Origin of the sequence: Bacillus testis (genome assembly GCF_001243895.1) — a bacterium.
GTDB classification, from domain to species: domain Bacteria; phylum Bacillota; class Bacilli; order Bacillales; family DSM-1321; genus Bacillus_AD; species Bacillus_AD testis.
In genome coordinates this window covers 1506927-1622269 of record NZ_LN851186.1, presented here as the reverse complement: position 1 = coordinate 1622269, position 115343 = coordinate 1506927, and the positions used below count along the sequence as shown (strand labels likewise).

General features: G+C 42.5%; 111 protein-coding genes and 2 pseudogenes (1 of these 113 only partly in view). 23 read left to right on the top strand and 90 right to left on the bottom strand.

The annotated features are described in order from the left end of the window. The 32 genes from BN1765_RS08470 to BN1765_RS08315 form a co-directional block, all read right to left on the bottom strand. A protein-coding gene (locus BN1765_RS08470; protein WP_050614708.1) for a solute carrier family 23 protein crosses the window boundary here: on the bottom strand, nt 1–930 show its 5' portion. The gene continues 387 nt to the left of window position 1, outside the view; 930 of the gene's 1317 nt are visible here — the first part of the coding sequence; it begins with the start codon at nt 928–930; its stop codon lies off the left edge, out of view. A 154-nt stretch (nt 931–1084) separates the two neighbouring features. Continuing rightward, the gene (pyrR, locus tag BN1765_RS08465) at nt 1085–1636 is read right to left on the bottom strand and encodes a bifunctional pyr operon transcriptional regulator/uracil phosphoribosyltransferase PyrR (RefSeq protein WP_261797569.1); all 552 of its coding nucleotides are present in this window, start codon (nt 1634–1636) and stop codon (nt 1085–1087) included. Nucleotides 1637–1835: 199 nt separating this feature from the next. Continuing rightward, nucleotides 1836–2747 (bottom strand): RluA family pseudouridine synthase, encoded by a 912-nt coding sequence (locus tag BN1765_RS08460; RefSeq protein ID WP_050614707.1) that lies wholly within the window; start codon nt 2745–2747, stop codon nt 1836–1838. Then, on the bottom strand, nt 2740–3210 hold the full coding sequence (lspA, locus tag BN1765_RS08455) for a signal peptidase II (RefSeq protein WP_050614706.1): 471 nt from the start codon (nt 3208–3210) through the stop codon (nt 2740–2742). The genes BN1765_RS08460 and lspA overlap by 8 nt, the downstream gene beginning before the upstream one ends. A gap of 202 nt (nt 3211–3412) precedes the next feature. Next, nucleotides 3413–6181: an isoleucine--tRNA ligase gene (gene ileS, locus BN1765_RS08450; protein WP_050614705.1), complete on the bottom strand. Its 2769-nt coding sequence runs from the start codon at nt 6179–6181 to the stop codon at nt 3413–3415. Between the two features lie 416 nt (nt 6182–6597). Then, the gene (locus tag BN1765_RS08445; protein ID WP_050614704.1) at nt 6598–7110 is read right to left on the bottom strand and encodes a DivIVA domain-containing protein; all 513 of its coding nucleotides are present in this window, start codon (nt 7108–7110) and stop codon (nt 6598–6600) included. 82 nt (nt 7111–7192) lie between these two features. Continuing rightward, entirely contained in the window at nt 7193–7966 is a 774-nt protein-coding gene (locus BN1765_RS08440; RefSeq protein ID WP_050614703.1) for a YlmH family RNA-binding protein, read from the bottom strand. Between the two features lie 97 nt (nt 7967–8063). Then, on the bottom strand, nt 8064–8333 hold the full coding sequence (locus BN1765_RS08435; protein WP_050614702.1) for a YggT family protein: 270 nt from the start codon (nt 8331–8333) through the stop codon (nt 8064–8066). 4 nt (nt 8334–8337) lie between these two features. Continuing rightward, entirely contained in the window at nt 8338–8811 is a 474-nt protein-coding gene (locus BN1765_RS08430; RefSeq protein ID WP_050614701.1) for a cell division protein SepF, read from the bottom strand. A 15-nt stretch (nt 8812–8826) separates the two neighbouring features. After that, entirely contained in the window at nt 8827–9507 is a 681-nt protein-coding gene (locus tag BN1765_RS08425) for a YggS family pyridoxal phosphate-dependent enzyme (RefSeq protein WP_050614700.1), read from the bottom strand. Further along, nucleotides 9504–10328, bottom strand: a complete 825-nt coding sequence (gene pgeF / locus BN1765_RS08420) for a peptidoglycan editing factor PgeF (RefSeq protein ID WP_050616715.1) — start codon at nt 10326–10328, stop codon at nt 9504–9506. Before pgeF ends, BN1765_RS08425 begins: the two co-directional genes overlap by 4 nt. Nucleotides 10329–10389: 61 nt before the next feature. Next, nucleotides 10390–10665, bottom strand: coding sequence for a PRC-barrel domain-containing protein (locus BN1765_RS08415; RefSeq protein ID WP_050614699.1), 276 nt, complete (start codon nt 10663–10665; stop codon nt 10390–10392). 142 nt (nt 10666–10807) lie between these two features. Beyond that, a complete protein-coding gene (gene sigG, locus BN1765_RS08410) occupies nt 10808–11587 on the bottom strand; it encodes an RNA polymerase sporulation sigma factor SigG (protein WP_050614698.1) in 780 nt (259 codons plus the stop codon). 279 nt (nt 11588–11866) lie between these two features. Further along, on the bottom strand, nt 11867–12586 hold the full coding sequence (gene sigE / locus BN1765_RS08405) for an RNA polymerase sporulation sigma factor SigE (protein ID WP_050614697.1): 720 nt from the start codon (nt 12584–12586) through the stop codon (nt 11867–11869). A gap of 58 nt (nt 12587–12644) precedes the next feature. Then, complete coding sequence (gene spoIIGA / locus BN1765_RS08400; RefSeq protein ID WP_050614696.1) at nt 12645–13565, bottom strand: sigma-E processing peptidase SpoIIGA; 921 nt, start codon at nt 13563–13565, stop codon at nt 12645–12647. A 221-nt stretch (nt 13566–13786) separates the two neighbouring features. Then, on the bottom strand, nt 13787–14947 hold the full coding sequence (ftsZ, locus tag BN1765_RS08395; RefSeq protein WP_050614695.1) for a cell division protein FtsZ: 1161 nt from the start codon (nt 14945–14947) through the stop codon (nt 13787–13789). Nucleotides 14948–14985: 38 nt separating this feature from the next. Next, nucleotides 14986–16281 (bottom strand): cell division protein FtsA, encoded by a 1296-nt coding sequence (gene ftsA, locus BN1765_RS08390; RefSeq protein ID WP_050614694.1) that lies wholly within the window; start codon nt 16279–16281, stop codon nt 14986–14988. Nucleotides 16282–16813: 532 nt separating this feature from the next. Continuing rightward, nucleotides 16814–17641 (bottom strand): cell division protein FtsQ/DivIB, encoded by an 828-nt coding sequence (locus BN1765_RS08385; RefSeq protein ID WP_050614693.1) that lies wholly within the window; start codon nt 17639–17641, stop codon nt 16814–16816. Nucleotides 17642–17855: 214 nt separating this feature from the next. Further along, nucleotides 17856–18953 carry an undecaprenyldiphospho-muramoylpentapeptide beta-N-acetylglucosaminyltransferase gene (gene murG, locus BN1765_RS08380; RefSeq protein ID WP_050614692.1) on the bottom strand — a complete coding sequence of 366 codons (1098 nt, stop codon included), beginning with the start codon at nt 18951–18953 and terminating at the stop codon, nt 17856–17858. A gap of 256 nt (nt 18954–19209) precedes the next feature. Beyond that, nucleotides 19210–20310: a stage V sporulation protein E gene (gene spoVE, locus BN1765_RS08375; RefSeq protein ID WP_050614691.1), complete on the bottom strand. Its 1101-nt coding sequence runs from the start codon at nt 20308–20310 to the stop codon at nt 19210–19212. Nucleotides 20311–20542: 232 nt separating this feature from the next. Next, nucleotides 20543–21895: a UDP-N-acetylmuramoyl-L-alanine--D-glutamate ligase gene (gene murD, locus BN1765_RS08370; RefSeq protein ID WP_050614690.1), complete on the bottom strand. Its 1353-nt coding sequence runs from the start codon at nt 21893–21895 to the stop codon at nt 20543–20545. Further along, nucleotides 21895–22872, bottom strand: coding sequence for a phospho-N-acetylmuramoyl-pentapeptide-transferase (gene mraY / locus BN1765_RS08365; protein ID WP_050614689.1), 978 nt, complete (start codon nt 22870–22872; stop codon nt 21895–21897). The genes murD and mraY overlap by 1 nt, the downstream gene beginning before the upstream one ends. Before the next feature lie 166 nt (nt 22873–23038). Beyond that, on the bottom strand, nt 23039–24508 hold the full coding sequence (locus BN1765_RS08360; RefSeq protein WP_050614688.1) for a UDP-N-acetylmuramoyl-L-alanyl-D-glutamate--2,6-diaminopimelate ligase: 1470 nt from the start codon (nt 24506–24508) through the stop codon (nt 23039–23041). Between the two features lie 220 nt (nt 24509–24728). Next, complete coding sequence (locus tag BN1765_RS08355) at nt 24729–26642, bottom strand: stage V sporulation protein D (protein WP_050614687.1); 1914 nt, start codon at nt 26640–26642, stop codon at nt 24729–24731. A 149-nt stretch (nt 26643–26791) separates the two neighbouring features. Then, nucleotides 26792–28984: a penicillin-binding protein gene (locus tag BN1765_RS08350; protein WP_050614686.1), complete on the bottom strand. Its 2193-nt coding sequence runs from the start codon at nt 28982–28984 to the stop codon at nt 26792–26794. Then, nucleotides 28984–29334 (bottom strand): cell division protein FtsL, encoded by a 351-nt coding sequence (gene ftsL, locus BN1765_RS08345; protein WP_230199575.1) that lies wholly within the window; start codon nt 29332–29334, stop codon nt 28984–28986. Before ftsL ends, BN1765_RS08350 begins: the two co-directional genes overlap by 1 nt. Nucleotides 29335–29392: 58 nt before the next feature. Further along, nucleotides 29393–30325 (bottom strand): 16S rRNA (cytosine(1402)-N(4))-methyltransferase RsmH, encoded by a 933-nt coding sequence (gene rsmH / locus BN1765_RS08340; RefSeq protein WP_050614684.1) that lies wholly within the window; start codon nt 30323–30325, stop codon nt 29393–29395. Nucleotides 30326–30383: 58 nt separating this feature from the next. Beyond that, nucleotides 30384–30815 (bottom strand): division/cell wall cluster transcriptional repressor MraZ, encoded by a 432-nt coding sequence (gene mraZ / locus BN1765_RS08335; protein ID WP_050614683.1) that lies wholly within the window; start codon nt 30813–30815, stop codon nt 30384–30386. Between the two features lie 484 nt (nt 30816–31299). Next, the gene (gene murB, locus BN1765_RS08330; RefSeq protein ID WP_050614682.1) at nt 31300–32211 is read right to left on the bottom strand and encodes a UDP-N-acetylmuramate dehydrogenase; all 912 of its coding nucleotides are present in this window, start codon (nt 32209–32211) and stop codon (nt 31300–31302) included. A 214-nt stretch (nt 32212–32425) separates the two neighbouring features. Then, the gene (bshC, locus tag BN1765_RS08325) at nt 32426–34054 is read right to left on the bottom strand and encodes a bacillithiol biosynthesis cysteine-adding enzyme BshC (protein WP_050614681.1); all 1629 of its coding nucleotides are present in this window, start codon (nt 34052–34054) and stop codon (nt 32426–32428) included. A gap of 116 nt (nt 34055–34170) precedes the next feature. Further along, a complete protein-coding gene (locus tag BN1765_RS08320) occupies nt 34171–34557 on the bottom strand; it encodes a DUF3397 domain-containing protein (RefSeq protein WP_050614680.1) in 387 nt (128 codons plus the stop codon). After that, nucleotides 34558–35448, bottom strand: a complete 891-nt coding sequence (locus BN1765_RS08315) for a 2-dehydropantoate 2-reductase (protein ID WP_050614679.1) — start codon at nt 35446–35448, stop codon at nt 34558–34560. Between the two features lie 375 nt (nt 35449–35823). Between BN1765_RS08315 and BN1765_RS08310 the strand changes: the two genes are divergently transcribed. Next, the gene (locus BN1765_RS08310) at nt 35824–36282 is read left to right on the top strand and encodes an N-acetyltransferase (RefSeq protein WP_050614678.1); all 459 of its coding nucleotides are present in this window, start codon (nt 35824–35826) and stop codon (nt 36280–36282) included. A gap of 35 nt (nt 36283–36317) precedes the next feature. On the opposite strand, the gene BN1765_RS08305 is transcribed toward BN1765_RS08310, so the two are convergent. The 4 genes from BN1765_RS08305 to BN1765_RS08290 all read right to left on the bottom strand — a co-directional run bounded on the left by BN1765_RS08305 (nt 36318) and on the right by BN1765_RS08290 (nt 38609). Beyond that, nucleotides 36318–36929: an RsfA family transcriptional regulator gene (locus tag BN1765_RS08305; RefSeq protein WP_050614677.1), complete on the bottom strand. Its 612-nt coding sequence runs from the start codon at nt 36927–36929 to the stop codon at nt 36318–36320. A gap of 73 nt (nt 36930–37002) precedes the next feature. Further along, entirely contained in the window at nt 37003–37764 is a 762-nt protein-coding gene (locus BN1765_RS08300) for an enoyl-CoA hydratase/isomerase family protein (protein WP_050614676.1), read from the bottom strand. An 81-nt stretch (nt 37765–37845) separates the two neighbouring features. After that, complete coding sequence (gene rpmF / locus BN1765_RS08295) at nt 37846–38019, bottom strand: 50S ribosomal protein L32 (RefSeq protein ID WP_050614675.1); 174 nt, start codon at nt 38017–38019, stop codon at nt 37846–37848. A 71-nt stretch (nt 38020–38090) separates the two neighbouring features. Further along, complete coding sequence (locus BN1765_RS08290) at nt 38091–38609, bottom strand: YceD family protein (protein ID WP_050614674.1); 519 nt, start codon at nt 38607–38609, stop codon at nt 38091–38093. Nucleotides 38610–38872: 263 nt separating this feature from the next. On the opposite strand from BN1765_RS08290, the gene BN1765_RS08285 reads away from it, so the two are divergent. Continuing rightward, entirely contained in the window at nt 38873–40084 is a 1212-nt protein-coding gene (locus BN1765_RS08285; protein WP_050614673.1) for a nucleotidyltransferase, read from the top strand. 87 nt (nt 40085–40171) lie between these two features. On the opposite strand, the gene BN1765_RS08280 is transcribed toward BN1765_RS08285, so the two are convergent. Both BN1765_RS08280 and BN1765_RS08275 read right to left on the bottom strand, forming a co-directional pair. After that, complete coding sequence (locus BN1765_RS08280) at nt 40172–41188, bottom strand: SepM family pheromone-processing serine protease (protein ID WP_050614672.1); 1017 nt, start codon at nt 41186–41188, stop codon at nt 40172–40174. After that, complete coding sequence (locus BN1765_RS08275) at nt 41178–41978, bottom strand: patatin-like phospholipase family protein (protein WP_050614671.1); 801 nt, start codon at nt 41976–41978, stop codon at nt 41178–41180. The genes BN1765_RS08280 and BN1765_RS08275 overlap by 11 nt, the downstream gene beginning before the upstream one ends. Nucleotides 41979–42159: 181 nt before the next feature. Between BN1765_RS08275 and ylbJ the strand changes: the two genes are divergently transcribed. Beyond that, a complete protein-coding gene (ylbJ, locus tag BN1765_RS08270; RefSeq protein ID WP_050614670.1) occupies nt 42160–43356 on the top strand; it encodes a sporulation integral membrane protein YlbJ in 1197 nt (398 codons plus the stop codon). Between the two features lie 55 nt (nt 43357–43411). On the opposite strand, the gene coaD is transcribed toward ylbJ, so the two are convergent. The 3 genes from coaD to BN1765_RS08255 all read right to left on the bottom strand — a co-directional run bounded on the left by coaD (nt 43412) and on the right by BN1765_RS08255 (nt 46171). Beyond that, nucleotides 43412–43903, bottom strand: a complete 492-nt coding sequence (gene coaD / locus BN1765_RS08265; RefSeq protein WP_050614669.1) for a pantetheine-phosphate adenylyltransferase — start codon at nt 43901–43903, stop codon at nt 43412–43414. Nucleotides 43904–43921: 18 nt separating this feature from the next. Next, nucleotides 43922–44479: a 16S rRNA (guanine(966)-N(2))-methyltransferase RsmD gene (gene rsmD / locus BN1765_RS08260; RefSeq protein ID WP_050614668.1), complete on the bottom strand. Its 558-nt coding sequence runs from the start codon at nt 44477–44479 to the stop codon at nt 43922–43924. A 291-nt stretch (nt 44480–44770) separates the two neighbouring features. Next, nucleotides 44771–46171: a stalk domain-containing protein gene (locus tag BN1765_RS08255; RefSeq protein ID WP_050614667.1), complete on the bottom strand. Its 1401-nt coding sequence runs from the start codon at nt 46169–46171 to the stop codon at nt 44771–44773. Between the two features lie 159 nt (nt 46172–46330). On the opposite strand from BN1765_RS08255, the gene BN1765_RS08250 reads away from it, so the two are divergent. Continuing rightward, the gene (locus BN1765_RS08250) at nt 46331–46720 is read left to right on the top strand and encodes a DUF7147 family protein (protein ID WP_050614666.1); all 390 of its coding nucleotides are present in this window, start codon (nt 46331–46333) and stop codon (nt 46718–46720) included. A gap of 225 nt (nt 46721–46945) precedes the next feature. Here the strand turns inward: BN1765_RS08250 and BN1765_RS08245 are convergent, their stop codons facing one another. The 5 genes from BN1765_RS08245 to BN1765_RS08225 all read right to left on the bottom strand — a co-directional run bounded on the left by BN1765_RS08245 (nt 46946) and on the right by BN1765_RS08225 (nt 49874). Then, a complete protein-coding gene (locus BN1765_RS08245; RefSeq protein WP_050614665.1) occupies nt 46946–47221 on the bottom strand; it encodes a YlbG family protein in 276 nt (91 codons plus the stop codon). Nucleotides 47222–47373: 152 nt separating this feature from the next. Beyond that, entirely contained in the window at nt 47374–47814 is a 441-nt protein-coding gene (locus BN1765_RS08240) for a YlbF/YmcA family competence regulator (RefSeq protein WP_050614664.1), read from the bottom strand. An 84-nt stretch (nt 47815–47898) separates the two neighbouring features. Continuing rightward, nucleotides 47899–48135: a YlbE-like family protein gene (locus tag BN1765_RS08235; RefSeq protein ID WP_050614663.1), complete on the bottom strand. Its 237-nt coding sequence runs from the start codon at nt 48133–48135 to the stop codon at nt 47899–47901. 16 nt (nt 48136–48151) lie between these two features. Continuing rightward, entirely contained in the window at nt 48152–48571 is a 420-nt protein-coding gene (gene ylbD / locus BN1765_RS08230; RefSeq protein WP_050614662.1) for a spore coat protein YlbD, read from the bottom strand. 295 nt (nt 48572–48866) lie between these two features. Next, nucleotides 48867–49874 (bottom strand): CAP domain-containing protein, encoded by a 1008-nt coding sequence (locus BN1765_RS08225; RefSeq protein ID WP_230199509.1) that lies wholly within the window; start codon nt 49872–49874, stop codon nt 48867–48869. Nucleotides 49875–50251: 377 nt separating this feature from the next. Here BN1765_RS08225 and BN1765_RS08220 point away from each other — a divergent pair, with 377 nt between their 5' ends. Both BN1765_RS08220 and ytvI read left to right on the top strand, forming a co-directional pair. Continuing rightward, nucleotides 50252–50617: a YugN family protein gene (locus BN1765_RS08220; RefSeq protein ID WP_050614661.1), complete on the top strand. Its 366-nt coding sequence runs from the start codon at nt 50252–50254 to the stop codon at nt 50615–50617. 288 nt (nt 50618–50905) lie between these two features. Beyond that, nucleotides 50906–51964, top strand: a complete 1059-nt coding sequence (gene ytvI, locus BN1765_RS08215) for a sporulation integral membrane protein YtvI (protein ID WP_050614660.1) — start codon at nt 50906–50908, stop codon at nt 51962–51964. Between the two features lie 119 nt (nt 51965–52083). On the opposite strand, the gene BN1765_RS08210 is transcribed toward ytvI, so the two are convergent. The 8 genes from BN1765_RS08210 to cyoE all read right to left on the bottom strand — a co-directional run bounded on the left by BN1765_RS08210 (nt 52084) and on the right by cyoE (nt 59638). After that, entirely contained in the window at nt 52084–52608 is a 525-nt protein-coding gene (locus BN1765_RS08210) for a hypothetical protein (RefSeq protein ID WP_050614659.1), read from the bottom strand. 232 nt (nt 52609–52840) lie between these two features. Then, on the bottom strand, nt 52841–53299 hold the full coding sequence (locus BN1765_RS08205; protein WP_050614658.1) for a DUF420 domain-containing protein: 459 nt from the start codon (nt 53297–53299) through the stop codon (nt 52841–52843). 114 nt (nt 53300–53413) lie between these two features. Then, complete coding sequence (gene ctaG, locus BN1765_RS08200) at nt 53414–54331, bottom strand: cytochrome c oxidase assembly factor CtaG (protein ID WP_187119432.1); 918 nt, start codon at nt 54329–54331, stop codon at nt 53414–53416. A gap of 158 nt (nt 54332–54489) precedes the next feature. After that, complete coding sequence (gene ctaF / locus BN1765_RS08195) at nt 54490–54825, bottom strand: cytochrome c oxidase subunit IVB (RefSeq protein WP_050614657.1); 336 nt, start codon at nt 54823–54825, stop codon at nt 54490–54492. 3 nt (nt 54826–54828) lie between these two features. Beyond that, complete coding sequence (locus BN1765_RS08190; protein ID WP_050614656.1) at nt 54829–55458, bottom strand: cytochrome c oxidase subunit 3; 630 nt, start codon at nt 55456–55458, stop codon at nt 54829–54831. Beyond that, complete coding sequence (gene ctaD / locus BN1765_RS08185) at nt 55458–57329, bottom strand: cytochrome c oxidase subunit I (RefSeq protein WP_050614655.1); 1872 nt, start codon at nt 57327–57329, stop codon at nt 55458–55460. The genes BN1765_RS08190 and ctaD overlap by 1 nt, the downstream gene beginning before the upstream one ends. 34 nt (nt 57330–57363) lie before the next feature. Then, nucleotides 57364–58446, bottom strand: coding sequence for a cytochrome c oxidase subunit II (coxB, locus tag BN1765_RS08180; protein WP_050614654.1), 1083 nt, complete (start codon nt 58444–58446; stop codon nt 57364–57366). Nucleotides 58447–58720: 274 nt separating this feature from the next. Beyond that, the gene (gene cyoE, locus BN1765_RS08175; protein ID WP_050614653.1) at nt 58721–59638 is read right to left on the bottom strand and encodes a heme o synthase; all 918 of its coding nucleotides are present in this window, start codon (nt 59636–59638) and stop codon (nt 58721–58723) included. Between the two features lie 785 nt (nt 59639–60423). On the opposite strand from cyoE, the gene BN1765_RS08170 reads away from it, so the two are divergent. Beyond that, nucleotides 60424–61389 carry a COX15/CtaA family protein gene (locus BN1765_RS08170; RefSeq protein WP_050614652.1) on the top strand — a complete coding sequence of 322 codons (966 nt, stop codon included), beginning with the start codon at nt 60424–60426 and terminating at the stop codon, nt 61387–61389. A gap of 134 nt (nt 61390–61523) precedes the next feature. Here the strand turns inward: BN1765_RS08170 and pyc are convergent, their stop codons facing one another. From pyc to BN1765_RS08155, 3 genes are all read right to left on the bottom strand, one after another. After that, nucleotides 61524–64967 carry a pyruvate carboxylase gene (pyc, locus tag BN1765_RS08165; protein WP_050614651.1) on the bottom strand — a complete coding sequence of 1148 codons (3444 nt, stop codon included), beginning with the start codon at nt 64965–64967 and terminating at the stop codon, nt 61524–61526. A 71-nt stretch (nt 64968–65038) separates the two neighbouring features. Further along, nucleotides 65039–66256 carry an FtsW/RodA/SpoVE family cell cycle protein gene (locus tag BN1765_RS08160; RefSeq protein ID WP_050616712.1) on the bottom strand — a complete coding sequence of 406 codons (1218 nt, stop codon included), beginning with the start codon at nt 66254–66256 and terminating at the stop codon, nt 65039–65041. Nucleotides 66257–66583: 327 nt separating this feature from the next. After that, the gene (locus BN1765_RS08155; RefSeq protein ID WP_050614650.1) at nt 66584–66865 is read right to left on the bottom strand and encodes an Fpa/YlaN family protein; all 282 of its coding nucleotides are present in this window, start codon (nt 66863–66865) and stop codon (nt 66584–66586) included. Nucleotides 66866–67227: 362 nt separating this feature from the next. Between BN1765_RS08155 and BN1765_RS08150 the strand changes: the two genes are divergently transcribed. Then, complete coding sequence (locus tag BN1765_RS08150) at nt 67228–67722, top strand: hypothetical protein (RefSeq protein ID WP_050614649.1); 495 nt, start codon at nt 67228–67230, stop codon at nt 67720–67722. Between the two features lie 55 nt (nt 67723–67777). Here the strand turns inward: BN1765_RS08150 and BN1765_RS08145 are convergent, their stop codons facing one another. Continuing rightward, nucleotides 67778–69106: a PhoH family protein gene (locus tag BN1765_RS08145; protein ID WP_050614648.1), complete on the bottom strand. Its 1329-nt coding sequence runs from the start codon at nt 69104–69106 to the stop codon at nt 67778–67780. Nucleotides 69107–69288: 182 nt separating this feature from the next. Here BN1765_RS08145 and BN1765_RS08140 point away from each other — a divergent pair, with 182 nt between their 5' ends. Then, entirely contained in the window at nt 69289–69813 is a 525-nt protein-coding gene (locus tag BN1765_RS08140) for a YhcN/YlaJ family sporulation lipoprotein (RefSeq protein WP_050614647.1), read from the top strand. A gap of 97 nt (nt 69814–69910) precedes the next feature. Then, the gene (locus BN1765_RS08135; protein ID WP_050614646.1) at nt 69911–70111 is read left to right on the top strand and encodes a YlaI family protein; all 201 of its coding nucleotides are present in this window, start codon (nt 69911–69913) and stop codon (nt 70109–70111) included. 42 nt (nt 70112–70153) lie between these two features. On the opposite strand, the gene BN1765_RS08130 is transcribed toward BN1765_RS08135, so the two are convergent. The 3 genes from BN1765_RS08130 to typA form a co-directional block, all read right to left on the bottom strand. Then, nucleotides 70154–70435, bottom strand: coding sequence for a hypothetical protein (locus BN1765_RS08130; RefSeq protein ID WP_315969828.1), 282 nt, complete (start codon nt 70433–70435; stop codon nt 70154–70156). Nucleotides 70436–70503: 68 nt separating this feature from the next. Further along, the gene (locus BN1765_RS08125) at nt 70504–70821 is read right to left on the bottom strand and encodes a YlaH-like family protein (RefSeq protein ID WP_050614645.1); all 318 of its coding nucleotides are present in this window, start codon (nt 70819–70821) and stop codon (nt 70504–70506) included. A 26-nt stretch (nt 70822–70847) separates the two neighbouring features. After that, nucleotides 70848–72692, bottom strand: coding sequence for a translational GTPase TypA (typA, locus tag BN1765_RS08120; RefSeq protein WP_050614644.1), 1845 nt, complete (start codon nt 72690–72692; stop codon nt 70848–70850). Nucleotides 72693–72800: 108 nt separating this feature from the next. Between typA and BN1765_RS08115 the strand changes: the two genes are divergently transcribed. Then, the gene (locus tag BN1765_RS08115) at nt 72801–72983 is read left to right on the top strand and encodes a YlaF family protein (RefSeq protein ID WP_050614643.1); all 183 of its coding nucleotides are present in this window, start codon (nt 72801–72803) and stop codon (nt 72981–72983) included. A 181-nt stretch (nt 72984–73164) separates the two neighbouring features. Here the strand turns inward: BN1765_RS08115 and BN1765_RS08110 are convergent, their stop codons facing one another. Further along, complete coding sequence (locus tag BN1765_RS08110) at nt 73165–73962, bottom strand: inositol monophosphatase family protein (RefSeq protein WP_050614642.1); 798 nt, start codon at nt 73960–73962, stop codon at nt 73165–73167. Between the two features lie 337 nt (nt 73963–74299). Next, entirely contained in the window at nt 74300–74497 is a 198-nt protein-coding gene (locus BN1765_RS08105; RefSeq protein ID WP_050614641.1) for a hypothetical protein, read from the bottom strand. 290 nt (nt 74498–74787) lie between these two features. On the opposite strand from BN1765_RS08105, the gene BN1765_RS08100 reads away from it, so the two are divergent. After that, nucleotides 74788–75408 (top strand): YktB family protein, encoded by a 621-nt coding sequence (locus BN1765_RS08100; protein WP_050614640.1) that lies wholly within the window; start codon nt 74788–74790, stop codon nt 75406–75408. Between the two features lie 79 nt (nt 75409–75487). Here BN1765_RS08100 and BN1765_RS08095 read toward each other — a convergent pair whose 3' ends face one another. The 3 genes from BN1765_RS08095 to BN1765_RS19505 all read right to left on the bottom strand — a co-directional run bounded on the left by BN1765_RS08095 (nt 75488) and on the right by BN1765_RS19505 (nt 77227). Further along, a complete protein-coding gene (locus BN1765_RS08095) occupies nt 75488–75757 on the bottom strand; it encodes a UPF0223 family protein (protein WP_050614639.1) in 270 nt (89 codons plus the stop codon). Nucleotides 75758–75781: 24 nt separating this feature from the next. Beyond that, a complete protein-coding gene (locus BN1765_RS08090) occupies nt 75782–76741 on the bottom strand; it encodes an NAD(P)H-dependent flavin oxidoreductase (RefSeq protein ID WP_050614638.1) in 960 nt (319 codons plus the stop codon). A gap of 369 nt (nt 76742–77110) precedes the next feature. Further along, entirely contained in the window at nt 77111–77227 is a 117-nt protein-coding gene (locus BN1765_RS19505; RefSeq protein ID WP_075050790.1) for a GapA-binding peptide SR1P, read from the bottom strand. A 211-nt stretch (nt 77228–77438) separates the two neighbouring features. Here BN1765_RS19505 and BN1765_RS08085 point away from each other — a divergent pair, with 211 nt between their 5' ends. Then, complete coding sequence (locus BN1765_RS08085; protein WP_069203002.1) at nt 77439–77876, top strand: DUF1885 family protein; 438 nt, start codon at nt 77439–77441, stop codon at nt 77874–77876. Nucleotides 77877–77899: 23 nt separating this feature from the next. Here BN1765_RS08085 and BN1765_RS08080 read toward each other — a convergent pair whose 3' ends face one another. The 6 genes from BN1765_RS08080 to BN1765_RS08055 form a co-directional block, all read right to left on the bottom strand. Continuing rightward, nucleotides 77900–78151: a hypothetical protein gene (locus tag BN1765_RS08080; RefSeq protein WP_050614637.1), complete on the bottom strand. Its 252-nt coding sequence runs from the start codon at nt 78149–78151 to the stop codon at nt 77900–77902. A gap of 202 nt (nt 78152–78353) precedes the next feature. After that, the gene (lpdA, locus tag BN1765_RS08075; protein ID WP_050614636.1) at nt 78354–79763 is read right to left on the bottom strand and encodes a dihydrolipoyl dehydrogenase; all 1410 of its coding nucleotides are present in this window, start codon (nt 79761–79763) and stop codon (nt 78354–78356) included. A 4-nt stretch (nt 79764–79767) separates the two neighbouring features. Then, nucleotides 79768–81102, bottom strand: a complete 1335-nt coding sequence (locus BN1765_RS08070; protein WP_050614635.1) for a dihydrolipoamide acetyltransferase family protein — start codon at nt 81100–81102, stop codon at nt 79768–79770. 112 nt (nt 81103–81214) lie between these two features. Continuing rightward, nucleotides 81215–82192, bottom strand: a complete 978-nt coding sequence (locus BN1765_RS08065; protein ID WP_050614634.1) for an alpha-ketoacid dehydrogenase subunit beta — start codon at nt 82190–82192, stop codon at nt 81215–81217. A gap of 3 nt (nt 82193–82195) precedes the next feature. Beyond that, a complete protein-coding gene (pdhA, locus tag BN1765_RS08060; RefSeq protein ID WP_050614633.1) occupies nt 82196–83311 on the bottom strand; it encodes a pyruvate dehydrogenase (acetyl-transferring) E1 component subunit alpha in 1116 nt (371 codons plus the stop codon). A gap of 617 nt (nt 83312–83928) precedes the next feature. Continuing rightward, nucleotides 83929–84564 (bottom strand): YkyA family protein, encoded by a 636-nt coding sequence (locus BN1765_RS08055; RefSeq protein WP_050614632.1) that lies wholly within the window; start codon nt 84562–84564, stop codon nt 83929–83931. A 317-nt stretch (nt 84565–84881) separates the two neighbouring features. On the opposite strand from BN1765_RS08055, the gene def reads away from it, so the two are divergent. Further along, nucleotides 84882–85433, top strand: coding sequence for a peptide deformylase (gene def / locus BN1765_RS08050; protein ID WP_050614631.1), 552 nt, complete (start codon nt 84882–84884; stop codon nt 85431–85433). A gap of 43 nt (nt 85434–85476) precedes the next feature. Here the strand turns inward: def and BN1765_RS08045 are convergent, their stop codons facing one another. Beyond that, complete coding sequence (locus tag BN1765_RS08045) at nt 85477–86247, bottom strand: Cof-type HAD-IIB family hydrolase (protein WP_050614630.1); 771 nt, start codon at nt 86245–86247, stop codon at nt 85477–85479. A 542-nt stretch (nt 86248–86789) separates the two neighbouring features. On the opposite strand from BN1765_RS08045, the gene BN1765_RS08040 reads away from it, so the two are divergent. After that, nucleotides 86790–86999 carry a DNA-dependent RNA polymerase subunit epsilon gene (locus BN1765_RS08040; RefSeq protein ID WP_050614629.1) on the top strand — a complete coding sequence of 70 codons (210 nt, stop codon included), beginning with the start codon at nt 86790–86792 and terminating at the stop codon, nt 86997–86999. A 3-nt stretch (nt 87000–87002) separates the two neighbouring features. Continuing rightward, nucleotides 87003–88676 (top strand): ribonuclease J1, encoded by a 1674-nt coding sequence (gene rnjA, locus BN1765_RS08035; RefSeq protein ID WP_050614628.1) that lies wholly within the window; start codon nt 87003–87005, stop codon nt 88674–88676. A 45-nt stretch (nt 88677–88721) separates the two neighbouring features. On the opposite strand, the gene BN1765_RS08030 is transcribed toward rnjA, so the two are convergent. The 13 genes from BN1765_RS08030 to BN1765_RS07975 form a co-directional block, all read right to left on the bottom strand. After that, the gene (locus BN1765_RS08030) at nt 88722–89381 is read right to left on the bottom strand and encodes a potassium channel family protein (protein WP_050614627.1); all 660 of its coding nucleotides are present in this window, start codon (nt 89379–89381) and stop codon (nt 88722–88724) included. Nucleotides 89382–89519: 138 nt separating this feature from the next. Then, nucleotides 89520–91214 carry a M3 family oligoendopeptidase gene (locus tag BN1765_RS08025; RefSeq protein ID WP_050614626.1) on the bottom strand — a complete coding sequence of 565 codons (1695 nt, stop codon included), beginning with the start codon at nt 91212–91214 and terminating at the stop codon, nt 89520–89522. Nucleotides 91215–91247: 33 nt separating this feature from the next. Next, nucleotides 91248–93065 carry an ABC transporter ATP-binding protein gene (locus BN1765_RS08020; protein ID WP_050614625.1) on the bottom strand — a complete coding sequence of 606 codons (1818 nt, stop codon included), beginning with the start codon at nt 93063–93065 and terminating at the stop codon, nt 91248–91250. 18 nt (nt 93066–93083) lie between these two features. Then, nucleotides 93084–94829 (bottom strand): ABC transporter ATP-binding protein, encoded by a 1746-nt coding sequence (locus BN1765_RS08015; protein ID WP_050614624.1) that lies wholly within the window; start codon nt 94827–94829, stop codon nt 93084–93086. A gap of 239 nt (nt 94830–95068) precedes the next feature. Next, nucleotides 95069–95524: a redoxin domain-containing protein gene (locus BN1765_RS08010; RefSeq protein ID WP_050614623.1), complete on the bottom strand. Its 456-nt coding sequence runs from the start codon at nt 95522–95524 to the stop codon at nt 95069–95071. Between the two features lie 128 nt (nt 95525–95652). Next, complete coding sequence (locus tag BN1765_RS08005; protein WP_050614622.1) at nt 95653–96195, bottom strand: peroxiredoxin; 543 nt, start codon at nt 96193–96195, stop codon at nt 95653–95655. 333 nt (nt 96196–96528) lie between these two features. Next, nucleotides 96529–97662, bottom strand: a complete 1134-nt coding sequence (locus tag BN1765_RS08000; RefSeq protein ID WP_147554168.1) for an N-acetyldiaminopimelate deacetylase — start codon at nt 97660–97662, stop codon at nt 96529–96531. Between the two features lie 135 nt (nt 97663–97797). Continuing rightward, on the bottom strand, nt 97798–98508 hold the full coding sequence (gene dapD, locus BN1765_RS07995) for a 2,3,4,5-tetrahydropyridine-2,6-dicarboxylate N-acetyltransferase (RefSeq protein ID WP_050614620.1): 711 nt from the start codon (nt 98506–98508) through the stop codon (nt 97798–97800). A gap of 146 nt (nt 98509–98654) precedes the next feature. Continuing rightward, nucleotides 98655–99539, bottom strand: a complete 885-nt coding sequence (locus tag BN1765_RS07990; RefSeq protein WP_050614619.1) for a LysR family transcriptional regulator — start codon at nt 99537–99539, stop codon at nt 98655–98657. A 113-nt stretch (nt 99540–99652) separates the two neighbouring features. Beyond that, nucleotides 99653–100873 (bottom strand): ISL3 family transposase, encoded by a 1221-nt coding sequence (locus tag BN1765_RS07985; RefSeq protein WP_082195441.1) that lies wholly within the window; start codon nt 100871–100873, stop codon nt 99653–99655. Nucleotides 100874–101046: 173 nt separating this feature from the next. Next, nucleotides 101047–101484, bottom strand: coding sequence for a cyclic-di-AMP-binding protein CbpB (gene cbpB, locus BN1765_RS07980; RefSeq protein WP_050614618.1), 438 nt, complete (start codon nt 101482–101484; stop codon nt 101047–101049). An 82-nt stretch (nt 101485–101566) separates the two neighbouring features. After that, the gene (locus BN1765_RS20575; protein ID WP_261797557.1) at nt 101567–101692 is read right to left on the bottom strand and encodes a hypothetical protein; all 126 of its coding nucleotides are present in this window, start codon (nt 101690–101692) and stop codon (nt 101567–101569) included. Nucleotides 101693–102077: 385 nt separating this feature from the next. Then, on the bottom strand, nt 102078–102317 hold the full coding sequence (locus BN1765_RS07975) for a YkuJ family protein (RefSeq protein ID WP_050614617.1): 240 nt from the start codon (nt 102315–102317) through the stop codon (nt 102078–102080). Nucleotides 102318–102490: 173 nt separating this feature from the next. Between BN1765_RS07975 and BN1765_RS07970 the strand changes: the two genes are divergently transcribed. Then, nucleotides 102491–103447: an MBL fold metallo-hydrolase gene (locus tag BN1765_RS07970; RefSeq protein WP_050614616.1), complete on the top strand. Its 957-nt coding sequence runs from the start codon at nt 102491–102493 to the stop codon at nt 103445–103447. A gap of 73 nt (nt 103448–103520) precedes the next feature. Further along, nucleotides 103521–103754, top strand: a complete 234-nt coding sequence (locus BN1765_RS07965) for a glutaredoxin family protein (protein ID WP_050614615.1) — start codon at nt 103521–103523, stop codon at nt 103752–103754. A 56-nt stretch (nt 103755–103810) separates the two neighbouring features. Here the strand turns inward: BN1765_RS07965 and BN1765_RS07960 are convergent, their stop codons facing one another. From BN1765_RS07960 to BN1765_RS07950, 3 genes are all read right to left on the bottom strand, one after another. Then, entirely contained in the window at nt 103811–105013 is a 1203-nt protein-coding gene (locus BN1765_RS07960) for an EAL domain-containing protein (RefSeq protein WP_050614614.1), read from the bottom strand. A gap of 99 nt (nt 105014–105112) precedes the next feature. Further along, nucleotides 105113–105877 carry a 2,4-dienoyl-CoA reductase gene (gene fadH / locus BN1765_RS07955; RefSeq protein WP_050614613.1) on the bottom strand — a complete coding sequence of 255 codons (765 nt, stop codon included), beginning with the start codon at nt 105875–105877 and terminating at the stop codon, nt 105113–105115. 306 nt (nt 105878–106183) lie between these two features. Beyond that, nucleotides 106184–108040, bottom strand: coding sequence for an SLC13 family permease (locus tag BN1765_RS07950; protein ID WP_050614612.1), 1857 nt, complete (start codon nt 108038–108040; stop codon nt 106184–106186). Between the two features lie 292 nt (nt 108041–108332). Between BN1765_RS07950 and BN1765_RS07945 the strand changes: the two genes are divergently transcribed. The 5 genes and pseudogenes from BN1765_RS07945 to BN1765_RS07925 all read left to right on the top strand — a co-directional run bounded on the left by BN1765_RS07945 (nt 108333) and on the right by BN1765_RS07925 (nt 113823). Next, on the top strand, nt 108333–109232 hold the full coding sequence (locus BN1765_RS07945) for a metallophosphoesterase (protein ID WP_050614611.1): 900 nt from the start codon (nt 108333–108335) through the stop codon (nt 109230–109232). A gap of 333 nt (nt 109233–109565) precedes the next feature. Next, nucleotides 109566–109757 (top strand): annotated as a pseudogene (locus tag BN1765_RS20005) (hypothetical protein); the annotation flags it as partial. A gap of 496 nt (nt 109758–110253) precedes the next feature. Further along, complete coding sequence (locus BN1765_RS07935) at nt 110254–110751, top strand: YkyB family protein (RefSeq protein ID WP_050614609.1); 498 nt, start codon at nt 110254–110256, stop codon at nt 110749–110751. A gap of 738 nt (nt 110752–111489) precedes the next feature. Next, nucleotides 111490–112335 (top strand): annotated as a pseudogene (locus tag BN1765_RS07930) (IS110 family transposase); the annotation flags it as partial. Nucleotides 112336–112587: 252 nt separating this feature from the next. Continuing rightward, nucleotides 112588–113823, top strand: a complete 1236-nt coding sequence (locus tag BN1765_RS07925) for an IS110 family RNA-guided transposase (RefSeq protein ID WP_050613344.1) — start codon at nt 112588–112590, stop codon at nt 113821–113823. 610 nt (nt 113824–114433) lie between these two features. Here the strand turns inward: BN1765_RS07925 and BN1765_RS07920 are convergent. Continuing rightward, nucleotides 114434–115063, bottom strand: a complete 630-nt coding sequence (locus BN1765_RS07920; RefSeq protein WP_050613279.1) for a lipoprotein — start codon at nt 115061–115063, stop codon at nt 114434–114436. Nucleotides 115064–115343: the final 280 nt, after the last annotated feature.

The window sequence follows — 115343 nt, the reverse complement described above, 5'->3', positions numbered from 1 at the left end:
CAATACTCCTATATTCTCTCCATAAGAAGTCAGCGGCGGTCCGCCAATCAAAGAGCCAATGATAATGCCGACTCCATCGCCAAGAATCGATTTGTGCAGGCCCGGCTTCTTAATGAAATCCCGGCCGACTACCTTGCTTAACACCAGCTGGTGGCCAATATGTTCCGATAAAGTCACGATAGCTACCGGCACCATGACCAGGCCGATCTGCCAGGAGATGACTGGGTCATAATTGACAAAAGGGATATGGAACTCGGGAACAGCGAACCAGGCAGCTGCTTTTACTCCGCTCAAATCAACGATACCGAAGGCCAGTGCCGACAGATAACCCGCTGCAATCCCAAATATAAGCGGTATTAATTTCAGGAAGCCTCTAAAGAACGTTGAGGCAATAATCGTGACCAGAAGGGTGATCATGGCGACGCTGAGATGAGTCAAACTATAATGCAACGGCTCTGTCGTGGATCCATTGTTGCTGTACATCGCCATATTGACTGCCGTTCCCGCCAATCCAAGGCCTATTACCATAATAACCGGCCCTACGACCACTGGAGGCAGAAGGTTCATCAACCAATTGACACCCACCTTCTTGATGACCAGCGAGACGATGCCGTAAATCAGCCCTGCCAGCAAGCAGCCAAACATGACCGCTTCGGGACCTCCAAGCTGCTTTGCCAATACAATCGGCGCGATAAACGCGAATGATGAACCAAGGTAAGCGGGTATCTGCCCCCTTGTGATCAACAGGTACGACAGCGTCCCTGCGCCGCTCGACACCAATGCCACTGCTGGGTTCATCCCCGTCAGGAAAGGAACTAAAACCGTCGATCCAAACATCGCAAACACATGCTGTATACTCAATGTGATCCATTTCCCCATTTTCGGAACATCTTCGACATCGAGGACAATCCGTTGATTCTCTTGCTCCATTTCAATCCCCCCATTTTTTATGTACAGAAAAACCCTCACCGAGAGCGAGGGTACAAAGGGGCAAGGAATATCCATAAAGCCTAGGCTGCAGCCTATTTGGAATCTTGCTTCCCTTTGTCAGCCTCTCTGGACTGCCGTTAAAAGGGCTCTATTCTTATTTGTCATGAATGCTTACTTTGTCCAAGCCGTCCACTTCAGTCAGGCTGACAGTGATTTTTTCCCCTTGGGAAGTAGGTACATTCTTGCCTACGTAATCTGCACGGATTGGAAGCTCGCGATGACCTCTGTCCACAAGTACGCCCAATTGGATTTGGGATGGTCTGCCGATATCAATCAAGGCATCCAAAGCTGCACGGACAGTCCGGCCGGTGTATAGGACATCGTCTATCACAATCACTTTCTTATTGGTGATGTCAACAGGGATATCCGATCCTTTTACCAAAGGCTCCCCATCATTTTGCTTTGTGCTTAAGTCGTCCCTGTACAATGTAATATCAAGTTCGCCAACAGCAATTTGATTGCCCTCGATCTGTTCGATCCGCTCAGCCAGCCTCTTCGCAATGAAGATGCCGCGCGTCTTAATTCCTACCAGGATGCAATCCTCAATCCCTTTATTTTTTTCAATAATCTCGTGGGCGATCCGTGTTAATGCGCGCCGAATTGCCTGTTCATCTAGGACGATAGCCTTTTCTTTCATATACTTCACCCTTTGCTGTGTCTGTTCATGTTTTTTTGCTGAAATGCCCAGTCGCAAAAAAATCCCCCTGCCCGAAGCAGGAGGATTCGTCTTTGCAAGCCGCAGAGCTAAGTTCCACAGCTTTGTCCGTTTTCCTTCTCAGCCTCTCGGGACTGTATTAAAGGGTCATATTCAACTGTCCCCATCTTACAGGCAAGGTTCTATTTTGTCAACTGTTAATTCTAAGTTTAGCCAACAATTCTGTAAAATAGTCCGGTAGAGGAGCTGTAAATTCAAGATATTCCTTCGTGCGCGGATGCACAAAACCAAGCACCTCCGCATGCAGAGCCTGGCCTCCCAGATCCAGTGTCTTCTTCGGCCCGTATTTCGGATCCCCTGCCAAAGGAAAGCCGATATACTTCATATGGACGCGTATCTGATGCGTTCTTCCGGTTTCCAACCTGCATTGGACCAACGTGAAATCCCGGAAGTTCTCCAGCACTTCAAAATGAGTAACCGCATGCTTCCCATCCGGGTCGACTGTCATGCTCTGGCGGTCTTTTTTATCACGGCCAATCGGTGCATCGATTGTCCCATGCTGATGTTGGATGTTACCATGCACCAATGCTTTATAGCGGCGGGTAACCGTCTTATCGACAAGTTGCTGAACCAATGCTTCATGTGCCATATCATTCTTGGCGACCATCAACAGCCCGGAAGTATCTTTGTCGATCCGATGGACAATCCCCGGTCTCATGACGCCATTGATGCCTGATAGGTCTTTGCAATGGGCCATCAAACCATTCACAAGCGTACCTGTCGTATGCCCCGGAGCTGGGTGGACAACCATTCCTTTCGGCTTATTGACCACAAGTACGTCTTCATCTTCATAATAGATGTCCAGGTCCATAACTTCCGCTTCAATATCCAATTCAACCGGTGCAGGAATCTCCACAGTAACCTGGTCGTTGGTGCGGATTTTGTAATTCGTTTTCACAGGTTGGCCGTTTACCGCCACATGCCCATCCTTGATCAATAATTGGACCTGGGTGCGCGATAAATCTTCGTTGGCTGTTGATACAAACTTGTCCAGTCTTTCGCCATTCTGTTCCTCTTCTATGGTGTATATCATTTTATCCATTCTTCTTCTCCTTCATAAATCGTTCTTCAAATAACATAAAAATCATCAGCAGGATAACGCCAACAGTCAATGCCGAATCCGCCACATTAAAAACCGGGAAATCATATCCAAAGATATTGGTGTCCACAAAATCGACTACTTCCTTATGGAAAACGCGGTCGATGAAATTACCGATCGCACCGCCGAGCATCAAGCCCAAAGAAGTGCCGACCAATATATGCATCCTGCTCATTTTTTGCATATAGTACACCAGTACGGCAACCACGATTACGGTGATCAAATAAAACAGCCACATCTGCCCTTCCAATATCCCCCAGGCTGCCCCGGTGTTTCGATGAGATGTTATATGTAAAAAGTTTCCGATTACTTCTATGCTCTCGCCCAATTCCATATTCTTTACGATCAAGTATTTAGATGCCTGATCCAGCGCAATGACAATAAGCGCGATGAAATAATATCTCACGGTCATCCCCCAGCTTCTATAAAAATTATGTTCTTTTGAATTGTAGCATATAGTTAAAAATAAACACAATGGCGCCTATCCGTTCCAAAAAGAAAAAGCACCCGTGCAAAACAGGCCAAGGATAAAGGGGCCGATCAGCCGGCCCGCCGAACCCTTAAAACCTGGCTGTACGCGGTGCTGCTATTTTAGTCATTTGATTTGATTAATGCGTATATGCTTCCTTCACGACTGACGCACAACGAGGGCACAGTGTCGGATGCTCCTCATCCTGGCCGACTGCTTCGGAAACATTCCAGCATCGCTCGCATGTTTCGCCGTCTGCTTTTGAAACCACAATCGCACAATTTTCGAAAGTAGCTGCTTCTTCCGGAGCGTCTTCCAGCTTGCCGGCAATCTCGAACTGCGAAACGATAAATAGCTGTTCAAAGCTTTCATGAATCTGGTCAAGGAATGTTTTTGTCTCATCATTGACATACATGGAAACCTTGGCATTCAATGATTTACCGATCACTTTCGCGTTACGCGCCTCTTCCAATGCTTTCAGGACATTGTCGCGGATTTGCAGGAATGCATTCCACTTTTCTTCAATCTCTTTTTCATTCGGCAATTTTTCAGCCTTTGGCATATCAGTCAATTGAACGCTTGGCGCTTCCATATCCGGAAGGTATGACCACACTTCATCCGCTGTATGAGGAAGGATTGGCGCCACCAGTTTGGTAAGGGCAACCAGCACATCATACAAGACCGTCTGGATTGCGCGACGCTGTTTGCTGTCCGGCGCTTCGCAATATAGGATATCTTTTGCATAATCCAGATAGAAGGCACTTAAGTCCAATGTACAGAAGTTATTGATATTATGGTAGATCGTCGCAAATTCATATTGCTCATACCCTTTTGTCACATTTTCGATTAAAGCGTTCAGCTTAACCAGCATGAACTGGTCCACTTCCTGCAGCGCTTCATAAGCCAAGCTATCTGTAGCAGGGTTGAAATTATCCAATGTGCCCAGAAGGAAACGGAACGTATTGCGGATCTTCCGGTAAACTTCAGCCACTTGCTTCAGAATAGGATCGGATACGCGTACGTCTGCTTGGTAATCGACAGAAGCCACCCATAGGCGAAGGATATCTGCCCCTAATTGGTTCATGACTTTAGATGGCAGAATGGTATTGCCCAATGATTTACTCATTTTTCTTCCTTCTCCATCCAATGCAAAACCGTGGCTCAGCACGCCTTTATATGGCGCTTTGCCTGTAACGGCAACAGCCGTGGACAAGGATGAATTAAACCAGCCGCGGTATTGGTCGGAACCTTCCAGATATAGATCTGCAGGTCTTGCCAGCTCTTCACGTTCTTCAAGGACTGCCTGGTGGGAAGAACCTGAATCGAACCATACATCCATGATGTCTGTTTCTTTCGTGAAAATGCCATTAGGGCTTGATTCATGCGTAAAGTTTTCAGGCAGCAAGTCTTTCGTTTCCCGTTCGAACCATACATTCGAGCCGTGTTCGCGGAATAGGTTGGAAATATGTTCAATGGTTTCATCAGTGATGATTGGCTCACCGTTTTCACCGTAAAAGACCGGAATCGGAACGCCCCACGCTCTTTGGCGGGAAATACACCAATCGCCTCGGTCACGGACCATATTGTAAAGGCGGGTTTCGCCCCAAGCCGGCATCCATTTGGTTTCTTTGATTGCTTCAAGCAATTCTCCGCGGAAATCTTGGATGCTCGCAAACCATTGCGCAGTTGCACGGAAAATGGTTGGTTTTTTTGTTCTCCAATCGTGCGGATAGGAGTGAGTGATAAAGGATAGCTTCAGTAAAGCGCCTTTTTCCTCAAGCGCTTCAGTGATGGCCTTGTTCGCTTTATCATAGAACAACCCTTCAAATCCAGGCGCTTCGCTTGTCATATGCCCTTTTTCATCCACCGGGCACAGTACGCCCAATTTATATTTTTGGCCGACGATAAAGTCGTCTTCCCCATGTCCTGGAGCAGTATGGACGCAGCCTGTTCCAGCATCGGTTGTGACATGGTCGCCTAGGATAACGAGTGATTCGCGGTCGTATAAAGGATGTTGCGCCACGATATATTCAAGCTCGTTGCCCTTGACCGTCTTAACAATCTTGGCATTTTCCCACTCTAGTTCTTCCTTCACTGTATCAAGCAGCGCTTTTGCAACCACAAACGTATCGCCTGCTACTTCAACAACTACATAATCTAGCTCAGGATGTACTGCGATACCTAGGTTGGCAGGAATCGTCCAAGGAGTTGTTGTCCAGATGATGAATTTTGTGCCTTCCTCCAGTACGCCTTTTCCATCTTTCACTGCAAAAGCTACATAGATGGAAGCAGAGCGTTTATCATGATATTCAATTTCTGCCTCGGCAAGGGCCGATTCACTTGAAGGTGACCAATATACAGGCTTTTTGCCTTTGTAAATATAACCCTTCTTCGCCATTTCGCCGAATACTTTAATCTGCTGGGCCTCATATTCAGGCTGAAGCGTGATATAAGGATGGTCCCAATCGGCTCTTACACCCAAACGTTTGAATTGTTCACGCTGGCTGTCGACTTGTTCATAAGCATATTTTTCACATAGCTTCCGGAATTCAGCGATGCTCATTTCTTTCCGGTTTACCTTGCCATTCTTTGTCAGCGCCGTCTCGATCGGCAATCCATGTGTATCCCATCCCGGTACATAAGGGGCGTTATAGCCGCTCATTGATTTATAGCGGACGATAAAATCCTTCAGCACTTTATTAAGCGCATGGCCCATATGAATGTCTCCATTTGCATATGGAGGGCCATCATGCAGGATGAATTTTGGAAAGTCCTTTGTTCTTTCCTGGACTTTGTTGTAGATGTCCATTTCATTCCATGTTTGCTGCATTTCCGGTTCGCGTTTTGGTAAGTTTCCGCGCATCGGGAATTCCGTTTTCGGCATTAATAAAGTATCTTTATAATCCATTTTTTAAACCTCCTATAATCAACCCCGAGGCTTGTCGGGTTGCTTTCTGTCATGTACGATTCATTGCACGGCAAGGGAACGAAAAAAAGCCTTCTCATCCCTTGAAAGGGACGAGAAGGCTTGCTTCCCGCGGTACCACCCTGGTAAATGCCTATTATTCAAGGCATCCGCTCGACCATCCTTAACGCGGATGAAACGCCAGAACTACTAACCCAGACAGGGGGTTCATTATGGAACTCCAGGGTGATCTTCCGCTTCCATTTCCGCCTCCAGGCTTACACCATCCCCGGATCGCTATCGAAGCCGGCTCATAAGCCGAACATCTTTTGGCGGACATATTTGAAAGCGTACTGTCCCTTTCAACGTTGCGTGCTTTCTAATCTTGTATGAAATTATATACGAAAAAGTGCAGAGAATCAATATGACGATTCATGATCTTTCAATAAATCATCTGTGGCATCATGCTCGAAGTCCATCAGATGATCCCAATCTTCATTCTTAATCAGATCAAGCTGCGCTTCCACGAGCATGGTGAACCGAGTGCGGAAGACTTTTGATTGTTTCTTCAGCTCTTCAATTTCCATTGCAATTTTTCGTGCTTTGGCAAGCGACTCGTTTACGATCCGGTCTGCATTTTTCTCCGCCTCTTTAATAATCAGCTTTGATTCTTTTTGGGCGTTGCGTTTCACTTCTTCTGCTGCTTCCTGGGCAATCAGAATCGACTTGTTCAACGTCTCTTCGATATTATTATAGTGGCCAAGCTTTTCTCCTGCATTTTCAAGTCTTGCTTCCAACGTTTTTTTCTCACGTAGGACAAGTTCGTAATCTTTCATCACTTGTTCCAGAAATTCATTCACTTCGTCTTCATCATACCCACGAAATCCCTTACTGAAGCTCTTATTATGTATATCAAGCGGCGTTAAAGGCATTCTGCACCTCCGTATTGGAATAGATTATGATTCGTATTACTTTTATTCTACGTTTCGACAGGACATTTGTAAATCCTTCATCTCATTTTTGTTGCCCGAAGACAATTTTCCACTTATCTTTCTTCGTTTTTCCTTCTATTTCGACAATCAGGAACCGGCCGTAGCCGCGGCATGAAATTACGTCTCCCTTATGGCAGACATAATCCTTTTCTTCAATGACAAGATGGTTCACTTTCACTTTTCCGCCTTGTATTAAATCTTGCGCTTTTTGGCGCGAAAGCCTCGTCATGGAGGATAATAAAGAATCAATCCTTAAAGAAGAACTGGTCATATGGCTTTCCTGCCATTTAGTATGCACAGCCGTCAGATCGCTTAAACTCGCTAGCTCAAGGGAAACGCCGGCTTGTCCTATTTTAGTGATATTATTGATCACATAAGACGCTATATCACTGTCCACAATCGCCTTGGCGGATTCCTCCTCAATCAGCACATCGCCGAATCTTTCCCGTATAATGCCAAGCGACATAAGCGTCCCCAATATTTGCGGATGAGTCAATTCATGGAATTTTCTGTTATATGAAATGGCTATGGCGCTACATTGGAAATCTTCTTCTGAAGGTTCATAGTAATTCGGGTACAGAAGGGCCCTTTTACGCTCTGCACCGTCATACCCCCCAAAAAAAGCAAGCTTGCAATCTTCATTTTGGCCGATGACGACAGAAACAATATGCTGTTCCCTTGGATCCAGAAAAGGCGTCAACTTCGGGCTATAGAACGTTTCCACGCTTTCTTTCCATTCTAGCACATTATCTATAAACACTTTTTCTTCGCTTCGGAAATGCTGATATATACTCATCCTTAACTCCCTTTTCGTGCATTCGCTTCCCCTTGGCAATCAACAGGGCTGGACCTAGTCTGATTATAAACCAGCATAAAGCCCAGCCCTCTTTATATTACCTAAAAAAGAAAATATAAAACAATTGATATAACCCTCTAGTAGCAAAATTCAAAACGATAAATGCCACAATCGGCGAAAAATCAATCATGCCGATCGGAGGGATGAACCTTCTGAAAAATTCTAGATACGGTTCGCAAATACGACCAAGAAACTGGCCAATCGCTGATTCCCTTGCACCAGGGAACCATGACATGAAAATATACACAATCAATGCATATGAGTATATGTTCACTAGAGTCACAATCAATTTCAATAGTAAAACCATTTACTTACCACCTTAAATCTTCATTGTTATCCTGAAGAAGGCCTGAAATATTGCCAGTCACATCCACATTATCAGGCGTGCACAGGAATATGTTCGTGCCTATCTTTTGAATATCTCCACCAATAGCATACACTGTGCCGCTCAAGAAATCCACAATGCGTTTTGCTTGTTCGTGCGAAATACTTTGCAAATTGACCACCACCGCTTTGCGGTTTTTCAAGTGATCAGCGATTTCCTGTGCATCCGAATAAGCGCGGGGTTCAAACAAAACAACCTTGGATGTTTTATTCACGCTTTGCAGACTAACCACATTTTGCGGAAGGGGGGGCGCTGGATTAGAATTCGAATTGGAAACCTGTCCTTTCGCAACAGGTTTCATAGGGATATCCTTGCGCGGTTCTTCTTCCGCACGTTCTTCTCTATATTCATATTCATCTTCCAGCGCAAAAAATGATTTGAATTTGGATCCAATTGACATTTTATTTTGCCTCCTTTAATCTTCACCAACTAGTGCGGTTCCTATACGGATAAAAGTAGCGCCCTCTTCGATCGCCAAATCATAGTCATTGCTCATTCCCATAGACAGCTCGGTGCATGGCGCTTTTTCGAAATTCATTCCTGCAACGGTAAGCTGCAGGCTTTTGAGTGACCGGAAACAATTCCGCAATGTTTCTTTATCGTCCGTCAGCGGCGCCATCGTCATTAACCCGACTATGCTGATGCGGTTGAAGGCATCACTCTGTAAACTCTCTATAAAGGGAACCACTTCTTCCGGGCGCAGCCCATGCTTGGATTCTTCTCCCGAAACATTGACTTGGACAAAACATTTTATTATTGTGTTGGCTCTTTTTTGGATTTCCTGAGCCAGCGACAGCCTGTCCAACGAATGGATATAATCTACATGATCGATGACTTCTTTTACCTTGCGGGTCTGGAGGGAACCTATGTAATGCCACTCTACTTGGCCTGTAATAGCATGCTGTTTCTCAAGCAGCCCTTCCGGACGGTTTTCCCCAAGGTGCGCAAGGCCGGCGTCAACCGCTTCCTGGGCCCGCTCTGGGCTTACATATTTAGTGACAGCAATGATATGCAGGTCTTCCCTGTTTCTGCCGCTCTTTTGGCAGGCAAGCGCTATACGGTGCTCGATATGGGATCGTTTTTCTTTTACGTTCATTTTCTCGCGGCCTCCTTCCAACCGATGAAACTCATGAGCCTGCCGGTTTTTCCGGCATCTCTGCGGTAAGAAAAGAAGTCTTCCCGTCCGCATGATGTGCATAATTCTGTAACGGCTATATTCTTAAGGCCGGCACTCTCCATTATTTGCTTATTCAATAGCTGTAAATTCAATGAATATTGGCCTTCTTTGATTAAATTATATGGCTTTTTATCCTTGCCTTCCAGCCTTTTATTCACTTCTCCAATGACTTTATCGTCAACAATATAACATTTTTCACAAATGGAAGGGCCAATAGCAACAAAAATATCGGAAGGTTCTACACCCTCATTGATCCATCTCTGGGCCATTTCTCCTGCAATGCCTTTTACAGTTCCTTTCCAGCCGGCATGGACAATTCCTATGTAACGCTGTTTTGGCGCAAAATAGTATATTGGGACACAATCGGCAAAACACAGCGTGAGGAGAATACCCTCTTCGTCCGTGTATAAACCGTCGGTGTTTTTCAGTGCCGTTTCGTAATCGTAGGCTCCTCTTCCTGCCATTTCTTTTGTGACTTTTATAATTTCTTTTCCGTGAGTTTGCTCACATCCGACCCAATGGCCAAGAGGCATGCCGATTTTGTTGCCTACAATTGTCCGATTTTTGACAACATCTTCTTTTTCATCCCCTACATGATACCCTGTATTCAAGGATGAAAACGCCCCTTCACTGATTCCCCCATTTTTTGTGGTGAATCCGGCAACCAGTGACGGGTCCATTTTTTCCCATTCAGGAATATGAAAATAAGTTTGGTCCTTTTTACTGAAGATTTCTTCCATTTTCGTCCGTTCCTTTGTTTTTTTTATCAGTTTACCATACGGACGCTTGCCAATCATAGTGTTATCGAGGCTTTTCCTCATCAGATTTTAATTCGGCATTAGGGTTGGAATAATCGACAAAGATGATGTCTTTTCCGATTTTCTTAATCTTGCGCCAAGGGATAATCACCTCATCATCACGGTGAAAAAGATTCAGCCATTTTCCATTTGTAGCAACAATCAACGCTTCAATCTGGCCGGTTTGAGTATCGATCACCAAATCCTGCAAGGTCCCAAGCCGCTTCCCGTCGAGAAGGTTTATAATATCCTTCAATTGGATTTCAGATATTTTTCCCATTATCCATCCACCCCCTTTGGCTTTTGATTCAATATATGCCATCTTCTCACCGGGGATGTATGGGCCGGTCGCCCAATATAAAAGACCATCTTCGCTTAACGGGCAGCTACGATGGTCTTTGATTATTGTATGATGGCTGTTTTTACTGCTGGATATTTTTATTCATCTGCCTGATGGCCGCTTTTTCAAGCCTCGACACTTGCGCCTGGGATATTCCGATTTCATCCGCCACTTCCATTTGCGTTTTTCCTTGGAAGAACCGCTTGCGGATAATCATCATTTCCCGGTCGTTCAAACGTTTCATGCCTTCTTTAAGCGCTATTTCATCAATCCAGTTTGTATCTTTATTCTTTTCATCGCTTATTTGGTCGACGACGTATATCGGATCGCCGCCATCATTGTAAATCGGTTCAAACAGGCTGACAGGATCCTGGATCGCATCCAGCGCAAATACAATTTCTTCATGGGTAACATCCAATTCCTTGGCAATCTCAACCGCGGTAGGTTCCCTGGATGTTTTGCTCATCAATTTTTCTTTCACCTGAAGCGCTTTATACGCTATGTCCCTAAGCGAACGGGATACCCTGATCGGGTTATTGTCGCGAAGATACCTTCTGATTTCACCGATGATCATCGGTACAGCATAGGTCGAAAACTTCACATTCTGCCCCAAATCAAAGTTATCAATAGATTTCATCAATCCTATACAGCCTACCTGAAATAAGTCATCTACATATTCGCCCCGATTGTTGAAGCGTTGAATGACACTTAACACTAACCGCAAATTACCGTTCACCAGTTTTTCGCGAGCAGAAAGTTCCCCAGATTGAAGCTCTGCAAATAATTTTCTCATTTCTTCATTCTTCAAAACAGGTAATTTCGAAGTATCTACACCACAAATCTCAACTTTATTACGCGACACAAATTCTACCTCCTTACAGGGGTGCTGTACAAAAAACAGTATCTCCCCGGCAGGAAAAAAATATGCAACTGTGCCACGTCAAATAATATATCTAAATAATAATTTTCCTTTCTAAAAATGGCAGAAACAATGGCTGCAGATTATATATATTCCACTCTTTTTTTTATAAAAAACAGCTATTAATATCTGTTTATCCATCAAAAAAGGCGCCGCCGGAGGTAGTTCAAAGACTTCCGACTGCACCTTTTTCAAATCCTCTTGGCGGCTTTCTTTCTCTAATCACACCATCCGATTGAATTCCTTCCTCAGTCTCTTTATAATCCGTTTCTCCAGGCGGGAAATATACGATTGCGAAATGCCGAGCATATCCGCCACATCTTTTTGTGTCTTTTCCTCCCCTCCCATTAAACCGAATCTCAGCTCCATGATCTGTTTTTCCCGATCGTTGAGCTGATGGAGTGCCTTGGTCAGCAGCTTGCGGTCAATCGTTGCTTCCAGATTTTTTGTAATAATATCATCTTCCGTTCCAAGGACATCAGAAAGCAATAATTCATTGCCGTCCCAGTCGATATTGAGCGGCTCATCAAATGATACCTCTGAACGGATTTTATTATTGCGGCGGAGGAACATTAAGATTTCATTTTCGATGCATCGCGAAGCATATGTAGCCAACTTGATTTTCTTTTCGGGATTAAATGTGTTGACGGCTTTGATTAAACCGATTGTACCGATACTGATCAAGTCCTCAATGTTAATGCCGGTATTTTCAAACTTACGGGCAATATAAACGACTAGACGCAAATTCCGTTCTATCAGAATGGTGCGGGCAGTTTGGTCGCCCTTAGGAAGCTTATGGATAAGGACTTCCTCTTCTTCTTTGGACAGCGGCGGCGGCAATGCTTCACTGCCTCCGATATAATAAATCTCATCACTCTTCCAGCCCAACTTCAAACGAATTTTATACCAATAGTACTTCAACCTGAAAATCAACTTATTCAAAGGCGTTTCCTCCTTCTAAATTACTGATCAATGAGTATAGTGTAATTAAGCGGGAATCTCATGAAACTTGCTGAAGCTCAATAAGCATCCGTGGATGGATAATGGAATGGTAACAATCATCATGGGATAATGTCTGCATGGTAAAGGCAACCAGCCCCTTCGTGACTTTTCCTGTAACGGAAGCCGAAGAAAGCTCAATCCAATCAGGCCGGAAAGCGATCAAAAGCTGCTGGTCCTTGCCGACTACTTTGTAAGGGATAATCCTGACTCTTGCACCCCAAGCAGATTGGCTCGCAAGCGATAAATCTCCTGCTTCTCCGGCTTTTTCAATCAGTTCTAGCACATCTTGTGGAAGTTGGCTCCTTAAGGAAATAGCTGATGCTATCATCACTGGTGCATTCGTAATAGGTTCATAAAGCTGATTGCCGGTATCGATCAATCCCCTGCATACCAATAGACGGTCTTTAATGCGGATTTTTACATCCATCATGCTTTCAGCCATCATATTTGTCACCTCTAGGCCAGTAAACACTTTCCTCGAGTATAGCCATCCCGCCGGAAAACCGATCATGACAAACAGCCAACTGACAGGATCTCCATAACTTTTGGGTCCATAAAATACATAACTATCCGGGGCAATGAACTGATAGGAAAATAAATAGTGTGTCCCCAGCAAAATACCTCCCGATAAAAATGTCACAAAATACAGAAGTGACAGGGCTTTCAAAAAAAGGGACCATCTTTTATAGCCAAATACCAGAAGCACCATTAAGAATGAGACACCTATTTTAACAATCACTAGATTGGCCACCTCATAAAAAGGGGAAAAAGCCAAAAGAATCAAGGCTGCACCCGCCAATCCGCCGACGCCTATACGAATATAGGAAACTTTCCTTTTCAATAGTAAAGAAGCCCAATATAGCAACAGACAATCAAAAAACCAATTCAATAGAATAATAAGGTCGACATATGCAACCACCCGGTACCTCCCTACCTGAAAATATTAGGCTTGTTATGAAGTATAGCGCAATCATGCAAGAAAAGTGTGTCAGTTCCTGAGCAATTAAAAACAGTTTTTTTTAAGGATTTTGTCGGTGCTTGTTCACTTTATGCAAAAGATATGGGGAATATTCGTGTTTCTTTTACACACAAAAAAGGGCAGCACCTTAGTGGTGTTGCCCTTTTTTGTGATATTCGCGGTTATCTGCGATTACGGTTGCGAAGGAATGTAGGAATATCAAGAGTATCATCTACTTGAGATGCAGAATGACGTGAAGGTTCCTGCTGTTCCCGTTGTGGCTGCGGTTGTTGCGGCTGTTGTGGCTGCTGCATTCTTCCGTTTTGATTAGAGGCAGGTGCCTGTCTCACCTGTCCAAAGCTAGGCTTGGACGGTTTAGAAGGCTCTTCTGTCTCATTGAAGCCAGTAGCGATCACAGTTACGATAATTTCATCTTTAAGATTCTCATTGATGACTGATCCAAAGATCATATTCACTTCCTGGTCGGAAGCAGAAGCAACAATATCAGCCGCTTCCTGAACTTCAAACAAGCTCAGGTTAGTGCCGCCAGTGATATTCATCAGGACGCCCTGTGCTCCGTCAATTGATTTCTCAAGCAATGGAGAAGAAATAGCTTTCTTTGCTGCTTCAGCGGCACGGTTTTCACCTGATGCAACACCAATCCCCATCAATGCAGAACCTTTGTTGCTCATGATTGTCTTCACATCAGCGAAGTCAAGGTTGATCAAACCAGGAGTGGCGATCAAATCCGAAATACCTTGAACACCTTGGCGAAGAACATTATCCGCTTCACGGAATGCTTCAAGCATTGGTGTGTTTTTGTCCACAATTTCCAACAGGCGGTCATTAGGAATCACAATTAGCGTGTCGACTGATTCCTTCATCGCTGCGATTCCGCCCTGCGCTTGAGTCGCCCGCTTTCTTCCTTCGAAGGTAAATGGGCGAGTGACTACGCCTACTGTCAATGCACCCAGTTCACGTGCGATGCCTGCAATTACTGGAGCGGCACCGGTACCTGTTCCGCCACCCATTCCAGCTGTAACGAATACCATATCAGCTCCGCGAAGCGCTTCTTCAATTTGTTCTCTGCTTTCTTCAGCAGCTTTCTTGCCCACTTCAGGGTTTGCACCCGCTCCCAGGCCTCTTGTAAGCTTGCTGCCGATTTGCATTTTCACTTCTGCTTTTGATAGGTTCAATGCTTGGGCATCTGTATTAACGGCAATGAAGTCCACCCCTTGGACCCCATGTTCAATCATTCTATTTACAGCGTTGTTGCCGCCGCCGCCAACGCCAATTACTTTGATCGACGCCAATGCGTCTAAATTAGATTCAAACTCTAACATGATAATCCTCCTAATTCCGCTAGATTCCTTGGTTTTACTTATTCAAAGAAATAACCCAACAGTTTTTTGAATTTTCCTTTTCCATTTTCCTTTGGGTCTTTCGATTGTTTTTCTCTAACTGGTACCATTTCAGTCTGATTGTTTTGACGCTTTTCTTGTCTTTCAGATTGTGGAACCGCAGAATTTCCGTATGAAACTCCCTGGTATCTTTCTTTTTGGCATGCATATTTGATTAAACCGACTGCTGTCGTGTATTGTGGCTCCCTTGCACCGATATAGTTCGGCTCTGCCGTGCGAACACGGTTTTGCAGGACATATTGGGCAAGCTCCAACACGCCGGGCATCTTAACAACTCCGCCAGTAAGCACAAAGCCACCAGGCATATCTCTGAATCCCTGTTTATTCAATTGGTCATTGACCATCTCGAAAATCTCGGTCAAGCGGGCTTCGATAATCTCGGCTAGCATCAACTGGTTGCATGGCTGTTTTTGATTGCTGCCAATAATAGGCACCTCAAAGATTTCCTCTTCAGACGCATCATCATAAAAAGCATGTCCATGTTTCAATTTTAGCTTTTCTGCATCTTCCATAGTCGTACGGAGTACAATGGATAAGTCTTTCGTGATCATTTCACCGCCAATGGGAATAACGAAAGAAGATACCATATGCCCTTCTTCAAAAATAGCGACAGTGGTAGAACCTCCGCCGATATCAATCAAAGCGACCCCCAATTCTTTTTCATCGCGAGAAAGAACGAGAGAACCGGCTGCAAGTGGCTGTAAAGCAATCTCGACAATCTCAAGGCCGGCTTTTTCGACACAGCGCAGGGTATTATGTAACAGGGTTTTCAATCCGGTAATCAATATTCCTTTCATTTCCAGGCGGACGCCGATCATCCCTCTTGGGTCGTTGATTTCGTCCAGTTCATCCACTTTATACTGAAGCGGTATGATGTCGATCACTTCCCGGTCGGATGGGATGGTCATCACTTCTGCAGCATCTCTGACGCGCAGCACGTCTTCCTGCGTAATTTCCTTATTTTCGCTTGAAACGGCCACCACCCCGTGGCAAGGATGAAGAAGGACATGATTGCCACTGATGCCCACTACCACTTTCCTAATTTCTAATCCTACCATTCTTTCTGCTTCTTCTACAGCTTTGCGGATTGAATGAACTGTTTCGTCTATATCGACAATCGCACCTTTTCTCAATCCAGCTGATTTAACATTGCCTACACCTAGTATGTTAAAGTTGTCATGTACCATTTCGCCAATGATTACTTTTACACTGGATGTACCGATGTCAAGACTAACATAAATTTCGTTGCTGTTCATCCCATGGCACCTCCTTATTGAGAAATTATATAAAAACACTTTTTACAATAAACTTTTTATCATCCTGCAATAGAATTCTTTTAAATCGTTAGCGTAACACGTTATGTATCAATTCGTCACCAGAAGTACATTCCCTCTATTAGGATATCCAAATATCCATATTAGGTAAAATGTACGATATAAGTATACGTCATTATAATCAGTGAATAAGCTAACACCATAAACTTATAAACAACACAGTTTTGATAAAACTCTATCAATCTAAATAAATATGCTGTTAATTACAAGTCTACACTAAGATGTAACACGAGAAAAGCTAATTTTGCGGTGAAAATGCGAATAAAACATAAATTAAATAAAATTATCATTTTAGTAACATTAATTTAATTAGTCGCCCATTTATTCCTTTCCACTTCCACCTAAAATTTATGCCTTTAAACAGGCTTTTTTTATAAAATCATTCAATAGTCTGGATATTAATCCAAATGAATCCCAATTTAACAGTGAATTAGGAAATTGGTCCACTCCCTAATCAGTTCTCGCCATTTCCCTCTGCCGGCGGCTTTCCTTCCTCGCGATCCTTCTCTTCTTGATCATCAGAAAGTTTGCTAGAAGACTTATATTCTTCAAAATAAGAACCCACCTCCAAGTGAATGACACCTTTTATTTTCGGATCTAATTGTGCAACGATGGCAGGATAATGAATGAGCTTGTCCGCTACGCTTTTTGAAGTAGCTGTAACTTCATAACCATCGTTCATGTACATGCGGATATGATATTTGTCACTTTTAACCGGTTCGTAATGGATTTCCGAAATCGCATTGTTTATTTCCTCAGGCAGCTTGGATAATGCATCCACCATTGATTTCAATTCTTTCCCTTTTTTAAAGCCGATCAGCAATGGTGCGTGGATAGGCACCTCTCCTTTATCGAGAGGATCTAGGTAATTCCCACTGGATAGTATCGGATAATATTTAGCATTTTTGACCAAATAACCCAAACGGTTGTATTCTTCCACTTTAATAACTACTTTATTTGGCAGTTTTATGGAAACATCTGCTTTCTTCACTTCCGGCAATGCCTTAATTCTGTCTTCCACTGCACTGGATTTCATCTTCCAAATGCTTGTATCACTGCTCAGGCCGCTGGCTTCTATAATGCCCTCATCGGTAACATATTGATTTCCCTTTACTGAAACCGAGCCAATATTACTTAATGGAGAGAGAAAATACAAGACAAGAATGAGCAATAGGAAGAAAAAAGATAATAGGAAGATCGCTCTTCGATTTGCTTTCTTCTTTCTGCGCTGTTTTAGTTTCGGAATTCGGTCTTCTAAAGAAACGACCTTTCCTTTCTCCATTCTCTTCACCTCTTTATTGGTTACATCCCTTTTCAGCACCCGTCCTAACAGACAGCCGAATGCTTAATGTACGTATATTTTATAACATATTTTGGTATATTTCTATGTGAAATGAATGAGCCCTCTTTTTATTTTAAAGGATATACAGAAAATGACCTGTCACTGTAAAGTGCTCAGGTCATCACAGTCACTTCTTTTTTTAGTCAATCCCATGTTACTTTTTGGCCGTTATTTGTTGCATAAGCTGATATACACGCTCACTCGCATCCGGCATTCCCAGACTTTTAGCAGCTTTTTTCATCCGATCCAATTCATTTGCGGATACTAATAATTCATCCAATGTTGCGATCAATTTGGCGCCTGTCAGCTCTTTTTCCAATATCATTACAGCCGCGCCTTTTTTGACAAGAGTATCGGCATTTTTCTCTTGATGATTGTTGGTCACATATGGGCTCGGCACCAGAATACTCGGAACGCCCAGCGCTGTCAGTTCAGCCAGCGTGGTAGCCCCTGATCTCGCAATCACAAGTTCCACCCCTGCCAACACTTCCGGCATATTGTGGATAAAAGGCTTAACTACTACATTCGCTGGATTTCCAATCAACTTCATTTCTTCCATAACCTTATCGTAGTGGACCTCTCCGGTTACATATACCATTTGGTACGGTTTTTCACCGATTTCTGCCATGGTCTTCAGGACTGCTTCATTGATTGGGCGGGCTCCGCGGCTTCCTCCGACGACTAAAACGGTCGCTTTCTTTTCATCTAGGCCAAGCGCCTTCAATCCCTTCTTGCCTGAAAAAGACAAGACTTCGGATGCGCGGGGATTCCCTGTCAATACCGTTTTCTCTTTCGGGAATAAAGAAATTGCTTCCTCGAAGCAAACCGCCACTTTAGTCGCATAACGGCTAAGAAACTTATTCGTTAATCCCGGTACGCTGTTCTGCTCATGGATGATAGTCGGGATGCCAAGTTTGGCAGCAGCATAAACGACAGGTCCGCAAACATACCCACCTGTGCCGATCACCACGTCAGCTTTAAATTCCTTAAGCATTTTTTTGCTGTCGCTGACTCCCTTTAAGAAGCGCATGACTGTCTTGATATTTTCAAAAGATAATTTACGTTTGAATCCTGTAATATGTATGCTTTTAAAAGGGATGTTCTCTCTCGGAACAAGAGTGCTTTCAAGCCCCTTTTCCGTTCCTATATACAAAAAAGAACAATCGCTATGCTTCTTCTGTATTTCCCTTATCAATGCGAGTGCCGGATATATATGGCCGCCCGTTCCCCCGCCGCTAATGACTATCTTCATTCCTTCACCTCATACTTGTACTTACGCTTCATGCAAAATGCATCACGCAATGTGCTTTACCCTATTTTACTATATTGCAAACCTATTTAGAAGATTGATTCTTCACGTTTCAGGCCGCTCTCATTTGCTTGTGTTACAAGCTAATAGTATAACAACGATCCTGTTTTTTTCAAAGTGAATAATTCTCTATTTTTCCAACAAAATTTTCTAGTGCCCATACAAGAAAGAACCTCCCGAATAACAAAGAGGCCCAAAGTCAGTATCTGGAGTGCTTACTGATATTCAGGAGAACTCCAATCGCCATCAACATCAATGTAAGTGAAGAACCTCCATAGCTTAGAAATGGAAGCGTAATGCCCGTTACCGGGATCAATCCGGTGACTACACCAATATTGATCATCACCTGGATAGCAACCATACTGATAATGCCGACAGCCAGGAAGCTGCCGTATAAATCCGGGGCGCCAATTGCGATTCTGATGCCTCTCCATAACAACAAGGCAAAAAGCAGAATGACAAAACTGCCGCCAATAAATCCGAGTTCTTCCGATAATATGGCAAAGATGAAATCTGTTTGTGGTTCGGGCAAATAGAAAAACTTTTGCCTGCTTTGGCCAAGCCCCAATCCGAACAACCCCCCAGGGCCAATCGCAAGGAGCGATTGAATCATCTGAAAGCCGCTCCCCAGAGGATCCGCCCATGGATCAAGATAAGAAGTAATCCTTTTTATTCTGTATGGAGCAGACGCAATCAGAGCCACAAATCCACCGAGGCCTATGATACCGAGCCACATAAAATGGCTGATCCTCGCCCCTGCTACAAAAATCATCACTACACATGTACCTACCATGACAGTGCCGGTACCAAGGTCGGGCTGGAGCATAATCATGCCGAAAGCCAGGAAAACTAAACCCAGCGAAGGGAAAAGCCCCTTCTTGAGCGTTGTAATGTGTTTCTGCTGCTCAGACAGGAATTTGGACAAATACGCAATCATTGCCAACTTCGTGAACTCGGATGGCTGTATGGAAAATGCCCCGACACCGATCCAGCTCCGCGAACCGTTCCTCTCCATTCCTATACCGGGAATCAGGACAGCCACCAGCAAAACGAAGCATAGGATCAGGAACATTTTTGAGTATTTACGCCAAGTCCAATAATCAATCTGCATGATGAAAAACATGGCGACAACTCCTGCGCCCGCAAATAATAACTGTCGTTTAGCGAAGAAAAAGGAATCATTAAATTTATAGGCAGCCCAGATGGCACTGGCGCTATAGACCATGATCAAACCGATCGAGAGCAGGGTAAGCGTGATAATCAGCAATAGCAGATCAGGATTGTGTTTTTTAGCGCGCAAGTTATACACCTCTGTAAATCATATTAGAGCCTGTACCTTGTACGAAAAAAAGGCTTAGCAACCAATAGCCAGGGCCAGCATACATAAAAACATAGAATGATGCCCATATGTTCATACGCAATGCTCTTGTTGGTTGTTAAGCCTATTCATGAAACAAGTATTATGATCGGCATGGATTACGAAACATGCAAGAAATCCGATTGCTGATCAATCTATAACACTGGACAAGCTCTTATATAAGCTTATGCACAGCATCCACAAAAATGTCTCCGCGGACTTCAAAAGTTTTATATTGGTCCCAACTTGCACAAGCCGGGGAAAGCAATATACAATCGCCCTCTTCTGAAAGCCCAAATGCTACCGGAACAGCCTCTTTTACAGTATCGACACGCTTGATGACGGATATACCCGCTTCCTTGGCGACGCGTTCGATTTTAGGAGCAGTTTGTCCGAACGTGATAATCGCTTTCACATGTTGAAGGCAAGGAATCAATTCGTCGAATTCATTGCCTCTGTCCAAGCCACCGGCAAGAAGGATTGTCGGTTGTGTAAAAGCAGCCAACGCATTCTTCGTGGCAAGGATATTTGTCGCCTTGCTGTCGTTATAGAATTTGCGGCCGTCTACATTAGCTATGAATTGAAGGCGATGGCGCACTCCCTGAAACGTGGTCAGCACTTTGCGGATCGCCCCGTTATCAGCCCCCTGCAACTTACAGATGGCCACAGTCGCCAATATATTTTCGAGGTTATGCTTGCCCGGAAGGACAATATCTCCAATTTGGATAATCTTCTCTCCACGGAACATCACTGCTCCATCCTGAAGATACGCGCCGTCCTCCACCACTTGATGTGTAGAGAAAGGAACCAATGCAGCTGATGATTTCCGGGCGATTTCCTGTACCTTCTCCTGGTCGGCATTATACACAAAATAATCTGAAGCCGTCTGATTTTTAGTGATTTGGCTTTTGGCCTCGCAGTATGACTCAAAATCGCCATGATAGTCAAGATGCGCTTCATACAGATTCGTGATGAGCGCTATCTTCGGCTTGAATGCATCGATGCCCATCAATTGAAATGAAGACAATTCCATGACAATCGTGTTGTCGCTCTTCGCTTCCATTGCCACGCCAGAAGCAACCGTACCGATGTTCCCGGCGATGAGCGGATTCAGCCCTGCTGCCTCCAATACTTCAAATATCAGGGTAGTGGTTGTTGTTTTTCCGTTCGTCCCTGTTATGCCAATGATCGGTGCGTCGCTGATTCGATAGGCCAGCTCCACTTCAGTCCATACTGGGATGCCCTTTTGGACCGCCCCCTCGATAAGCGGATTGCTGTAAGGGATGCCGGGATTCTTAACAATCAGCTCAAAGCCCTCATCAAGCAATTCAAGCGGATGGTCGCCGCAGATTACTTTGATCCCCTGCTCCAGCAACCCTTGCGCTTCCGGATTCTCCGATAAAGGCTTTTTATCGTTGACCGTAACGAATGCGCCTAATTCATGAAGCAACAGCGAAGCGCTGACACCGCTCTTGGCCAGTCCGAGAACTAATACTTTCTTGTGTAAAAATGTATCCGGAGTTTTCATTATAACCACACCTCAATATATATTCCTAAAACCGCCAGCAATAAACCTACCGTCCAAAATGTCACGACCACGCGCCATTCAGACCAACCGGATAGCTCATAGTGATGGTGGAGCGGACTCATTTTGAAAATTCGTTTTCCCCTTGTCTTAAAGCTGGCAACTTGCAGGATTACCGATAATGTCTCAATGACGAAGACACCTCCGATGATGACCAGCAGCAATTCAGTTTTTGTCATTAGCGCCACAGTGGCAAGCGCGCCTCCCAAAGCAAGCGATCCGGTATCTCCCATAAATACTTTTGCAGGATGAGCGTTAAACACCAGGAAGCCTAGCAATGCCCCGACAATTGCAATCGAGAAGATGGCAACATCATATTGTCCGTTATTCCAAGCAAGTACAGCAAGAGCTCCAAATGCGATTGAAGCTGTACCGGAAACCAGACCATCCAATCCATCTGTCAGATTGACGGCATTCGAGAACCCGACCTGCCAGAAAATAATGATAGCTACATAAAGCCAGCCCACATTGAGCGACAGATCTGTTCCCGGGATTCCGATTTCAGGAGTGAAGCCCGCTGTACTTTTATAAATAAAGTAAAAAATGATTGCAATCACAATTTGCCCGATCAGCTTCTGCATAGATGTCAACCCAAGGTTGCGTTTCTTAACAACCTTGATGTAATCATCCAGAAAGCCCAGTAATCCAAAGCCTACCGTTACAAACAGCAATAAAAAGGTATTCGTAGATATGCTATCGTATTTTGCTACCATGAATAATGTAGTAGCTACGATAGACAGCAGAATGACTAGTCCTCCCATTGTCGGCGTACCTGATTTAATTTTATGCGATTGCGGTCCCTCTTCACGAATACTCTGGCCAAACTTCAAGCGTCTTAGAAAAGGAATAAAAACAGGAGATAATAGTACGGTAATGAAAAACCCTGTTAGTATTGTAAAAAATATTCCTTGCTCCATCATTCTTTTTTGACTCCCTTTCCTAGTGCGTCAAACGATTTACATAGTCCTGTACGTTTTGGCGATTGATTGCCTCTTTTTTGATCAAAAAGCTTTATCTCTGTACCTGTTTGTATCATAACCATTCATTCACACTCATTTATATTATCGGCATGTATTCTACATGCTATTATTTTTTCATCCTTGAAAGGATGGCTTCTCTTGCTTCTTCACGGTCATCAAAGTGATGTCTGACCTTGTTCACTTCCTGATAGGTTTCGTGTCCCTTTCCGGCAATAAGGATGACATCATCGCGTTCTGCCTGGCCGACCGCCCAGCCAATCGCCTCTTTCCGGTCAACGATCACCCGGTAGTCTTTCCCTTTGACTCCCTCTTCCATATCCTTCAGTATCTCTTCAGGCACTTCGCTTCTTGGATTATCGGAAGTGAAGACCGGAACGTCAGCCAGCTCACAAGCGATACGCGCCATAATTGGACGTTTCGATTTGTCTCTGTCTCCGCCGCAACCGGCAAGCACATAAGTTTTCCCTTTGGCAAACTCGTTCACGGTCCGAAGAACATTCTCTAAACTGTCAGGTGTATGGGCATAGTCGACGATCACTGTGAAATCCTGTCCGGCATCTACTAACTCAAATCGTCCAGGCACTCCCTTGACTTCTTCAAGAGATGCAATAATTTGCTCCAATTTCATGCCTAGGCAAAGTCCGACAGAAACGGCAGCCAATACGTTATAAACGGAAAACTTGCCGATAAGCTTCAACTCGATTGGCATTTCCTCTGTAGCTGTCGAAAGGATAAACCGGGTGCCTGATGATGTGATAGCTATATCTTTTGCCCGCACATCCGCATCCTGGTCGATTCCATATGTTACTACGTGGGCAGCCGTCGAATGGATGAAATCCGGACTGGCAGGATCATCACCATTAATAACAGCATATTTTTTTCGGCTATCGCTGTATGCATTCCCCAATTGAGAGAATAATAGCGTTTTAGCGTGTTTATAGTTTTCCATGGTTTTATGGAAATCCAAATGGTCTTGCGTTAAGTTAGTGAATACAGCTATATCGTAATCGCAACCGTGGACTCTTCCCAATTCCAAAGCATGCGAAGAAACTTCCATGACTGCACATTCCACTTTATTTTCGACCATAGCATTGAATGTTTTTTGCAGTGTCACACTGTCAGGGGTCGTGTTCTTCGTCTCCAGCACTTGATCGGCTATTTTGGTATACATTGTGCCAATTAAGCCGGTCTTCTTATGGTCATCTTGCAATAACTTTTCAATTAAATGACTGGTTGTCGTTTTTCCATTTGTCCCAGTGATGCCAATTAATTTTAATTTTTGCGTAGGATGTTGATAGAAACGGTCTGCCAATATGGCCATGGCACGGGATGTGTCCCTGACAATAATAACAGGCACTTGAAGGTCCAGTGGTTTTTCTGCAACAACCGCAGCCGCTCCATTCGCTACCGCAGAAGCAGCAAAATCATGACCATCTACTGTATAACCCTTCACACATACGAATAGACTGCCGGTTTTCACAAGCCGGTTGTCGTTTTCTATGGAAGTAATAATTGGATTTTGACTGATATCACCCGTATATGCAGACAACGATGAAAGCAGTGTATGTAGTTTCATTTTTCAACCTCCTCTAGCTTTATTTCAAACATTATTTATCATACCGTAAATCAGAGAAGTTTTCTATGTGTAGAGTGCAATATCTTCGCAAAATTACATATGCCTTCCCCTCAGGGTCCTATTTTTCCTAGATAATGGAACATATATTGAAGAAAGCAGCTGAATCAGAACAGCTGCTTTCGGTTGGCACTTAATTTGTACAAATCAAATGTATAAAAAGTCAATCTCCCAAATAAATGCGGATGGTTGCACCTTCTTTCACCTTCACTCCTGCTTCGGGAGACTGCTTGACGACTTTATCGCCTTTGCCGGATACGTCCAGTTTTACATTCAATAGTTGTGTATCCAATTCTTCCCTGGTCATACCCACAACATTCGGCAATTCGACCAAAACTGGATCATCCCATTTTTTCTTTTTATCCAAGCCGCCTTTTCTTGGCTTCACATCCATCGCCAATAAGGAATCCTTCAGTATGTTGCCGACAATGGGCGCTGCGACCACTCCGCCGAATTGGGTGGTATCTTTTGGATTATCCACCGCTATATATACAACGATTTGGGGATCATCGACTGGCGCAAATCCGATGAACGATACAATATAATTGTTTTTAAGATAATGGCCGTCCTTTACCTTTTGAGCGGTTCCCGTCTTGCCTCCTACCCGGTAGGATTCGATATATGCTCCGCCTCCGGAGCCTTTAGCGACGACAGCTTCTAGAGCCTCCCTAACTTTCTTTGATGTATCGGCCGAAATGACCTGCCGCTTTGCTTTCGGCGTTTTTCTCATGGTCACTTTCCCTGAAACCGGGTCTTCTATTTGCTTGGCAACATACGGTGTATATAGAGTGCCGCCATTAACGGCTGCCGATACGGCTGTCACCTGCTGGATCGGCGTTACCGACACCCCTTGTCCGAATGCCGTTGTAGCCTGTTCCACAGGTCCCACCCGTTTCAAATCAAACAGAATCCCTGTCCCTTCACCTGCCAGGTCGATTCCTGTACGCTGGCCGAATCCAAACTTTTTGATATAAGAAAAGAGCTTATCTTTTCCTAGGCGATTGCCGAGCTCTACGAAACCTGGGTTACAGGAATTCTGGACAACTTCAAGAAACGTCTGCGAACCATGCCCCCCACGCTTCCAGCAATGGAGGTTTGCTCCGGCAACCTTAACGGAACCTGAATCGAAAAAAGTGTCATTGTTTAAATTCACCTTATTTTCCTGCAAAGCCGCCGCTAGTGTGATGATCTTGAAGGTAGACCCCGGCTCATATGTGCTCCAAACCGGCAGATTGCGGTTATAGACTTCAGAAGAGACACTCTGATATTCGGAAGGATTGAATGTCGGCCTGCTTCCCATCCCTAAGATTTCACCGGTGTTCGGATTCATGGCGATGCCGATCATTCCGTCCGGATTATAAGTTGCCTGGGCAATATCCATTTCTCTCTCCATAATGGTCTGGATCCGATTATCAATGGTTAATTGCAAATTTTTTCCGTTGACAGGGGCTTTAAAGTCGTCCGCCATGTTCTCCAGTCTCTTCCCTTTGGCATCCGCATAGAACTGGACATGCCCTTTCTTTCCTTTAAGCTCATTGTCATAGGTTAGTTCCACGCCCATCAGCCCCTGATTGTCGATGCCGGTGAATCCCAAAACATGCGATAGGTATTTCCCGAAAGGATAATAGCGGATGGAATCTTCAGCGATATATACTCCCTTCAGATTGAGCGCCTTAATTTCTTTGGCCTTTTGGTGGGAAATCTTCCGGCCCTTGCTCAATCTGACATTGGATGAATTCTGAGTGATCTCCTTATAAGCATCACTCTGCTTCATATTCAACGCAGCAGCAAGTTTCTCAGCGGTGACCTTCGGATCGGTCACTTGCCGAGGAACCACATAGACAGTGGGCGCACTTAAATTGGTGGCCAAAGCGACTCCGTTCCTGTCCACGATTTCCCCTCGCTTCGGTTCAAAAGGAATATCGCGGCTCCACGAGTCTTTTGCTTTTCCCGTCAATAAATTGCCGAGATAAAACTGGACGTAGCCTAAACGTAAGTCAATTAATATAAAAACACATATGCCTATCAAAAAAAAGATCAGCAATCTCTTGCGGACTGTCACATTTGAAACGCGCACTTCCAACACCTCCGGTACATGCTATCCAAAATATATGCTTGTACAGACGGTCATAGAACATGCCTCGCATTAGTCCTTCTGCCGGTTTGTATGGATAACAAAAAGCATGGGCCTAAAATCGGTCCATGCTTTTTGTTAATAGATGATCGTCAATCATATACTTGATCTTCTGTTGTAGGTTTATCTTGATTGGCTGCTGTTTCCTCAGGCGGACTGAAATGTAAAATGCAATAGTCCCCTTTTTTGATTACTTGGCCAGGTTTGATATTTTGCTTGATCACATAGCCGCTGCCGGTCGTATTCAAATCCATGCCGACCAGATTGGCCACCTTCATAACATCCCTCAAAGACCATCCAGTGACGTCAGGCATGGTCGCATCGCCGTCCGTTTTAAGAATGATGCGTTCTCCTTCAATCAGTGTTGCACCTTCTGCAGGCGCCTGACCGGCCACTTTTGTGCCCTTTCCGAAAACGCTGACTTCATATCCCTTTTTCTTAAGGTCCTCTTGCGCCTCTACAACATTTTGGTCAGTATAGTCGATAATCTTATCAACTTTTTTGCTTTTTTGATCCGCTGGTTTAATGTTCAAATAATGAAGCGCATTTTGCATAACCGGCTTAAAGATGGCAGCCATACCGTCGGTTGCCGTCTTATCAGCCGGCAATTCCGGCTGCTGCATCGCGATATACATAGTCAACTGAGGATTCTCAGCCGGCACAGCCCCTATGAAGGAAAACAGATAGTTATTGCGCCCTGTTAAATATCTTCCGTCGGGTCCCGGAATCTGCGCAGTCCCAGTCTTGCCCGCAACCTTGTAACCGTCCAAAGCATAGGCGGTGCCGGTTGCTTTTTCGTCAGAAACAACCGTTTCCAGGTAGCCCAGGACAGTATTCGCTGTTTTAGCCGAAATCGGTGTTCCTGCAACAGTCGGCTTGGTTTCTTCAACTGTGCTTCCTTCAGCATCTGTAATTTTTTTTATGACGTACGGCTTCATCATTTTCCCCTCATTCGCTATAGCGGAAAAAGCTTGCATTTGCTGGATCGGTGTGATGACCGACCCTTGTCCGAATGCAGTGGTGGCTTGCTCAATTTTTTTATTGAACAAAATTTCACCATCGACTTCATTTGGCAGATCAATTCCTGTCTTTTTGTCAAATCCAAATTTGGTCAAATACTCTCTGAACCGTTCAGTCCCAAGCTGTTCCAGAGCGATCTTGACAAATCCGACATTCGATGACCGTTGTACAGCCTGAAGATATGTCAAAGTAGTGCCAATTGGGATCCCGCTATGATCTTTAGGATGCCCGCCCGGCATATTGTATGGCTTGGAAACAAAGGTGGCATTCGGCGAAAATACGCCTTCCTCCACTGCAGCCGCCAATGTATATACCTTCATCGTTGAACCTGGCTCAATATTCTCCTCTATGGAAAGATTCTGCCATGTTTTGTCTAACCCTTCTTTCGTAGAAGGATTGAATGTTGGCCTTTGGCTCATCGCGTAGATTTCTCCTGTTTTTGGATTAGAAACAATCGCGTACAACTTTTTCGGATTATATTCCTTTTGGACTTTTGTCAGCGAATCTTCCAAGAATGTCTGAATTTTTTTATCCAACGTCAATTCTACATTCTGCCCATCGACAGCAGGAGTAATTTTCTTTTCTTTATCGGGAAGAAGGAAGCCCCAGCGGTCACTTTCAAAATTCAGGTACCCATTTTTCCCTTGCAGCTTACTGTTCAGCATCTTCTCCAACCCTAGCTTGCCGGTTGTTTGCGATTCATTTTCTTCCTCATTCAATTGCTTCTCCGCATAACCGACTACATGGGAAGCAAAGATCCCATTCGGATAAAACCTTTTTGTTTCCCTCTCAAATGTAATGCCCGGCAGCTTAAGCGCTTCTATTTTCTTTTTCACACTCGGTGAAATATCCCGGCCCGCAATACCGAACTCCACCTGAAAAGCCTTTTTATTGCTGAGGATCTTAAGGATAGCGGACTCGTCCAAATCGATATACTTGGCAAGCTTACTCGCCGTTTCCTCAGGGTCTACAACGTGATTCGGTTCCTTGGGATCGATGGTCATCTTTTTGCTCAAGATGGCCACCAATTTATAGGTAGAGGTATCTTCCGCTATCACACTGCCATTGCGGTCCAAAATGCTGCCCCGTTTCGCCTCGATCACTTGATGCTTCATAATTTTTTCCTTTGCTTTTGCAGCCAGTACCTCACCGTCCACCTTACCGGTGATTTGAATGTATAAAAACCTGCCCGCTAATAGAAAAAAGAGCAGACCGAAAATGATAAAAAGAATCGCTGCTCCCACATTTATATTCTTGCTTTTCATTACTTCTGCACAACCTTAACATTGTTCTCATCAAGAGTCAGACCCATTTGGGACGCCTTTTCCCAAATCCGTTCATATCGGCTTAATTCACTGACTTGGATCTTAAGATCGGTATTTTGTTTTACATGCTCATCAACGGATTTTTCCGCTTTTTGGATATCTTTATTGATGCTATACAATGAGTATTGATTAGAAATTATTTTAACGGCTGCAACCGCCAGCAGCAAAGCAAAGGCGACTACAAGGACTTTCTCTCCCAACGTTACCTTCGCTTTATGCACAACTACTGTGGTGACCGTTTGAGATTGTTCATGTTGATGATTATCAGCGGCGATCTTTCTTGCTAACATACTCAAATTTTATTCCCCTCCACATATTAGTCTTTTCATTGGCAGCGCGCCAATATTTTTATTGTTTTTCAGCTATCCTTAATTTGGCAGATCGCGCACGGTTGTTGTTTTCCAATTCCTCTTCACTCGGCAATATTGGCTTACGGTTTACTAGTTTAAGAACCGGTTTGAATTCTTCAGGGATAATCGGAAGCCCCGGCGGCAATTCTGGCATATCGCTCTGTTTTTTGAATACGCTTTTGCAGATGCGGTCTTCAAGCGAGTGGAAAGTAATGACTGATATCCGTCCACCCTTTTTAAGCAGACCAATACTCTGCATCAGTGATTCTTCAAACACTTTCAATTCATCATTGACTGCAATTCTGATGGCTTGAAAGATCCTTTTGGCTGGATGTCCCCCTTTTCGCCTTGCTGGTGCGGGAATACCCTCTTTTATTAATTCAACCAGCTCAAAAGTCGTTTCAATCGGTTTAATGTCGCGTGCTGCTTCGATTTTTCTGGCTATTTGCTTTGAGAACTTCTCTTCTCCGTATTGAAAGAAAATCCGGACAAGATCATTATAGGGCCATTTGTTGACAACATCATATGCTGAAAGTTCAGATCTTTGGTCCATCCTCATATCCAATGGCGCATCATGCTGGTAGCTGAAGCCTCTTTCCGGCGTATCCAATTGTGGTGAAGAAACACCCAAGTCATACAGGATGCCATCCACTTCCACTACTCCTCTTGCAGCCAACTCTTCCTCAATATATGTAAAATTACTTTGGATGAATTCTACGCGATCACCATATTCCTTCAGCTTTTCTTTTGCATTTCTTATCGCTGTCTCATCCTGGTCAAACGCATATAGTTTGCCTTTGTCTGAAAGCTGGGAAAGCAAATACGAGCTGTGCCCTGCCCCTCCCAAAGTACAATCAACATAAACGCCATCAGGCTTAATCTGTAGTCCATCGACGGTTTCTTTTAATAATACGGTAACATGTTTGAACAAAAACGTTCACTCCAATCGATCTTGTTAATGCTGCTTCTCTTGTTGGACTTGCAATGGGCTAGAGATCAAATCCCACCATGTTTTCAGCAATCTCCGCAAACGAATCTTCCGATGCTGTAAAATAGTCTTCCCATTGCGGCTTGCTCCAAATCTCAATTCGATTGGAAACTCCTAGTACAACGCATTCTTTTTCCAATTTTGCATACTTCATGAGCGGGGTTGGAATATTGACTCTTCCTTGTTTATCCAATTCACATTCTGTCGCGCCTGAAAAGAAAAAACGCGTAAAAGCGCGAGCATCTTTTTTAGTTAGTGGCAATGTTTTCAACTTCTCTTCTATGAGACGCCATTCGTCCATTGAGTAACCAAATAAACATTGATCTAGTCCGCGGGTGATGACAAAGTTATCTCCAAGCTCTTCCCTGAATTTAGCAGGGATGATCAAACGGCCTTTTATGTCAACGTTGTGATGGTATTCACCCATGAACATTCCCACTACCCCACTTTCTAGTTTTAATGTACCACATCCCCCCACTTTTCTCCACAAATTTTAGTATTCTTTTTCCACTGCCTAATTCCCTTTAAACAATTTTTTTGCAATTCTCCAAAAATCATCAGTAATTCCTAAGAAAACCTGGTACTTTAAGGAATATATTAGGGGTAGTGCACAGATTTGGTCCATATTGCTCACCATTTGTAGACTTTTTCCCAGATAAGAACCTTGCTTTATTCATGAAAAGGCTATCTGCACACAAGACGATCCGCCTATGATATTTCCACTAGAATGCCAACTGAAACCACCCATATAAGGTGGTTGATAAGCGGGGCATTCATCTCCACCTTTTCAATAGGATTCATACTGGCGCTTGGCCTCCCATTTACACTTTTTTCGTCTCTTGTGAATAGGGGACCTAGCGCCAGTTAAAATGGGATAAAAAAACCAGGCTGTCTAATCAGACAGCCTGGTTTCATCTTCAATCTTCGCCGATCACTTTTACTTCTGTTTCCAACAAAACGCCGAAGCGATCTTGAACGGTTTTCTGAACATGTTTGATAAGGGCAATATAATCGCTCGCAGTTCCATTTTCCACATTGACCATAAAACCGGCATGTTTTGTTGAAACTTGGACGCCGCCAATTTGGTAGCCCTGCAGGCCGCTATCTTGGATTAACTTTCCGGCAAAATGATTGGGAGGCCGTTTGAACACACTGCCACAAGATGGGTATTCAAGCGGCTGCTTGCTTTCCCGCAGTTCAGTCAATTCATCCATTTTTGCTTTAATAGCGGCAGGATTGCCTTTTTGGCAGCGGAATGTGCCTTCAAGCACACATAGGTTTTGCTTGGCGAATACGCTTGTGCGGTAGCCAAAATCGAACTCATCCGCTTTCAATGTTCGTATAGATCCATTTTCATCCATCACAACCGCGCTTTCCAGTACATCCTTGACTTCCCCGCCATATGCGCCGGCATTCATATACAAAGCCCCTCCTGCAGTTCCTGGAATACCGCATGCAAATTCCAATCCCGTCAATTGATGCTCCAAAGCAGCTTTCGACACATCAATGATTGCGGCTCCACTCTGTGCTGTAATAAACTCGCCCTTGACAGTAATGGCATTCAGCTTTGTCAAAATAACGACAACGCCACGGATGCCGCCATCCTTGATAATTAGATTAGAGCCGTTGCCCAATATAGTGAAAGGCAGGCTGTATTCTTTGGCAAAAGCGCTTGCCTCCTTAACGTCTTCATAGGATTCTGGAAAAACTAAGAGATCGGCATGCCCGCCCGTTTTGGTAAATGTATAAGGTTGAAGCGATGCATCATATTGAATTCGGTCTGTCGATATTCTCTGTGTCAACTTGTTGTATAAATCGATTGTATTCACGTATCGTTCCTCTTTTTCTTAATTCTCTTTAAACCTTAATCTATTGTAACAACTTCCCCTAGGTATATTCAAATGGAATTGATGCTTTCTTAAAATGTTCAAAAAGAAAGAATAAACTTTCCCACACTTCTTCTATATATATGCACGAGCAGCCTAAAGGGCAATAGTAAAAAAACCGGGAGTGTAACCACTCCCGGCCCTTTATTTTCCTTTCTTAAAGAACAATCACTTTATGGAAAGAATTATTCGTCAGCTCAAGCGCCATGATCTGGTCAATAAAATCTTCCCCATATAAGTTCAAATAATAGAAGATATTCAATAACCGTTCCTGCGGTCCGCCATTTGGCCGTAAAGCATTGGCAATTCTCGTATACTTGCTCAGTATATGGCGGTGATTGAAAGCCACGCTCGCTTGAATACGATCGCGCAAAAATTGCAGCTGATTCATGATGAACGCTTCATTTTTCTCAAGAAGTGGCGCTAATCCTTTATCGATCTGCAAAGCGGCTTCGCTTACCAATGAGTGGTTCTGTTTCAATTGGTATTCCATTTTATGGAAAACGACATCCAACTGTTCATCTTCCACACTTGCCAGAAATCTTTTTTTGGCATGGTCAGTCCCTTTGACCAATGCTTCGTATAAATCCATATCGACTTCCTGAAGATCCTTTTGGATTTTACGCTCTAAAATAGTGATGTTCATCCTTGGCACAACAATCGGCAATTTCATTTCCAGATGTTCAAATGCTTTTTTTAATTCAGCCCAATAAGCAATCTCACCCGGCCCGGAAATAAAGGCCAATACCGGGAACATATGCTCCTGCATCAACGGCCGTGTAACTACATTATTGCTTAACTTCCAAGGTTCTGATTTGGCCAACTCAAGCAGGTCTGCTTCTGTAAAAGAGAGATCTCTGTTTTTGCCAGTGAATACTTTTTGGGTACAATCGTATTCGAGCAATGTCCTTTCACCATTAGAATAAAAGAATAAGTTGGCATTCCTTTCGTCCATTTCAATGGCTGGCTTATATCCACTTCTTTTTATGTACGCCTGTTGTTCTTGAACACGTGCATTTATTGCTCGGTTTTCTTTAATTAATGTTTGGAAGAACGAAGATTCACCTTCCCTGAATGGCGGATATGCAGCATCGATCAGCAATAAGCCGTAGCTTTTGAATAGGTTATTGATTATAGCTGAGAAGAATTGCGTGAAATTAGTATGCTCCGCAGCTATATCTGTAAGCTTTTTATATAAGCCCCTCGTAAATTCTGTTTCCTCAAAAGCAGAAAAAACTTGTTTCAGCCACTTTTCCCCGTCTTTCTTTTCAAAAGGCGTGTCCGATACCATCATTTTTGAAAGCGGCACAGTTGGATATGTTTTTTTTGAAAAAGTGCCCTTCTCCTCTGCATATATATGATTAACCTCATCAAGGTCGTGGTCCTCGCCCGCAATCCAAAAAACAGGAATAATTGGTCTCTTTAAATAGGCTTCTTGTTCATTTGCCAGTTTAATAATAGAAATAACTTTATGGATTGTATAAAGCGGCCCTGTCAACAGCCCCGCTTGCTGGCCGCCAATGACCACAGCTGAGTCTTCCATTTTCAATCTGGCCAGGTTTTTTTTCACTTGAGGAGAAAGTCCGTATCTCTCCATATAGGATTCTATTGTCACAGCTAGTCTTTCTCGATGGAATGACCGCTCCATTAAATCTTGATATCGTTGTTCGTATACCTTAACGTCCTTTACATCATAATGAAAAAAATCTTGTACATGGGACAGATTCTTTACATAGTCTGAAGCAAATTGGTTGATAGATGGCAATACGATTTCCTTTATTTCCATCACAGTACGTCCTTTCCACAGCTTCTTCTAATCATGTTAAAGTATATCATCCCACTATGTAAATACAAAAAAATACGCCCGGGTAATCTACCCCGGGCCTATGGTACGGCTATCCATTAAAATAATGCAACTACGTTCTTGCAGACCCCAAAAATAACCAAAACAACGTACGCACACATGAAAACCAGCGCATTAGTCCTCCAGATTCCCTTGAATACCTTGCTAAAAATGATTTCCTTCCTCACTTTAAGGTGGAGGAAAATGATGCATATGCTGATCAGGATAAAGGCCAATAGGATAATCCAGAATAACGAAATATCCCAAATGGTTTTAACCAGGAAATACACAGACAGGATGAATAAAAACGCCGAACTGTTCATGGCTAAATCCACAGCTGTCCGATGATTTTTCGTAATCTGCTTCGTGCTGATGAATACTAAAAGGTAGCCGATTGCCGGCACCGTAACAAGTGTTGCAATAATCCACGCAAAAACAGTTCCCATTCAGTGCTCCTTTCTTTCATACTCCTTCCCTTTGATCATGGAATACATGCTGGCTATAAGGGGTGCGGGAGTGTGCCGTTCATTTGCTATGCCTAGGATGTATCCTAGAATGGCATCCACTTCGGTAGGCTTCCCTTCCTCTACATCCTTCCGCATGGAAGAGATATTATTTTTTGTGCGCTGGCATACTTCTTCAATATGTTTCCGCATGCCGTTTACGTCTGTAAGCTCCAGGATAGCGGCCAATTCTTGGAACTGCTGCATAAAAACTTGATGATAGTGGGGATTTGCGAGCAGCTCGCCATTCTTTACGCGGAGTACGGCAGTGAGCGGATTAATCATCGCGTTTACACACAATTTTTTTAGCAGCATGGACTCATATTCTTCTTCATAACGGATTGGGAAATTTACTGTTCCAGTCAATCCACTGATTTCTTTCTTACCATGTGTAAAAGGGGCAATTTTTATGGCGCCTTTACCGGTATGTACAACTTGATTCAAATCGGTGCGCAGCGCCCCGTGTTCGACAATCCCGACAAACACATCATGATTATCCGAAAGCTGCCGGCAAAAAGAAAGATGGCCCATCCCATTCTGCAGGAACAATAGATTAGTATGTACAATCGGCAAATTCGGGATTACATCTTGTAAATGATATTGTTTGACAGTGATGATCAGCAAATCCTGCGGATGAAAATCCAGCTGGCCAATCGGTTTTGCACTGCAATTTGCCCGTATCTGACCATTATCTTTTGCTAGGATCACCCCGTCATCATTGATGATGCTTGCTTGTTCGCTGCTTCTTGTAAAAATGGTAACATCATGGTTTTCCGATAAATAAGCACCAATTAACAAGCCGATAGACCCACCGCCTACTACGCCGATTTTCATGGTTGATCCTCCAATAAGATTAGATATATTCCTATTTTATCAAATTACGAAATGAAGGGAAATATGATAAAGTGAAACTTTTATTGGGGGTGTTATTCTTCCCCCGCTAATCATTCATTGAACCAACCGGATTCTTACTGACGCTTCATTTCCCACTTCTCCGTCTTAACGCGTCTTTTGAAGCGGGAGTCTTGGCGCTAGATGGAATCAACCATTGAACAGTGTGTTTACTCCTGTCATCTATCGAGCATTTTGCACCATTGTGGTATATAATCAAAAAGGAAGTACTTCCCTAAAAACAAATAATTCAATATTCTAAACATTTTAAGCGAACAAGAGGAATGAAAGGGAAACCAAAAAACAGGGGGATTGTATATGAATTGCAAAGTGGAGCGTCTATTAGTCAACTATAAAACGTTGGAAGAGTTCAAGAAATTCAAGGAATACGGCATTCAAGAACTCTCCATGTTGGAAGACCTGGAAACGAATATCATTGAAAATGACAGTGAATCGCCCTTCTACGGCATTTACTATGGCGATAAATTGATTGCCAGAATGTCTCTCTATAAAAGAAGTGCGAAATCAGACCAATATTTCACCCCGGCACAAGAGTTTCTCGAATTATGGAAACTCGAGGTCTTGACGGACTATCAACATAGAGGCTATGGCAAAGCGCTTGTAGATTATGCTAAAAGTATCGGCCTGCCAATCAAAACAAACCCGCGAATCCATTCCCTGGAATTTTGGAATAAGATGGGATTTAAACCTGTGACCTATGATATGGAACGCGACTTTGGCGAGAACCCTTTGATCTGGCAGCCGGAGCAAGCATAACAAAGGAGAAGTGCTCATGCGCTTCTCCTTTTAACTTAACTCTTATTGACGCGTTCCAAATTTCCATTCTTATCCATTTGAAAACGCACTTTCTGCTTATTCGCTCGGTCATCGGAAATCACTAATTTTCGCGCCTTATCCATAATTTCAATTAAGGCTCGATAATCATCTTCCACCATTAACAGTTTATCCGATAACTCTTTTACTTCTTCTTTAAGCATCTTATTTTCTTCCTGTAAATAGACGAGTTGTTCGTGCAGTGATTGTAATTGGCCTTCTTCACCACTGCGGGTGGCCGCCCTGCTCTGCAGTGAAATAATATATGAGAGCACATCTTCCAAATGCAGGCCGGCTTCTCCTTCTGCAACATCAGGCAATTCCTCCGCTTTATTAACAGGCTTTGCCGAAACGGGGTTATACTTCGATTCTTTTCTTTGCTTTTTAGCCAGTTCTATACCTGTCTGATACTGCTTTCTGACAACCGAATTCCATCTGAAACCACATGCCGCCGGTGTGCGCGACAATTGTGCCCCAACCTCCTCAAAGGCCGTTAACTGTGTGCTGCCTTCCCTTATATGCCGCAAAACAATTTCTGCAAGAATCAAATCTTCATCCTGAGTCCAAGCATCTTGCCTTGATACAGACATTCCGCTCCCTCCTCGCTTGTTTTACTACATAGTATGCATGTGATAGAAAAGATAGAAATGATTCTGGAAGATTTTATTTTGAACGGCTATTAAAGGCACGTACAGCGTTTAGATGGTCGTCTCCCTCCCACAGAAATGAACAGCTCCTGATTTCTTCCTCGATTCTTTCAGCTAGCCGCGATTGTGCCCATTTCTTCACTAATGCCTCTTTATAAGCCGCCAGTACTGCGCTTTGCTTAGCTGCAATTGGGGCCGCAAACTCTAGGACTTCCTCGATCCCGGCAACCTGCCGTTGGACAAAACCCATGTCAATCGCTTCTGTGGCTCTGTATACCTTACCTGAATAGAGCATTTCGAGCGCTGAAGCCGGCTGTAATTTTTCATATAGCAAAGAAGCGCCGCCCCAGCCGGTGGTAATGGCTTGATTGCCTTGTATGAAACCTACTTTTGCTCCTTCACTGGCCAGCCTGAAATCACACGCAGCCGCAATTTCGCATCCTCCCCCGACAGCAGCGCCATTTAAGTAGGCAATCGTAGGGCGCGGGAATTCAGCAATCCGCAATAATAAACGCCCCATCGACCATAGCATTTTGTATGCGCTTTCTTTTGTGGTCAGCGTATGGAATTCTCCCAAGTCGCCCCCCGAGCAAAAAGCTCTATCACCTGCTCCTCTTAGAATGAGCACTTTGATCGTTTCGTCTTGTTCTGCCCAATCCAGCGCCGACTGCAATTCTTCAATCATGGCAAAATTAATGGCATTCATTTGAGCGGGACGGTTTATTTGTAAAATCACAATTCCATCCTCTTTAACCTCTCTCAATAAAATAGGTTCCATCTTCCCTCTCCTCCCCTAATCGTCCAGGCACAAAAAAAGGCCATAATGAACTAAATTCATTACAGCCATTTTTGAAAAGAATTATTTGCTTACTACTTCTTTTCCTTTGTATGTTCCACATTCTTTGCAAACACGGTGTGAAAGTTTCATTTCACCGCAGTTTGGGCATTCTACCATACCTGGCACCTCAAGTTTAAAATGAGTGCGGCGTTTTCTTTTAGCAGTCTTAGACGTTCTTCTGAAAGGTACAGCCATTATTCCCACCTCCTTAAAAAATGGTTTAAGAAGCAAGGATCGGATCATCCCGAATCTTCTTGTTACTGTCATTATTTTTTGTCGTTGTCAAAGAATTTTGCTAAATCAGCTAAGCGAGGATCAATTTTTTTCTCCTGCTGGTCCGATGTGACAACAGCCCAATCTTTACCTGATTGAGGAGCAGCCCCCTCTGGGCTTGCGTCTTCACAAAAGACTTGCATCGGTACTTCCAACAATAAATTCTCTCTTATAATCGGCATTAAGTCAATTACATCGCCTTTCACAATCGTTGAAAACTCATGTTCCTGGCTTTCATAATTGTCATCTAACAAAAAGACCTCTGTTGTACTAATGTCGATTGGATATTCAACATCTACGAACGTTCTTGCACAAGGCAAGACCATTACGCCTGACAAATGGATATGGAACGTGATATTCGTCGCGTTGACATCCGCTTTGCCAGTTACATGTATAAGAGAAACATCGCGTATTTGCGCATCTGTTTCTTTTATTTCCGAAACATCCACTTTCTCATCAAGAACAAGTCCTTTTCCCCGATACTTCTGAAGTTGAGTTATTGTCCATTTCATTCATATCACCTCAAGGCAACAAAGGTAATTATATCTGTCATTTTATACATTGTCAATATAATTTCTTTACAGCTATCTTCCTTTGTTTGCATATTTATCACTTTCCGATTGTTTATTTGTGTATTGTAGCATTTTAAAGCACGGCATTGCAAAGAAAGTCCATTGTTTGGCCCGCTTATATCTTCTATAATAGGCTATAAAGGACGTAGAGAAAAAAGAGAACAATTTACCGTTCCTCTCTTCCCTTATAAAGGAGGTTTTCCATGAAGGCTGTAGGAGTAGTAGTTGAATATAATCCTTTTCATAATGGCCATCATTATCATGTGCAAAAGAGCAAGCAAATTACTGAGAGCGACATTGTGATAGCAGTAATGAGCGGCTCTTTTCTGCAAAGGGGCGAACCGGCGCTGATTAATAAATGGGCCCGTACCAGGATGGCACTACAAAACGGCGTCGATCTCGTCATCGAACTGCCGTATATTTACAGCACCCAACATGCAAAGATATTTGCCGAAGGCGCCGTCTCCTTACTTGAGGCCCTCCGCTGCGACTATTTCTGTTTTGGAAGCGAAAATGGCACCATCCAGCAGTTCCGGCAGGCTTATAGAATCATGCAAGAGAAAAAAGAAGCACTGGATGACGCTATCCGTAGCTTCAGCAAACAAGGCTTTAATTATCCAACCGCAGTCAGTAAAGCGTGGGGACAAATAGCCCCAAGCGAAGAGAATTCCATCGATTTGTCAAAACCGAATAATATCCTCGGCTATCAATATATAGCGGCTGCGTTAAATAATCATTATCGCATAACGCCGGCTCTCATCAATAGAATCGGTGCACAATATCACGACGAAAAACTGCCTGAGGGACAGATCGCCAGCGCAACCAGCATCCGTAAAAGCATCATGGACAGCAACGGCGACAATTCGCAGACCAAAGCTTTTATGCCAGAGGCCTCATTTGAAGAATTGACTTCCCATATACATACTTTCCATGAATTGCATCACTGGGAGCTCTATTGGCCTCTTCTCCAATACATGCTGCTTGTTAGTTCCCCAGAACACTTAAGAACGATTTACGAAGTCGAAGAAGGCATTGAATACCGATTGAAGGAAGCTGCACAAACATCCGGATCTTTCGCATCCTTTATTTCCTTCGTTAAGACAAAACGATATACATTGACCAGATTGCAACGCATATGTGTCCATATCTTGACGCAGACTAAAAAAGACGAAATGAACCGGCTGATGCATTCACCCGCCTACCTGCGCATCCTGGGATTCAACCAAAAAGGCCGAATGTATATGAACGAAAAGAAAAAACAATTCGAGCTGCCTCTCATCTCCAAAATCGGCTCGGCTGCTTACGAGGCACTGGCCCTTGATGTCAAAGCGGCTAAAGTCCACAGTCTTCCCCTTCCGCCTGCTGGCCAGCAACAACTGTTCAAGCGGGAATACCAGCAGCCCGTCATCATGTGACAAAGCTATTCAGAAAGATTTAGCGCAGGGTTTTTTCCCTCAATAAGAAACAAAAACACGACATAAAAAAGGTCGTGTTTTTTGCCTTTATTTTTTCATTTTTTCTAAATAGTCCAGGGCATCCTGCAAAGTGTCGACCGGTACGATTTTCATATCGGTGTTTATATCTTCCGCTGTTTTCTTGGCCACCGAATAATTTGATCCGGCCTCGCCTTTTTCATTAGGGGCAAAGAACACTTCAGCCCCGCTTTTATCGGCAGCAACAACCTTTTGGTGTATGCCCCCGATTGGCCCCACGTTGCCGTTTTCATCCATCGTCCCAGTGCCGGCAATGTCCTTCCCTTTGGTGATATCCTCTTTGACCAGCTGGTTATAGATTTCAAGTGTAAACATTAATCCGGCGGAAGGTCCGCCAATCTTGGCTGTATCAATGGTTACTTTCGGCTCCGTTTTGACTGCTACATCATCCACCAAAACAATGCCCATTCCGACTTTTCCGGTTTTCGGCAGCTTCGCCAATTGAACTTCTTTCTGCAAAGCCTGTTTATCCCGGATGATTTCCAATTTGAGCGTTTTCCCTGCTCTTTTGCCTGAGACATAATGAATGAACTGTTTGGAGGATGTGAAACGTTGGCCATCTACTTCGGTGATCCGGTCCCCTACCTCAAGCACTTTTTCGGCCGGCAGTCCGGCTACAATCCCATACACATATACGCCGCGATAGATGGGCGTGTACGATTTGCCCGCTTCACGGTAAGCCGAGATAATGGCCTTCACCTTGGAACCTTCCATTTCCTGCAGCTGTCTCATCTCATATTGTTTATCAGTTTCTTCTTCCCCGCGTATCTCATCTTCACGATAAATATCCCAATACTTCATCAGTTTTGCCAAACCATATGTAAATACATTCGCTTCCCCCATGGAAATCGTCGTAAGTTTGAAATCTCCGCTTTCCTTATAGCCATCTTCCACCTTGATGATGGGAGCCAGCTCCTTGGCCATCCCCGGTTTCGTGACATAGTAAGGAAGCGGAATGAAATAGGAGACCACCACGGCAACGAAAATAACCATCGCCAAGGCTCTCCCTAAATGTCTACGCTTCATCTCTCTGTTTCCCCTTCCACTGTTCGATTTCTATTTTAATTTTGTCTATTTGCTTTCTTGTTTCACTTTCTCCAATGGAGATAATCTCCTCTATATTAGTGAATGCCCGGGAATTAAATTGCTCGACGCGTGGCTTTAACATAATATCAGAGGCAATTTCCCGATGGTCTACTAGCTCCATTTGCAATATGTCCAGGGACTGCATGATAACGTCATAGATGGAATGGATTTCACTGTCCTCTTTTATATGGGACACATCCACCGCTATAACAAAGTCCGCTCCCATCTCTCTGGCAACCGATACAGGCACGCGATCCACTACACCGCCGTCAACCAGCAGCTGCCCGTCTATGATCGGCGGAGTGAATATTCCTGGGATAGAGATGCTCGCTCTCACAGCATCGGCAATCAACCCTTCTGTAAATACAACCTTTTTGCCTGAATGGAGATTAGCGGCAACAACAGCGAGCGGAATGTCCAGTTCTTCGATGTTTTTCCAATGCGTAAAGATTCCTATAAAATCGCGAATCCGGTTTCCTTTGATCAGGCCCATTTTTGGAACTGTAAAATCAAGATAATATTTCCTTTTAAAGCGGGAAACAATCTTCTGCCATTGTTCCAGATCGGTCCCTGCCGCAAAGAGACAACCGATCAGCGCGCCCATTGAACTGCCGGCTATATAGGAAACAGGTATGTTCTCTTCAATCAATACCTTGATCACACCGAGATGCGCAAACCCTCTGGCTCCCCCCGAACCCAGGGCAAGCCCGATCTTAGGCAACTGTTCCACCTATAAAATCTCCTTTCATCTTATCATGAATATGAGTGCCAGATGTTCTAAAAACATCCTTGAAGCGTATATTTGTGTAAGAGGACAAGGCTCTTACACCGTTTATACATATATATGTAAATCAGTGTACCATTGCTCGGGAAACCTGCAAAGATTCCACTTTTCATAGGAGGCCTGTTAGGTGAATAAATCTTATATTAAAACCATTGCGCTGGCTCTAAGTACCGTCACGCTTGCAGGGGCTCTCATAAAGTTCCCGCAGCCATCGCTCGAAGCAAGTATACGCGGTTTAAATATGTGGTGGGAAATCGTCTTCCCTTCCCTCTTGCCATTTTATATCATCTCAGAAATACTTATTTCTTTCGGTGTTGTAGCCTTCATTGGTGTCCTGCTCGAACCGTTAATGAGGCCGTTATTCAAAGTGCCGGGAGTCGGTGGGTTTGTGTGGGCGATGGGCATGGCTTCAGGCTATCCGTCCGGGGCTAAATTGACTGCAAGGCTACGCAATGAAAATCAAATCACTAAGATAGAGGCGGAAAGGCTTGTCTCCTTCACAAACTCTTCAAATCCCCTGTTTATTTTCGGAGCAGTCTCAATCGGTTTTTTCCAAAATCCTAAAATAGGGATCGTGCTGGCCATCGCCCATTATGCCGGTAACTTTATAGTCGGCTTGATTATGCGTTTTTATGGCAAGGAAAAGAAACGCGATGAGAGAAAAAAGACTCCTTCCATTAAACAGGCCCTAGGCGAAATGCACCGTACCCGCATTAAGGAAAAACGGCCGTTCGGCAGAATTTTGGGGGATGCCGTTTCCTCGTCTATTGAAACATTGCTTCTAATAGGCGGATTTATTATTTTATTTTCAGTCATTAACAAGCTTTTATACATCATGAATATTACAGACATATTGGCGTCATGCTTCAGCTTTATTTTGGGGCTCTTCCATTTGCCGGCTGATTTCAGCATACCTCTTGTAGCAGGATTATTCGAAATGACGCTTGGTTCCCAAATGACAAGCGGAATACACGGAGTCTCATTGCTTCATCAAGCGATCATTACTTCTTTCATTCTAGCGTTCAGCGGTCTAAGTGTACAGGCACAGGCGGCAAGCATACTGGCCCAGACAGATATCCGTTTTGCCCCCTTTTTTTTCGCGAGGATCATTCACGGCTTCATCGCCAGCTTGATTACATTGCTGATCTGGAAGCCAGTCTATGAGGGGCTTACTCTACAGGGAAGGCCATCAAACGCAATGCCGGTCGTCGGTACCCCCAGCCACGATTGGTATCAGGCGATTAGTTCAGCCGGCCCGGTTTTGACCATCTTCTTCCTTGCTCTATATGTATATATTCTCTACCGCAAAAAGGTTCGTATGTAATCGCCCGGTAAAACCAAAAAGCTGCCGGTCCCCAGAAGGGACAGACAGCTTTTTGTCATTGCTCATCATTGTGGAATTTTGCCTTCAGCGCACGCTCAACCGCTGGCGGCACCAGGGAGCTGACATCCCCTTTATATTTAGCCACTTCTTTGACAATGCTAGAGCTCAGAAACGAATATTGATTATTGGTCATCACAAAAAAGGTCTCGATATAATCATTCAGCACCCTGTTCATGGAAGTAATCTGCATCTCATATTCAAAGTCAGACACTGCACGCAATCCTCTAATAATGGCATCCGCATTAATACTTTTGCAATAATCCATCAGCAAACCTGTCGAAGTATCAACAGTCACATTCGGTATATGTTTTGTAACTTCCCTGATTAATTCCACTCTTTCTTCACTTGAAAAAAGCGGTTGTTTGGCGGAATTGACCATAACTGCGATATGTACTTCACCGAAGACTTTTGCCGCTCTTTGAATAATATCGATATGCCCATTGGTAATCGGATCAAAACTTCCGGGGCAAACCGCGATTTTTGACATACTTCTTCCCCCTTACCTTTACTCAACGGCGGCAGTATAAATGGATATGACAATCATGCCATACGTCTCCTGCCTCCACAAAGACAATCTGCCAACTTGGTCAGGCAGCTCTACATCATTGCTGTGCTCGCAAACAACGACCCCATCTTCTTCAAGCAATCCGTTTTCATCAATGACGGACATAATGCTGATTAACTTTTGTTGTTTATAGGGCGGATCTAAAAGAACAAGATCAAACTTTTTGTTTCTTTTCATCAGAGCCTTAAGCGCTCTTTCACTGTCATTTTTATATACTTCAGCCCGCTCCGTAAAACGGCATGCTTCCAGGTTGCTTCGTATAGTTGTGATGGCTTTAAATTCTCTATCTATAAAGATTGCTTCGTCCATCCCCCTGCTTAAAGCCTCAATGCCTAAGCCTCCGCTTCCTGCGAATAGATCCAACACTCGGCCGCCTTCAAAATAAGGGCCAATAATATTAAAAAGAGACTCTTTCACCTTATCGGTAGTTGGTCTAGTTGTGGAACCGGGTACAGCCTTCAAAGGTCTCCCCTTACAGCTTCCTGAAACTACTCTCATTGTATATCACCACTATTCACCTACAGATTCATATCTTCCTTATCCTAACATAATCAATTTACCTAAGCCAATATGAAATGAATTCGATAATGAATGAATAAGGCCCCCGATTTGGGTCATACTATAAGTAACAGCACCTTATATCAAGGATGTTGTTGCCAACCGCGGAGAAGACTTACGTTTCCCCATAAGTTCTTCCTCCGGTTTCTCCTCTCCCTTTCCCTTCTAATCCTTGGCAAAAGGAAATAGAAGGACCCTGCAGTAGATCTGCAGGGTTTTTTTTGCCTATTTTCACATAGACAAAGTAATCTTATCTTTTCCCTCGTTGATGAGGGCACCAAAAATTGTTTTCAAATACTCTTTTCTGATATAAGTTACTCCGTTCACTTTTATGATTGGTATTCCAGATATGGCATAATCTTTACCGTTCAACACAAAAATATTTTTATCCGCATACAGCCGTAAACTGTCCATTTTTTTGATAACAAAGATGGTTTTGGCATTCATTTCTATCGTTTGATATCCCGCCGCTTCCATGACAGCTGCCAAAGGATATAGCTCCTCGGACCGGCATACAATCATCCTATTCCCCAATTCGGCTCCATTCACTTCCAGTAATCTTTCATCGCTGTGGTAAAGCGGTTCTAAAGGCAGCTGCCCGTTTCTGTTGCTTCGGAAAAATATAGTGTCATCACCTGTCAGGCTGGATAATAATTGGTCCAATTGATCAGCGCTTAACGGTTTACTTGCTGCCCTGACAAGGCGAAGAAATAAGGAAATGTCATCCTCAGATAACGCTTCCCTTAAATTGGCTGCCATCTTTATGCTCTTTAAGGAAGACGGACTGTCATCGCCTTTTGCTAATGCCTCCAGAACGCCTTGCTGCCATGACTCATTGGATGCTTTGAAAGGATAGAGAAGATCCAAATTGGCTTGATTGATTTTTTTCTGAAGGGAGGCACTGTTATTGATGTTCTTCAAGAAAAAAATAGAGTCAGAAAAGTACTCGGGATGCATCGATGTGACAACGATCCCTTTATCCTTCAAATCAGGAAAACGTGTGAAAATCGAGCTAACCAAATCCCAATCTGCTTCTATCCCTTTCTCATAATAGAGATAAAGCCCATTAGCCAACTTTTTGACACTCAAATCGCCTTGTTGGTAATAAAGGGGAAAGGTACCGCCCTTTTTCTCAAATACAAAATAATCTATATATTCCTTTTCAGCTCTGCCTGTTTGGGCGGCGCCGGCTGCCCAAACACCCTTGAAAGGAGAATGCGAAGTGATTTCGACAGTGGTACTCTTGACGTCCAAACCTTCCATCTTGATTGCCCAGTTGATCAGCAATTTCTCTTTAATTGCCGAATCAAACGGCAAACTGTATGAAAAAGTGACGGTTTGGTCATCCTTTTGAATATACAAGGATGGATCGGCTAGCTGTTGGCCATTCATGTACAGATCTACATTCTGAGGATTTGTGATGCGGTATTCTCCTTTATTTACATGCGTAATAGTATGTCGGATTGTCAAACCGCGGCCGCCCTGATTGATCTGCAATCGCTGCCTAACATCCTGCGTAGCCTTTTCAGCCAAGGCTTTCTTATCCTGGGAATACACATTCCATTGCAAAAAAATGATGACACAACTGGATATAAGGAGTATTAAAAAGCACGTATATAATAGCCGTTTCATAATCAATTTCCCCTTATAGTATTCAATCTATTACTAATTTACCAGATTCATCCGGGCAGAGGCACCATGAATGTTTACAAATTATAGAATTCTTCATTTTTTTGGGCTTTCATGTTACAGTAAAGCTATCTTGAATGCATTTTGAAAGGGGATCATATTTTGATACAGCGCTTTATAGAACTTGGGGAAGGATATTCCGATCTTTACGAATTGCTGGAGCTTGGCAGAGCTTCAAAAGACCGCGTCCGTTTTCTTTTGTCGCTCAAATGCGAGAAAAAAGGAAAAAAAGCAACCTCTCTTGCTATAGTCATGAACGCAGCCGCGGAAGGGAATTTCCAACCTATTTACATATGCCGGGAAGGATTGCCAGATCCCGTTGAAACACCGAATAAACGCTATCAACTATTTGAACAGCTGGCTGCAGATCTTAATAAGGAAATTATCACTTTGGACGTAAAGCCTTCTACTCTGTTCGCAGAAAAAGAACTTTATTTCCAATACCTCATCGGCATCTTGCGGATGAACCGCTACCTGCCGCCTTTATCATAAAACAAACAAGGAGGCCGGCTTCGATGTTTGGCAGCAGAAAGTGAAACTTTGGCGGGAGATTCCTCATTCCCCACTGGCCGTTTATTAAACTTCCGATCAAATTCTTATTTGCCGACTCCTACTTCGCGCATTATTTGAAGCGGGAATCGGCATTATAATGGAAAAAACGGCATAAAAAAAGGAATACAAGGGAGCGGATTCGCCTATCACTTGCTTTCCCGCTCTCTATATTCCCATCTTGTAATCATATTCCTTCGCTTTATCCGGTTTAGAGTTTTCATAATCTGTTTTAATAAACGGTTTCTGCGACACATCGACTTTCTTAATAAAAGAATAGGATTTCAATTTTTCAACCGTTGAATCAATGTCGGCCATATTCGTATAAAGCACCACATATTTCAACTTCTTTGAAACATAATGGATATTGCCGAATCGTCTGAGCATCTTGACCTGCTTCAACGTATGTAAATATACAATTATTCCTTGTCTTGCACCAATCATATTGTAATCTCCTATACTCTATTTACAAACAGTGTAGCATAATTTTCTAATAAGTTTCAACCGCATTTGCTTTAGTGAGGAGCAGCTTCTGGGATCTTGGCTGTATTTCGGATGGATATTCGCGAAAAAAAAGACCCGGTTTCACTCCGGGCCTAAGAACATCCGCAACTGCCCCCACTGCTACAGCCGCCGCTTGAACAACCGCTCTCAAAGAAAGGATTCCCGCCAGGAGTTTTAATATGAAGGGAAACCGACTGAGCGATAATGACCGAAACCTGGTCCAGGACCTCCTGAAGCGCATTTTCGGCTTGTTTAAATGCAATGACAGACGGATGCATGTCCATCTCTCTCTTTTTTGTTCTTGTTTCCAAATTAATGGTTTTATAGTCTGGATGATATCTGCCGAATCGTTGCACTTCCTCGAACCGTTCCTTCATCTTAGTGAAACTCTTTATTTTTTCTTGAGCTTCCCTATCTTGACGCAATGTATATAATGAAGCCAGATAATTCTCTCCGACTTCAGAATTGATGATCATTTGTGCCAGTTCTTCACCTTGCTGCAAAATTTCTACTCTTTCCATAGTAGCAAGCATAGAAAAACTCACCTCCTGCCTTTATAGTACCATGGAAAAGCAAAGAATTGAAACAGCCTTGCCTGCAATCAGTCCTATTTATCATCATTTTGCGTTCATGGATTGCAATAGATTCAGCATCATGGATGCAGCCTGGACGCCATTCGTCAGTTTATTGACACGGTGCGGGATTGATTTTTCAAAGTGAAAAACCGCCTCCGTGCCGAATTTTTCATAATCCTGGGGATTTCTTGTCAACTTTCGGTACCATAACGGCTTTAGCCGTAAATACTTTAATTGGTCATCATTCTCTTTGATCCACGCATAAATATCCTGCCGCAATCCGAGCCCCTCCTCTTCAATCCTTTTTCATCGAAAAAGGCTTCTGTTTTTTCGAAGGCGATTGCTGGTCCGGCTCAGGTGCCTTTTGGAATGAAGAAATGACCCCGGAAATAGCGCCAAGGGCCTGGCTTAGATTTGCCACATGCTTTTGCATCGATTGAACATCCACATTTTTTAGAGATTCAAAGATTGCGGCCATCGTATCCTTTTCACCACTTGGTGCGGATTCCTGTTGCGGATTCTCTGTCCCCTTGTCATCTATTGCTACTGTGCCTTCGCCCTCATATCCTTGCCATACTTCATGCTGTTCCCCCAGCAAAAACCAATCTTCATATATTTCCTGCCATGTATAAACGCCTCTTCTTACTTCTTTCACTAATAAGGGATGATTCCTTACAAACAATTTAAATTGTGATAATGAGGATGGATTTGCCATATACTTTCACCCCGGCCTTCATTTATGTTTTAGAGCTATGAGTACCTTTCGCCTATAAACACCGTATGCAAGATTCCCCCAAAAAGTGCATGGTCTTTTTATCCCGTTCTGACCTCCCACTTTACAATAGCAGCGTAGCCAAAAAAGTGTTGAGGGAAGGCCAAGCAATAAAAAACAAGGTTGATTCAATTAAATACTGTATAGAATGGATGGAATGGAGGATAACCCCCCCATCAAAGTTTCACCTTGATGCTAAAAAGCAAAGAGGGCTGTAACATATGACAGCCCTCTTTGCTTATTTTTCAATGAAATTCTGTGTATAGTATTTTTGATGGACACCCACTCCCAAATAAGTGAATTCCTTATTCAATAAAGCTTCCCGGTGTCCTTTGCTATTGAGCCAGCCTTCAAAAGCTGCAACCCCGTCCACATATTTGGCGGCGATATTTTCACCCGCCAACCGGTATTTAACATTGCCTGTCTGCAATCGTTTAGCCAAATCGCCATATACGGGCGAGTCATGTGAAAAGTAGTCTTCCTTATACATATCCAGGCTATGAAGATAAGCTACTTTGCTAGTGGCTTCATCCCATTTTACCGGATGGAGCCCAAACCGCTCCCGAATAACATTGGTTATGTCGAAGATTTGCTGTTCATCTCCCGCTTGAATCTTCTTCCAATCCTCTTCCGACAGCTCTTCATCTTTAGGAAGGTTTCCTCGATAGATCAGTTCATATGGCCGCTGTTTAACAAGCGTTTCTACATCCAAAAATCTGACACTTGATATTTTTCCGGTAAACTTATCGATATAGACTTGGGCATATACATCTCCGACCTTTACCAATGGCCGCATGCCAAGATCCTCTTCTGATAATTCAAATCGATAAGAATTGCCTTCCCATTCAAGATCGATAGTGGTTTCCAGATTGAAGGAACGGAAGAGCTCGTCCACTTTTTGTCCGATTGTAATGGGAGACACATTTGCCCTTTTCCCTAAAGCATAAATGGTAACAACTTTGTTATTCTTAACGCCTACCTGCATATATCCTTCCGGGGAAGCATTATATATCCACCAGTCATAGCCATAAGAGGAAGGATCTTTTCGGGCAGGTTGGCCAAAGGTATCTATAATAGCTGCACTGCTGCCCCCCACATAAAGAGCTAGCCCGCTGCTAGGTTTTCGACCTACTTCATTCATATTTTTGTTCAGGCCGGTTGTGTTCTGAACTTGGTTAGCAGAACGTTCATCGTTCAAAGCCGGGTCTTTATCGTTATTATCAAAATAAAGACTGCCTATAAACACAATAACTGCTAAAATAATAATCTTTCCAATGATTTTCAGAGATTTTCTCCCCTCTCAAATACGGATGATGTAAGGGTATTAGATCATTTAGGTTAATAGATCGAATATATGTTCATTTACACGGACTACCTGAATAATTAACCTTTTAATCTTTATGACTTTTTTGTTATTTTACTACAGGCAGCACCCTTAATCAATATAGCGCTTTTCACCCGGGATCATGTCACTTTGGTGAATTTCTTCCATTCTCGCCAACTGTACGTTGCAACTTCCTTCCTTTCATACTATTATAAAAATAAGGAAATATTGGCATAGTATATAATTTTTTACATATTTCCTTATATTTTTACATGGGCGCAATATAAGGAGGGTTTTAAATGAGATTTGAAGATACTGGATTGGAGCAACTTCAAGCGGAGATTAATCGTTTGGATGAGGTTATGCAAGAACATGGATTAATACGTGCAGAGCAATGGGATTATGAGCGCGTAAACTATGACCGCAAATTTGAAATCAATAATGATGTATATTATCTTCGTGTCCAAGGATATGCTGTAGAAGGCGATGTAGGAGCCCACCGCGCCATCATCCAATTGATTGTACCGCTATTGGGCAAACATTATTATCCTCATGGTTTGGAATATGGAGAAGGAGAATACTTTCCCCCTGATTTGGTCAGAAAATGCGAGGAGATTTTAACCTCGGTTACAAAAGAAGTCGAAGCATTTGCTTTACATAGGTAGCTGCATGTGAAAGATGCCCTGTTATCCAGGCATCTTTTTCTTTACTCCATATTGATCCCAACTGGCGCTAAAACGCCCAGGCCAAGAAGTGCAGTGAAGAGATCAACCGCCAGTAAAAATCCGATTGGTTCAACTAATAATCGGTGGAGATGAATGCCCCCCCCAAGTTTCACTTTATAAGTAAAACATGGGAATAATATGAGCCTCCTTGTTTTCTCCTGTCGATACCTTTTATAATAAGTAAACAAAGATAATAGGCCTTATAGCCTAGTCAGAGAGGAGAAAACATTGAAACGGATTTTTACAAAACAACGGATCATCACCTTAGCAGTTCTCGCCCTAATAGCGATCCTATGCTATTATATCCTGCCGGTTTCAATTCCATTAATAGCCGCACTGGCCACCTCCCTTTTGCTTGCACCGTTAGTGACACTGCTGCAAATCAAATTCTCCTTCAATCAAAAACTATCCGTCATGCTGGTTTTCTTGCTGTTCATCTCATGTATAGGAATTTCCGGTTTTATTGTCACTACCAAGGTGATCACAGAAGCCGCGCAAATTATTGAGAAAGCGCCCCAGTACGTACAGGAAATCAACCGTGAATGGAAAATCATAGAGCAGGACATCATTGACGCATCGGAAAATCTTCCGAAAGCGATAAAGGAAGCTGTGAGTAATCAGGTTCAGACATCTTTTGATTATATCACGAATGAATTGGGAAGTTTGCTGACCATTGAAAAGGCCACCAACTTTGTAAAAGCTATCCCATCCTATATGGTTAGCTTTGTTGTTTATCTGATCGCTCTATTCTTATTCTTGATTGACTTGCCAAAACTGAAGGCAGGCATGTACAGTTTGTTGAAAGATCAAACAGCAGATAAAGTCCGCTACATGAATAAGCGGTTGTCAAACGTGGTATTCGGCTTCTTAAAAGCCCAATTCCTAGTCAGCATTATTATTTTTATTGCCGCCTTGATAGGGCTGATATTCATCAAGCCTGAAATAGCATTGGTGATGGCATTAGTCATTTGGATTATTGATTTGATTCCCATCATCGGCTCCATCGTGGTCCTTGCTCCCTGGTCTGTGTTCGATATGATCACCGGAAACACTGAATCCGGTACCCAGCTAGCCATTTTAGCACTAATTCTTCTCGTCATCAGGCGTACGGTCGAACCAAAAGTGATGGGAAACCATATTGGATTGTCACCTCTGGCAACGCTAATCGCTATGTACATCGGGCTAAAACTATTCGGCCTCCTCGGCTTTATTATCGGCCCGCTCATCTTGATTGCGTTCACAGCTGCCAAAGAAGCAGGATTGATTCAATGGAATGTAAAAATATAAGAAAAGGACTGGCCAATGGGTCATTTCTAAAACACAAAAGGCAGGAATGTTATCCATTCAACATTCCTGCCTTTTTGCTTTTTATAGGATGAAGCCGGAAAAGTTGAGATGGCCCTTTTTCATTTGTCTTCTTTTTTGATTACCTTATAAGACCATAATAAATAGGGATGGTCATTTTTCTTTAAGGTAAACCCAAACTTTTTTAGCAACTCCATTTTGAAATGATCCGTATACTGGACTTCAAGGGCTACTTGATCGTACCGCCCTTTAAATTGTGGCATGACATACTCCAGAAATAAACGCAAACTTTCCTTAAAATAGAGCCTTTCTTCCTTGAAAGAAAGATAATGTACTTCGAGATAGGCAACGCCTTTTTGCCGCATGGAGGGGTACATCAGGAAATCGCCAACCATCATTTTATTGATCAAATCAGCCAATATCCATAAGTGAAAAGGAGAATCTTGTTCCTTCTCCATATCTTCAATCAAAAAAGGAAGGAAGGAGCGAAATCGGTAAGATGGCCATTGGCCAGGAATCGTTATAGGCGATCGATCAGTGAGCTCTTTTCTGAACAATACAATTGACTTAGCAAGATCTAAAGAACAATTCATAATCATTATATTTTCAGTTTTATAATCTTTCATGTTTCTCCCTTCCGTTCACATGTCATCAAAGGAAATTTTAATCGACGGGGCATCCATCCCAGCCGATCGTCGGTTGAACCAATTTCCTGTATCTCCTGTTTTCCCCCTTCTTCTTCAATCTCATTTTACTGTGTACGTTTTGGTTCCTAGAAAAGATTGAAAGACATTCCGAACATATAAAAAAGGATATTGCTTTATTATATTAAGCAATATCCTCTATTCATTCCTTTTTTTAGAAACCAAGTATAGCTTTTATGACCGAAGTGGTTTCCCCGCCTTTATAAAATACATATAGCAATAAATAGACTGTAACACCCATGATGGCTGTTATGAACCATACAATGCTGGTAACGGGTCCGATTTTTCTATGAAAAGCAAGATTTTTCTTGAAGCCTGCCCATAATGTCATTATCCCGAGGACAGCTCCGATCGTAGCTAGCGTGATATGTATAATTAAGAAAATCGTGTAGTAAATCTTAACGGAATCTGGGCCTCCAAACGCCGTATTGCCAATAAACACAGTTCTGCTGACATAAATTAAGAAAAATAAAACTGCAAATACAGCTGCCGTAATCATCGCTTTTTGATGGGCAGCAACCTTTCTTTGCTTAATCAATATCCAGCCAATGGCAACTGTAATAGCACTCAAGACTATGAAACTAGTGCTGATTGTTGGTAAGATCGGTAACATAAATTTTTAGACGCCCTCTCGTGTATAATTCCTCTTTATTCTAATAGACTTGCCAGTTTTTTTCAATAATTGTAACAACACTGACAAATTTTTGATTGCCAAGCAAAAGGATCCTTATTTGGTCGAACTGCCCATCATGTCTGTTTTGCCTACAGGATTTAAATCCAATTCCGATTTTCGTTCTTCTCTAGCCCAGGAGAAGAAGATTTGTGCCAAAACGATACCAAAAACGATTTCTTGGATAATCTTCATAATCACGCCCCCGGTCCTTTGATCCTCCAGTAATGGCATGGTATTAAACAGTTCCGGCCCTGTAATGGAAGCATTGGCCAATGCATCCGGCGGCACGCACAGTTTCATCGCTGACATCCAATGGACAGGATTCGAGTAGGTTTCATACATAGGATGGCCGGCAAAGATGATTAACCCGCAAGCAGGCGTTAACAGCATTCCATTGGCGAAGATATAGCCGATTCTTTTAATTCCATAAAACTGCTGATATTCTTCCAGCTTGTTCATGATCGGCCACCACATACAAATGGAAGTGATGAAAAGCAGTACCGTATACCCGGCATGAAGGACCATGTTCATCTTAATGCTGTCAAAAATGGCCGGTATATGATAAAACGAAAACGTTGCATTAAATACGAATAAAGCAATCAACGGCTTGGTTAAAAAGTGAAACACGCCTTTGATCGGCTTCCAATTGATCATGCTTCGCCATAACCAAGCGGGAATAGCCACAATCAGCATAGGCGGTATAACTAAAAATAAGACAGCCATTTGTGTCATATGGACGCTGAACATGATATGCCCCAATAGATCAATCGGCGATCCTTTCAACGCATAAAGCAGAATAAGCACCGTAATGAATAGAAAAGCCTGCTTAGCAGTCAATGCCTCGCTGTCCCTCTTAAAACTAGACCGAAGCTTTCCTGTAACTAAGAAATAAAGAATGCCTATAATGATCAACGAACAGCCAAAATATGGGCTCCATAAAGCCCTGAATCCAAAAATATCGAGTGTCAACATGTCCACCCCTTCTCTTCAAACTCTTTCATATGCATTTTCACCCTCTGCTAAAAAAACACAAGACCAGTTCCAACCTCACAACAGCTCTCTCACCTAAAAAGGCTGATAGAGAAGGAAGCGGCCCCTATAAGGCCTCCTATCACCATCAGCCAAAACGCTTAAATCCAGATAATGGTCATGAAAGCCAAAATCGTGATGGCTCCCACTGTCAGACCGGAATACAAAAAGATGCTTATGATGCCATGGCCTTTATGGCTCATGTGCATAAAATAATACAATTGAAAGATCACTTGGACAACTGCTAACAATAAAATCGTCGGCAAAATGAACCATCTTGAAAAGCCATCATATCCTACGGCAATAAATGAAACCAACGTCAGAAAAATCATCAGTGAAAAAGAAATCACTTGATATTTCATTTCCTCCGCATTTTTCTTACGGCGATACTTCAAATCGGCATCCTGGCGAGCAAAATGAGTTTGATTTTGATCCATACTTTATCCCACCATCCCCATTAAGTATACAACTGTAAAGATAAATACCCATACAACATCAATAAAGTGCCAGTAAAGGCTAGCCACATAGAATTTTGGCGCATTATACAGGCTAAGGCCGCGTTTCGCATTCCGTACCATTAGGGTAGTGATCCAGCAAAGACCGAAAGCGACGTGGCCTCCATGGAACCCTACAAGGGTATAAAAAGCCGAGCCGAATGCTGAACCAGCAAATGTGAAATGGAACTCATGCACATAATGGTTGAACTCGTAGATTTCAACGCCCAGGAATGCCGCTCCTAGCAAGACGGTTACCAATAGCCAAGCCTGCATTCCCTTAAAGTTATAATTTTTCATATGATACATAGCGTAGACGCTGGTCAATGAACTGGTCAAAAGCAAAAGAGTAGCAACGATGACAAGGTCCATCTGGAATAAGTCTTTCGCATGCGGCATCGATTCATTCGGCACCTTATCCTTCAGTGCCAAATAGGTGGCGAACAGAGTAGCGAACAGCACTGTTTCGCCGCCTAGGAATAACCAGAAGCCGACAAATTTATTTTTGCCTTCCAATGTTGCCCTTTCAGGAGAGGAAGGCCATGTTGCTTCAGTGAATTTTTCATCTGCGTGCATTATGCAATCCCTCCTTTTTCCTCTTCATCCATTAACTCTTCCTTATGGATATGGTGGCCCAGATCGTCTTTTACCGACCGGACAAACATGCTTATAAAGGTCACAAGCATACCGCCGATTAGTACAGGCAGTGCCCAAGGCGTCCCGCTCTTGACATACATGGCGCCAAATGCGGCGATAAACAAGCCAAGAGAAATCATAAATGGGATGAAAGAAGGGTTAGGCATATGGATGTCACCGATTGGTTCAGCTGGCGTCATGCCTTTTTTGCCTTCCATCTTCTCAAGCCAATAAGCGTCAAGACCCCTTACCAACGGAAGTTGTTTGAAATTGTAATGAGGCGGCGGAGAAGGAATAGCCCATTCAAGTGTACGCCCGTCTCCCCACGGATCATTTCCGACCTTTTCATTTTTAACCGAGGTGATGACAATATTGACCAATAAGACAACGACAGCAATGGCCATTAGTCCAGCGCCAACCGAGCTGATCATATTGCCAGTATCAAGGCCTTGGTTCGGCAAATATGTGAACACGCGGCGCGGCATCCCCATCAAACCTAAGAAATGTTGGATGAAGAATGTCAAATGGAAGCCGATCAAGAACAGCCAGAACGAGACTTTCCCCATCGCTTCATTCAGCATTGTTCCGAACATTTTTGGCCAGTAAAAATGAGCCCCAGCTAGCAAGCCCAACACGACTCCCCCTACAATAACGTAGTGGAAATGGGCAACAACGAAATACGTATCGTGATACTGATAATCCGCCGGCGCTGCCGCATTCATGATCCCTGTTACTCCACCCATGACGAATGATGGAATAAAGGCTACGGCATACAACATAGGGACCGTAAACTTGATGCTTCCTCCCCACATCGTCAAAAGCCAGTTAAAGATTTTAATGCCGGTAGGCACGGCAATCGCCATTGTTGCCACCGCAAAAATAGCATTGGCAATCGGGCCTAATCCTACAGTGAACATATGGTGGGCCCAAACCATGAAGCCAAGAAAGCCAATCAATACAGTGGCAAACACCATTGATGAATAACCGAATAATCTCTTTCTTGAAAATGTTGCAAATATTTCCGAGAAAATTCCGAATGCCGGAAGGATTAGAATGTATACCTCAGGATGTCCGAAGATCCAGAATAAATGTTCCCATATAATTGTATTTCCTCCCATTGCTACATGGAAGAAGTTAGCGCCGAACATGCGGTCGAATATCATTAAAAACAATCCGACAGTCAACGGCGGGAATGCAAATAAGATAAGAGCAGAAACAACAAATGTGGACCAAGTGAACAGCGGCATTCTCATATAGGTCATGCCAGGTGCACGCATATTGATGATTGTCACCAAGAAGTTGATTCCCCCGATTAAAGTCCCAGCCCCGGATATCTGCAAGCCAAGCGCATAAAAATCAATGCCGTGGCCTTCGGAAGCCAACGATAATGAAGCGTAAGAGGTCCATCCTGCATCCGGAGCGCCATCAAAGAACCATGATAGATTTAGGAAAAGGCCTCCAAATAAAAACAACCAAAATCCCAGTGAATTCAAAAATGGAAAAGCTACGTCCCGGGCACCTATCTGCAATGGAACCACTGCATTCATAAATGCGAATACTAACGGCATGGCAGCCAGGAAAATCATCGTTGTACCGTGCATCGTCATGATTTCATTAAATAAACCGCCACTGATAAAATTGTTATTTGGAACAGCCAATTGGATTCTCATGAACATGGCTTCTAATCCGCCGATCACAAAGAACAGTCCGCCAGCCACTAAATATAAGTGGGCAATCTTTTTGTGGTCCACGGTTGTTAAGTAGTCCCATATAAAACTGCCGAACCCCTTTTTTTGAGCGTACGTACTCACGTTTTTACCTCCCTTTGGTTCAATTAATCCCTGGTCATTTTTCTACCTTCAACTGCATGAGATAAGCCGCAAGAGCGTCCAACTCTTGTTCGCTTAATTTGTCATAGGCCGGCATTGTATTGCCCGGCTTCAAATCCTGTGATTCAGTTAGCCATTTTTTGATATTTTCTTCATTATGGTCAAGGATGCCCGCAACCCGTTCTCGTTCACCGAATGTTGCCAAGTTAGGCGCTTTTCTTGCTGCCATTGGCCTCTTGTCGTTCGGCGTAACAGCATGGCAGCCGATACATCCTTGGTCCGTGAAGAGTTTTTCCCCTTCCTGCGCAAGTGTTCCTTCTGCTTTTGGCGCTTCGGTTGCCCCTTGCATATCGCTTACCCACGTTTTGAAGTCATCCTTTGAGACCGTTTTCACTTTGAAATCCATCAACGCATGTGAAGGACCACAAAGCTCAGCGCATTTTCCATAAAAAATATTGCCTGCCTCATCCGCTTTTTTACTATCGAATTCTAGGTAAAACTGGTTAATGCCATCCACATTCGTATCCATCTTCCCACCTGCTGCCGGCAGCCAGAATGAATGCTTGACATCGGATGATTGCAGATTAAAGTAAACCTTTTCATTTGTTGGAACCACTAGGTCCTGCGATGTAATAACCCCTAAATCAGGATATTCGAATTCCCACCAATAAAGATTGGAACGGACATTTACGACCAGTGCATCCTTTGTTTTTCCGTCTTTATCTTTTTTGTTCATGGCTGAAACATCCGCTAAATTAAATGTATCGGCAACCACCGGTACAGCAAGTATAAGCAGTAGGATGATCGGGATAATGGTCCAGATCATTTCCAGCTTATGATTGCCTTCAATTTGTTTAGGGATTTTCCTGTCATCATTTTTACGTCTGAATTTAAAAATTACATACAAAAAGATCAAAGTGACGACCACGATTACCAACACCATAATAGAAGTGCTTAGCACCATAAGCCCATATTGCTTTTCTGCCACTTCGCCCGCCGGCTGTAAAGCCGATAAACTGCGTTTGCCGCATCCAGACAATACAAGAGCCAGAAGCGATAACAAGCCAAATAAACGCCATTTTTTCAGCCGTTTCTCCATAATTATGAAACCCCTCTTTCTTTAAATTTTTCTCACAATCCCTCTGAAACAACAATCTACTGAAAATTCCCTCTATTTAAACCTCTATAATCCCTTAGAGGAAACTTCCGGCTAATGGCAATGCAGCTTCCGGCGGCAAACCGTTTCCGCTATCAATATGTAAGCAATCAGTCCTGTGTATGTACGTTGTCCGTGTTTACCGCCCTTGGCACCATTGCAGACTGCATGAACGCTGATGGCGGCAGGAAGCCCCACCGCCCATCTTCATCGCGTTCTATATCAAGGTTACAATAACCATTGAAACAAATAGAATCGTCAAGTAATTCAACGAATAGATAAACATGCTTTTTGCCCATTTAATATCATCTTTCATCTTAAAACCATATAAACCTAAAGCCAGCCAGCCAATATTCAAGACGGCTGTCAAAATAACCAAAGGCATGCCGAGATCTGTCAAGAAAAATGGAATCGGCATCAGGAATAGCACCCATAAATTGGTGGAGATTTTTGTGCGTTTAAAGCCTTTTACTACAGGCAGCATAGGAACACCGGCTTTACGGTATTCTTCCGAGCGGCGCATAGCAAGCGCGTAAAAATGCGGAGGCTGCCAAAGAAACATAATCAGGAAAAGTGTCCAGGCGACTGTGCCTAAATGAGGCTCAACAGCAGCCCAGCCGATCAGCGGCGGAATGGCTCCGGAAAAGCTGCCGATTATCGTATTTGAAACTAGTTTTCTCTTAGAATAAGTATATACAATACTATACGCAAATACGCCTATTAGTCCCAATACAGCAGCTGTAAACGTGGTTAAGGCCAATAGAATTGTCCCCACCGTCACTAGCGATATCCCAACGAACAGAACTTTTGAGGCATTATACTTGCCTGTGACGGTTGGTCTTGCCTTGGTCCGCTCCATTAATTGATCAATATCGCGATCGATATAATTATTTATAGTCCCTGCTCCGCCTATAATGAGCGCAGTCCCCATCAAGGTATAAAAAACCGTATCCAGATTGTTTAAAAAACCAAGCTTGGCGAAATGGAGAGCCAGCCACATACCTGTAAAAGTCGTTATAAGATTAGACTTTATAATACCGATCTTGATAAGAGCCAGAAAATCGTCCCAGGCGCTTGCTTTTGTTATTTCTTTTTGAAGGCTTTGATCATCAGCCGCAGCCTTTGCGTTCGACATATTTCTTCCCCCTCTATCTAATATAGACAAACATATTAAGCAATATTATCTATAATCTCATTATTCCATACATTCCTATATTTGTATTGGTTCGAGCTCAGCCAATGTATGGCAGAAGCTTCAAAAATATGCCGAACTTTAACCATATTATACTAAAATTAGATTAAAATAACAAATTTTTCTATTCTTTGTTTATTAAAGCATATTTTCAGAAGTTTATGTGAATGTTTTTCGTATATTTTTTGACTTATTTGTGACCTCTTTTTGAATATATGAAACAAGGGAATTTCATTTCTGGTTGTATCTAGCAGTGAAAACGATCTTTTTTTTTATTGTTTAGAACCATACCCAGAATGGCGAATGAAAAATCCATCTTAAAATGGAATACCAGGGATAAATATCCTTTTATATTTCTATCAAAAATGAAGTTTACTTTCAACCCCTATTTTCCAAATTTTATAAATTGAAAATATTTTTCCATATTATTCAGACCATTGATCCTATATTTGATTCCAATGTTCTTTTCTTATTTCCACATTTTACATAAAATATAAATTTATGTTTGAATAACTCGTTTTTTTTCTTTATTATGATATTAAGAGCTGGGGAAAACTATTTTAAAATGATAGTCACTCTTCCCATCCAGAACGTTTTCCTGGGATTGGCCGATGTTTATTTATATCGCCGGCGGTCATGCAAGAAAGCGCATCCACTATTGAATTTCCTCACGGATGCAGCCTCTCGCGCTCTTTACTTGTCATCATAAACAAAGAAGGTGGAATCCAGTGCATCGGGCTTTAAAAAGATTTGCCGTTTTGACAACGATCGGAATGCTGCTCATCCTTCTTGGGGGAGCGCTTGTTACAAAAACAGATTCAGGTATGGGATGCGGCCGCTCATGGCCGTTATGCGATGGGCAGATTATTCCAGCCGATATAACGAAGGAAATGGTGATTGAATGGTCCCACCGGTCCGTTTCAGGGGCTGTAGGCCTTATGGTTTTGATTCTTTCCTTTTGGAGCTGGAAAAAAATCGGGCATGTGCGGGAAACAAAATTTCTGGCCATATTGTCCATCTCTTTTTTGATCCTTCAAGGATTAATTGGAGCAGCGGCGGTTTTATGGGGACAATCTGATTTTATACTCGCCCTTCATTTCGGCATTTCTCTCATTTCATTCGCAGCTGTTTTTCTTCTTACCTTATTGATCTTTGAAGTGGATAAAAAATTCGATACAGACAAACTGAGCATGGACCGCCGAATGACGTTTCATACGACAGGGATTTTGCTGTATATTTATTTTGTTGTATATACAGGGGCATTGGTGAGGCACAGCAAATCCAGTTTATCCTGCGCTGATTGGCCATTATGCAGAAACGACGGCTCATTTATGCCTGAAAATACATTTGAGTGGATACAAATGGGGCACCGTATGCTGGCTGGCCTTGCCTTTATTTGGGTAGCCTATGCAACTTTGCTCGCCATCAAGAACTACCGGCACCAGAAAGCCATACTATACGGATGGATTGCTTCATTTGTCTTGATTTGCCTGCAAGTGATTGCGGGAGCTTTCATTATCTTTACTCGCTTGAATTTATTTGTTGCGCTTTCGCATGCTTTCTTTATTTCCTGCCTGTTCGGTGTTTTAAGCTATATGCTTCTATTGGCAAGCAGAAGCAAACGGAACAAAGCTGTTGCCAGCGAACATTCCATTTCTGCAAACAAGTTGGCTCCAAACGAAAATATATCATAAATACTCTTTTCTTTTAGCAAAAGCCAAACCAAATGCATGGTTTGGCTTTCTTTTTTTGCCGTTCTAAACGGGACAGCACATCCATGCCAATAAAAAAGGCTGCCCATTTCTAAATGGGCAGACCTTTTATCACTTTATTTTTTTTCGATTTCCAGCAGCAGATCCCCGGTTGCAATCGGATCGCCATTGGCAACATGAATGGCTTTAACAATGCCATTGAAAGGAGCTTGCACAGTCGTTTCCATTTTCATGGCTTCTGTAATAATTAAATGTTCCCCTTTTTTGACTTCAGCTCCGGGTTCAACCACTACCTTAATGATGGTTCCCGGCATTGTCGCACCGATGTGGGACGAATTCGAAGGATCAGCTTTCACTTTCACCGCCACTGTCGATTGAATGCTTTCATCCTTGATGGAGATTTCTCGTTGCTGGCCATTTAAATCGAAATACAGTGTCCGCGTACCATCAGGATGCGCTTGGGAAATGCTTACCAGTTTAACGATCAGTGTTTTGCCTTTTTCGATTTCCACTTCTATTTCCTCGCCAATATCCATTCCATAAAAGAATGTCGGCGTATCTAAGCGGGAAATATTGCCGAAACGCTCCACTGTTTTGGCATATTCGATAAATACTTTAGGATACAGAGCGTAAGCTATGATATCAAAGCCAGAAACAGGGCGTTTGATTTCTTTGAATAGCTCTTCTTTCAGTTGATTGAAGTCGATATCTTCCAGCAGTTCTCCCGGCCGGACAGTAATGGCTTCCCTGCCCTTAAGGATTACTTTCTGCAAGTCTGCCGGGAAGCCTCCTTCAGGTTGTCCAAGCATCCCTTCAAACAATTCAATGACGGAATCAGGAAAATCAATATTGTTTCCTTTAGCGAGGACAGATTCTTCATCCAGATTATTTTGGACCATGAACAAAGCCATGTCTCCGACTACTTTTGATGAAGGTGTAACCTTGACAATATCGCCAAACATCAAATTGACCCTTCTGTACATATCTTTTACTTCTTCCCAGCGATCACCAAGGCCTACGCCTTTAGCCTGCTGCTGCAAGTTACTGTACTGTCCTCCCGGCATTTCATGTTTATATACATCCGTATGAGGAGCAATCAAGCCACTTTCGAATTCACTATAATATTTACGTACATCTTCCCAATAATTGCTTAGCTTTTCTGTCGAAGCAATATCAATTTTCGGCTGTCTCTCAGATCCTTCAAGCGCGTAACATAAAGTGTTCATGCTTGGCTGCGATGTCATCCCGGCGACTGATGAGATAGCTGTATCCACGATATCGACTCCGGCATCAATTGCTCTGCTCAATGTCAAGATTCCGTTGCCGCTCGTATCATGCGTGTGGAGATGGATAGGGATATCAATTGAATCCTTCAATTCTGAAATAAGCCTGTAGGCTGCCGCTGGTTTAAGCAAGCCGGCCATATCCTTAATGGCGAGTATATGGGCTCCCTGGTTCTGCAGTTCTTTTGCCAAGTTCTTATAATACTCTGTGGTGAACTTAGTACGTGTCGGATCATTAATATCCCCAGTGTAACAAATAGCTGCTTCGGCGACCTTGCCATTTTGTCTTACTGCATCAATTGCCGTCTCCATTCCTTTCACCCAATTCAGGCTATCAAAAATCCGGAAGACGTCAATTCCTCCCTGTGCTGACAATTCAATAAATGTTCGGATTACATTATCCGGATAGTTCTTATACCCTACTGCATTTGCCCCACGCAAAAGCATTTGGAACAAGATGTTCGGCATTTTTTCACGCAATAAAAGCAAGCGGTCCCACGGATCTTCTTTCAAGAACCGGTAGGCAACATCGAATGTAGCCCCTCCCCACATCTCCGTCGAGAAAAGATTTGGAAGAAGCTTAGCTGTCGGCTCTGCTATATGAAGGAGATCGTTGGTCCGGACACGTGTCGCCAATAAAGATTGGTGGGCGTCGCGGAATGTCGTATCGGTGATCAACACTTCATTTTGTTTTTTAATCCAATCAACTAATCCTTCCGCGCCCCTCTCTTCCAGGATTTGCTTAGTTCCAGGCTGGTATGCTTGCCCATGCGGCAGCAAGATACCACGCGGCGCTTCAAATGCTGGCTTTTCCTTTTTCTCAATGCCAGGGAATCCATTGACCGTTACATTTCCGATATAAGAAAGCATTTTGGTTCCTCGGTCCTTGCGCACTGGGAAAACGAATAATTCAGGAGTTTGGTCAATAAAAGACGTATCGATTTTACCTTCCTTGAACTTTTCATGCTTTATGACGTTTTCAAGGAATGGAATATTGGTTTTGATCCCGCGGATTCGGAATTCTTTCAAATTACGGATCATCTTATTAGAGGCTTGTTCGAATGTCAAAGCCCATGTGGAAACCTTTACAAGCAGAGAATCATAATACGGGGTAATGACAGCACCCTGGTAGGCATTTCCGGCATCCAACCGGACGCCAAATCCGCTTGCTGAACGATAAGCCATAATTTTGCCAGTATCCGGCATGAAATTATTTAATGGATCTTCCGTTGTGATTCTTGATTGGATTGCGTAACCAAATAACGGGATGTCAGCTTGTTGCGGAATATTCACTTTCTTGCTATGTAAACTATATCCCTCAGCAATCAGGATTTGCGATTGGACGATATCGATGCCTGTGATCATTTCAGTAACTGTATGCTCAACCTGAACACGCGGATTAACTTCGATGAAATAAAATTGATCATCGGCCACCAGGAATTCTACAGTACCGGCGTTGACGTATTTGACATTGTCCATTAATTTGACTGCCGCGTTACAGATGCTATGGCGCAGTTCCTCCGAAAGCGACACGGAAGGGGCAAGCTCGACGACTTTTTGATGGCGTCTTTGGACGGAACAGTCTCTTTCGTACAAATGCACAATATTCCCTTCGGAATCGCCTAGGATCTGAACTTCGATATGTTTAGGATTTTGGACATATTTTTCCACGTAGACTTCATCATTTCCAAAAGCTGCTTTTGCCTCTGACTTGGCGCGGTCATATGCTTCATTCACTTCCTCGAGGCTGTGGACAATTCGCATGCCTCTCCCGCCGCCTCCAAGAGATGCCTTGATGATAATCGGGAATCCATGCTCTTGCCCAAACGCAATGACGTCTTCCAACGATCCAACAGGGCCGTCGCTTCCTGGAATGACCGGGATATCGGCAAGGACTGCCTGTGTACGGGCTTTCACCTTATCTCCGAACATATCTAAATGTTTTGTTTCCGGACCGATAAAAATGATGCCTTCTTCTTCACAGCGTTTTGCGAATTCAATATTCTCCGATAGGAATCCATAGCCTGGATGGATGGCATCGACCTCAGCATCTTTGGCAATATCGATAATGCCTTCAATATCCAGATAAGCATCAATCGGTTTCTTGCCCTCACCGACCAAATAAGCTTCATCCGCTTTGAAGCGATGATAGGATTCGGAATCTTCCTTTGAATAAATCGCTACTGTCCGGATATTCAATTCCGTACAAGCTCTGAATACTCGGATGGCAATTTCACCGCGGTTGGCGGCAAGTACCTTTTTAATACGTCTTTCCAATCTCAACACCCACTTTAAGTATTTTAGAGAAATATGTGATCAAATTATCCAATAGGGTAATTTGTTGATACCTATTTAACTGAGAACCGTTTACTGCCTGGCAGCTCTTCACCAGTCGGAGTAACAGTCTCTTGTATACGATATTTATAGTTGTTTTCATATTTGGTAAACATGCTGACATTTACCAATACACCCATGGAGATTGCCAGCAAAAAGATGGATGATCCGCCATACGAAACAAACGGCAAAGGAACCCCAGTGATTGGGATTAACCCTGTCAGCCCTCCCAGGTTGATGAATGACTGAATGCCGATCATACTGGTGATGCCGATCGCTAACAGGCTTCCAAATGGGTCGTGGCATTTCCCAGCTATCCGATAGCCTTTCATCACGATAAATCCAAGGGAGAGCAGGACAAAACCTACACCAAAAATACCGAGCTCTTCCGATATGATAGCCATGATAAAATCGGTATGCGGCTCAGGCAAATACCCGTATTTCTGGATACTGTCACCCAGCCCTTTTCCCGTTACTCCTCCTGAACCTATGGCGATATAAGAGTTGACCAGCTGGTAGCCTTCCCCTTTTTCATATTCGAACGGGTTCAGGAAGCTATTGATCCGCCCCATTCGGTTATCTGTAAAAATCGAATCTTTCTTAATGAGCACAAGCGGGGAGATCAATAAACCAAGCGCCAATAAAATACCAACAAGTTTCATGATATTTTTCATGCCCATCCCGCATGAAAGGATGACTGTTGTTGCAATCAGGAAGATGATCAGTGCAGTACCGAAATCTGGCTGCATGACAATCAAAGAACAAACAGCGCCAAGAAAAATGATTGGCGGCATAACTGCTAGATTGAAGTTATTAATATAACTTTGCTTCTTTGCATAAACAGCCGATAGGTAGATAATCATGCCCAATTTGATAAACTCTGACGGCTGTATAACCATCCCTCCGATTTTCAGCCAGCTTTGAGCGTTATTAGAAGTATGGCCTATAACAAAAAGAAGCGCCAACACAGCTACAGAGCCAAAAAAGATCGTTTGCAACACTTTCTTTGTCTGGTACAACTTATATGGAAGAAAGGCAAAGAAAGCAAATAGGATAAACCCGAGTATCAAATGGATTCTTTGTTTTTGAAAAAAATAATCGCTTTCGACGCCATATCTTTCCGGGCCGATCACAGAGCTGGCACTATAAATCATCACAAGACCAAATAAACTTAAAAGAATGATCGATCCTATCAAACTGTAATCGTAAGACCTTGCTATTTTTTTAAACATCATAATCGACCTCTTTTTATAATGCAACGCTAAATGGGAGGTAATATAAGTATAACATATTTATTTAATGTGTTATACTCAATTTCCTCTAAACAACATTACATTATTGTATTGATTTTACCATTTCTCACAGGGAAATAACAAATTATTTTTAGAATATATAGAATATTTAAAATTATATACCGAAGAAGTGGATTTTATCACTTGTTAAATTATGTAAATATAACTTAACTTGTCATTGAGCCTTTTCAAAGCTATTATACATGAAAAACGATTCAAAAAAACTCAAACAACGAAAAAGCATTGTTTGAGTTTTACAGAGACCTGTTATTTTTTCAAGGAAGCTTCATGTAAAGCTGATAACTCTCTCTCAAGTTGCTCTAGAAGTGATTTACCCTCGTCTTCCTCCACTAAACCTAAGCGGACTGCAAAATCTATTTCTTTAGAAAGGCCGTACATCTGAGTATCTAACACTTCTTCATACAGCGGACACTGAGGCATTGTGAGGTTATCCATTTGAACCTTAATCAACTTCAATATTTTATCGGCATCTGCCTTAAGAATGGCAAATGCTTTTTCTCGATGATTGATCAGCATTTCTGATGTCATACTAAATCCCCCGTTTCAGAGCGACTATTTAACTAATCTACCTCTAAATTTTAACCTTTATATAGTGAAAACACAAGAATATCACTGAGTTATGAATAAATAAACGTTATCTGCTATTTTACCCTTTGTCCCCATAAAAGTAAATTGGTACAAAATAAATAGTATTAAAATTTTCCATCTTCTTTCGTTTTACCGCTAAGACTCCCCCTACAATCACAAAAGAGCAGCCAAAAAAGGAATCGGTCGAGAATATTTGAAAACTCCCTACAAGTCATTCCATTTTCCAACCGTTTAAATCTTCTATATACTTAAACAGAAACAAACTTATAACAAACTTATATAGAAATTGAGGGGTTTAACATATGGAAAGCATAGTGCCTATTAAAGGAAAAGTGCGCTTCGCCATCACACTGGATCCAAGTGTATGGATTTTCGACGACCGCAAGAAAAAAATGGATGATTTTTTCAAAGAAGATGCCAAAGCCGACGATGAGATGGAAACATACACAAAAGAAGTATCCAAGCATTGGGACAAGGAAATGACGGAAGGTGCACAGCTTCCAGAAACTCAAAAAAAACCTAAAAGAAAATACAATAAACAGGAAATGCGAACCGAATCATACGGCATCTACTTCCATGATTTCCTAAAAAACAGCGAACCGGAAAGCGATGCGGTTGAAGTGATCGTGGAATGTGAAAACAGCGAACATCGTTTTTCAATGGAGCAGGCGGAAAAGTTGATCCTTTGTTTTTCGGATAAAGGGAAAGCGCTTAAAGAAGATGGCCCTGTCCACATTTATTATGGTTCCACTCCTGAAGAAAAAATTACCCATGTGCGGGCATTCAGAGTCCAATAAGTAGATGCCTACGCGAAAACGGCTGCGATAATCACAGCCGTTTTTGTCTATGTCTTTAAAGGATATTGGCCGCCAACTGTGCCAAACTTGATCTCTCTCCTTTTATCAATTTAATATGCCCGCTGATACCCTGGTCTTTAAATTTTTCAATAGCATATGTCAATCCATTATTATGTTCATCCAGATAAGGATGATCAATCTGTTCCGGATCGCCCATCAGGATAATCTTGCTTCTTTCCCCCACTCGTGTAAGGATGGTCTTCACTTCATGCTTGGTAAGATTTTGCGCCTCATCAATAATCATGAACTGCTCCGGGATACTGCGGCCACGGATATAAGTCAATGCTTCGACTTCAATTGAATTGATGCCTGCCAATATGCCGTCCAATTCCCCAGGTTTCTTTGTATTGAATAAGAATTCCAGATTATCATAAATCGGCTGCATCCAAGGCCTTAATTTCTCTGCTTTTTCTCCCGGCAGATACCCTAGATCTTTTCCCATTGGAACAATAGGACGGGCAACCAATAGTTTCTGGTATTTGCCCAAATCCTCCGTCTGCATCAATGCAGCCGCTAAAGCCAACAAGGTTTTTCCGGTACCCGCCTTGCCGATCATGGTCACAAAAGGCAAATCCTCGCGCAAGAGAAGCTCGATCGCCATCATCTGTTGGGCGTTTCTAGCCTTGATTCCCCAGACCCTCTCCTGGTCGAATATCAACTTTCTGACTTTTCTCGCTTCATTATCCACCATTCCGATTGCTGAACTCTTTCCTCCAAGAGAGTCCTTCATCAAAAGGAACTGATTGGGGTAAAAAGGGTGGTTAGCGAGATCCGCCAACAGTAGATCCCCTTTTTCATAAAAGAGGTCCAAAGCCTCCTTAGGAATATATAGTTCATTGAACCCGCTATAAATATGGTCGAGTTCCACAACTCTGTCATTCAGAAAATCTTCAGCATTTAAGCCTAAGGCATCAGCTTTCACCCGGACAAGGGTATCTTTGGAAACGAGAATGACTTCTTTCCCGTTTTCCTTTGCTTCTTCCTCTAGGGATAAATTTTTGGCGACCGCTAAAATCCGGTTATCATTTGTTTTTTCCACGAAAATTTCCTGCAATTGAAGGAAATATTTATGGTTCAGCTCAATCCTGATCGAGCCGCCATTATGCAACTGAATCGTTTCATGAAGCTTTCCCGACTTTCTTAGATTATCGATCAGTTTGGATACAAGCCTTGCATTCCTTCCCACCTCGTCGAGATTCCGTTTCTTGGAATCGACTTCCTCCAGTACAACGGCCGGTATGACCACTTCATTTTGTTCGAATGAAAAAATGGAATAAGGATCCTGCAATAGGACGTTCGTATCTAACACATATATCTTATTCAATATAATGCCTCCTGCCGGAAATATTTCAATCAGTGATTCTGATGAATGGCACTAACTATGTATGACCAGTATATGATGCACTCTATGGTATTGCTAAAAATATATGTCCCAGAGCATAAACTTAGAATGTCGATGGCAAAATAAGCATGAGCCGCACATTTATTGTTAGGGAGGTACACCATATGCCAAAGTTCAGGCTTGCTTTTCTTGCTTTGCTGTTAGTGGCGGGCGGTTGCCAAATGCAGAAAGACAACACCCAAGAGCAACACAACAACGCTTCTTCCCCTTCCGCCAAAGACAATGCCCGCAATGATCATGATGCTGCATGGAATAAAGAAGAAATCCAAAAGGCAGCCGATGCATTGAAGCAGTCAGCGGGAAAGGTGCCGCAGGTCCAGCATGTCGAAGCGGTGGTCCTTGGGCCCTATTCATTTATTGCCGTTGACGTAGATGCAAACCTTGACCGGGCCAAAGTTGCCGAAGTTAAGCAGCATGTGGCAGATGCCGTTAAAAACGAAAAGTATGGAAGCAACGCACTCATCGTTGCTGATCCGGATATGATCGCCTCTCTTAAAAAAGTTGGCAATGACATAGCTGCCGGAGAGCCAGTGGAAGGCATCCTGCAAGAATTAAGCGATATTGCCAATCGTATTGTTCCTGAAACCTCCGCGGAGACCAACACGGAACAAACCGGTTCCCACAAATAAGAATGCTGAAGACACAGAGTGCTGCTTCCGATTCGAAAATATTCTTAACACTTCAAACGTGATATAATAAAGCTAGATTATATACTAGAGGTGTAAGATGAAAGTAAAATGTGTAATTTGCGATAAAATCGAAAGCATTGACCATAATTCTCCCATTGCAAAAAAACTTCGTAACCGCCCGATCCACACATATATGTGCCAATCATGCCATGACCGCATCTCTGAACGTACCAACGAACGGATCCAATCAGGGCAATTCCATTTTCGAAAACCAGAGAACAAAGAAAAAGATTGGTGATGCATTAAAAAAGGCAGCGAGATCATATCTCGCTGCCCTTTTTTAATGATAATTTTTAAACCGTTCAGGGTTCTCCAAAATGCTGTTGAGCATGCATTCAATGAGATCAGCAGGAAAGGAGGAAGTAAGCTCTTCCCCATCTTTCCTGTACGTTACCGAATACATATCGTCTTTCTTGCTGACTTTCAACCTTGAAAGGCCATGCTCCTTTTCAAGCAAATGCTGAAAAGAATGAAATGTTTCTTCAGCCGCGCTGTCATCAGGACGTGCTTCGTGCACCACCTTGATACTTAACCAATTGTACAATGAATCTTGGAGTGACATTATAGGATCTTCTCCTTTCACTTACCAAACATGGTTTCAATAGGCATGTTGCGTATCTTTGGTGAAATTCAAGCGATTTTCTTGTTCTGGCTCTTCCGGTGAAGATGAAGACGGAAACGGTAGATGCCCAGGAACAATGCTGTAAAAAACAAACCTTCCGCCATTGGCAGGAATGCGGCAAAAAAAGTAAGGATTGTACAACCAAAGGCTAGACATGCATAAATAATGATGTTCTGCAACAATGATAATTTCTTGGCAAAGCCAAGATTATATACGATGATTGTCAAAACTAATACAGTTAAATATAAATACCACATACCTGCATCCGGATTCTTATCCACTTCAAATAGAGCTGCAAAAAACGATAAGCGTTCAGAAACGTCCATCCCATTTCCCCCCTATGAAATCCGCCTTAGTTTGTTTCTGCGAATTTTTTCTTTTTGGCTACGCGTTCACGCTCGCCTTTATCAAGAATCTTTTTACGAAGACGGATACTTTCTGGTGTCACTTCAAGGTACTCGTCATCGTTCAAGTATTCCAGCGCTTCTTCAAGAGACATGATGCGCGGTTTTTTCATAGTTGTTGTTTGGTCTTTGTTCGCACTCCGCATATTCGTCATTTGTTTTGCTTTAACGATATTGACAGTCAAGTCATTTTCACGGTTATGTTCTCCGACAATCATACCTTCATAGATTTCAGTGCCCGGTTCTACAAAGATTACACCGCGGTCTTCAACACCCATGATTCCGTATTGAGTCGCTTTTCCTGTTTCCATGGATACAAGCACACCTTGACGGCGTCCGCCCACTTGGCCGGTTGCCATTGGCTGATAGCTGTCAAATGTATGGTTAAGGATTCCAAAGCCGCGTGTTAAAGTCAGGAATTCAGTTGAATATCCGATCAATCCGCGTGCAGGAACCAAGAATTGAAGTCTTACTTGTCCGTTTCCGTTATTGACCATATCCTGCATTTCGCCTTTTCGTGCTCCAAGAGATTCCATGATGGCACCAGTGTGCTCTTCAGGGATATCGATTTGAACGCGTTCGACCGGCTCGCAACGTACGCCATCAATGACGCGGACAATAACTTCCGGTTTTGAAACTTGAAGTTCAAAACCTTCACGTCTCATGTTTTCGATAAGGATCGATAAGTGAAGCTCGCCACGTCCTGAGACAATCCATGCATCCGGTGAGTCGGTAGGATCGACACGAAGGCTGACATCTGTTTGCAGTTGCAATTGTAGGCGCTCTTCAATCTTTCTTGCTGTCACCCATTTACCTTCTCGGCCTGCGAATGGCGAGTTGTTCACAAGGAATGTCATTTGCAATGTCGGCTCATCAATGCGAAGAATAGGCAATGCCTCTTGGTGGTCGTCAGGACATACCGTTTCGCCGACGTTGATATCTTCCATTCCGGATACAGCTACTAAATCGCCGGCGTATGCTTCATTGATTTCTACCCGTTTTAAGCCCGAGAAACCGAAGATTTTAGTTACGCGGAATTGTTTGACGGTACCGTCTAGTTTCATAAGCGCAACTTGTTGGCCAACTTTCATTGTACCGCGGAACACCCGGCCGATACCGATACGGCCTACATAGTCATTGTAATCAAGCAATGCGATTTGGAATTGCAATGGCTCATCGCGATTGTCTACTGGTGCAGGAATGTTATTCACGATTGACTCGAACAAAGCTTCCATATTTTCCTCTTGATCGGCAGGATCTGGGCTGAGTGAAGCTGTTCCGTTGATTCCTGAAGCATAGACAACCGGGAAGTCCAATTGGTCTTCGCTTGCATCTAGTTCAATGAATAGGTCGATTACTTCATCGACTACTTCTTCAGGTCTTGCAGCATCGCGGTCAATTTTATTGACAACGACGATTGGTGTAATTTTTTGCTCCAATGCTTTTTTAAGAACGAAACGAGTTTGAGGCATGCATCCTTCATACGCATCAACCACGAGGACAACCCCATCGACCATTTTCATGATCCGTTCTACTTCTCCACCGAAATCGGCATGGCCAGGAGTATCCAGGATATTGATTTTAGTATCATGATATCGAACCGCTGTATTTTTGGCTAGGATCGTGATACCGCGTTCTCTCTCGATATCATTTGAATCCATTGCTCTTTCTTCCACATGTTCGTTCGCCCGGAACGTCCCAGACTGTTTTAATAATTGGTCGACCAATGTCGTTTTACCATGGTCAACGTGTGCTATAATTGCTATATTGCGTATATCTTTACGAAGATTCAACCATTTCCACTCCTAATAATTCAGATTAACTAATATATTATATCATACCCACGCACTAGATAAAAGCAATTAAATTATGTAAAATAGAGACCATAAGGGGTGATTTATATGAATCCAAAGGTTTTATTTCTAGGATTAGCGTTCTTGGCTGCTTTTTGTATGGCTGGAACCGCAATCAGCATCAGCTATCGCAGTATAATAGGCATATTATTGACTTTAATCGCTTTATGCGCAGTAATGGGGACTGGTTTTTCACTTAAGAAGAAATTTCGTGAAGCAGGTAAATTGTAAGTATAGAATGAACTATGATTGAAGGGTATTTTTCCTACTATCGAACCAATTTTAGTCCAAACTAGCGCTTCCCCTTCCCATAGCCATTTTCACTTTTGGTTAGAGGAGGAGCCATAAGCGCCAGTTAGAATAAAAGAAGCTCCTGCCATATTGGCAAGGGCTTCTTTTGTCGGGAAGAACATCAATCTCCGAAGAGAGCCGTTACAATTTCCTCATGCAAGCCAGGCTTGGCCACCAGGAAAGTGCCCCCCTTTAAAAAATCGACCTGATTCCCTTTAATATCCGAAATAACGCCTCCCACCTCTTCTATTAAAACGGCACCGGCTGCAAAATCCCAAGGAGCAAGCCTCATGGACATATAAGCATCAATCCGTCCAGCAGCTGCACTTGCCAATTCAATTGCAGCTGAACCAAATGAACGGGTGGCCCGCGCACCTCGGACCAGCCGGATGACAGCATTCATGCTGATTGTTTTTTTCGGCAATAGCCAGGAGGCATTCAAAGCAATCATGCTGTTTTCAAGTGTGGCAGGTTCAAGCGGCAATAGGCGAGTATCATTCATATAAGCTCCTGCCCCGCGCCGTGCATGGTACATTTCATCATGGACCACATCATAGATAAGGCCTATGATGCCGACTCCGTCATCATAAATACCGATCGATATGGCAAAATTGCGTTGTTGATGAATAAAATTGGACGTTCCGTCAATCGGGTCGATGAACCAGACAATCCCGTCCAAATTTTCCACTTGCTCCCCCATCCCTTCCTCTGCAACGATTTTATGGTTAGGGAAGGCAGCAGTCACTTTATCGCGAAGAAACACTTCGATCTCTTTATCAATGTCGGTCACTAAATCGGTGCGGTCGCTTTTTGTTTCAATATGCAAAACTTGGCCGAAGGATTGTTTGATTTGTTGTCCCGCTTCTTTCATCCATGCCATTGCATATGATTTAAGTTTTTCCCAGTATTTTTCGTCCATCCAACACACCTCAAAATTCGCATTAATATATTTATTATATGAAATCATCCCGGAAATACATACCCTGAACGCTTGTATTCGTTAAAATTGCCTCGCCAAACCGTATTATGGCTATTAAAAGCCCCTGATCCCATTTTTTAACTAGCGCTAAGACCCCGCTTAAAAGATACGCGAATGGAAATAAATGTAGGCGGAAAATCAAGCCGCCGCTAAGAATCCGATTGTTAGCGGGGATGAATGCCCCGCTAAGTTTCACTTTATAAAAATATATAAAAACGAGCCCTCGCTATGCAGAGCCCGTTTACTATAGTCATATACAATTCAATGAACCCCCTATTCACAAGGCTTGTAGCTTTATTAATTCCCTACGGATTTTTTCGAGCTTTGCTTTGCTTTCTTTTTGCTGTTCTTTATTCTTTTCGGTGATTGCCTCATATAAAGTAGCTAATTCATAGTCCAATTCCATGCGTAATACTGTTGCACGCTTTTTTTCATATTCTTTCGCTTTTGTAGTTGAATTCATAACCTGTTTCATGTCGTACACCCCTTTTTTTATAGATTGAATCATTTGGCTTTTCACTAAATCCCCAGTTGAACACTGCTGAATGCCTATTTCTTCACGTAATTGTATAGAGAGCCCCATGTACCATTCAAACAAGCTAAATTCTAGAAAAGCTATATACGAGAAAAAAGCGGACTTGCTTCACACCTCTTCTGAAGAGTGTTATTCATTCTATGAGGATCTCCCGAAATTAGCACATTTTTTTAAGATATTATTCTTGTCTGTGTTACACTAAAAGTATCATGATTACAAGGAGGCTCTCCATGCAATTCAATGGATTTAACGCTGCAGATTTCAATGTATTCAAAATAAATGGCCTGGAACCAAGAATGGAGGCCCTTCAGAGCCGGATACGCCCAAAACTTGAATATTTAGGAGCTTATTTTGCACCAGAGCTGTCTGTTTTGACCGGACAGGAACAATTTGCCCATGTGGCGAAGCATGCACGCCGGTCTGTCAATCCCCCGAATGATACTTGGGTTGCTTTTGCCCCCAATAAACGAGGCTATAAAATGCTTCCCCATTTCCAAATTGGTTTATGGGAAACCCATGTATTCATCTGGTTTGCTGTCATCTACGAAGCTCCCATGAAAGCTGAAATCGGTTTACAAATGCTACAGCAAAAAAATCGGATCATAGAAGAAATACCAAGTGATTTTGTATGGTCCGTCGACCATACAAAACCTGACGCCAAGAAACACGGCGAACTTTCCGATGCTGATTTTGAAGAGATGTTCCAACGCCTTCAAACGGTTAAAAAAGCTGAAATCCTTTGCGGCTGCCAAATATCGAGAGAAGATGCCCTTCAAATGAATGGTAAAGCTTTTATTGATAAATGTTCTGAAGTATTTGTAAATTTATTACCCCTGTATAAATTGTATTAAACACCCGCGGCCCAAAAACGTCGGGCAGGAACCAAAAAGAACTGCCAGCACTTGTTTTGCTGGCAGTTCTCATTTTTAGTCAAAGCTTTATTTTTGTCCCTTCCTGTGCAGCTTTTGCAGCCTTAACGGCGCGATAGGAAGAATAGCCGCTCACTTCTTCAAATTCTCCGCAAATTTTTTTCTCCCCTGCTATACTTGGCACTATTTCTTTAAAACGACGGTATCTTCTCATGAATTCCTCGCGCATGATGCCTGTTTCGTACGCCATTTCTACTGCTTCAAAGAAAGCGATGCTATCGACAATCTCTTCTGTGCTCCAATCAAGCTCCATCGGATATTGGTATTCCATTTTTATTCCTCTTTTCTGTCATTTCTATTGTTGCCACTTCTTTCGGATTTGGTCTGCTTCACCGATCATTTTATCAAATAATTCGCTGACCGTGGGTATATCCTGTATCAAACCTGCCACTTGCCCTGCCCATGCATAGCCTTCATCTTTGTTGCCTTCATGTATGTATTTTTTATTAGAATAACCACTAATATAGTCTTTCAACCCTTCATAGCCCATCTGCTGTTTTTCCATCTCAAGAATTTTATCAGTCCAATGATTCGAGAGGGCGCGGGCAGGCGCTCCCAGCGAACGCTTAATGACTACGGTATCACGCTCGGTCGCATCGATTAAAGATTGTTTATAGACATCGTTAGCACCTACGCATTCCTTCACCGCAATAAACCGTGTTCCCATTTCAACACCTTCGGCACCGAGGCTCAAGGCGGCCATCAGCCCTCTTCCGTCGCCGATTCCTCCAGACGCCACGACCGGAATATTGACTGCATCAACTACTCGAGGAACCAGAACCATCGTGCCGAGATCATCTCTCCCCAAATGGCCTCCTCCTTCTTGTCCGACTACGATAACTGCGTCCGCTCCCAGTTCTTCCGCTTTTTGCGCTTGCCTTACAGCAGCCACCAGCACAATGATCTTTACACCTGTTCCTTCCAATGCATCAAATACAGGTTTAGGGTTTCCTCCCGTAATCGTAGCAATGGACATCCCTTCTTCCAGTGCCGCCTCAACATAAGGAATAAATGGGCGATCATGCGAACCGATGGCAAAATTAACAGCAAACGGATGTTTAGTCATTGCTTTCGTTTTTCTTAACTCCTCCTTAAGAAGCTCCGGGTTTTTAAGGCTCATCGCCGTCACTTGGCCAAGGCCCCCGGCATTTGAAACTGCAGCTGCCAAATCCGCATAAGCCAAATGGGCAAGCCCACCTTGTATAATCGGATAGCGGATATCCAGAAGTTTTGTAATCTTTGTTTCCCAATTCATATGAAACCAGCCTCCTCATTTTTAGCTGTAGAACTGCCTTTTCCTTTGCCAGGATGGCTTATGGAAGAACACCTGCATACCATTTGCCCATCTAGTCCGGTATAAACATTCAAATCGGATGCTAAAATCGGCATTCCCCCTATGATAATTTTTGATAATGGTTAATGGAATAAGCCATCATTCGATATCTCCCTTTTCTACTTACTGATTGCCAGAATTATACCCAAGAACCTACATATGTTATATTATACCAACTTTATATACAGAATTGGGCAATACTTGAAATGAATCAGAATAAGCATGGAAACAAAAAAGAAGCCTGCGCCAACCAGGCAGACTCCTTTGTTTGTTTTTTCTTATATGAATGGTTTATTCATTCTCCGAATGGCCGTTGCAATGTTCACAATTCGAGTAAAGTACACTTACTTTTTCGTCTTCAAAAGAATCAATCGTACTGTTGCATGTTTGACAAATTAAAGTTCCCATTATTCAAGCCCCTTTATTCGTATAATGTAAACGCTTTATTTTCCATATTTATATAATAATATAACACAATTGAAAAATCAAGGGTTAATTGTATGTTATATTAAATATATTAAGAGATAAATAGGCTGATTTTTTGCTGGTAAAGGCTCATAATAATGATCAATCATTAATGAACCATTCATTCACCAATAACGAAAGAAGGTTTGAGAAAATGATCAAATTGACCGAACAATCCTTTATTAAACTCGTACCACAGGCAAAGCTGCAACAGATTGCTCCAGCTGAAATAAGGGAACTGCTGCATTCCTACAAAGAATGCACTGAAAAGACAGGTACTCAAGTTAAATGGCATTACAGCCACTACGCTTTTCCGTATGTAATAAAAGAATGCCAGGACCAAAGTCAATGGCTTTGCCTGCAATCCGACCAATATCCATACAACCTGATTATTCTTTTCATAGGCAACGAATTTATTAAGACGGGCGGCGAGGAAAGGCTGCAGAATTATATAGGCATTGGACTTACATCCTCTTCCACCGCAGGAGATCAAACAAAAGCCAATGAAATAGGGAGGTTCCTGTCCAAAAAACTTCAAGGCGAATGGCATATGTTCAACCGGCGGGTCAAATATGACTATGCCCGAAAGTAGCGGTTCCGCCCAGCCTTGGGTTATCAGGCAGACATCATCCAAAACTCCCGAAAAATAAACTGAATGGAAACGTAACAAACTAAACTCAAAAGAGTAAGCACATATGTTTTCGTTTTCGGCTCAATGAATCGATTGGCAATATAGAGAGCCATATGAAAAAAAACAATAAACAGGATCACTTTATAAATCATCCGATCATGCTTGGACATCCATTCTACTAATGTATATCCGCTCCAGATTACCCATTGCATCAAAAACACCGCATAACTTCTCATCGCGCTTTCAGCTCCATCACTCGTTTCATGATCGTTATGTAAAAATCTATTATATGTACAATCTAATTTATGTCCCGCCTTTTTCTTTTATGATGATTGCCCTTTCTGCCATCATTCGGTTATATGCAGACTATCTTCTTCTCTTTTGGCCATCAAAAAAGCGGCCCCTTGAACGAGGCCGCTTTTTTCGGTTAGCTTATGATTATTTTACGATATGGATTGGAGCGCCTAAAGCGACTTCTGCCGCTTCCATTGTAATTTCGCCCAATGTAGGGTGAGCATGGATTGTCATAGCGATATCTTCGGCTGTCATACCAGCTTCAATAGCTAATCCAAGTTCAGCAATCATATCGGATGCACCAGCACCGGCAATTTGTGCACCGATTACCAAGCCATCTTCTTTGCGTGTAACCAATTTCATAAAGCCATCTGTTTCGTTCAAGGATAGAGCCCGTCCATTAGCTGCAAATGGGAATTTACCAGCAACGATATCGAGGCCTTCCTCTTTTGCTTGTTGTTCTGTGTATCCAACGGAAGCAAGCTCAGGCTCAGAGAATACAACAGCAGGAATCGCTAAGTAATCGATTTCTGAAGAATGTCCTGCAATCGCTTCAGCAGCAATTTTGCCTTCATATGAAGCTTTGTGCGCTAAAGGAGGTCCTGCAACAATATCACCGATTGCATAGATATTCTTGATGTTCGTGCGGCATTGTTTATCAATTTCAATCAAACCGCGTTCCGAAATCTTAATGCCCACTTGTTCCAAACCGATTTCTTGTGTATTCGGTCTACGCCCAACTGTTACAAGGACATAATCAGCTTCAACTGTTTTTTCTTCACCTTTAACTTCATATTTGACAACCACTTTATCGGCCGTTTCTTCAACGCCTTTTGCCATTGCTTTCGTTTCAACTGTAACGCCTTTTTTCTTCAGGTTACGTTTAACCAAAGTAGACATTTGTTTTTCAAAACCGTTAAGGATTTCATCTGTTCCTTCAAGGATTGTTACCTTGGTACCGAAGTTAGCGTATGCACCGCTAAGCTCTGTTCCGATATAGCCTCCGCCGATTACAACCATTGATTTAGGAAGCTCTTGCAAATTCAAAGCACCAGTTGAATCAATGACACGTTTTGAATATTTGAATGCTGGAATCTCGATTGGAGTTGAACCTGTTGCCAAAATAGCATTATTAAATGTATAAGTTTGGGCAGAGGTTTCATCCATTACACGAATTGTATGCTCATCAACGAAATACGCTTCGCCGTACACAACATTAATTTTGTTTCCCTTTAATAGGCTTGCGACACCGCCAGTCAATTTCTTGACTACGCCTTCTTTGAATGATTGCACTTTTGAAAAATCAAGAGTGACATTTTCAGCAGTGATTCCCATATCCGCTGAATGCATTGCATGCTCATAACGATGCCCTGCTGAAATCAATGCTTTTGAAGGAATACAACCAACGTTTAAGCATACGCCTCCAAGAGTCGCTTTTTCAACAACCGTTACTTTTTGTCCAAGCTGAGCGGCACGGATAGCAGCTACATAACCGCCAGGGCCTCCACCAATTACGAGAGTATCTGTTTCAATCGGGAAATCTCCAACAACCATCTTTTTACGCCTCCATTAATAGTAGTTCTGGATCGTTCAACAAACGTTTGATATGATTTAAAGCATTTTGAGCTGTAGCTCCATCAATGATGCGATGATCAAAGCTCAATGAAAGTGCCAATACTGGTGCTGCGACAATTTCACCATCGCGAACGATTGCTTTTTCGGCGATTCGGCCAATACCTAAGATAGCTACTTCTGGATGATTGATGACTGGAGTGAACCATTGTCCGCCAGCACTTCCGATGTTAGTAATTGTGCAAGATGCGCCCTTCATTTCAGTAGGAGCCAACTTGCCTTCACGCGCTTTTCCTGCAAGTTCATTAATTTCATTAGAAATACTGAATACAGACTTGCGATCGGCGTTTTTCACGACAGGAACCAATAGCCCTTTTTCTGTATCGGCAGCAATTCCGATATTGTAATAGTGCTTTTGAACAATTTCACTGTTTTCATCATCAATGGATGTGTTCAGAACAGGGAATTCGCGCAAAGCGCTAGTCAATGCCTTCACGACATAAGGCAAGAAAGTAAGCTTGATTCCTTTTTCCGCAGCAACCTCTTTGAACTTTTTGCGGTGTGCGACAAGTTTTGTCACATCCACGTCGTCCATTAGAGTCACGTGAGGCGCAGTATGTTTAGAGTTTACCATAGCTTTGGCAATTGCTTTACGGATGCCGCTCATTTTTTCGCGAGTTTCAGGGAATTCGCCTTCCGGTACCACTGATGCTGCAGCAGTTGTTGATGCAGTTTTTTCTTGTACAGAAGCTTCTTCAGCTTGGTCAGCAGAAGTTTGTCCTCCATTCAAGAAGGCATCAATATCGCCTTTCAATACACGTCCATGGTCTCCGCTTCCTGTTACTTGAGCGATTGTAACACCTTTTTCACGAGCGTATTTGCGCACGGAAGGCATAGCGATTACACGCTTGTTTGAATCTTTTGTTTCCGCTTGGGCCCCAGCGCCGGTTTCTTCTTTTGCAGCCGGTTGATCCGCTTGTTCTTTTTCAATCTTTTGTCCAGCTTCAGCAGTCGACTGAACTTGTGCTTCTGTTTTGCTTTCTTCTTCTTCGTGCTCGCCTTTAAATGAAAGATTCTCATATCCAGGCGCATCGAATGTGACAAGGACGTCGCCAACTATTGCGACTGTTCCTTCCGATACATGGACTTCTTCTACTGTTCCTTCTACCGGTGATGGAATTTCAACAACTGCTTTATCATTTTGTACTTCACAAAGCACATCATCCTCTTGAACTTTGTCGCCAGGCTTGATGAACCATTTTACGATTTCGCCTTCGTGGATACCTTCACCGATATCTGGTAATTTAAATTTAAATGACACGTAATCCGACCTCCTATGAATTCAGCTTCTTTTCTACTACTCTTGCGAATAGATCAGGATGTTCAGGAGATCGCCTAAGTTCATAGGCGATCTGCCTTATCTGTAATGGTAATTAGAAATGTAATACTTTATTAGCTGTTTCAATAATATCCTTAAAGTTTGGCAACCAAACTTGTTCTGCTTGAGAGAACGGGAAGACTGTATCTGCAGCTGTGACACGCAATACTGGAGCTTCCAGGCTCAAGATTGCTCTATCATTGATTTCAGCTACCACGTTTGCAGCAATACCTGCTTGTTTTTGAGCTTCTTGCACTACCATTGCTCTACCTGTTTTTTCAACAGATGCGATGATTGTATCGATATCCAACGGGCTGACTGTGCGTAAATCGATGACTTCTGCAGATACGCCGTCTTTTTCCAATTCTTCCGCTGCTTTAAGCGCCTCATGCACCATAGCACCGTAAGCAATGATTGAGATATCAGTTCCTTCACGTTTCACATCAGCTTTGCCTAATGGAATTGTATATTCACCTTCAGGAACTTCTTGACGGAATGATCGGTATAATTTCATATGTTCTACGAAAATAACAGGGTCATTGTCTCTGATTGAAGAAATCAATAATCCTTTTGCATCGTATGGTGTTGAAGGAATGACAACTTTAAGTCCCGGTTGTTGAGCCATTAAACCTTCCAAGCTGTCTGCGTGCATTTCAGGCGTATGCACACCGCCTCCAAATGGCGTACGGATTGTTATTGGCGAATTATATCTTCCGCCTGAACGGTAACGCATACGTGCCATTTGCCCAGAAACACTATCCATTATTTCATATATGAATCCAAAGAATTGAAGCTCAGGAACTGGACGGAATCCTTGCAATCCAAGACCGATTGCCAAGCCGCCGATCCCTGATTCAGCAAGCGGCGTATCAAATACACGATCTTCGCCGAATTCTTTTTGTAATCCTTCAGTAGCACGGAATACTCCGCCGTTTTTACCTACGTCTTCACCAAAAACGAGGACTTTTTCGTCATTGCGCATTTCAGTGCGCAAAGCATCTGTGATTGCTTGAATCATTGTTAATTGAGCCATTGCTTACTTCGACTCCTTTTCTTTATAGATTTCATACTGTTCTTTCACGTTGACAGGCATTTCTTCGTACATGATGTTCAATAGGTCTGTCACTTTTTGTTTTGGAGTAGCATCTGCCTTTTTGATTGCTTCTTTAATTTCTTCTTTAGCTCTTTCAATAACAGCTGCTTCCATTTCTTCATTCCAGATGCCTTTGTTTTCCAAATACTTACGGAAACGAACCAAAGGATCTTTTAATTCCCACTCATTATCGATATCTGAAGTACGGTAACGAGTTGGGTCATCTCCGGCCATTGTATGTGGACCGTATCTATATGTTAATGTTTCTATCAATGTAGGGCCTTCTCCGTTAATGGCACGTTCACGGGCATCCTTAACAGCTGCATAAACAGCAAGAACATCCATGCCGTCAACTTGAATGCCAGGAATCCCTGCAGCAACTGCTTTCTGTGCAATTGTTTTTGCAGCAGATTGTTTTTCAACAGGAGTAGAGATTGCGTATCTATTATTTTGAACGATGAAGATAGCAGGTGCTTTAAACGCACCAGCGAAGTTGATTCCTTCATAGAAATCCCCTTGTGATGTACCGCCGTCACCTGTGTAAGTGATCGCTACGGATTTAGCATTTTTTTTCTTCATTCCCAATGCAACACCGGCACATTGTACATATTGAGCGCCAATGATGATTTGCGGAGAAATAACATTGACTCCCTCAGGAATATTATTTCCTTCGTAATGTCCTCTTGAGAATAAGAAAGCTTGGTACAATGGTAAACCGTGCCATACAATTTGCGGTACATCACGGTAACCAGGAAGGATAAAGTCTTCTTTTTCCAACGCGAATTGAGAACCAAGCTGTGATGCTTCCTGTCCTGCTGTTGGAGCGTAGAAACCTAAACGCCCTTGACGGTTCAATGAGATAGAACGTTGATCCAGCACACGAGTGTAGACCATTCTTGTCATCAATTCTTTTAATTGTTCATCAGATAAATCAGGCATTGCATCTTTATTAACAACTTCTCCCTCTTCGTTCAGAATTTGAAGGGTTTGAAATTGGTCTTTAATTGCCTCCATTTGCTTATTCACATCAAACAGGGCTTTAGCTTTTTTAGCAGCCATTCTTTTCACCTCATCCTTTCCTATATTAAAAGGTACATAATTTAATGAATAAACCCCTTGTCCATAATCACTCAAGAAATCAAGTCATAGTTGACAAATATAGCTGTCAATGTCCTTTTCCATTTTGCAGAGGAACAGAAACATCTTGGCGGTTTAAGTTTGCTAACATTTTATACTGTACCAATAAAAAGCACAATATAAATATAACAATTAATCATCCATATTATAGTCTACATTACCCCGGCTGAACCCGTCAAACGAAACGCACTATTACTATGCCAATACTCCTTTGTTTAAGAATTCATTTTCTCTCTGAAGCGCTAACCTCTGTTATATAATAAAAATCAAAACTGTATCAGTAAAAATAAACTTTTTGTGAAAAAATATTTTTCTTTAGTGTAAACCCTTACAATCAGACTCTAAAATATGGGAGTGCCTATTTTATACTCCCTAACCAGACTTATGTAAGCGTTTTTTAGTTATATTGATATAATAATAGTCGCTTTTCCTAGTAGTTAAGCAACATTCTGCTGGTTCATTCAAAATAACGGTTCTCCGTTATATGGGACCAAAATCAAAAAACATCCATACAATAGATGGATGCCCCTTTCATATCTTTATTTTTCTGTTTCCATCTCGAGAAGATATTCATTCTTTTCTTTTACGTACAAACCAGTGGCTCTGTTATACTCTTCATTATATTGAATAACCTTTTTATAACACCCGTTTACACTCTCGATTGCATTTTGCAAATCAGTGATTGAAGCATTTTTCTTTGAAAATAGCCGATATAATTTTCGATCGGCCTTTATGCTTTTTTTGTACGAATCCATCAGGAGGCCATGGGCCTGGAATCGCTTGAGGCCGACTGCCCACAATCGGCGCGCCTTCTCTTCTTCTTCCTGATTCGCAGCATGAAAATCACGGCCTTTTTCCCATGCTTTGCGTGCTTTTTTTACCATATTTTCTTCTATCTTCATCATTTCTTCCCGAGACTTCAAGGAATCCTCCAACTTAGCTACTGCCGTGCCAATCTCCTCCGCTCGCCTTTTATCCAATGAAATCAACTCACTATAATATTCATTTTCTTCCTTTTCAATTGCTGCCAGGCTCGACTGGGGAACTTCTGCTTCTACAAATAGCCGATCGGTGTTTTTTATCAATTGTTGTATCTCATTGGAATTTTCTGGTTCTCGACAGCCTGCTAATATGAATAAAGATATAAATAAAAGAATCCAAATTTTGTTGCCCATTTTAAAGCCTCCTTATCTTGATCAATATGGTATGTGCATTTCTAAGCTACCTTCCGCTCTCTTTTCTCTATGAATATGCAAATAGAGGCAACAATAGAATGGCAGCATTTAAACCTTCCACCAAAAGGAACTAGACTACACGCATCCTCTAAACCGATACGTTTACATTAAAGACAAGATAAGGTAGTATTTTAATGTTAGGCAACTCTAAAAGGAACACATAATAGCCTTTACTGAGGAACTTCCCCCTGCAGTTGCCATTTAATCGTTAAACCAAGGGCAAAAAGGCCCTGTTAGAAAAATAGAGGTGGATACACATGATTACGATGAAAGATATTGTGATGGAGGATCAACCGGTTCTTCGCCAGGTCGCACAGGAGGTAACCCTTCCTGCTTCCGAAGAGGATAAAGCAATCGCAAACAGCCTATTGGAATATGTCATCAATAGCCAAAATAAAGAAATAGCCGCCAAATACGGTCTGCGTCCAGGCGTAGGATTGGCTGCACCGCAAATCAATGTCAGCAAGCGCATTATTGCCGTCCATATCAGGGACGAAAAAGGAAATTTATATAGCTACGCCCTTTTCAATCCAAAAATCATCAGCCACTCGGTGGAAAATTCTTATTTGGCCGGCGGAGAAGGATGCCTATCCGTGGATAGACCTGTTCCCGGCCTCGTGCCAAGACATGCCCGGGTGACTGTAAAAGCAACCACTATTGAGGGTGAAGAGATAAAATTGCGCCTTAAAGGCATGCCCGCTATCGTTTTTCAACATGAAATCGATCATCTGAACGGTATTATGTTCTATGACCATATCAGCGCTAAGGATCCTTTTGCGCCGATCCCGAATGCTACAGTAGTTGAATAAGGAAAACAAAGGGAAAGCACGAACAAGCTTTCCCTTTGTTTTTTCAAATAAGGCCGATTTTCTTTAGGCCATTCCAAATCCCATCGTTCTCTACGTCTGTTGTTACTATATCCGCATGTTGGAGCAATGCCTGTTCCGCATTTCCCATAGCAATTCCCGTTCCGACGGTTTGCAACATCTCTATATCATTCAGCCCATCGCCGAACGCATATACGTCCTGGATGCAAAATCCAGCTTTTTTAATAAAAAGCTCGATGCCCGCTGCTTTCGAACCTCCTTCAGGCAAAACATCCACGCAGACTGGATGCCAGCGCACATAGCGAAGTTCATGGGAAATCCCTTCATATCCTTCCATCTCTTGCTCCGGTACATAGAGAAGTGTTTGATAAATATCGTTCTCTCTAAAAAAGTATTCATCTTTTTCCGGATGGCCCAATGAAAAGGTGCCCAGCGTTTCAGCAATATGATCCGAATAAGGCACAGAGCTTCTCATAGTAGCCTCATTCATGAAAATCAGCGGAACGCCGTTACCGTCGGCTCTCTCTAGCAAAAGGTTCAACGCCTCAGTCTTCAGAGGATTTCGATAGATTACTTCATCTTCAAATACGACATACTGGCCATTAAAGCTTACATAAGAATGTATGTCCAGTTCCTCTCTTATGCCTTCAAACATAAACGGAGCGCGTCCGGTTGCAATCGCCACATAAATACCTTTTTCCTTCAGCAGCCGAATAGCTTCTTTTGTGGATGCCGGCAGTTTTTTGTGATGGTCAAGCAATGTACCATCTATGTCAAAAAAAACAATTTTTTTCAAAGTAGCTTCCCTTCATTTCCCAGATATTAAATACCTATTCATTTAAAATGGTAACGGCGACAAAGTCAAGAAAGCGTTCCTCTTATTCATTTCCATCCTTATATGGCAATATCCAATGCCATCCATCATATACTAATAGAGGACAAGCAGACAAAAAGACTTATTTACTTTCTGGGCCATTGGTTTACAATATAAATAAGGGAAGTGATCTGCAATGCTGAAAAAGCTGCGGAAAAAACTGCTTAAACAATGGAAAGACATGTTGCGCAAGAAGACAATTGCATAATTTTTTCTAATATAGCCCTTCAAAACTTGCGAAGGGCTTGTTCTTTCATGTAAAGTTTTCTAAAATACTACATAATGGAGATACTATAAAACAAACCTCCAAATTAAGTATCAGTCCCCATCCTGCCGCAATAAATTCTCTTCTGGCGGAGGATCATAATCGATTAAAATTAGCATCATGTTGTAATACATGAAAATAATGCTGTTTTTATATATAATGGAATAAGCAATTAAATGGAATGAAGGAGCGAATTTAAATGATCTACAAAGTATACTACCAGGAATCACTTTCAGAGGTGCCTGTGCGCGAAAAAACAAAAACAATGTTTGTGAAATCTGATTCTGTGTTAAATGTAAGAAGAAGCCTAAAAGACAGAAACTTGAACATTGAGTATATCGGAACTGTCGAAGGCGCATATATGGATTACGAAAAAGAAAATGAAGACTTTAAAGTATTGGAGCTATAATTTATGAAATTTGTTAAGAATGACCAGACCGCTGTTTTCGCATTGGGCGGACTTGGCGAAATCGGTAAAAATACGTATGCAGTCCAATTCCAGGACGAAATCATCTTAATCGATGCCGGTATCAAGTTCCCCGAAGACGAACTGCTCGGCATAGATTATGTAATCCCGGATTACTCATACCTTGTAAAAAATGCAGATAAAATCAAAGGCCTGTTTGTCACTCACGGTCACGAAGACCATATTGGAGGCATACCTTACCTGCTTAAACAGATAAACATCCCGGTATACGGCGGCAAGCTCGCTCTTGGATTAATCAGAAACAAACTAGAGGAACACGGTCTATTAAGATCCTCTACACTGATCGAAATCAAAGAGGATGATATCATCAAATTCCGGAAAACGTCCGTTACGTTCTTCCGCACAACACACAGCATACCGGATTCTTACGGTATTGTTGTTAAGACGCCCCCAGGACAAATAGTCCATACTGGCGATTTCAAATTTGACTTTACTCCAGTGGGCGAACCGGCCAACCTGACTAAAATTGCCGAAATCGGCAAAGAAGGCGTCCTATGCCTCCTATCAGACAGCACAAACAGTGAAGTGCCTGATTTCACTATGAGTGAAAGAAAAGTTGGAGAAACCATTCAGGATATTTTCAGAAAGGTAGAAGGACGCGTTATTTTCGCTACCTTTGCTTCAAATATCCACCGTTTGCAACAAGTAGTAGAAGCTGCTGTTGAGAACGGTCGAAAAATCGCTGTGTTCGGGCGGAGTATGGAAGCAGCAATCGAAATCGGCCAGGAACTTGGCTATATCCGCTGCCCGGAAGGCACTTTTGTAGAATCTCAGCAAATCAATCGCCTGCCGGCCAACAAGGTGACAATCCTATGTACAGGCAGCCAAGGTGAACCGATGGCAGCCCTTTCCCGCATAGCGAATGGCACTCACCGCCAGATTCAAATTATCCCTGGGGATACGGTTGTATTCTCTTCTTCACCAATTCCTGGGAATACCATTTCAGTTTCCCGGACAATCAATATGCTCTTTAGAGCAGGCGCAGATGTCATCCATGGCAAGCTGAGCAATATCCATACTTCCGGCCACGGCGGCATGGAAGAGCAAAAGCTGATGCTGCGCTTAATAAAGCCGAAATTCTTCATGCCGATCCACGGTGAATACCGCATGCAAAAAATGCACGCACAACATGCGATGGAATGCGACGTGCCTGAAGAAAATTGCTTCATCATGGATAATGGCGAAGTATTAGCTCTAAGCAGCAACACAGCCCAAGTAGCAGGCAAAATCCAATCCGGTTCTGTTTATATCGATGGAAACGGCATTGGCGATATCGGCAATATTGTACTCCGCGACCGCCGCATCCTATCAGAAGAAGGATTGGTTGTTGTAGTAGTAAGCATCAATATGAAAGAATTCAAAATTTCGGCAGGCCCGGATATTATTTCACGCGGATTTGTCTATATGCGTGAATCAGGCGACCTGATCAACGATGCCCAAAACTTGCTTAAAAAGCATTTGAATAAAGTGATGGAACGAAAGACAAGCCAATGGTCTGAAATCAAAAATGAAATTACAGATACATTGTCACCATTCCTATACGAAAAAACGAAACGCCGTCCAATGATTCTTCCGATTATCATGGAAGTGGACAAGTAATTCTTTTTGGTATCAAAAAGCCCACTCAACATAGAGTGGGCTTTTTCAATCCATCACTTTTTTCTGGAATCGGTTAATATCCGTATCCGCACCGATGACAATCAACACATCGCCGGCATTAATGATTTCATTCGCCTGCGGGGACACAATGATTTCCTTCCCCCTCTTGAAGGCAACGATATTGATTCCGTATCTTGCACGAATATCCAGATCAAGCAAGGTCTTACCATCCAATTTTTTGTTGGCTGCAATTTCGACAATTGAATGTTCATCCGACAGCTCCAAATAGTCCAAGACGCTGTTCGAAGCAATTTTATGGGCTATTCTTCGGCCCATATCCCTTTCTGGATGCACAACATGGTCAGCGCCGATTTTGATCAATACTTTTTCGTGGTAATCATTGGTTGCTTTGACGGTAATATCCTTTACACCTAATTCTTTCAGGATCAGTGTCGTTAATATACTTGCCTGAATATTATCCCCGATTGCTACAATCACATGGTCAAAATTCCGGATACCCAGACTCTTGAGGACGGATTCATCCGTAGTATCGCCTATGACTGCATGCGAAGCGATGGAAGCAAACTCATTCACTCTATCTTCATCATGATCGATCGCCAGGACTTCCATTCCCTCTTCAATCAATTCACGGCAGATGCTGCCTCCGAACCGACCAAGCCCTATAACTGCGAATTCTTTCTTCACGTTCATTCCTCCACCATCTAAATGCTAATTGAACCTTCCCATATTCTATCACATCTGACCACGGGCAACCAATCCGCTATGATGAAAATCACGCCACCAAAAAAGGCTGCACGGATAATTCCATGCAGCCTCTTTTCATTATAAGGATTGGTCATCCACCGAACGGAGATACTTCGTTATCTCATCCACAACCGACTTCACACCATTTTCTTCAAAAGGCGAAGTTAAATGGGCGACCTCCACTAACTCGAGAAACGTCTTGCTGCCGCCCTCACGGCAAAGCTTTAGATAATCTGTCCACGCTTCACTATACTTGTCCCGTGAGCGTTTCCAAAATTGAAAGGCGCAAATTTGTGCCAGTGTATAATCTATATAATAGAATGGTGTTGTATAGATATGGCTTTGAAGCTGCCATATCGCGCCGCTTTCAAGATATTCATTCCCCTCGTAATCGCGGTGCGGAAGATACTTTTTCTCTATGATTTTCCATGCCTGGTTTCTTTCTTCAGGAGTCGCTTTAGGATTGCTATATACATAATGCTGAAATTCATCGACGGCAACCCCGTACGGTAAAAACAACAACGCACTGCTTAGATGCGCAAACTTATACTTTTCTTCATTTTCGCCAAAAAACTTGCCCATCCATGGCCAAGTAAAGAACTCCATCGACATAGAATGGATTTCGCATGCCTCCATTGTTGGCCAAATATACTCAGGCAATTTGAAATGGCGGCTTTCGTATACTTGGAACGCATGGCCGGCTTCATGGGTCAGTACATCAATATCATCACTGGTGCCATTGAAGTTCGAAAAGATAAACGGCGCTTTATAATCGAAGAAATATGTGCAATAGCCACCGCCTGCTTTTCCTTTCTTTGCAACTAAATCCATCAGCCCATTATCCATCATATAAGTATAGAATTCACCCGTTTCATGTGACAGCTCTTTATACATATCCATCCCTTGTTGAATGATCCAATGGGCGTCTCCTTTCGGCTCAGCATTCCCACTTTGAAAGTCCAGGGATTCATCATAAAACTTCAATGAATCGACGCCAATTCGTTTTTCCTGCCTCTTGCGCAATTCTGTAGCCAACGGAACGATGTATTCTTGTACTTGCTTGCGAAAGACCGCCACCATATCCGCATTATAATCGAGGCGGTTCATGCGATAATAACCTAATTCCACGAAACTCTCAAATCCTAGCTTTACAGCCATGCGAGTGCGAATTTTGACAAGCTGGTCGTAGATGGAATCCAATTCAGAGCGATGGTCACTCATAAATGAAAAGATAGCTTCTACCGCATTCTTTCTGACAGCCCGGTCAGTTGACTGTTTGTACGGAGCTAACTGGGCGATTGTAAGCTCTTCCCCATTCCAGGGAATTTTGGCAGAAGCAATCAATTGGGTATACTCAGAGATCAGTTTATTTTCAACTTGCAAATCTTGAATAATCTCCGGAGATAAGGTTTTTATTTTGGTTTCCGCAAGTAAAAAGAGTGTCTTTCCCCATTTTTCTTCAAGCTCTTTCCGATATGGGGATGCAATCAATGCTTGATAGAAAGCAGCATCCAACTCCTCAAATTCCGGCGAGACTTCATCCAGATATGCTTGCTCCTCTTTATAAAAGTCATCATTGGTATCGATTGTATGGCGGACATACACCAAATTCTTCATCGTGTCAAAGGTATTCCTTAAATCATTCAAAGCCTTCATAGCCGTTTCTTGTACATCAATCGACGGCGCATCCTTGAATTGTTTCAAAAGTTCCTCGAACGCTGTCTTGTAGTGCCCAAATTGCGGCCGTTCGTATACGAAGTGATTAAATGCCATTTTACTTGTCTCCTTTTGTGTTAATTGCCGATCTTATGCGCCTTGCAGCTGGTATTGAGCCTGAATCAAGTGATAGTAATGCCCTTCCTGCGCCATTAATTGCTCATGATTGCCTTGTTCTTTAATAGTCCCCTGTTCCATTACATAAATCATATCGCAATCACGGATTGTTGATAGCCGATGGGCGATGATGATGGATGTCCGATTCTTCAATAACTGCTTCAGTGCTGTCTGGATCTTCACCTCTGTCTCAGTGTCAATGCTTGCTGTAGCCTCATCTAGTATGATAATTTTCGGATCGGCAAGGAGAGCCCGTGAAAAGGATAAAAGCTGTCTTTCCCCTACTGAAAGGATATTTCCCCTTTCTTCCACCTCAGTTTGGTACCCTTTAGGGAGTCGCATAATAAAATCTTCGGCCCCGACTGCCTTGGCCGCAGCCATTACCTCTTCGTCAGTCGCCGATGGGTTGCCAAAACGGATATTCTCAAGAATCGTGCCCGAAAAGATAAAAGTATCCTGTAAAACGATTGATATATTGCGGCGCAAAGAATAGAGCGAGAGATCACGTATGTCATATCCATCAATCAGAACTTTTCCAGCTGTGCAATCATAGAATCGGCTGATCAGATTGGCAATCGTCGTTTTCCCTGAGCCAGTGTGCCCTACCAATGCCACTCTTTGCCCAGCTTCCATCTTTAGGGAGATGCCTTTAAGCGCTTTTCTTTTCTGGTCATAAGAAAACTCCACATCTTCAAAAACAATCTTTCCTTTTGCTTCCGGCAAATCGATGGCATCTTGTTTTTCACTGATATTCGGTTTTTCATCAAGGAATTCAAAGATCCGTTCAGAAGATGCCATCCCGATCAACAGTTGATTATATAGCTGTCCCAGCCGGGAAATTGGCTCCCAAAACATGCCCAAGTAAAATGCAAACGAAACAAAGACACCGATATCCATTTGGTTTGCGCTGATTAAATGGGCTCCATACCAAAGCAATACAGCCGTGCCAAGAGCGTTTGTGATATCGACAAACGGGCGGAATAAAGCGTTTTTCTGTGAAGCTTTTCGCCAATTCTCAAATAGTTCGTAATTGACCCCATCAAAAAAACGCATATTCTCCTTTTCTTGGGAAAAAGATTGAGTCACACGAATTCCTTGGATACTTTCATTCAAGTGGGAATTCAGTTTGGATTGGACAAGCCTTACCTCCTGCCAGCTTCTTCGGATTTTTTTCCGCAGGCTGGTGGAAATGAAAAACATAATCGGCATGATAATCAAAACAGCCAACGTCAACTGTGGGCTCAAGGTAAATAGGATGATGATAATGCCGATCAACGTAATACTGTCCATTAAGAGATTGATCACTCCATTTGTAAAAAGATCCTGAAGTGAATTGATATCATTCATAATACGGACAAGGATTGATCCCGCCGAGCGCTGATCAAAAAATCGGTTCGATAAGCTCTGTACATGGGTAAATAGATGTTTCCTTAAGTCAAAAATGATTTTTTGGCCTAGTTGGTTCATCCATTTAAAACGGAATACGTTGACCACATACGAGACAATATACAGTATCGCAATTAAAGCTACCATTTTGACCAGTAGAGGGCCATCCTTATTGATGATTGCTCTATCGAGTGTATAGACCCCTATCAGAATAGGGATTGCCAGACGGATCAATGTGGTGATGATGACCGATACAATCGATAATGGCAAAAGGCCTTTCCTGTAAGGTTTCATATAAGCAAGCAACCGAAGCATCTGCTTCCAGTTGAATGGTTTATCGATGGCTTGATCGGTTGAATAATTGAATCGTTTCATGACTTGGGGATTCATCGTGCGTGATTTCATAAAGCACCTCTTTTCCTTTTAAACATGCGCCATTTTTTCATGGTCGCTGTATTGGATATCATAAATAGCCCGGTACAATCCTTTATGGGAAATCAGCTCTCGGTGTGTACCGCGTTCTGCAATCCGTCCTTGCTGCAGGACCAAAATCTCGTCACAATGCTTAACAGAAGAGATTCTATGGGCAATGACGATGGTTGAACGGTCTTTCATGACTTCTTTTAATGCATGCTGTATGCTTTGCTCAGTCTGCATGTCGACAGCGCTGGTCGCATCATCAAGAATCAAGATGCCAGGATTCAGGCATATGGCCCGCGCAATGGCAATCCGCTGCTTTTGCCCTCCGGATAATCCAAGTCCCCGCTCGCCCAGCATGGTATCATATCCATCTGGCAGCTGTTGGATAAATTCATGTGCCTGCGCTCTTTTTGCTGCTTCCATGATCTCCTCAATTGTCGCCTCTGGTTTGCCATAAGAAATATTGTCACGGATGGTAGACGAGAACAAAAACGATTCCTGCAGTACAAATCCTATATTCCTCCGCAAAGTTTCAAGTGAAAAAGTCTCAAGCGGATGGTTGTCGATCAAAACTCTCCCTGCTGTCGGCTCATAGAATCGGGTAATCAACTGCGTCAAGGACGTTTTACCGCTGCCTGTTGCACCGATCAGACCAAGAGTTTTGCCGGCAGGAAGACGAAAAGAAATATCCTTCAGCGCATGATTGTCGCTCTCGGGATAAAGAAGCGAGACATTCTCAAATTGGACATCCCCCTCAATTTTGGCCACTGCGAGCGGCTCTTCGCATTCCTCAATATGCCGATCCTCTTCCAATACTTCCAGCAACCTTTCTCCCGATGCCTTTGATTGGGAAAACAGATTGATAATATAGCCAATATTGGTGATAGGCCAGACTATATACCATACTAAACTATAAAAAGCAACAAGCTCTCCTGGTTTCAGGGCACCATCCATTACTAATTTTCCGCCGTAAATAAACAGCAGGACAATGGAAAACTGGCCGCATAATTCCATCAACGGAAAAAACTTGGACATAATATTACTCGTGTATATGTACTGGTCGCGATATTGACCATTGGAAGAATTGAATTTATCAATCTCGAACTCTTCCCTCGACAACGACTTAACAGTCTGTATGCCGCTTATGTTTTCCTGTACATTGGTATTCAGTTTACCGAATGATTGGCGAATGCCCTTAAAAGCCGGTGAAACCTTTTTCTCGAAGCGATAGACAACAACAGCAAGAAACGGCAGTGTAATCATTGTCACCAAAGTGAGTGGCACTGAATAGTAAAACATTACACCAAAGCTGATGACAATTAGAGTAACAACCCGGATCGCTTCAGCAATCCCGAAAGAAAGAAAGAACCGGAACCCTTCGACATCTGCTGTCAGCCTTGACATTAAATCGCCCGTCTTCGCTTTATCATAATAGCCAAAACTCAAAAACTGCAGTTTTTCATACAAAGCGTTGCGCAAATGGTAGACAGCCTTGATCCCAAAAATGTCTCCCTGATACTGGTTCAGATAGGAAGCATAGCCTTTTACCATCATTAATATAACGAAGCCAATGGCCAAATAAGGAATCCAAATGTACTTTCCTTCCCCGATCACCCGATCAATCGTTATCTGGAGTATGACCGGATAAACAACTGTAATCAAGGTCATCAATAATAAAAATGCCAATGAAACAAACAAATGGGACCGATACGGCCAATAGTAACGCTTTAATTTCTTAAATGTCTCCATACTAACCCCCTCTTATTTCTGTTTATGAATGGGTAAAAAAAACCATTATTACAGAAAACTGTATTACCTAATATATCGGTTTTCGAAATAAAATGCTACAGTTTTTTTCTAAATTTTACTTATTTTTGTATAATTATGAATTATGTGATTAAGACACCTCTTCTATTTTGCTACACACAAAAAAAGCATTGTTTCATACGGTATAAACCGTAAAAAACAATGCTTGGCTATTATTGAATTTATTCAGCTTGTTCACTTTCACTTAAAACACGGTTAACCCGTTTTTCAAGCATTTTCATGCCGCTGCCGCCTGCTTGGAAATGACGGAGTACACCTGTCTTGTCGAACACATAATAAGCTGGTACATACTGGTTTTCAAAAGCATCATTCAGCTTCAATTCACTGTCGACGAAAATCGGTTGAGTGATATTGTGTTCAGCTGCTACTTTTTTAATGTCTTCTATATCCAAATCGTTTTCAGAGCGGGGCATATGAACAGCCACTACGTTCAATTGGTCTTTGTATTTATCGCGGAACTCGTTCACTTGAGGCATTGCTTCCTTGCATAAATGGCAAGAAATAGACCAAAAATGAATTAAGGTCGGCTTATCGCCCACAAGATCCTCCTTAGTCACTTGGCCATTCAGCCACTCGGTAGCTCCAGTCAATTCAGGCATTTCAGTACGTAATTTCATCGCACATGCACCTCCATACATATTTAAGAAAAAAAGAGGCCTAACAGGATATGTTTAGGCCTTCTCCATTAGTCTTTATCCCAAGAGAAGCGGGATGAGATATTCCCGCCTATCAAAGTTTCACTTTATTATAGCGTTTTTTGGCCTGGTCTCCAGTTTGCAGGGCAAAGGCCGCCTGTTTGCAACGCTTGTAAAACACGAAGAGTTTCATCAACGTCACGTCCGATATTGTTGTGGTTCACCACTTGATATTGCAATTCACCTTCTGGATTAATAATGAACAATCCGCGAAGGGCAACACCCTCTTCTTCGATCAGCACGCCGTATTCTCGGGAAATGCTATGGTTTGTGTCTGCTGCAAGCGGATATTTCAAATCTCCCAAGCCGTTTTCCTTACGGTCTGTATTGATCCAAGCCAAGTGAGTATGGATTGTGTCAGTTGAAGCACCGACCACAACAGCGTCAAGGTCTTCGAACTCATCATAACGGTCAGAGATTGCTGTGATTTCTGTTGGACATACAAATGTGAAGTCCATTGGATAGAAGAATAATACAGTCCACTTGTCATTTTTCATATTTTCTTCCAAGCTTACCTTACCAAATTCTTTGTTTGGCAATACTGCTTCCATTTCAAAGCGGGGAGCTTGTTTTCCTACCATGCGTTCTGCCATGAAAAATCCCTCCAAATATAATTATAAGATTATATTAATTGAGAATAACAATAAAAATTCTCAATTATCAATTTGTTCGACAATACCCATTATATCATTGTGCGAAAGGATGTCAAACTTTTAATTACAATAAGTATCATCTGATAAATATTTTAAAATACAATAAAACTCCATAGCCTCTTCTACTATTATTTATAGTACCATTCTTTCATTTTCAATTAAAATGATAAGCACAGACAATTCGCCCAATTGTTACAAATTTTGTACAAGATATTAATCATCATCATCAAAAAAACGGACAGATTCGATTTCTGTCCGTCTAAAAATATACTTTTAACCGCGATTTCCCTTATAACGCATATAAGATGCCAAAAAGTCGATTGCTTTAGGAATGGCCTCTTCCTGGGGATTAAGCTTTGCATGGTGCAGGCCATAAGGAGATTCAACGCCCAGCCAAAACATGAAGCCAGGAATTTCTTTCAGCATATAACCGAAATCTTCGCCTGTCATACCGGTTTTGGCTAGCTGAAAGTCAATGCCGGGTTCTTGTTCTGCAAAAGCGATGAATTCGTCAGTCAATGTTTCTTCATTATTTACCTGATAGTACATACAACCGTAGTCAATAGCGGTCTCACAGGCAAATCCTACTTCGATCCCTCTTACTAGCTCCTCGATGCGCTGCTTTACTTTAGCCATGCTTTCTGGCGAGAGCGTCCGTATGGTGCCTTCAATACGGGAATGTTCCGCAATGATATTCTGGACCGTTCCCCCGGTTATTTTTCCGATGGTAATCACGGCTGAATCCAGTGGGTCGACATTTCTGGAAATGATGCTCTGCAGCTGTCCGACAAGCTGGCAGACCGCAATGATGGTATCGTTGGTTTGATGCGGATAAGCCGCATGGCCGCCTTTTCCTTTGATATCTATGTACAATTCAGATGTATTGGCGAATAAAAGGCCTTTTTTTGTCGCAATGGTGCCGACAGGATACTCAGGCGCAATATGGAGGCCAATCATCATATCCGGACGCCATTCCGCCATAATATCGCTCTTCAGCATCGGTTCCGCTCCTCCCGGTCCTTCTTCGGCCGGCTGAAAGATGAACAGTGCATCGTCATCGATTGGCTCGTGGACCAGACGGGTCAACACACCTAACGCGATGGCCATATGAACATCATGGCCGCATGCATGCATCCGGCCGGAATGCTGCGATTGGAAAGGCAGCCCTGTTTGTTCCGTTATGGGCAATCCATCAATATCCGTACGATATCCAATCGTTCTTACCGGTGATCGTCCAAATACCTTTACGAATAGGCCTGTCTTCCATTTGCAGATCGAAAGGCGGCCAGCAGGAAGGCTTTCCAGGTAATTCAAAAGAAAAGCTTGTGTCTTATATTCTTCGAACCCTAACTCAGGGATGGCGTGCAATTCCCGGCGCACGCCAATGAACTCATTCGAATCCTTCACTTCAGCTTCCTCCATTTACATAGTGTTTTTGTTTGTTTCTTCGCATCCTATCGATGCTTTTTTCATTTCGTTTTTGTAAAAAAGACTGCCGCAACATAAGGATTACCTTCTGTGCGGCAGCCATTCTTTTAATCATTATAACTGGCGAAGCTCTTGCATAATTTCTGTTTTTGATTTTGTTTGATCGTCTATTTCTTTAATGACTTTAGCAGGGATGCCCGCTGCCACAGAGTATGGCGGGATATCCTGAGTAACAACTGCTCCGGCAGCGACCACTGACCCTTTGCCAACAGTTACACCTTCAAGGACTACAGCGTTAGCGCCGATCAGTACGTCATCCTCAATCACAACAGGTTTTGCTGAAGGCGGCTCGATGACACCAGCCAGAACAGCACCGGCGCCGATATGGCAGTTATTGCCGACTGTCGCTCTTCCGCCCATTACTACATTCATGTCGATCATTGTGCCGGAACCGATAACAGCTCCGATATTGATGGAGGCTCCCATCATAATGACTGCATTTTCGCCGATTTCTACTTGATCGCGAATAATAGCGCCCGGTTCTATTCTTGCTTTGATCCCTTTTAGGTCCAGCATAGGGATTGCAGAATTTCTGCGGTCATTCTCCACCACATAATCCTCGATTTGATCACTGTACTCGTTTAACGCTTCACTAATATCAGACCATTCGCCGAAAAGAATGCCGGTGTTTCCCGTGATAAACGTTTTTGTTTGCTCACCAAACGCCAACCCTTCCAAGTCTCCTTTTATGTATACCTTTACAGGTGTTGATTTCTTTGCATTTGCTATGTACGAAATGATTTCGCGAGCATCTACCATTTTCATTTATGTTTCCTCCTCCTTCAAATGCAGAAAATTTCTATTGATTACTTTACCAAACCAAAAAGAGATTAACAAGTAAAACAGGCAAAAATATTAGGCAATCAAGCCCCTTTAAGCTAACCGGCTCAACAGAAATAAGGAATGGCCCTCTATTTGAGTTTGCTTTCTTCAATGTATTCCTGAACCACTTCGACAAACGCCTGCACTTGCTGCAGCTCGAATGATTTTTCATAGCCGAGCAGCCAGGTGTCTCTCTCCAAATGATCGTGATGGTCATCATACAAGGGAATTTTATAGATATTGCTGTCATGGTTCTCAATCGTGATGGCAGGCAAAATCGCATAGCCAATCCCATTAAGCGCCATTTGCTTGCACGTTTCTATCTGGTCGACCACTATTGTCCGTTTGGGCACACTCTTAAAATGGCGAATCCACCAATCTTGTATTTCTTGGTAATAATTCGAATCACTCTTGAATTGGATGAACGGTCGGTTCGTTTCTAAAATTTGCTCCAGCTCCTGCATTTCAGTATCGACCAAATATAATTTATCTTTAAATAAATGATGGCGGACCCCTTTCCAATCAGGCGTTCCTCTGATGATCCCTACATGGACAGTATCGTCATATAGCGATTTTAATATCTCCGAACTCCATCCGGTCACTAAAGAGATTTTAGCATGCGGATATCTGTTAACATATTTTTTCAACACTTTTGGCAGCCAATTTTGGCCCACAATCGTAGCGCAAGCGATTTTTAAAGTACCATAAACCTTATTGTCCATCGCCTGGATTTCTTCCTGTACTTTCTCTTCCTGTTCAAGTACGCGGTTGGCTAAGTCGATGATCGCCTCCCCGGCCGGCGTTAAGGTTAGGCCTTTCTGGGAGCGGACAAAGATTTTAGTCTGCCACTCTTTTTCAATGCTCTGCAACCGCTGTGACAACGCCGGCTGCGAAACAAATAAACGTTCAGCCGCCTTGCGCATATTCATCTCTTGGGCCAGAACCGATAATAGCTGATATTCTGAATTGCTCATTTCCATCCCTCTCTATTGGTTTCTAGCGGTCAGCCCGGCATTTCGCCATTCATTCAACTGCCGAAAAAAGGTTCTTTTTCAAGTGTTGGGGTAGAGAACATTTCTCTGCCCCTTTATCCTAATGAATTGCCTATTGATTTATAGTGGTGATGCAGGAGGATTCGTGCCCTAAAACGAGCGAAGTTCCTGAACCCAAAGGCATTCCGTTTCATGACCTTTGTCAAGTTGTTCAACCCTTCCACAAACCCATTGGAGTACCCAAATTCAAAACGGTTAAGGATTTCCGTTTCCCAATTTCGATAGGTCTGGACGGTTTTCACGAACTCAGGAATCCTGCTTTCTTCCACCTTTTCATAAAACGCATGCAGCGCTTCTTTTGTCTTCTCGATATGGCCTGGCCCCCGCCGTTTGGCTTCGTTAAACCACTCATAAAAGGCCTCTTTCAACCCATACGCTATTTTTAATTCAGGGGACAGCGCAAAGTATCTTTCCAGATACCATTTATCTGTTTTTGTAAGCTTGTGGGAAGCTTTATGAAAGACGTAACGGACCTTCTTACACTTTTTACGGTCGTATGCATGCCACTCGTTTTGTTCCCTCACACGGATCTTGTCGAGCGCCCAATTCATATACCGGACGAAATGAAACCCATCCGCCACGATCACAGGACCGTCCAAGGCCTGTTTGACAGCTGCCTTGAAGGCGTGGCTCATATCCATGACAACCACTTCCACCTTGGCCCCATGTTTCCGCAAGTACTCTTTAATTGTGTCTTTCCGTCTGTTTGGCAGGATGTCGATCGGTTCGCGGGTCACGGCATTGGCAATGATCAATTGATATTTTTCCTTTCCGGAATCCCCTTTGAATTCGTCGATGGCAATCGCTTTGGGCAAGGCCTTCTCTCCCTTGATTGATTGGGGGATAATCCGGTCAAAACGCCGTATGATCGTACTGACGGATGTATGGTATTGGGCCGCAATTTCGGTGAATGTCTTGGCTTTGACGGTACGAATCTGGACCTGTTGATTCCATTCCTTCGAATGGTGTTGATACCTCTCCACAAAAGGATTTTCCTCATAGAAACGTTTCCCGCACAAGCAGGCATATCTCCTTTTCCGATAGATAATCATGGTGGGGCGTTCCGCCATTTTCAGATGCTTAATCTTTTGGATACGGTAGTCATGGACACGCTTGGTCTCCTTCGAACAGGAAGGGCAGGCATGGTCCTTAATCGGCATTTCAATATATATTTGGTAGATTCCTTCATTGATGTCGGTTTTGATGATGGTTGCCCCTTCAAGTCCGGGCAGAATCATGTTAAAATGCAAGAGCACACATCTCCTTTTCTATCTTGTTTCTCGTCAATTCAAGTATAAGAAATTAGGAGCTTGTGTGCTCTTTTTTTGCCCATTTTTAAGTGGACACCCCAACATTTAGTATAGAACCCGAAAAAAAGCCTTGTAAAAAAGAGCCTGCGTAACGCAAGACTCTTCCTTTTCAAATGGATTCAATTGGCAAATAGCTGCTTCTGAAACTCTTTCAGCAACGCTCTTCTTGTCAAGATCCCTTCAAAAATGCCATTTTCGTCTTCCACACATACAAATGGATGGTCAATCATCATTTCCAATCCAACCTTGACAGTATCCGTCATGCGCAGCCGAGGAATATCAGCATTCATGACATCACTCACTTTCAACTCTTCCAGTTTCTCGAACTCGATCCGTTCAAGGCCAAGGATCTTATCAAGAATCATAGGCGAACTGATTAGACCATATAATTTGAAATGCGGATCCAGCACAGGGATCGCTGTATATCCACTTTTCGTAAGAACTAACAAACCGTGTTCAAGATTATTGGCAATCTGGACATGCGCAACTTTTTCTGCTGAAATCACGTATCGCTCAATCGATGTGGAAAGTAATTCATTGTTATTACATGTAAGCATATGATTACCCCTACTCTGGTTCTAAGTATTTTCTTCTTTTACTTATTTTAACAATTACTTCTGCTGCCTGCATCCTAAATGCTTAGTTTTTATTTTCCTGTTTCTCCAGAAGCTTGCGTACGGCAATCAATTCCTTTTTCATGGATGTCACCTCAGCAAGCCCCAACAATATAATAAACAACATGACAACCAATAGAAGCATCAGCATAACCGATCCACCTTCATCGTTTATTATTCAACAACTGGGCCATCTCTTGCTGCATCTACTCTCTGTTAAAATACATCCTAAGTATACATAGCCTTAGCTTTTACGGCAAGCAGACAGTCTAACTTAGAGGAAAAGCGAGATATGCTTCAGATGCAAGCAGTCTCACCTGACAACCCGCGAAAAGAGATTCCTGTCCGCTGCTTATCAAGCAAAACATTCATTGGTCGGGTTTTTCATTTCCCGCCTATCCTTAGTTGAACTAAACCGAATCCTTACTGGTACTTCTATCTTCCACTTGCCTCTTCCTATTCACGCATCTTTTGAAGCGGGAGCCTTAGCCGGATAAAAAGCAAAAAAACCAAAAAAAAAGAGCCCACTGGGACTCTTATGCGTGTAATAAATCAAAAATTTCAATAGTGATCATATCAATATTGTCGAATTGATATTTAGAAGTTTTACCTTTTTCATCGTAAACTTCCAATTCAAACATAGCAGTTTTGTTAAAGTAGGTAACCTGACATTTTTTAACGCCATCTATTTCAAAAAAACGTTGTGCAGTTTCTGTTTCCTTCGCTTGTTCCTGAAGGTTTAGTAGTCTTGTTATGATGCCTTGTAATTGAGTCATAATAGCATCTCCTTTCAATATGTAACGGTATAATTACCAGTATGATTCACTATATCACAATTTATTATGCCTGTGCCATGCCTAAGTGTATTCAGAATGTTTCCACAATCATTTACTTTACCACTAATGCCCCTTAGAATAAAGAAGTAAGATTGCTGACAGGAGGTATATCAATGAAATTTGCGCAACAAATTAATAGTACTATGTATTGCATTGATTGTCACGATTTAGGGAGAAAAAATAGAACAGGCTGTTATGTCTTAAAAGGGCAATCCCAAGCACAGTTGATCGAAACCTCAGCCAGCCCTTCCATCTCTTATATTCTTCAAGGACTGGAAGAACTGAACATCCCATTGGAAACCATCACCCACATCATTGTAACCCACATACATCTTGACCATGCAGGCGGTGCCGGCCTGCTGCTTCAAAAGTGCCCGAATGCAAAACTTCTCGTCCATCCCAAGGGGGAACGCCATTTGATTGATCCAGCCCGGTTGATCGCCGGAGCAAAAGCTGTTTACGGTAAAGACTTCGAAGCACTTTTCGAGCCAATTCTCCCTATTCCGGCCCATAGGATTGAGACTGTCGGGAATGGGCAGCAATTGATTCTTGACGGCCGCACTTTAACCTTCTACCACACACCCGGCCATGCCAATCACCATATATCCATCCATGATTCTGTATCCAATGGCGTTTTTACCGGCGATACATGCGGCATCTACTACCAGGAGGGACAAAAAGGCACCCTTGTTTTGCCTACGACTTCCCCTAACCAATTCAACCCGGTTGATATGCTTAATAGTATCTCTCTGTATGAAAGATTAAAGCCGGACGCCTTGTTCTTTGGCCATTTCGGCGTATGCAGCGAACCAACCGAGGCGTTTTCCCAAATGAGGCATTATATCCCGCTCTTTGTAGCATGCGGAACAGAAGCCCGAAAGCAAATGCCCGGCGATGCAGAGGCGCAGCTGGCATTAATCGAGAAACTGCTTTGGGATCTTGTTTCCCCCAGACTTTCTCAACTAGAGGTTTCAGGCTCACATTCACTGCAATCGATCCTGAAGCTTGATTTTAGCGTATCTTCATTAGGAATACTCGATATGCTTGCAAAAAGAGAAAGCAAAGCATAAATTATACATATGTCGTTTGACATCATTCCCATTTAGATCCTTCTGCATAGAAGCTGTTTCATTGGAGGTACGCATGAATAAAGTTGTCGTTTACACACAGCCGTCTTGTCCCCCTTGCGAATTCACTAAATTGTTCCTGAAAGAGCATGGGGTTCCCTTTGAAGAAAAAAATATAGCTAGGGACCAAAAGGCAAAGAAGAAGATGATGAACCAATATAATGCTTTTTCCACTCCTGTCATCGTAATCGATGAAGAAGCCATAATCGGCTTCGACCAGGAAAAGATCGAACGATTGCTTCATTTATAGTCACAAAGAAGAGCCGCTTTTTGAATTAGCGGCTCTTCTTTAATCTAGTAGGCTGGTTAAAAAATATTATGCTCATAAAGGTATTCATAAGAAATATCAATAAAGAGATACTCATTATCTCTTAAAGGCAGCGAAAAGGTTCTGATGGTTTGTGCAGTCTCGATATCACTGTATGAATCAGAAAGAAAGCCTTCTTGATCATTTCTCATTTTAATAATGGTTTTCAGGAAATAGGGACGCCAGCTCCAATTCTTGTCGATATAATGTTCCTGAATGGACCAACCTTGGTTCGTCTTCAGGAAATTCGGCGACTTTTGAAACCCATCTTCATCGCAAACGTACAAACGGAAAGCGTAGGATTCCAACATTTTGGCTAGCTCCAGCAACGGCTGCCGTTCCCCGCTTGCAGCCCTGCTCTTCCTCACACAGCGCTCCAATTCCAACTGCAACTTTTTTTTCTCATCATATTTTTTTTCAAGGCTCATTTTCTCTGAATCTATAAAACTATGGCATTCACGTTTGAAGCGCTCTTTTAAAGATTCACGGCCAATGGCTGCTGGGCTCGGTTGCGCCAAATAAAACCCTTGATAGTAACGGCCGCCATGCCTCCAGGCAAATTGCAGCTGATATACGGTTTCGATATTTTCGAATAAGAGGGTAGCACCCATTTTGCGGGACAATTCTCCCCATAGAGAGATGGTGTCGGCAAACGTATCCCATCGCTGCATCTTTAAATGGTCAAGGCTGATTTTCAGGATTTGAGGGGAAATCGCCGATATGCGGTCCAAGTGGCTATCCACCCCTAAATGATCGATTGCAATCTTGATTCCATAGGTCTTATAGTAAGTTAACAAATGCAACAGACTTTCCATATTGCCGGAGAATGATTTCTCGGATAACTCTAATACTATGCGATGCATTTTCTGTTCAGGGAAATAACGCTTGATGATTTCAAGAAATCCTTCCCCATGGTCATACATCAATAAGTGGGGATCCCGGTTAATAAAAATGAAACATTCGTCTTCCTGATCCGCCAACTTGGCTAATGCCTGTTCCAAAATGATATTGTCCACGTCGATCCGATACTCTTCAGGGACAGAATGATCACTGAAGAATGGCCCCAAGCTTTCATAGCCTTTGTCTGTCTTATAACGCCCCAATATTTCGTAACCTATCACAATATGTTCATCCGCACTGAAAATTGGCTGCAAAAAAGCCTCAAGCTGACTAAAGTTTGTCAGCACTTCCATTGGATCCATGTTGACCACCCCGAACATTTGGTATTTAGAAAGATTATACCACTGTATGTCAAATGGCGTTCAAAGATATCCGATTTTTCATATTCATTTACACATTATTCAAAAAGGTCTTTGATTCAACCAGCTGCCTCCATCCAAAGTAATACATTCTCCATTCAAATATAGCGCCTGGTCAGACAGCATGAAAGCCGCCAATTGGGCAATTTCTTCAGGTGTCCCCAATCTTCCCAAAGGCACGGCTTCAAGCGTCAATCGGGCAGCAGCATCGCTTTCCCACAGTTTTGCCGCTCCGCCAGTCCGCTCGATTGGCCCAGGTGCTATGGCATTCACACGGATCCCGTATTTACGGCCCCATTCTACCGCCAATGTCCGCGTCATGGCCAGGACGCCTGCTTTGGCACTTGCCGAATGGATAACCCCTGGACCTGCATCCCAGGCATATGTAGCGACCATATTCAGTATGGATCCCTTAATTCCATTTTTGATCATGTATTTTCCTACTTCACTGCTGCAATAAAAGGAACCGTTCAGTACAATATCAATTACGGATTTCCAGCCATTTGGCGACAGATCTTCAGCCGGGCAAATAAAATTCCCAGCGGCATTATTCACCAGGATATCGATGGTGCCGAATTCTTCATGTGTTTTTTCAACCAGCGCTTTCACATGTTCTATTTCACGGACATCCATTTGGAATGAAATCGCCTTTCCATTCGGATGTTCAATTTCTTTTATCGCCTCTTGCAAGCGTTCCGGGTTGCGTCCTGTGATGACGACATTTGCTCCTTGCGAAACAAAATGCTTCGCCATGTATTTTCCCATGCCGCTTGAACCGCCAGTAATAATAGCCACTTTATCTTTCATCTTAATCCCCCCAACCTCATAATGAACAACCATTCATTTATTTTACCATTATTAGTATGAATTTTCTAATTTTAACTATTTCTTCACTCCTTTATCACATGCTCTTTTTGCTCGCATATTGGCCAGCACACGAAGAAACAATCTTGTCAATGGGCGAAAAGAACAATTACAAAACCATACTAAGCTGACTTTTGCCTTTGCAGAAAAATGGGATAAAATCTGTTATTTCAGTTTTTACCTAGACGCCATTTAAGCCTAACCATGAAAAAAAGCATGCCGGCAAGCAGCATGCTTTGAATCAGGCAATTATACAAATGGAAAAAGAAGCGGTATGGCAATCAACACCAGTATGCCGACGAAGATTTGCAATGGCAAACCTAAACGGATAAAATCCGCCATTTTATATCCTCCTGCTGTCATCACAAGAATATTGGTGGGTGAAGCAAATGTTGACAGACTCATGCTTGCCGCTACAGCAATCCCTATTAAAACCGGCTCGGGATTTATGCCGAGTCCTAGAGCAGCTGTGAGCGCAACCGGGGCCATAAGGATTGTGACAGCCATAGAATTGATGAACTGGGACAACACGGAGACCACCAGATAACAGCAGATCAATAACCCATAACCGCCATAAGCGCCGACAATTGACAGCATGCTATTGCTCAGGAACTGTGTGCCTCCTGTTTTCTCCATGGCAGATGCAATCGGGATAAGCGTCGCAATAACTACTATGATTTCCAAGTTCACTCTTTGATAAGCTGCCTCGATCGACTGGATGCATCCTGAAATCACCATCAGAAAAGCTGACAACAGGATGCTCGTCAGTGGCGAAAGAATATCAAAAGTTAACAGAACCAACATCAATAACATAATCAATGCCGCAACCGGGGCCTTGCCGGAAGCACCGGGGCCTTTTTTCCCTTCATTATTGGATCCTAGCACAACAAAATCCTGTTGGTTGCTGGATAGCAAACCGATATTCTTCCATTTTCCATAAACAAGCAAGGCGTCCCCAATCTTTAATTTTTGTCTTCCTAAGTCAGATTGAATATATTCGCCTTTGCGATTGATAGCAAGAACATTACACATATATGTCTCGCGAATATGAAGATCGGCAATCGTCATATCCTCCAAACTGGAATGCGGAGCCAAAAGGATTTCCGTCATCCCATATGATTTCCGCAGAAAATGCGACTTAATCTCTTCAATCGCAAAAGGCTGTTTCTCCAGCTCGTACGCTTGGATAAATCGGTCAACCTCCGCATCTCCGCCGAAGACCAGCAAAAGGTCGCCTGGATAGATAACCTCATTCGCCTTGGCAGCAATAGAGCTTTTCGGATGCATCAAGCTTATGCGGTCTTTTGATTTTCTTTCGATCTCAATGACCGTGATTTCAAAACGCGCAGGCAATTTAAGATCGGCCAAACGCTCCCCAATAATGTCCGATGCATCCGGTATATGAACAAAATGAAGTTGGTCATATACTTTATAAAGACCGGCCAGTTCGCTTGCTGAAATTGTTTTGCCGGGTTCCGACGGCATATCCCCGCTTGAAGGCCGGATTTTCCGCCCGGCTGTCAGGATAAAGATCAGCCCTGCGACCATCGCAATCAACCCTATGCCTGAAATTTCAAGGAAATCCAACCCCTTCAGGCCTTCCTTGGCCAATATATCAGATATAATTAGATTTGTCGGGGCGCCTATCAGTGTCAGCAGGCCTCCGATACTGGCCGCAAATGTCAAAGGCAGCAAAAAGCGTGCAGGATTTACTTTCGACTCAAAAGCAATGCTCATGATGACCGGCAGTAAAATAGCCACAGTTCCAGCTGAACTTAAAACAGCACTGAATAAGCCAACCGTTATGAACATGATCACCAGAAGCTTCGTTTCACTGTTGCCGCTCATTCTGAACAAAGCGCTCCCTACCGATTTTGCCAATCCAGAATCAAATATGCCAGCACCCACAATAAATAGGCCGGCAGTCATAATGACGACCGGGTTCGAAAACCCCGCTATGGCTTCCTCGGGAGAAATGATATGCAGAACGGTCAGGGCCAGTAAGGCGCCGAAACCGATAAGGTCTGACCGGATTTTACCTTGTGTCAATAAAAAAAACATTAATGCTAATATGATAAAAGTAATAATCATAGGCTGATTTGTCATTTGAACCTCCTACTTTTAAACACTATACAATCAAACAGCTTATGTATGAATACGGCCCAAAAAAGCCATAAATCATATTAAAAGTGCTTATTTGCACACATTTTCTTCATATATATCTACTATATCAATCATAATACATTTCCAAGTCAAAAAGGTAACATTTATTCTTAAAACAGCTTATTAGACTATAACACGGCCAAAAGAGTATGAATATAGCCACATAATCATAGAACCTTATTATCTAGTCTAAAAAAGTTTACAGCTACATTGGATAGAAAAGGGGGAAGATAAGATGGGCCAGGAACTGGACAGGCGAGTTTTTTTAAAGAAAAGCATTCAAACAGGGATTGCCGCTTTTAGTATAGGGGTGAGCGGCCGTTTTTACTGCAAACATGTGGAACCATTTTGGGTGGAAACCAAAGCATATAAAATCAACATTCCCTCCATCCCCCCTGCTTTTCACAAGCTCAGAATCGTTCAGTTTAGCGATACACATTTAGGGTTTCATTTTAATCTGCTGCAGCTTACAAAAATGATAGATAAAATCAATAAACTTCAGCCTGATCTGATCCTTTTCACAGGCGATTTATTGGATAAGCCTGCCCAGTACAAGAATAAAGAGGCGTTGGCAATTGTCGAAGTCCTATCAAAGATCAAAGCAGCCCATGGGAAGTTTTGCTGTTACGGCAACCATGACCACGGCCATAACGGAAGCTCATTATACAAAGAAGTAATGGAAGCATCCGATTTTATTGTTTTGCGCAACAGCAACCGGATGCTGCGTGCAGCCAACGGGCAGAGCATTTATATTGCTGGGATTGACGAGCCGATGATCGGCCGTCCGCTATGGGATAAAACCTTGGAGAATATACCAGACAACCAGTTTGTCCTATTGCTTTCACATGCTCCTGATTTAGCCCATCAGGCCAAAAATTTGAGGGTAGACATGCAGCTAAGCGGCCATAGCCATGGCGGGCAAATCCAATTGCCGTTTATTGGGCCGATTTTTACTCCTCCCTTCGCCAAAGATTTTTCCGATGGCCTCTATAATGCCGGCAGAATGATTGTATATGTAAATAAAGGATTGGGGACCACCCGGATACCCTATCGTTTCCTGGCAAGGCCCGAGCTGACCTTATTTGTGTTGGAATCCGGGCAGCTTGGCGATCAGAAGGTACAAAACAATAAATGAAACTTTGATGAGTGGGGATTTTCATTCATCCTATCGAGAATCAAAAGGAGCCGCTTGGTCTTTTTGGCCTTCATTTTCATATTGAAGGAGGAGTCTTAATGAAAGTTAGAACGGAATACACCTTTTTAATAGAGAGTAAATCATTTTGGACAGGGCTTCCGATACACAATCGTCCAGGTTTGTATTGTACATGCTCCAAGCAAGATAAAGACCATATACTATATAGAAAAACCAGATCGGAGGTATTCACACATGTATTACATGCCCTATCTTCCCTACAGCATGAATGACCCCTACCGAAATCAATACGGTTCCTCTTTTGAACCTGTTTATATACATGGCCATCCAGCCCAGAGCAGTTATGGAAGCGATGATGAACGCTTCTTTCCTTTTGTCCTTCCATTCATTGCCGGTCTCGCCATAGGACCCTTATTATTCAATCGTCCATGTTGCCCGCCTTACTTTCCACCCTATCCGCCGCCTTATCCGCCACTCGCCATGCCTATTTACCAACAACCACCATACGGCGGTATAGCCGGCCCCTTTAATCAGATTCAACAAGGAAATACACCTGTATACGGAGGAATTACAGAAAACGTGAATATTTATACTAAATAGAGGAAAAGTTGATCAGTAGGGGTTTTTATTCTATACGTTAAACCTATCGGAGCCGCTTGAACTTCCACTTTCCCTTCTTCATCTTCGGCATCTTTTGAAGTAGGAGCCTTAGGGCTAATTAGAATGGAATTAGAGCCAGCCTACAGGCAATAAGTCAAGAAGCTGTTAATTAAAACAGCTTTTTTACTGTTTACAATTATTTAAATTAGGATAAATAGGAATGTATCCTTCTATAATAGGAAAGGAATGATAGACAAGCTTATTCCCCATATCAATTTCACACTATGAGCAAATTATGAAAGAAATATTAAACAGTAGAGAATATTTAGATGTTTCTATTACTTTAACGCACCAAAATGCTATAATGACGTTAGCTAAACCAAGAGAGAAAGGAGTTGAGGATATGAACCAGCGACCTAAACAACAGCATCCGGTGAAGGATGAAGAGCTTCCCCAAGCCATTTTTATTATCAATAAACACGCCAAGGCAGCTCCTCAACCGAAAACGCTGTATCAAATGAAGCAAATGGCCATCCAAAAAATGTTAAAAGAAGGCAAAGCAAAAAAATTAGGCTTACACTTCTCCAATAATCCAAAAAATGCCCGGCAACAATCGGATGTCATTATCCAATGCGGCAATTATATCTTCCATTTACCTCCGTCCAAGGAAGATATCAAGAAACTTCCTCATTTAGGAAAACGTGCCGATGATAAGCGCAATCCTAAAACCTATATGTCCTTATCCAAAGCAAAAGCCATTATATATAATTATATCGGTCCTGTGGAGAAGCCAAAGGAACGTAAAGGCTATGGTCTGAACTCCCAAAACAGGCATAAAACCAAACCGAAGAGCACATCGACGATTTTCACTTCTTCATTCCTGGGAAGGGATTTCTATTAAAAACCGGATTCAAAGAAGCTGGGACATAACTAGCTTTAGATAATGAAAAAGTGAAATTGGGGGCGCTCAATTTCACTTTTTTCTATTTTTCTCTATCATCCTTAATACCAAGCCTATTTCGTTTTCACCCTTTCTTCTGTAGTTTTACTTCTAAATCTAAAGGCAAAATTAAATGATTCATATTATAATCTTTACACATAAGGACACTTCTTTCTGTTTGGTTTTGTGTGGTAACTTTAAAAATCAAAGCCGGTGAATTTTTACTCGTTGTAAAATGTCACCGGCTTTTTCATTTCAGAGAAGGGTTTTGTCCCAGCCTCTTTTCGTATTGAAAAACAATTTTGTGAATGAACAAAATAGAAAAACTGATTCATACCTCCTTTTGAAAAAGTATGAAAAAAGAGCTAATGGGCAAGTGAAGATTGATCTCCGCTCTAGGTGTAAACCGATAATAAAGTTGTTTAATTCTTATTGAACTAAAGCCCCCGTTCGTATTATAAGGTTAGCCAATGTTATTGGTTGACCTTTTTATTTAGGTTCTAGAATACTAATGGTAGCTGGGGTAGAACGACCGCCCCCGTGGGATTTTAATCCCGATAACTAAACCGTTCGCCCCCTACTTATAGAAACATGATTGAAGCTGGTTGGGACTTAGATCTCGTATAACAAGCGAAGCTATGACACTATAAGGAGCCATTTAGGGGTTACCAGCTAATTCATTGATGAGGAGGAGATATCATGAATCCAGTCATTGGTCTGGATGTCGCAAAAGGAGAAAGTCAGGTTCAAGCATTCTTGGAGAAAAAGAAACCATACAAAAAGAGCTTTAAAGTCGCACATACACTGGATGGATTACAGGAATTACACGCCTTTATCAAAGAAGTGGAAGAACAATCAGGTTCACAGCCACCCATTGTTTTGGAATCTACGGGACATTATCACCTGCCTGTCGTTCAGTATTTTGAAAAAAGAGGATACCTGTTAATCGTTGTGAATCCACTCATTTCTTACAAAGCGAAAAGTTCGAGTTTACGCAAAGTCAAAACAGACATAATTGATGCTCACCATCTCTGCGAGCTGTATTACAAAGAGGATTTAGAGCCCTATAAAAAGCGTGGCATTCAGCTTTTGAACTTGCGTAATCTGACGAGACAGCACGAGAATTTGACGGGTATGTTTGTCCAAGCTAAGCTACAATTTCAATCTGTGCTGGATCAAGTATTTCCTGAGTATGTAGGTGTGTTCGGAGAATTGTACTCGGATGTCTCTTTACGTACTTTATCAACCTTTCCAACCTCTAAAAAAGTGTTGGAAGCTGGTGAAGAGACCCTTACCGTGAAGATTCATGAACTGTGCAAGAGCCGATCTCAGAAATGGGCCAGTAATCAAGCGAATAAGCTCATACAAGCAGCTAATCGAAATCCGTTTCAGCAGACCCTGTATCATAGCCATCTGATTAGTTTAGAGATGCTTATTAACATTCTTCTTGAATATAAAAAGCATCTATCCGTACTTGAAGAAGAGATAGATGCCTTAGCAAAAAATATAGAAGAATATAAGATTATCCAATCCATTCCTGGTATCGGNTCGTATTATAAGGTTAGCCAATGTTATTGGTTGACCTTTTTATTTAGGTTCTAGAATACTAATGGTAGCTGGGGTAGAACGACCGCCCCCGTGGGATTTTAATCCCGATAACTAAACCGTTCGCCCCCTACTTATAGAAACATGATTGAAGCTGGTTGGGACTTAGATCTCGTATAACAAGCGAAGCTATGACACTATAAGGAGCCATTTAGGGGTTACCAGCTAATTCATTGATGAGGAGGAGATATCATGAATCCAGTCATTGGTCTGGATGTCGCAAAAGGAGAAAGTCAGGTTCAAGCATTCTTGGAGAAAAAGAAACCATACAAAAAGAGCTTTAAAGTCGCACATACACTGGATGGATTACAGGAATTACACGCCTTTATCAAAGAAGTGGAAGAACAATCAGGTTCACAGCCACCCATTGTTTTGGAATCTACGGGACATTATCACCTGCCTGTCGTTCAGTATTTTGAAAAAAGAGGATACCTGTTAATCGTTGTGAATCCACTCATTTCTTACAAAGCGAAAAGTTCGAGTTTACGCAAAGTCAAAACAGACATAATTGATGCTCACCATCTCTGCGAGCTGTATTACAAAGAGGATTTAGAGCCCTATAAAAAGCGTGGCATTCAGCTTTTGAACTTGCGTAATCTGACGAGACAGCACGAGAATTTGACGGGTATGTTTGTCCAAGCTAAGCTACAATTTCAATCTGTGCTGGATCAAGTATTTCCTGAGTATGTAGGTGTGTTCGGAGAATTGTACTCGGATGTCTCTTTACGTACTTTATCAACCTTTCCAACCTCTAAAAAAGTGTTGGAAGCTGGTGAAGAGACCCTTACCGTGAAGATTCATGAACTGTGCAAGAGCCGATCTCAGAAATGGGCCAGTAATCAAGCGAATAAGCTCATACAAGCAGCTAATCGAAATCCGTTTCAGCAGACCCTGTATCATAGCCATCTGATTAGTTTAGAGATGCTTATTAACATTCTTCTTGAATATAAAAAGCATCTATCCGTACTTGAAGAAGAGATAGATGCCTTAGCAAAAAATATAGAAGAATATAAGATTATCCAATCCATTCCTGGTATCGGCGAAAAAATCGCGGCCACGATTATTTCCGAGATTGGAGAAATAGATCGGTTTAATCACCCTAAAAAGTTAGTAGCCTTTGCGGGAATTGACCCCAGTGTATTCGAGTCTGGTACCTTCAAGGGTACCAAGAATCACATCACGAAAAGGGGTTCCAGCAGGCTACGGCATGCCTTATTCACAGCTGTCCGTTGCGCCATTCGAGATGCCCGTAAAACTAGAACGACCAAAGAACTCATCCCTCGAAATAAGAGATTACGTGAGTTTTACGACAAAAAGCGAGACGAGGGAAAACCTTATCGAGTAGCCATTATTGCCTGTGCTAATAAGCTTTTACATTGGATTTACGCTCTTTTGAAAACCAAAACAACCTTCCAAGATGTTGCTTAAAATAAATTTTCACATATCTTCAAGGAACTTCCATCTTGTTGGAGGAAGTTTATTTGTCATGCCTTATTTTCAGTATAGCATGCTTACATTATATTTTTGAGTGAAATGATTGACAAACTATTAGCTGGTTTTGTTTAAGTACAATACTTCACAATACTTAGGTTTTCATTTGCGAGAACTAAATATTAATATGCCTAAAGATAGTCCTATTGCAATAGAAAAAGAAGTTAATACTTCAAAATTAGATTTAAGGAGCTTATTACTAACTAAACCAATAAGAAAAAAGATTAAAAAATTCTTTAAAAACTGATTAATGTATTTTTTCACACAATAAAACCCCTTTTTTTGTCCTTTGTAACTCTCTCTATATTTATCGATACTAACAATAATGAAAATGAAACAATAAATATATAAATAGTAATTTTCACCAAGAATTTCTCCATTTCTATCCCTTGTATTATTTTACCACGAAAGTTAGAAGCTTTCTTTCACTAAACTGCCACGTTAGCCGCATAAGAAAAAACTATCTAAATGACAGCTCTGATTTTCTGCTATGTAACTTTAGGTTAATTGAAAAAGACTGCTTATTAGCAGTCAGTTATGTTTACATTTAAAAAGACCACATCTCATCTTCTGAAATCCATTTTTTATTAATTAAGTCATATGATTTATATTCATCGTGAAAAGAGAAATAGGATGGTAATCCAGATTCTTGACCGTTGTTTGCTGTTATCCAACAATCCTCAAACCAGTCTTTTATTACTTCCTGTTCTTTAGGAACAATCGTTTCTGCATTTTCCTCATAAAATGTAGAAAAAAGATTCATTTGATTATCTGATATCTGATAATATTTAATATTATCAATTATATTCATACTACCAGAAAATAAATTAGAATCATTACCTTCATAAAAAACTTCATTAGCTTCTTTATCCATCGAGAACATAACGATTGATAAGGTATAGTGTGTCGGATCAACAAAAGTTGAAAAATCTAACAGTTCTACTTCAGAATAAAAAGTTAGGTTATCTATTTCCTTTAATTTATCAATTAGATTTTTAGAATTCAATTCAAGGACATCCTCTATATCTTGTAGATAGGCATCAATCGTAAACATATTTTTCTCCTTATAATCGTCTGTTTTAGTTTCTTCTAAACTTTCTTCTTTAATGTTACTATTTGATTCTTGACAACCACTCAACAATAGTAAAAAAAGAAAAAGGTATAGCATCTTTCTCATTCATCCAACCCCATACTCTAAGTATTTTTACCTTTTAACTCAATAGTATCAATTTAAAAGTGTGCCATTTAAGTTAATTGTATTTATTTTCTAATTATTATATCACTAACTCTTCAACTGTTCATCTTCCACTAACCTGCCACGTTAGTTGAGTAAGACAAGATAAAACAACAATCGTTACGAACCAGTATCATAACAAAAAAGACCGAACATATTTTATATGTATAATATGTTCGGTCTTTTTATTTACATAGGTTTGAGAGTTGTCACCCTTAGATAA

Excerpts from the sequence above, each read along its gene's own strand:
- BN1765_RS08460 (WP_050614707.1), bottom strand. The coding sequence starts at position 2,747 with ATGGATAAAATGATATACACCATAGAAGAGGAACAGAATGGCGAAAGA.
- ileS (WP_050614705.1), bottom strand. The coding sequence starts at position 6,181 with ATGGATTATAAAGATACTTTATTAATGCCGAAAACGGAATTCCCGATG.
- BN1765_RS08445 (WP_050614704.1), bottom strand. The coding sequence starts at position 7,110 with ATGCCTTTAACGCCGCTTGATATACATAATAAGAGCTTCAGTAAGGGA.
- BN1765_RS08440 (WP_050614703.1), bottom strand. The coding sequence starts at position 7,966 with ATGAGTATATATCAGCATTTCCGAAGCGAAGAAAAAGTGTTTATAGAT.
- BN1765_RS08435 (WP_050614702.1), bottom strand. The coding sequence starts at position 8,333 with ATGGTTTTACTATTGAAATTGATTGTGACTCTAGTGAACATATACTCA.
- BN1765_RS08430 (WP_050614701.1), bottom strand. The coding sequence starts at position 8,811 with ATGTCAATTGGATCCAAATTCAAATCATTTTTTGCGCTGGAAGATGAA.
- BN1765_RS08425 (WP_050614700.1), bottom strand. The coding sequence starts at position 9,507 with ATGAACGTAAAAGAAAAACGATCCCATATCGAGCACCGTATAGCGCTT.
- pgeF (WP_050616715.1), bottom strand. The coding sequence starts at position 10,328 with ATGGAAGAAATCTTCAGTAAAAAGGACCAAACTTATTTTCATATTCCT.
- BN1765_RS08415 (WP_050614699.1), bottom strand. The coding sequence starts at position 10,665 with ATGGGAAAAATATCTGAAATCCAATTGAAGGATATTATAAACCTTCTC.
- ftsZ (WP_050614695.1), bottom strand. The coding sequence starts at position 14,947 with ATGTTAGAGTTTGAATCTAATTTAGACGCATTGGCGTCGATCAAAGTA.
- ftsA (WP_050614694.1), bottom strand. The coding sequence starts at position 16,281 with ATGAACAGCAACGAAATTTATGTTAGTCTTGACATCGGTACATCCAGT.
- BN1765_RS08385 (WP_050614693.1), bottom strand. The coding sequence starts at position 17,641 with ATGGAGAAAGGAAAGGTCGTTTCTTTAGAAGACCGAATTCCGAAACTA.
- murG (WP_050614692.1), bottom strand. The coding sequence starts at position 18,953 with ATGAAGATAGTCATTAGCGGCGGGGGAACGGGCGGCCATATATATCCG.
- murD (WP_050614690.1), bottom strand. The coding sequence starts at position 21,895 with ATGAAAACTCCGGATACATTTTTACACAAGAAAGTATTAGTTCTCGGA.
- mraY (WP_050614689.1), bottom strand. The coding sequence starts at position 22,872 with ATGATGGAGCAAGGAATATTTTTTACAATACTAACAGGGTTTTTCATT.
- BN1765_RS08360 (WP_050614688.1), bottom strand. The coding sequence starts at position 24,508 with ATGAAACTACATACACTGCTTTCATCGTTGTCTGCATATACGGGTGAT.
- BN1765_RS08350 (WP_050614686.1), bottom strand. The coding sequence starts at position 28,984 with ATGAAAAGCAAGAATATAAATGTGGGAGCAGCGATTCTTTTTATCATT.
- ftsL (WP_230199575.1), bottom strand. The coding sequence starts at position 29,334 with ATGTTAGCAAGAAAGATCGCCGCTGATAATCATCAACATGAACAATCT.
- mraZ (WP_050614683.1), bottom strand. The coding sequence starts at position 30,815 with ATGTTCATGGGTGAATACCATCACAACGTTGACATAAAAGGCCGTTTG.
- bshC (WP_050614681.1), bottom strand. The coding sequence starts at position 34,054 with ATGGAAATAAAGGAAATCGTATTGCCATCTATCAACCAATTTGCTTCA.
- BN1765_RS08320 (WP_050614680.1), bottom strand. The coding sequence starts at position 34,557 with ATGGGAACTGTTTTTGCGTGGATTATTGCAACACTTGTTACGGTGCCG.
- BN1765_RS08315 (WP_050614679.1), bottom strand. The coding sequence starts at position 35,448 with ATGAAAATCGGCGTAGTAGGCGGTGGGTCTATCGGCTTGTTAATTGGT.
- BN1765_RS08310 (WP_050614678.1), top strand. The coding sequence starts at position 35,824 with ATGAATTGCAAAGTGGAGCGTCTATTAGTCAACTATAAAACGTTGGAA.
- BN1765_RS08305 (WP_050614677.1), bottom strand. The coding sequence starts at position 36,929 with ATGTCTGTATCAAGGCAAGATGCTTGGACTCAGGATGAAGATTTGATT.
- BN1765_RS08300 (WP_050614676.1), bottom strand. The coding sequence starts at position 37,764 with ATGGAACCTATTTTATTGAGAGAGGTTAAAGAGGATGGAATTGTGATT.
- rpmF (WP_050614675.1), bottom strand. The coding sequence starts at position 38,019 with ATGGCTGTACCTTTCAGAAGAACGTCTAAGACTGCTAAAAGAAAACGC.
- BN1765_RS08290 (WP_050614674.1), bottom strand. The coding sequence starts at position 38,609 with ATGAAATGGACAATAACTCAACTTCAGAAGTATCGGGGAAAAGGACTT.
- BN1765_RS08285 (WP_050614673.1), top strand. The coding sequence starts at position 38,873 with ATGAAGGCTGTAGGAGTAGTAGTTGAATATAATCCTTTTCATAATGGC.
- BN1765_RS08280 (WP_050614672.1), bottom strand. The coding sequence starts at position 41,188 with ATGAAGCGTAGACATTTAGGGAGAGCCTTGGCGATGGTTATTTTCGTT.
- coaD (WP_050614669.1), bottom strand. The coding sequence starts at position 43,903 with ATGTCAAAAATCGCGGTTTGCCCCGGAAGTTTTGATCCGATTACCAAT.
- rsmD (WP_050614668.1), bottom strand. The coding sequence starts at position 44,479 with ATGAGAGTAGTTTCAGGAAGCTGTAAGGGGAGACCTTTGAAGGCTGTA.
- BN1765_RS08255 (WP_050614667.1), bottom strand. The coding sequence starts at position 46,171 with ATGAAACGGCTATTATATACGTGCTTTTTAATACTCCTTATATCCAGT.
- BN1765_RS08245 (WP_050614665.1), bottom strand. The coding sequence starts at position 47,221 with ATGATTGGTGCAAGACAAGGAATAATTGTATATTTACATACGTTGAAG.
- BN1765_RS08240 (WP_050614664.1), bottom strand. The coding sequence starts at position 47,814 with ATGCTTGCTACTATGGAAAGAGTAGAAATTTTGCAGCAAGGTGAAGAA.
- ylbD (WP_050614662.1), bottom strand. The coding sequence starts at position 48,571 with ATGGCAAATCCATCCTCATTATCACAATTTAAATTGTTTGTAAGGAAT.
- BN1765_RS08220 (WP_050614661.1), top strand. The coding sequence starts at position 50,252 with ATGAGATTTGAAGATACTGGATTGGAGCAACTTCAAGCGGAGATTAAT.
- BN1765_RS08210 (WP_050614659.1), bottom strand. The coding sequence starts at position 52,608 with ATGAAAGATTATAAAACTGAAAATATAATGATTATGAATTGTTCTTTA.
- BN1765_RS08205 (WP_050614658.1), bottom strand. The coding sequence starts at position 53,299 with ATGTTACCGATCTTACCAACAATCAGCACTAGTTTCATAGTCTTGAGT.
- ctaG (WP_187119432.1), bottom strand. The coding sequence starts at position 54,331 with ATGTTGACACTCGATATTTTTGGATTCAGGGCTTTATGGAGCCCATAT.
- ctaF (WP_050614657.1), bottom strand. The coding sequence starts at position 54,825 with ATGGATCAAAATCAAACTCATTTTGCTCGCCAGGATGCCGATTTGAAG.
- BN1765_RS08190 (WP_050614656.1), bottom strand. The coding sequence starts at position 55,458 with ATGCACGCAGATGAAAAATTCACTGAAGCAACATGGCCTTCCTCTCCT.
- coxB (WP_050614654.1), bottom strand. The coding sequence starts at position 58,446 with ATGGAGAAACGGCTGAAAAAATGGCGTTTATTTGGCTTGTTATCGCTT.
- cyoE (WP_050614653.1), bottom strand. The coding sequence starts at position 59,638 with ATGTCGAACGCAAAGGCTGCGGCTGATGATCAAAGCCTTCAAAAAGAA.
- BN1765_RS08160 (WP_050616712.1), bottom strand. The coding sequence starts at position 66,256 with ATGTTTAAAAAAATAGCAAGGTCTTACGATTACAGTTTGATAGGATCG.
- BN1765_RS08155 (WP_050614650.1), bottom strand. The coding sequence starts at position 66,865 with ATGACATCAGAAATGCTGATCAATCATCGAGAAAAAGCATTTGCCATT.
- BN1765_RS08150 (WP_050614649.1), top strand. The coding sequence starts at position 67,228 with ATGGAAAGCATAGTGCCTATTAAAGGAAAAGTGCGCTTCGCCATCACA.
- BN1765_RS08140 (WP_050614647.1), top strand. The coding sequence starts at position 69,289 with ATGCCAAAGTTCAGGCTTGCTTTTCTTGCTTTGCTGTTAGTGGCGGGC.
- BN1765_RS08135 (WP_050614646.1), top strand. The coding sequence starts at position 69,911 with ATGAAAGTAAAATGTGTAATTTGCGATAAAATCGAAAGCATTGACCAT.
- BN1765_RS08130 (WP_315969828.1), bottom strand. The coding sequence starts at position 70,435 with ATGTCACTCCAAGATTCATTGTACAATTGGTTAAGTATCAAGGTGGTG.
- BN1765_RS08125 (WP_050614645.1), bottom strand. The coding sequence starts at position 70,821 with ATGGACGTTTCTGAACGCTTATCGTTTTTTGCAGCTCTATTTGAAGTG.
- BN1765_RS08115 (WP_050614643.1), top strand. The coding sequence starts at position 72,801 with ATGAATCCAAAGGTTTTATTTCTAGGATTAGCGTTCTTGGCTGCTTTT.
- BN1765_RS08110 (WP_050614642.1), bottom strand. The coding sequence starts at position 73,962 with ATGGACGAAAAATACTGGGAAAAACTTAAATCATATGCAATGGCATGG.
- BN1765_RS08105 (WP_050614641.1), bottom strand. The coding sequence starts at position 74,497 with ATGAAACAGGTTATGAATTCAACTACAAAAGCGAAAGAATATGAAAAA.
- BN1765_RS08100 (WP_050614640.1), top strand. The coding sequence starts at position 74,788 with ATGCAATTCAATGGATTTAACGCTGCAGATTTCAATGTATTCAAAATA.
- BN1765_RS08095 (WP_050614639.1), bottom strand. The coding sequence starts at position 75,757 with ATGGAATACCAATATCCGATGGAGCTTGATTGGAGCACAGAAGAGATT.
- BN1765_RS08090 (WP_050614638.1), bottom strand. The coding sequence starts at position 76,741 with ATGAATTGGGAAACAAAGATTACAAAACTTCTGGATATCCGCTATCCG.
- BN1765_RS19505 (WP_075050790.1), bottom strand. The coding sequence starts at position 77,227 with ATGGGAACTTTAATTTGTCAAACATGCAACAGTACGATTGATTCTTTT.
- BN1765_RS08085 (WP_069203002.1), top strand. The coding sequence starts at position 77,439 with ATGATCAAATTGACCGAACAATCCTTTATTAAACTCGTACCACAGGCA.
- BN1765_RS08080 (WP_050614637.1), bottom strand. The coding sequence starts at position 78,151 with ATGAGAAGTTATGCGGTGTTTTTGATGCAATGGGTAATCTGGAGCGGA.
- lpdA (WP_050614636.1), bottom strand. The coding sequence starts at position 79,763 with ATGGTTGTTGGAGATTTCCCGATTGAAACAGATACTCTCGTAATTGGT.
- BN1765_RS08065 (WP_050614634.1), bottom strand. The coding sequence starts at position 82,192 with ATGGCTCAATTAACAATGATTCAAGCAATCACAGATGCTTTGCGCACT.
- pdhA (WP_050614633.1), bottom strand. The coding sequence starts at position 83,311 with ATGGCTGCTAAAAAAGCTAAAGCCCTGTTTGATGTGAATAAGCAAATG.
- BN1765_RS08055 (WP_050614632.1), bottom strand. The coding sequence starts at position 84,564 with ATGGGCAACAAAATTTGGATTCTTTTATTTATATCTTTATTCATATTA.
- def (WP_050614631.1), top strand. The coding sequence starts at position 84,882 with ATGATTACGATGAAAGATATTGTGATGGAGGATCAACCGGTTCTTCGC.
- BN1765_RS08040 (WP_050614629.1), top strand. The coding sequence starts at position 86,790 with ATGATCTACAAAGTATACTACCAGGAATCACTTTCAGAGGTGCCTGTG.
- rnjA (WP_050614628.1), top strand. The coding sequence starts at position 87,003 with ATGAAATTTGTTAAGAATGACCAGACCGCTGTTTTCGCATTGGGCGGA.
- BN1765_RS08025 (WP_050614626.1), bottom strand. The coding sequence starts at position 91,214 with ATGGCATTTAATCACTTCGTATACGAACGGCCGCAATTTGGGCACTAC.
- BN1765_RS08020 (WP_050614625.1), bottom strand. The coding sequence starts at position 93,065 with ATGAAATCACGCACGATGAATCCCCAAGTCATGAAACGATTCAATTAT.
- BN1765_RS08015 (WP_050614624.1), bottom strand. The coding sequence starts at position 94,829 with ATGGAGACATTTAAGAAATTAAAGCGTTACTATTGGCCGTATCGGTCC.
- BN1765_RS08010 (WP_050614623.1), bottom strand. The coding sequence starts at position 95,524 with ATGAAATTACGTACTGAAATGCCTGAATTGACTGGAGCTACCGAGTGG.
- BN1765_RS08005 (WP_050614622.1), bottom strand. The coding sequence starts at position 96,195 with ATGGCAGAACGCATGGTAGGAAAACAAGCTCCCCGCTTTGAAATGGAA.
- dapD (WP_050614620.1), bottom strand. The coding sequence starts at position 98,508 with ATGAAAATGGTAGATGCTCGCGAAATCATTTCGTACATAGCAAATGCA.
- BN1765_RS07990 (WP_050614619.1), bottom strand. The coding sequence starts at position 99,539 with ATGAGCAATTCAGAATATCAGCTATTATCGGTTCTGGCCCAAGAGATG.
- cbpB (WP_050614618.1), bottom strand. The coding sequence starts at position 101,484 with ATGCTTACATGTAATAACAATGAATTACTTTCCACATCGATTGAGCGA.
- BN1765_RS20575 (WP_261797557.1), bottom strand. The coding sequence starts at position 101,692 with ATGCTGATGCTTCTATTGGTTGTCATGTTGTTTATTATATTGTTGGGG.
- BN1765_RS07975 (WP_050614617.1), bottom strand. The coding sequence starts at position 102,317 with ATGACTCAATTACAAGGCATCATAACAAGACTACTAAACCTTCAGGAA.
- BN1765_RS07970 (WP_050614616.1), top strand. The coding sequence starts at position 102,491 with ATGAAATTTGCGCAACAAATTAATAGTACTATGTATTGCATTGATTGT.
- BN1765_RS07965 (WP_050614615.1), top strand. The coding sequence starts at position 103,521 with ATGAATAAAGTTGTCGTTTACACACAGCCGTCTTGTCCCCCTTGCGAA.
- BN1765_RS07960 (WP_050614614.1), bottom strand. The coding sequence starts at position 105,013 with ATGGATCCAATGGAAGTGCTGACAAACTTTAGTCAGCTTGAGGCTTTT.
- fadH (WP_050614613.1), bottom strand. The coding sequence starts at position 105,877 with ATGAAAGATAAAGTGGCTATTATTACTGGCGGTTCAAGCGGCATGGGA.
- BN1765_RS07950 (WP_050614612.1), bottom strand. The coding sequence starts at position 108,040 with ATGACAAATCAGCCTATGATTATTACTTTTATCATATTAGCATTAATG.
- BN1765_RS07945 (WP_050614611.1), top strand. The coding sequence starts at position 108,333 with ATGGGCCAGGAACTGGACAGGCGAGTTTTTTTAAAGAAAAGCATTCAA.
- BN1765_RS07935 (WP_050614609.1), top strand. The coding sequence starts at position 110,254 with ATGAACCAGCGACCTAAACAACAGCATCCGGTGAAGGATGAAGAGCTT.
- BN1765_RS07925 (WP_050613344.1), top strand. The coding sequence starts at position 112,588 with ATGAATCCAGTCATTGGTCTGGATGTCGCAAAAGGAGAAAGTCAGGTT.
- BN1765_RS07920 (WP_050613279.1), bottom strand. The coding sequence starts at position 115,063 with ATGAGAAAGATGCTATACCTTTTTCTTTTTTTACTATTGTTGAGTGGT.